This window comes from Companilactobacillus metriopterae (genome assembly GCF_004117915.1).
GTDB lineage: Bacteria > Bacillota > Bacilli > Lactobacillales > Lactobacillaceae > Companilactobacillus > Companilactobacillus metriopterae.
The window spans coordinates 113,739-229,081 of record NZ_RSTD01000001.1; the positions used below are offsets into that span (position 1 = coordinate 113,739).

Genomic DNA, 115,343 nt, shown 5'->3' on the forward strand with positions numbered 1-115,343 from the left:
ACGCTATTGATCCAGGTGTTCTGGCGGTAACTATTGGTACCAGTGGGGCTGTCCGTGTAGTAGTTGATAAGCCGGTAGTTGATCCTAATGGTAACTTGTTCTGTTATGCACTTACAAAAGATAAGTGGGTTGTAGGTGGTCCAGTTAACAATGGTGGAATTGTCTTCCGATGGGTCCGTGATCAATTGTTTGCTCCTGAAAAAATTACTGCAGAACAAATGCAAATATCGAGTTATGATATCTTGACTCAAATAGCTGAAAAGATTCCAGCTGGATCAGATGGTCTATTATTCCATCCATATCTAGGTGGTGAACGTGCACCTATTTGGAATGCTTACGCAAGAGGATCATTCTTTGGCTTAACTAGACAACATACTAGAGCTCACATGGTTCGTTCAGCTTTGGAAGGTATTGTCTACAATTTGTACATGGTTATGCTAATGATAGAAGGAGTTGCGGGCAAACCTAAGAGCATTCAGGCAACAGGTGGATTTGCTAGATCAGAATTGTGGCGCCAAATGTTAGCGGATATCTTTGAACAAGATGTTACAATCCCAGAGAGTTTTGAAAGTTCATGTCTAGGAGCTGCTGTATTAGGAATGTATTCATTGGGATATATTGACGATTTATCAGAAGTTAAGAACATGGTTGGTGTAACAAATGTACATAAACCAAATTCTGAAAATTTTGAAGTTTATCGTGAATTGCTACCTATTTGGATCCGTTTATCAAAAGTTTTGGAACCTGAATATAAGAGTATTGCAGATTTTCAAAATAAATATATGAAAAATTAACTCGTAAATATACGAGTTTTATTTTCAAAAGTTAAGTAAGCGATAACATTATGAAGAGGGGACAAATTTATGGATTTTTTAATTTTAGTTTTAGGTATTGCTCTACTGCTATTTTTAATAATAAAAGTTAAAATGAACACATTTGTATCACTTATTATTACCTCTATACTAGTAGGTATAGGGCTAGGAATGCCTTTGGATAAGATTGCTACTAGTGTACAAGATGGTATTGGAAGTCAGTTAGGGGAACTTTCTATAGTCTTTGGTTTTGGCGCTATGTTAGGTCGTTTGGTTGCAGACGCAGGTGGTGCTTATCGTATAGCACATACCTTAATTGAAAAATTTGGTAAAAAGCGACTTCAATTGGCTATAGTTCTAGCATCATTTATTATTGGTATAGCACTATTCTTCGAAGTTGGTATGGTATTGTTGGTTCCAATCGTATTCGCAATTGCTATGGAAGCAGGTGTTTCAATTTTATACCTAGGAATACCTATGGCAGCTGCACTATCAGTAACCCACGGATTTTTGCCACCACATCCAGCACCAACTGCGATTAGTGCTGTTTTGGGAGCAAATCCAGGACATGTATTAGTACTTGGTATTATTGTGGCTATTCCTGCAGTTATTATTGCAGGACCTGTGTACACAAGATTTGCTAGAAGAATTGTTCCAGAAGCATTTGAGCGTAAGGGAAATCTATCAGCACTTGGTCCACAAAAGGAATTTAAACTGGAAGATACACCAAGTTTTGGTATCAGTGTTTTAACTTCATTATTCCCAGTTATTTTGATGGCTATTACAACAATTTATCAAATGGTCTTTAATGGAGGACACTTTCCAAAACACCCAACAATATTAGATTCTATAATTGCATTTATAGGTACACCGGCAATTGCAATGACTATTTCATTGCTAGTCGCAATGTATACAATGGGTTGGGCACGTAGAATTAAGACACCTGAAATCATGAGTACCGTTGAATCAGCGGTCAAATCAATTGCAATGCTACTACTAGTAATCGGTGGTGGTGGTGCATTTAAACAAGTTCTAATTGATGGTGGAGTTGGTAATTCAGTAATGCATCTATTCAGTAATGCAAACATTTCGCCACTTCTTTTAGGATGGTTGATAGCAGTGGTACTACGTATCGCACTAGGATCAGCAACTGTAGCTTCTTTGACAGCAGCTGGACTGGTGTTACCATTGATGACTTCAGCAGGAGTTAATCCAGCCTTAATGGTTTTGGCAATCGGTGCTGGATCACTTGCAGCATCACATGTTAATGATGCAGGATTCTGGATGTTCAAAGAATACTTTGATCTATCAGTTAAAGAAACATTAGCAACATGGACGGTACTAGAAACACTGATTTCAATTGTTGGTATAGTATGTGTTTTAATTTTAAGTATTTTTGTATAAACAAAAAACAACCACATTAGTGGTTGTTTTTTATTTTGTCGGATCTAGTTGACCTTCTTCATCTATAAGTCTTATTTCTTCACCATTTTCACGGCGACGGTCAATATCGTTTTGTCCCCATAAGCAAAGTTCGTGCAAAATACTGTTCAAAGATTTACCATACTCTGTCAGTGAATATTCGACTCTTGCAGGTACTTCATTGTAAACTTTGCGATTTATAATATCTGAGTTTTCTAACTCTCGTAATTGTTCAGTCAAAACTTTCTGAGTTATATTTGGAATTGCTTTGAGTAAATCGGCGTTGCGCATTGTTTTAGTTCTTAGGTGGCACAAGATGATTGTTTTCCATTTTCCACCAATAACATCAATAGCAGCTTCAACACCAATATTGTAAGTCTTAGACATGCACCGACCTCCATTAATTAAGTAATAAAAGGCTAGCATTGATATAATTTAAAAACAAGAATTAACGTTGTTCTTTAAACTTTAGAATAAATGTAAGTGATATTCCTACTACCAACATAATAATCCCTATTAGTGGGGTTAAATATAATAAATTGGCTGAAGCTGCTTGTCCACCCATTGTGGAACCAAACATGATACCAATATTAAATGCCGAAATATTCAATGAAGATGCAAGAGATACATCTTCTGGAGTGTAATTTTCTGACAGTTGCAACATGTATAGTTGTAATCCTGGAACATTCATGAATGCAAAAATACCGAGTAATAATACTGCAATCAATCCTAGATAATGACTATTCATAGCAAATATCAAGAATAATAATGCTATTGCTAATCCGCCAAACATGTAAATTAGAGCGGAAAGAGGGTTCTTGTTTGCAAATCTTCCACCCAGAGTATTTCCAACAGCAACGGCAAAACCGTATCCGATTAGAATAACGACATAGCAGAGCTAGACCAGCTCATATTATTGTGCAAGATTTCAGAGATATAGGTATAAGCAGGATAAGTTGCACCATATCCTAAAGCAGTAATAATTATTATTAATAACAATTGAGGTAGTTTTAGAATTCTCCAAATACCTTTGTAGTCAGTGTGCAGTGGTAAAGGAAGATTATTTGGCACAAGCAAAATGCTACTAATTAATCCGATTAATCCCAAAACAATTAGGAATATAAAAGATCCACGCCAGAAAAATGTTTGTCCTATAAATGTTCCTAGAGGAACACCTGTAACTGTTGCGACTGTGAGTCCAGTAAACATAATAGAAATAGCAGAAGCACGCTTATTTGGTTCAACAACATCTGCCGCAATTACCGAAGATACAGCCATAAATATTCCGTGTGAAAGTGCGGTAACAATTCTACCGACTAATAGTATTGTAAAATTTGGAGCACTAGCAGCTAGAATGTTCCCAATAACAAAACCTAGCATGATGTAGACGAGTAGCGTTTTTCGATTTAATCTATTGGTCAATAGCGTCAATACTGGCGCACCAATAGTTACCCCTAAAGCATAAAGTGAAACGGTCAAACCAGCGGTAGATAAAGATACTCCGAATGATTCAACAATCAGTGGCATAATACCAACACTTATAAATTCAGTACTTACAATTGCAAAGGCACTGATAGCTAAAGCCATTAATGTCCATGCAGGTGATATTTTTTTTGATTCCATAATTTATTCTCCCTTGTTAAGTCACAAGTAAGAATTATAACTAGAGTTAAATATGGTACAATAACGCACTTTAAAGTGGGATAGGAACTTTAAAGTAACCAAATATATTTGCATAATAATAGATAATTTTAATTTAATTACTTATGAATATGATGTAATATTGAGTTCTAGGTATTTTTATCTCGAGGTAAATCAAATGACAAAGTTGCAAAAATTTATATACATTATGATTGCCGCATTTTTAGGTGGAAATTTAAGATATGCTCTAGGATTTCTACCAGAACCAGCAGGAACATTTCCCATCGGGACACTTGTAGCTAACCTGTCGGGAGCATTTTTGCTACCGATCGTAGTGATTTATGTTCAATATCAGTTTCATGTTGATAGTGATCGTATTAAAATCATAAGTTCAGGTTTATTGGGATCTTATACAACTTTTTCAACATTTACAAAAGATTCAGTAATGTTGTATTTGAATCATCAGTTTCTAAGCTTGACAATTTATCTATTATTGACAATAATAGGTGGATTTTTACTAGCAGAACTAAGTGTTGTTCTCTCAACAAAATTAATAGCTAAGCAGTCAGGAGAATGACTAATATGTATTGGAGTGTTATGTTAGTCGGACTTGGTTCAGGATTGGGAGCATACCTTAGAACAGAGATCAGTAGTTGGTTTGGTAATTGGGAGTTAGATTTTCCTCTGGGTACGATGTTAATTAATATAGTAGGTTCATTTCTTTTAGGAATTTTTACAGTTAAGACAAGTAATAACTGGCTGCTGTTTTTAGGAACAGGATTCTGTGGTGGATTTACGACATTTAGTACATTTAATCTTGAAGCTACTGATTTGTGGTTTCAAAAGAAGTTTTATCGTTGGACAATTTATTTAATTCTTACATATATATTAGGAATATTTGCGTTTATAATGGGTTATAAAGTATAGGAGTAAAATTATGCAAAACACAATTTGGAATGAAAACGAAAATCCAAACATTATCTCATCAACAAGATTATATTTTGCTGATTTATTTGTCGGTGCAAAACGTATGAGCCGCAAAGACTTTTGGTGGGGAATACTAGGATTTTCTGTAGTTATGGGTCTTGCAATGTGGCTTTTATTTCTACTTATTACAAGAATTATTCCAGTGGACGATTATTTAACTAGTTTATTTTTTGGATTAATTTTAGTGGCTATTGATGGTTTTTATTTGATAGGTTTATTGAATGCTGTGATCCGAAGATTACATGATATTAATTTTAATGCTTGGTGGGCGTTACTCCTCCTCATACCTACGATAGGTTTCATAATACTAGTAGTATTACTATGCCTACCTCAAAATGAAAAATCACGTTATCCTAAACTTATCGATTAATGGAGGTATGTTCTGATGTCTAAGGGAAAAGAATATACACGTAATGTACTAATAGCTGTATTTTATGGAATTACTTCAGCTCTTGGTATTCAATTGTTATTGCAACCATCAATGTTATATACGGGTGGTGTTATGGGTTTGGCACAGTTGATAGTCAACCTACTTCAAAGATTTGCCAATATAAATTCAGAAGTTTATGTATGGTATGCCCTAATTAACATTCCGCTAGTTATACTAGCTTGGAAAAGACTGGGTAAGAAATTTACTATTTTTACTATATTAGCTGTTCTTTCTGCATCATTATTTATTTTATTTATTCCTCTAACGCCCATTACTAAGGATCCAGTTTTAGCCTCAATTTTTGGTGGAATACTTACAGGTGTAGGTATTGGAATTTGTTTTAGATATGATTTTTCAACTGGTGGAACGGATATTATTGCCTTGTTTATTCAAAAAACGACAGGTAGTACAGTTGGACAAATCAGTTTTGGTGTAAATGCAGTTATCATTTTAATCGCAGGAATTGTTTTCGGATGGAAACCAGCTCTGTATAGTATTATTTCTATCTATGTTTGTAATTTGGTTGTTGATAAGATGTATATTCAACAACAAAAAATTACAGCTGTTATCTACTCAAAACATATTGACGAAATTTCTGAAGAATTAATTAAAGGAATCAATCGTGGTATTACGATGGATCACAATTTGAAGGGTGCTTATTCAGGCGATCAAATTGGATCAATTACAATAGTATTAACTAAGTATCAATTATTCTTTGTTAAGCAAACTGTTACTAGAATAGATCCCAACGCCTTTATCAACATACAACCAACTATTGGTATCATGGGTAAATTCAATGACAACTAAAAAAAGAGAAGCCTTAAGGCTTCTCTTTTTAAATAATTTCTTCATCTAAGAAATTAAGTACTTTATCATAGTCAGGTTCATTCGATTGACTCTTTAGAATCTCTGAATAAATGATTTGTCCATTAGTATCAATTACCCAAACAGAACGTGCAAGCAAGTTTGCAGGTTCCATAAGTAAGTGACTAGCATTGGCAAAATGATGATTTACATCAGATAGCATTTGCATGTTTTTAACATTTTCAGCAGCACACCAGTTTGACTGTTCTTCTACAGTATTAACTGAAATAGTTACGAAGTTTATCTCATTATGTATATCAAGTTGTTCATTGAACTTCTTAGTTTGGATGCTACATACTCGAGTATTAATGTCAGGAACAACACTAATCAGCAATGGCTTATCTAATAAATCTTTTAGTGATACAGAACCATTCTTACCCTCAACTGTAAAATCGGGAAGAATTTGAGTAACCTTAAGTGGTTCTCCTATAGTTGAAACAGTGTTTCCTCCAAAGTCTAGTTGCATAATAACACGCTTCTTTCTCCAATGATTTAATAGATATATTATAATGTAATAATATACTTATAACTAATAATAAGATTGTGTAGGTCTTTGTCAATGCATTTAATAGGTAAAAAAGTTCAAATTAGAAATTTCGAAGATCGAGATTTTGAAACATTCTTCAGTATTGTTAGTAATAAAGAAAATCATGACAAATCTGGTATTGAGTATCAACCAGATGAAAGTAAGGCAAGACTGCTATTTGAATCCTATAAAAAAGTGGAAACATCAGACGTAATTGCAGATTCAAATAATAATATGGTAGGAATAATTGAATTAAACGAGCGAGGACTATCTGATGAACTGATAGATACTCGAGAAATAGGCTTTATTATTGCTGACAAGTTTAGACAAAAGGGTTATGCTACCGAAGCTATGAGACTTATAGTAGAATATTCAGATGCAAATGGAATTAGAGAACTGTGGGCAGCAGTAAAGCCCGGTAACGAATTACCAAAGATAATTATTAAAAAATTTGGCTTTGAATATGTCTATCAAGTGAGTGAAGATATTTTAAATCCGTTTGATGAAATAAAATTAGTTGATTATTATATACGTAATAAGTTATAATCATCATATGAAATAAGTTATAATCACTATATGTAAGAAAAATTTTGAAAATTTGGAAATATAGCAACTTGATAAATGATAATATTATTCAAGTAAGGAGATTATATTCTTATTTTATGAGAGGTTTCTATATGTTTAAGAGAAAAGGTTCTAACAAGAGTCTCAAAACTAAAAAGCGTATGATCGGAATCCTTGCAGTCGCTGTTATCTTGATTGGAGTAGTTGGTGGCTTCGGAGTTAAACAAGCTTTAGCTTTGGATAACCAAACTGGTAGTGCTGTCACTAGGTCAGCTCCAGTTGTTGCTAGTGCTTCAGGAAGTGATGCTAGAAGTTCTACATCACATCTTGTTGTTACAAGTGATAATACTGGTACTGATGCTGGTGGTGGTTCTAGCAACACTTCTACACCGTCAGTTAACTTAAACAACATGTCATCTTATCCACAAACGGGAAGTGTGCATGAGTATGGTTTAGTTGTTCTTGGATTTGCGATGATCTTTGGTCTTATGACTTTTTACACTAAGAAAGTATGGAGACAGTCTGCTAATTAATATAATGTTTTAGTTTAAATTCTAAAAATATAATTTACAAATTGTGGATTATTAAAGCATTAGAATTTGTTACTATAATAAACGTAATATTTATTACATATTTTGTTTCTATATTCGGGAGGAATATTCACATGAAAAAATCACTATTCGCATCAGCTGCTACAGCAGCTATCGTACTTGGAGCATTAGCTCCAGCAGCTACAGCTAACGCAGCTCTAGCTACAGACGCTTCATCAAACCCACAATCAGCTACATCAGAAGCTAACGTTACAGTTGCTTCAGATATGCTAACACTTGACGCTGTTCCTGACTTCGGTTTTGGTACAGTTGCTGCAGGTACAATAGCTACACTTGACAACAATGACTCAGTTATCAACAACGATGGTAACGCTAAAGGTCTTCTACAAGTAACTGACTCACGTACAGCTACTGCTGGAAAAACTGCTGGTTACGAAGTTTCAGCTAGCATGACTGCATTTACAGACGGTACAACACCTAACAACGATTTTGTATTGCACCTTGCTTCAGTTGATCTAAAAGACTCAGCTAATGCTAACATTACAGGCGTTAAAACAAACGTTTCTAATCTAAATGCTGATGGCACTTCAAAAGCAACTGTTCTTGCAAACAACACATATGGTTCAGCACGTGCAACATTTGTTAACCCAGAAGATGCTTCTCTTGCAGTTCCTGCAACAGCTGCTCAAAAGGGTAAAGCTGCTTCATATACATCAACAATTACATGGACTCTAACAGCTAAGACTGCTGAATAATTATAACTTTTAGTTAAAATTATTTTTATTGTTGAAATAGAATTAGCCACTACTAATTATGTAGTGGCTTTTCTTATGCAAATAAGCTTATAATAATAACCGTATATATCTAACGGAGGAAAGTTAAAATGAACAAAATATTTTCAAAATTACTTATAGCTATTGCAGCATTGTTCACTGTAGGTATAGCTAATCTGGCAATGCCTCAAGTTGCTAATGCTGCCACTGCCGCAGACTACTCTGTAGCACCTGCTGGTGATAGTACAGCAAATGTTGATAATTCATCTGGATCATTTATTGTAAGTGGTGATCCTGGACAAACATTTGACCTCTCAGTAAAAATTTTGAATAAAGAAGACAAATCACGTAAATTTCAAGTAAACTTTAATACTGCCTATACAGCCGACGGTGGTACATTGAGTTTTGATAAGACTAAAGTTACTGACTCTGCATTAAAGATTCAAGCAAGAGATCAATTTAGTCCTAACTCTCAAGTGGTGACACTTGCTGCTGGTGAAGAAAAAACAGTCACTGTTAAAGTAACTGTCCCTACTGAATCATATTCAGGTACTATAATGGGTGGTGTGAATGTTAAGCCATACAAAGAAGCGGGTAAAGGTACTGTTTCGTCAAATGGTACATTAATTAAGAATAAGTTTAGTTTTTCAATTCCTATTCAAATCAGACAAACTGGTTATCAAAAGCAAGAACCAAAATATTCCATTACAAGAGTTGTGCCTCAACTTGTTGCTTCCAACAAGGGACAAACTGTTGGTGTAAACATTGATGTTCATAATGCTGCTAACAGATATACTGGATCACTATCATCAAAAGCCGTTATTACTAAGAAAAACGACAGTAATTTCAAGGTAACATCATCAGCTGATGGTCAAAACATTGCTCCTACAACTAACTATAACTACTCAGTTGGTTGGGGTGATGAATCACTAACAGCTGGAGATTATCACGCAAAAATCACTTATACTTCAGAAGATAAAACACAGTCATGGGTTGTAGAAAAAGATTTCACTATAACTAATGCTGATGCTGCTAAGTACAATAAATTAGCAGGAATCAAACCAAACTATACATGGCTATACATCTTAATAGGTTTACTAGTAGTAATTATTATCTTAGGACTAGGAATTTACCTAGGAAGAAGAAATAAGAACAACAACGGCGATAATAGCAACGGTAGTTCTAGATCAAGAAGAAGACGTTAATAAAAAGCCATCTAATGATGGCTTTTTTGTTCTCAAATCAATAATTCATAATACAGGAGTTTAAAATGAAAAGAGCGGCAGTCATTATATTATCGTTAGCATCGTTTTTTGCGATAATTTTTATAAAACCTACATCTGTTCAAGCTGAAATACAGAACATCACTGTCACTCCTTTGGTTGGAGATTCTGATATTACTGACAGATTTGAGTTGATTGTAAAACCCGGTGAAACCAGAGAAATAAAAGTATCTGTAAGTAATTTTGAAAATAATAATGTCAAAATAAAACTTCAACCTACTAATGCTACGACATCTGAAGATGGGAAAATTGCCTTCACTGATATGATTAAAAAAGGCGATTTTGGTCTAAAATATGCATTTGCAGATATGACTAAAGCCAAAACTATTGAATTAGGTCCACAAGAAACAAAAGATTTAGCTTTTAAAATTAAAATTCCTAATGAAAAATTCTCTGGTGTGATAATAGGTGGTTTCAATGTCTTTAATGTGAATAAACCTAACCAGGCGCATTCAGATGTCCCAGTTTGGCTGACAGAGAGTAATGAGTCTATCGGTGGAATACTAAAAATTCACTCCTTAGGATTACAAGTTATTGATAGTCAGCCGAATATTATTTTGAATCTATCTAACACCCAACCAGGGATGATGAAAAATTTGATTGTCCATGGAACTATTAAAAGGGAATCGTGGCTGGACAAAATTGGGCTAGGGGATAAGGAACAAGAGACTGATCAAAAATATCCACAAGTTGCACCTAATTCGCGAATTCCACTAGTTTTCAATCAATCACAGTCGCCTATAAAGGCAGGTAAATACCATGTTCAAGCTGAGGCAAGGTCAGGCAAGGCAACATGGAAATTTGAGTATGAGTACATGATATCACCAAAACAAGCTCAGGAAATCAATGATAAGAGTAAAGATTTGGTTTACGATAAAACATGGACATATGTCATGTTAGCAGGTGTCCTTTTAGTCATAGTAGTATTTGTTTTTTGGCTATTGTTTGCTAACTAAATAAAAAAAGGTAAGTCAATTATGACTTACCTTTTTTTATTTTCATATTGTACATGTCGTCAATTCTCTTTAATAGCCAAAAGTAATCAAGTCTGGTTGATTGAAGATTCCAAGAGAGTATCTTGACATTTTTAGGATATTTCTTGAGTTCTTCTTCAGTTGGAAAAATATCCAACGTCGTTAAAATTAAATCAACGTCTTCGAATTCATTATTATTTGCTAGTTCTACATAACTAGTCATAGTAATATTTCTGAGCAATTCGGATTCTGTAGTACTTCCGGAGTCAACTATTAGTTTAACCTTGATTTTATCGGATTCAGGAATAGCACTAATGTAACTAGGTAAGACTTGTGTTAAGTCATGACTAATTGTATCAACTGAGTTGGATATTCCCGGAAATTCATCATGATCAATTCCTTTTATAAAATCAGATATAAATTTATAGAGTGAAGTATATGCGCTAACGCTGTCATTACCTTCACTGAAATTTTGCCAGCTAGTCACAGAAATATCAGACATAATGTAAAAGAATCCAAATATTCTAGCGGTGTATTCCTTTAAATAATTTATAGGATCTATATCGGTGGAAACACTCACGCGAACATTAATCTTATATTTGCTTAGCAAACTGTCGATAAATGAATCAACTAATCCTTTTATCTTTTCTGATGAAATATCGTAGATACTGAAAATCTTATAGTCATCATCACTAGTGGATCTTGATCTAAAGTTTAGATTATTGAAGACACTTAGAAATTTATTTTCATTCATAATATCTGAAGGAGAAATCAATGGGTAATCACTCTGTAAGATTATATCGTCTCCAATTGGGTGATTATCAAATATTTCTTTGTATGAAGTCATGCTTCCCAAGTTGTTCTTTTTGATTAATCTCATACGAGAAATAGCAACTAGATATTTCATTTGAATGAATGTAACAGGATTAACAATTTGTTCTGATCTATGTAAAATTTGTTCAACATTATCTTCGTTTACAATATCAAATGGCCAAACTTGTCCGTGAAAAATTCGCCAATAAATCAAATATGCGACCCATCGAATGCGTTTTTCATCGCCACTGATTTCTAATGTGGAATTAGAAATCTTCAGATCGAATCCCTTAAGCATTTTTCGTAGACCAGCCATTTTTCTATTTAAAGTAGACTTACTTGTAAAATGTAAAGTACTAAAATTATCAAAGCTCGGTTTACTTGTGGACATCCCATAATTAAATGCTTGGAAAACAACAGAGTCTTCAATTAAAAACAACCTATATTTATTAATTGAAATATTGTCAAAATCTATATCTTCAATTTTGTTATTTGCGACATCAAGTTTTTCATCCATAATCATCAAATCTTGGATTAATGATTGAAAAATATTGTATGTTTTTTGGTATGTAAAGTCTAGTTCCGTACTGATGTTATTTAAATTAAGTTCATGTTCTGGCAAGGACTTAATGACAGTTAGCATCTTGTATTTTTCGACTTCAGGTCTTCCTAAAAATACTTCTTCTAACATAATTTCCCCTATATAAATTAAATTTGTTACAGATTTATTATACTATACCAATTTATAATTACTTGATTGCTTTAATATTTTTTAATATAATGAACGTAATTAGATAGAGGCGCGAATTTTATTAGTAGCAAATTTGAGTATGTAGGGTACTTTGACAATTTGTAAAAGGGAAATTTGCCGAAATGTTGTAAAGCCTACAGTTACAACGTTGGGCTGCTGCTTAACAGGTAGTGGACTGTCGCAATGTGTTTGCGGTGAGCTATTGAATATTTCGGTTGATTGAATATATCAGTGAATCCTTAATAATCAGTAGTTTCCTTCTGATTTATTAAGGATTTTTTTGAATCCGGATAGGGGAAACGTGATGGATAATAATAATGAAATGGAAAAGAGTCTGAAGACCAGACATCTCTCGATGATTGCTTTAGGGGGGTCTATTGGAACCGGTCTATTTGTTGCTAGTGGTAGTTCAATATCTACTGCTGGACCGGGGGGTGCTTTGGTAGCATACTCTGCAATTGGTATAATGGTCTACTTTTTGATGACCAGTTTAGGAGAAATGGCTACTTATATGCCAGTATCTGGTTCATTTTCAACGTACGCTACTGAGTTTATTGATCCTGCATTAGGATTCTCATTGGGTTGGAATTACTGGTTTAACTGGGCCATTACATTGGCAGTTGATCTCTCGACAATTTCGATTGTTTTAAAATATTGGTTCCCGATGTGGGAAACTTGGAAAATTAGTTTTGTATTTTTGATTTTACTTTTGGTTATAAATTTCATTTCTGTTAAATCCTTTGGAGAAACAGAGTACATACTGTCATCTATCAAAGTTATTGCAGTAATTGTATTCTTGATATTTGGTATTTTAACTATTCTTGGAATTTTGGGTAAAAATCCAGGAATGGGTATGGGTCCACATCATATGGGACCTCACGGACCTAGGGAATTAACACAACCTATACATGGTTTGAGTAATTACTTTATAGGAGATGCTCCCTTTGTTGGTGGTTGGCCTGCTATATTTAGTGTATTTGTTATCGCAGGATTTTCTTTCCAAGGAACAGAATTGGTAGGTATTACTGCCGGAGAATCTGCAACACCGGAAAAGAGTATACCAAAGGCAATTAAACAAGTATTTTGGAGAATTCTATTATTCTATATTCTTTCTATTGCAGTTATTGGGGCTATTATTCCTTATACAAGTCCTAATTTATTAGGATCTGGCGCTGGAGATATTGCTATTAGTCCATTTACTATTGTTTTCCAAAGAGTTGGTATTCCTCTTGCTGCGGGTATTATGAATGCTGTTATTCTAACATCAGTTGTATCTGCAGCTAATTCAGGACTATACGCCGCAAGTAGAATGCTTTGGTCTATGAGTAAGACTGATATGGCACCAAAAATCTTTTCTAGAACTAATAATCATGGTGTACCAGTATTTGCATTGCTACTAACTGCCATTATTGGAGGTGCAGCGCTTCTAACTAGTTTGTTCGGAGACGGTTTCTACGGAATACTAGTCGCTGCCAGTGGTTTAACTGGATTTATAGCTTGGTTAGGAATAGCATTTTCACATTATAGATTTAGAAAAGCTTATTTAAATAAAGGTTATAAAATAGATGATTTGAAGTATCATGCTAAGTGGTTCCCACTTGGTCCAATACTAGCTATTATTTTGGGAATTATTATTATCTTTGCTCAAGATATTCCTTCAATAATTCACTTCGATTTTGTTAAACTAATTGTAAGTTACAGTGGTCTTATCCTGTTATTTGTATTTTGGATTTATTACAAATTAAGATACAAAACTAAATACTTAAAATTAGATGATATCGATGTTGAAAAAATAAGAGAACAACATATACATAATAGTTGAATTTATCAAACGAATCTTATAACATAATTTGTAGATAATATTACGCTTAAAGTGTACCTATAATGAGCCTTTCAGAGAGACGATAACTGGTGAGAATCGTTAAGGCTTAACAACTTCTAGTACACTAGCGACAGGTAATGCTGTCCGGGTTCAATCCGTTATAGTTGACTAGAGTGTGGTAAATATTTTATTTACTGAATTTGGGTGGCACCGCGAATGACTGATTCGTCCCATTATTGGGACAAGTCAGTCTTTTTTTATATTTTAGGAGGAAATTTTAAATGTTAGATATTAAAGTCATTAGAAATAATCCAGATTGGGCAAAACAAAAACTTGAATCACGTGGTGTTAAACCAGAAGAGATTGACGAAGTAATAGGCTTAGACCAAAAAAGACGTGATATTTTAGTTCAAGTTGAAGATCTAAAGGGAAAACGTAATACTGTATCTCAAGCTATTGCTGAAAAGAAACGTAATAAAGAAAACGCTGATAACGAAATTGCAGATATGCAAAAGGTCGGTAGTGACATCAAAGCGTTGGATTCTGATTTACAAGAAACAGAAGATAAAATGAATTATATCTTAGTACGATTGCCTAACTTTCCAGATGATTCTGTTCCTGTTGGTCCAGACGAAAGTTTTAATGTTGAAGCACGTAAAGTAGGTAAAATTCCAGAACTTGGCTTCACTCCTAAAAATCATTGGGAAATTGGTGAAGATTTAGGAATCCTTGATTTCGAACAAGCTGCTAAAGTTTCAGGTGCCAGATTTGTTTATTATGTAGGCATGGGTGCTCGATTAGAGAGAGCTATCTATAACTTTATGTTGGATCAACATCAACAAGAAGGCTATACAGAAATGATTACACCGTACTTGGTTAATGACCAAGCAATGTTTGGAACAAGTCAATTTCCAAAATTTAGAGAAGATGTATACACAGTTGAAGTAGATGAAAATCCATTGACATTGATACCTACTGCTGAAGTTCCATTGACAAATTATTTTGCTGGTAAAATTTTGTCAGAAGATGAACTACCAAAATATGTTACTGCAATTTCACCAAGTTTCCGTTCAGAAGCAGGTTCAGCAGGTCGAGATACTCGTGGATTGATAAGAATGCACCAATTCAATAAAGTAGAAATGGTAAAAGTTTCTAAACCTGAAAATTCATATAATGAATTAGAAAAAATGGTTGGCGATGCTGAAAATATTCTACAAAAATTGGGACTTGCATATCATGTTATAACTTTGGCTAGTGGGGATGCTAGTTTCTCATCAGCTAAAACATACGATTTGGAAGTATGGTTACCTGCACAAGACAGATATCGTGAAATATCAAGTTGTTCTAACTGTTTAGACTTCCAAGCTCGTCGTGCCCAAATACGTTATCGTGATGAAAATGGTAAAACTCAATTAGTTCATACTCTAAATGGTTCTGGATTGGCTGTAGGACGTACAGTTGCAGCTATTTTGGAAAATTACCAAAACGAAGACGGCTCAGTTACAATCCCAGAAGTACTAGTACCATATATGGGTGGAGTAACAAAAATTACAAAAGAAAATGCAATTTAGTTTAAAATATCTTGACGATAATTTCTGTCATTGATAAAATTTAATAGTTCCTTAGTGAACTATTATTATTCCGGTTTAGCTCAGTTGGTAGAGCGTCTGACTGTTAATCAGGATGTCGTCAGTTCGAGTCTGACAACCGGAGTACAATTAAATCTACCTACTTTTGTAGGTAGATTTTTTATTTACATAGATTATAAAAAATAATACAATAACTGATGTGCTGTTCGCCGTCTTAGCTCAGTTGGTAGAGCAACGGTATCGTAAACCGTGGGTCGCAGGTTCGACTCCTGTAGACGGCATTGAAATTTTATTAATCAAATTGAGATATTCTAATTTTTTTGAGACATTAAGTCAAAACAAGATTATAGCTAATAAATAATAAAACACCTACTAATAAATAATATTTAGTAGGTGTTTTATTTTTTAAAAATAAGAAAAATTAATTAAATATGTAACTATCGTTACATATGTTCAAAAAATGATTTTACAAGTGTAATACTATATGTTATTTTGTAAGCGCATACAAAAACGAAAAGGGAGAATTACTATGAATTTAGCAAAATATATCGATCACACAATTTTAAATCCAGATGCAACTGAGAAAGATGTAAAAAGAATTTTATCAGAAGCCAAAGAATATGACTTTGCTTCTGTATGTATCAATCCTTACTGGGTAAAAAAATCGTATGAATCACTATTAGATACTGATGTTAATGTTTGTACAGTTATTGGTTTCCCTCTAGGTGCAACAACTACATCATCAAAAGTTTTTGAAGCAGAAGATGCTATCAAAAATGGTGCTGATGAATTAGATATGGTTATAAATGTTGGTGAGTTAAAAGCTGGTCATTATGATTCAGTTCTTTCAGATATTAAAGGTGTCGTTAAAGTAGGACACGGTTCTAACAAACACGTTAAGGTAATTATTGAAACATGTCTTCTAACTGATCAAGAAAAAGTTAAAGCATGCGAGCTTTCAAAGGAAGCTGGTGCTGATTTTGTTAAGACTTCAACAGGCTTTTCAACTGGAGGAGCTACTGTTGAAGATGTAGCGCTTATGCGTAAAACAGTTGGCCCAGATATGGGTGTTAAGGCATCGGGCGGCATTCATTCCAAAGAAGAAGCACTTGCAATGATTGAAGCAGGAGCAACAAGATTAGGAGCAAGTTCTGGCGTTAAGATTATGAATAGCTAATAGAAATAAGGACAGGTAAACCATAATGAAGTTTAATCGTGTATTTACAGTAGTTTTAGATTCAACAGGTATAGGAACAGCCCCTGATTCAAAAAAATTTGGTGATGAAGGCGCAGATACATTAGGTCATATCGGAGAGTACTTCAAAGGTAATTTTAATGTTCCTAATCTTCAAAAATTAGGATTAGGAAATATTCGAAAGAATAATCCAATCGAAGGTGTTGAACCTATCGAAAAACCAATTGGTAGTTTTGGAAAAATGGAAGAAAAATCAGTTGGAAAAGATAGTATGGATGGCCATTGGGAGATGATGGGGCTTCCTGTCATGGAGGAACTTGATTTCTTTCCTAATGGATTTCCTGAAGATTTATTAGACAAAATATCAAAATTTAGTGGAAGAAATATTATTGTTAATAAACCATACTCTGGTACAGAAGTTATCAAAGATTACGGAGAGCATCAGTTAGAAACTGGTGATTTGATAGTTTACACTTCAGGTGATTCAGTACTTCAAATTGCAGCTAATGAAAGTATTATTCCATTGGAAGAACTTTATAAAATATGTGAATATGCCAGAAGCTTAACTTTGGAAAAGCCAACGTTAATAGGACGTATCATAGCTAGACCATACGTTGGAACAAATAAGGATAATTTTGAAAGAACATCCAATCGTCATGATTATACTTTAGAACCATTTGCAAAAAGTGACATGGATTATTTAAAGGATTCTAATTTCGATGTTTTAGCAGTTGGTAAAATTAATGATATTTTCTCAGGTCATGGGATTACTGAAGGAGTTCATACAACTAGCAATCATGATGGTATGGTTCAAACAATAAAAAATGCTAATAATGATTTCCACGGATTTAGTTTTACTAATTTGGTTGATTTTGATGCTATGTATGGGCATAGAAGAAATCCTGAGGGTTACGGAAATGATTTGATGCAATTTGATAAACAGTTGGGAGAGTTATTAAGTGTATTAAAGGATGATGATTTATTATTAATTACCGCTGATCACGGAAATGATCCGGGTTTTAAAGGAACTGATCATACTAGAGAATATGTTCCACTATTAGCATATTCCCCAGGTCTTTCTGGAAATATTGACTTAGGAATTCGTGATGGGTTTTCAGATTTAGGTGCAACAATTCTTGATAATTTTAGTGTTAAAGGAAATGACGTAGGAAATAGTTTCTTGAATAATCTAAGTTAAGGGAGAATATATTTATGAGTACACATATTGACGCCAAACCAGGAGATATTGCTGAAGTTGTTTTAATGCCAGGTGATCCATTAAGAGCAAAGTTCATTGCAGAGAACTTTTTAGAGGATATTGTACTTTACAATACTGTAAGAAATGCGTTTGGTTATACAGGAACTTATAAGGGTAAACGGGTCTCTGTACAGGCCTCGGGGATGGGTATTCCATCTATCTCAATCTATGCAAATGAATTAGTTAAATTTTATGGTGTAAAAAAACTAATTCGTGTAGGAACTATTGGGGCTATCGGCAAAGATGTTAAAGTTCGCGATGTAATAATAGCTGATTCAGCAAGTACAGATTCATCTTTCATTCATAATATTTTTGGCAGAAGTATCTATTATGCTCCAACAGCAGATTTTGAAATGGTATATGATGCGTACCAAATTGCTAAAAATATGGGAGTTAAAACTCATGTTGGAAATATTTTGTCTGCGGATAGATTTTATAACGATGAAATTGATAATGAGATGTTAAGTGAATACGGAGTCTTAGGTATTGAAATGGAAGCAGCAGCTTTATATACAATTGCTGTTAAGCATGATGCTAAAGCAGTAGCCATTTGTACAGTTAGTGATGAAATACTTAATGGTGTATCTACCTCATCAAAAGAGCGAGAGCAATCATTCAAAGACATGATGATTATTTCTTTAGAAACGGCAATTAAATAATATTTGGGGGCATCATTATGTATCTATTTGTAAATATTATCGGATTAATTGTATTTGTATCAATAGCATTCTTATTTTCAAAAAATAAGAAAGAAATCCATTGGAAATCTGTTGGAATAATGTTAACTATAAATCTATTTTTAGCATGGTTTTTAATAGGATTTTCAATTGGACGAGACATTGTTTTAGGAGCAGCAGATGGATTTAATGCGCTTGTTCAAGTCGCCTACACAGGTATTGCATTTGCCTTACCTAGTATGGTTCACGTAAAACAAATGGATTTTGTGGTAAGTGTATTACTTCCAATTTTGATGATAATTCCTTTGTTTGATATTTTGACTTATATTGGATTATTGCCATTTATCATCAAATGGATTGGAAGAGGACTGGCCAAGGTTACAGGTCAACCAAAATTTGAATCTTTCTTTGCTGTTGAAATGATGTTCTTAGGGAACACAGAAGCATTAGCTATATCAGCGATACAACTAAGACAAATAAAGGCAGAGCGGAATTTAACACTAGCAATGATGTCAATGAGTTGTGTTACAGCTTCAATCATTGGTGCATACACAAGTATGATGCCTGGACAGTTTATCTTAACAGCAATACCAATTAATATCATTAATGCAATTATTGTGACAGATATTTTAAATCCAGTTAATGTGACACCAGAGGAAGATACAATTGCGACTATGCAAGGCAGTGGCTCAGATACTCATAGTGAAAAAAATGAAAAAGAACCATTTTTCTCATTTTTGGGTGATTCAATTCTTAATGCCGGTAGATTAGTTTTAATTATTACTGCTAATGTAATTGCATTTGTTGCTCTAGCTGCCTTAATCGATAAATTACTACAAATTATTAATCCATGGATTACGCTGGAACATATTTTAGGTGTTATTCTATTCCCATTTGCTTGGTTGTTGGGATTGAATACTGGAAATGCATTTGATATGGCTCAATTTATGGGTACCAAACTTGTTACTAATGAATTCGTTGTTATGGGCAAAGTAACAGGAACAATTAATAGTTTTGCGCCACATTATAAAGCAGTTCTAACAGTATTCCTTACTTCATTTGCAAACTTTAGCACTGTAGGTATGATAATAGGTTGTTTTAAGGGACTGGTAGACAAAGAAAAAAATGATTTAATAGCTAAAAATGTTGGATATCTATTGTTGTCAGGTGTATTAGTTTCACTACTTTCTGCAGCAACTGTTGGATTGTTTGTATGGTAATAGGAGATCATAACGAATGGATAATATTTGGAATAACAAATTAAGTGGTAAAGACTTAAAGAATGAAATTATTGCCGGTGTGACAGGATTTTTTGCGATTTCATATATTATGATTGTTAATCCTATCATACTTGGTGATGCTGCTATTCCAGCAAATTTGAGTGTTTTTGCTACGATATTTTCATCTGCTTTGGGATGTATATTGATGTCTTTGTGGGCAAATTCTCCAATTATTATTACCCCAGGTATGGGTGTGAATGCATTTTTTACGTATACATTAGTAATAGGTATGCATTTAAGTTGGCAACAAGCTATTTCGATATCAATTGTAAGTAGCGTGCTTTATATGATTGTGGCATTTTCGAAAATAAGTGATGTTCTATCGAGAGATATTCCAGATACTTTGAAAAATGGGATAACGGTAGGAATTGGTTTGTTTTTAGTTGTTGTAGGCTTAGAAAAAGCAGGCTTGATTCAATCAGGAGGAAAACAGTCATTGTTAATGTTGGGTAATATGTCTCAGCCGACTGTTTTATTATCGATATTTGGCTTAGTTGTTACCTTAATTTTATTTTTAAATAACGTTACAGGAAGCTTTATTATAGGAATCGTCTTAACCAGTATTTTGTCTCTATTTTTAAATATTTCCAGTCCCATTGCTTCTACTAGTGTAGGAGATTTGGGTTCAATGACTAAAATCTTGTTTCAAGGGGATTTTTCAGACTTGTTTTCTTTTAAATTTTTACTAGCTGTATTCTCTATGACTATGATTTTAGTATTTGAATCTATGGGGATTTTGGAGGGATTACTTCCAGATAATACAAAGTTCAAAAAATCCTTTCAAGCCAGTTCCGTATCAACTTTTATATCAGGCTTTTTGGGAACAAGCCCTACAGTTGCTGCGGCAGAAAGTGCATCAGGTATTGAAAGTGGGGGAAGAACAGGAATTATGTCATTAACTTCTGGAATATTGTTCTTGTTGTCAATATTTTTTATACCATTATTAAAATATGTTCCAGAACAGGCAATAGCACCTGTAATAATAATTACTGGTGCTTTAATGATGCAACAACTTCAAAATATTAACTATCAAGATCTAAGTGAATGGATTCCTGCATTTCTTATTTTGGTAATTATTCCTTTATCAGGTTCAATTTCTGCAGGTATGGCGTTCGGATTTGTATCGTATCCATTTTTGAAATTTATTACCGGTAAAAAGGAACAAGTAAATTATGTAATTGTAGTCGTAGGCTGCTTATTTTTATTACAATTGATATGTGATGCACTATTAGTATAGGAGCCGATAATATGAAAACCGATGTTAGAAATAAAAGAATACTTGATAGTTTGAAAGTAGCTAGACTTTATTATGAGTCAGGTATGGGGCAGGTAGAAATAGCAAAGAAATTAAATATATCAAGGCCAACAGTTTCAAGACTTTTACAATATGCTTTAGAAAATGGGCTAGTAAAAATAGATATAATTGATCCATTTTCTAGTATGACTAGCCTAGAACAGGCATTAGTTAAAAAATTTAATTTAAAAGAGGCACATGTTGTTCCGGTGGAATCTAGCAATTATGATGACATTGTTGAAGCTCTAGGTGTTTATACTGCCGATTATTTGTATGATACTATTCAAGACAATGATAAGATCGGGGTAAGTTGGGGAAGGACAATGCATCAGGTTGCTGATAATTTGAAGTTAAGTCCTGCTCAAAATGTTCAAGTTGTTGAGTTAAAAGGTAGTGTGACGTACACTCCAACACCAGTCTATGGTGAAGACGTGTTAAAAAAATTTGGAGATGCTTTTCAGACATCACCTGTTGTTCTACCATTGCCGGTAGTTTTTGAAAATAAAGTAACACATGATATCGTTCTGAAAGATCGACATATTAGCAAACTTATCAAATTAGGTGAGGAGACTAATGTAGTTTTATTCACAGTGGGAACAGTTAGGGATGAAGCTTTGCTGTTTAAAACAGGTTACTTTGATAAGAAGGAAATAGCAGAATTGCAGGAAAGTGCTGTAGGTGATATATGCTCTAGATTTTTTGATGTCGATGGGGAAATAGCTTCATCTGAAATCAACTCCAGAACCATAGGAATTGAATTGGATAAATTAAAAGATAAAGATAAATCAATATTAGTAGCTGGTGGTATGAGAAAATTACAATCCATCAGGGGTGCTCTAAAGGGTAATTATGCTAATTGTCTAATTATTGATGTAGAAACAGCCCAAGCTTTAATCGAACAAGACTAGTTGTGGAGGCTTTTATTATGAGAATGATAGATATCATAGATGATAAAAGAAACAAAAAAGAACTTAGTAAAGAAGAGATTGAATATTTTGTTGATGGTTATACAGATGGAACTATCCCTGATTATCAAACGAGTGCATTATTGATGTCAATTTATTTTAACGGGATGAGTGACTCTGAACAAACTAATTTAGCAATGCAAATGTTAGATTCTGGTGATAAATTAGATTTATCTAACATAAGCGGTATTAAGGTTGATAAACATTCGACTGGAGGTGTTGGAGATAAGACAAGTATCCCACTTGCACCAATGATTGCAGCTCTAGGAATACCCATACCCATGATTTCTGGTAGAGGATTAGGTCATACTGGTGGAACACTTGATAAACTTGAAGCAATCCCTGGATTTAATGTGGAACTTAGTGAAGAAGAATTTAAGAATCAAGTTAAAGATATTAATCTTGCTATAGTAGGAGCAACAGGAAATATTGCACCTGCAGATAAGAAAATATATGCACTCCGTGATGTAACTGATACAGTCGATTCCATTCCTTTAATTGCAAGTTCCATAATGAGTAAGAAAATTGCTTCGGGAACTAACGCTTTAGTTTTAGATGTGAAAACAGGATCGGGTGCCTTTATGAAAGAGGAATCTGAAGCAGAGAAATTAGCAAATGCTTTAGTTTCGATAGGTAAAATTGTTGGGATGGATTGCATGGCAGTAATTTCAGATATGAATCAACCTTTGGGAAATAAGATAGGAAATTCGCTAGAAATTGAAGAATCTATTGATATTTTGAAGGGTAAAGGTCCAGAAGATATTACTGAGTTAGTGTATACACTAGGTAGTCAAATGGTTGTCCTTGCAGGAAAAGCTGAAAACCTAGCTGAAGCTAGAGAAAAACTAGAATCAGTAGTTAAAAACGGAAAAGCGTTAGAAAGTTTTAAGGAAATGATTATCGCTCAAGGTGGTAATCCTGATATTATTGATAACCCATTGTTAATGGGAAAGGCAAAGTATGAGGTTGAACTACCATCTAAAGAATCTGGATTTATCTCTAAAATGAATGCCAATGAAATCGGCATAGCTAGTATGTTACTGGGTGGAGGACGTCAATCTAAAGGCGATAAGTTAGACTACACTGTTGGAATTAATTTGAATAAAAAAATTGGTGATCCAGTAAATAAAGGTGAGAGTATATTAACAATTTATAGCAATAGCAAAGATATAGATGATGTTATGAATTTGTTGTACAACAATATTGAAATTACTAGTGAGCCAGGCAGTGTCAAACTGATACATGAAATAATTAAATAAAAACCTCTACTCTTGTGGTGTAGAGGTTTTTTTGTTTATCAAAAATACAAAAACGATAAGCAGTTCTAATTTACGTTTATCAAAACCCGAAAATTATAAATAAAACCATTGTGTTCTCGATATGTGAGTGTTAAATTTTATATATAAATAAAAAATTCACAAAGAAGGCGAATGTTATGAAGGTTAGCATTATTGGATGTACACATGCGGGAACATTTTCAGCAATGAATATACTAAAGGAACATCCTGATTGGGAAGTTTCTGTATTTGAAAGAAATGACAATTTATCATTTTTATCATGTGGTATTGCTTTATGGGTAAGTGATAGAGTATCAGATCCTAATAAGATGTTTTACTCAAGTCCAGAGGACTTGTCACAACTTGGAGCACACATGTACATGGGACATGATGTAACGGATATCAATTTTGATAATAAAAAACTTAATGTTACAAATTTAACAACTGGTGAAAAAATTTGAACAAAAATATGATAAGTTGGTCATTACAACTGGATCAGCACCTATAGTTCCTAATATCCCAGGTATTGATTCTGATAGAGTATTCTTATGTAAAAATTGGGCAAATGCCAAAGAATTGAAAGATAATGCTCCTAAAATTAAGAGTGCTATTGTAATTGGTGCTGGATATATCGGTGCTGAATTGGCAGAAGGATATTCTACCTTAGGTAAAGAAACTATTCTAATCGATGCTCTACCTAATGTTCTTGCAAAAAACTTTGATGAAAATATGTCTAAAATTGCAGAACAAGATTTTAAAGATCATGGTGTGAAGCTTGGAATGAACGAAAAAGTTGTTTCATTTGAGGACAATGGAGATTCAGTAAAAGTTATCACTGATAAAAATGAATATACTGCTGATATAGCTGTCATGTGTGTTGGTTTTAAACCTAATACTGATATGTTCAAAGATAATTTTGAGATACTTGATAACGGTGCTTTGATTATTGATAAGTACATGCATACAAGTAAGACTGATGTATTTTCTGCTGAAGATGCGGCATCGGTTCACTATAATCCTACAAATAATAACCAGTACATTCCGCTTGCAACTAATTCAGTACGCCAGGGAATTCTAGTTGGGAAAAATATTGCAAAAGATACTGTTCCCTACATAGGTACACAATCAAGTTCTGCTGTTGAACTATTTGGAAGAACATATGCTGCTTCTGGATTAACAGCAGTTCACGCTAATATTTTAAATAAAAAGGTTGATTCTATTACATATGAGGACAACTATCGTCCAGAATTTATGCTTACCACTGAAAAGGTAACTATAAACCTTATATGGGATCCTGAAACTAGAGAAATACTAGGGGGAGCATTGACAAGTAAGTATGATGTTTCTCAATCAGCTAACTTAATTTCATTAGCCATTCAAAAGAAAGTAACTATTGATGAACTAGCTATGGTTGATTTTCTATTCCAACCAAACTTTGATAAACCTATAAATTATGTCAGTGCAGCTGCAATTGCTGCTAGTGAGAAATAAAAAAAGATCAGCCATTAGGCTGATCTTTTTTGTTGAGTAAAATAAAAATCACTTTTGATATTCTCAAAAGTGATTTGGGGTTTTAGTGTCGGATTAAGTAATATACATATTGGGGTATGTTATTATTTAAAATTTGGAATTAAATGCGGGGGGTTAACTAAATCCATGGGGTTGAACTTAGTTAAAACATTCTTAATCCTTAGCACAAAACCTATTATAGAACAGATGAATGTAAAAATCGATCATAATTCAAAAAAAAATCTATTTTCTTTTGAATTATATAAAAAAATAAATATTTTTATCTTCTGTATGTTTTACTATAGTTTGATATTATTATAGTTAACTATTAACGCTTGAGGGTAATTATGAAGAATATAAGAAACTGGCTATACTATCTAGGAGCATTTTTTATAAATGCTCTATTAATATCCATAATTTTTGCTATTTCTGGAATGGCACCTTTTGGACATTCAAGTTTTTTGACTAGTGATTTAGGAACACAATACATAATGTTTCTAACTGAGTTTAGACGTCAGTTAACTCAAGGAAATGTACATTTATACTTATTTAGTCTCTCCCTTGGAGACAATTTTTTTCCAATATTAAGCTATTATTTATTATCACCATTTAATGTTATTTTGACATTTTTTAGTGCAGGTAATGTTCCTGTGGCAGCAAATGTTATTATAATGGCCAAAATCTCCACAATGGGTATTACCATGGCCTATTTTTTGAAGAAGTACTTTAATAATAATTCTTACTTCAATTATCTATTTACAGTAGCCTACAGTTTCTGTGGGTTCGTAGCAACATATTTCTATGATTTGATGTGGCTAGATGCCTTGATTATGCTACCGTTAATCGCCGTTGCGCTATTAAATTTAGTAAAACATGATAAGTTCATAATGTATTATGTAGTCTTGCTAGTTTCTATAATTGTTAACTACTATCTTGGCTATATGTTATGTATCTTCTCACTTTGTTTCTTTATCTATTTATTTATTGAAAACAATGTCTGGAAAAGTGATCGTAGAAAAAAAGTTATACGCAATTTCGCAGTGACTTCAATCTTATCAGGATTAAGTTCAGCTGTAATTCTGGTTCCTACTCTTTTTGGAATGATGAAAACGGCAAAGGGAACTTTCAATATTGGGTACTATCTTCCAACTCCAAGGTTTGGTTTAGAAGCTCTGACTCAATTTGGAATTGGGGCAAATAATTTTAATCAAAGATTAGTTCATGGCCCTGCAATATTTATGACTTCTACAGTTTTGATTTTAGTTATTGCTTATTTCTTTAGCAACAATATAGAAGCAAAAGACAAAAAGAATTCATTTATATTAATATTCTTCCTATTTATAACAATGATAGTGACCATTTTTAATACAATTTGGCATATGTTCCAAAATCCTGCAGGCTTTCCTTTTAGAGATAGTTTTATCTTTTCTTTTATCTGTATTTTCATTGCATATAAGAGTTTTAATGCAGGAGTGTATAAAGAGAAAGAGGCAATACTAAGAGCTTCTGTAATCGCAGTTTTAGCTCTATTAGTTGGTTATGCTGTGGAACTAGCTATTCCTAAGTTGCTAACAAAGATGTATTTCATATCAGAAGGTAATTCTAACCATATTAGATATCTGATTCTATCCTTAATAACATTTATACTTTCTGGATTCCTTATTTATCTAATAGGTAAGAATAAAAAATTTGGATATTTATTGTTTGCAGTGATAGCCTTCGAAGTTATAGCTAACTTTAATTCGGTTTTGGGAACTGCACCATTAGGAAACCAAACTGAATATAGCAATGCTTTCAAAAAAGAAGCAAAATATTTCCAATCAATTGAAAAGCAACGTTCTACTGCACAAAGAACAATGATTACGCAATCTGGACTAAATGAAGTCTTTACTGAAAATTATAATAACTACAATGACCCAATAATGTTTAATGTAAATGGAATTAGTCTATATAGTTCAACATTGAACCAAGATACTATGGAGTTTTTGAATAATTTGGGATTCTTCTCCAAGAATGTCCGACGCATTGGTAATCGTGGAGGCACTAAATTTTCAACATCAATATTAGGAATTCATGACAGAGTTACTGTCAAAAAAGGTAAACAAGTACTAATTAATAATCCTTACTCTCCAGGTCTAGGTTACCTAGTAGATAGCAAGATTAAAGATTATAAGATGAGTAAAGGTAAACCATTTAATAATCAAAATAGTTTGTATCAACATATGACAGGCAATAAAGATACCTTGTTTTCATCAGCTATAATGACAAATTATCAACAGAACAAGTCTCATGGGAAAAATAATTTTACCTATGAAATTACTCCACAAGATGATGGACCGCTATATTTCTATCGAAAACCACTGTCATACGTGGGAACTAGTATTACTGTAAACGGTAAAAGAGTGGGTAAAGGCTCACTAATGAATAAAGCTACAATCATATACTTGGGTAAATTTAAAGCAGATGAGAAGGTTAAAATTAAGATTCGTACAAAGTATAGTTTGTTTGCGGATCCTACTTATTTCCAAACTTTAGATATGAATAAATTTTCTCAATTTGCTGATACTTTGAAAAATAATTCTTTAGATGTTCAGTCTGATCTAAATCATGATAAGATTGCTGGAACAATTACAGCAGACAAGGATTCTACATTGTTAGTATCTGTTCCCTATGACAAGGGGTGGTCAGCTTATGACAATGGTAAAAAAGTACCAGTACAAAAATCAGCTGATAGTTTGTCATCGATAGATATTTCCAAAGGAAAGCATAATATATCGTTTAATTACTCAGTACCAGGTCTGAAATTAGGTTGGTTGGTCTCACTAATTTCATTAATTTTATTTATCGGATATGCGATATTTATTAAATTTTTAAAAAAAGGTCCAAATAATGCCTAAAAATTATGTATAATTAATACTTGTGCTGAAATTTATTTAGTAACAATTGAATTTTATAATTCAAAATTATATTAAGGAGTACATAATGGGCTATAGTTTACCTATTCAACTTCTAGGAGAATTCCTAGGTACATTAGTCATGGTTACACTTGGTAATGGTGTAATCTCAGGACATATCTTGAACAAATCAAAGGCCAAAGGCGACGGTTGGGTTGCTATCTCAATCGGCTGGGGTCTTGCAGTAATGATCGGTGTTTACTGTGTAAGTTACATCAGTCCTGGACTATTAAATCCTGCCGTTACAATTGGTATGGCAGTTGCAGGCTCACTTGAATGGAGTTATGTTATCCCATTCATCGGAGCACAAATTTTAGGAGCATTCTGTGGTGCTATTTTAGTATGGCTAAACTACATGCCACACTGGAAAGAAACAAAAGATGCTGAAGAAATCAGAACTTGTTTCTCAACTGTTCCTGCTATTCGTCACTTCCCATCTAATTTCTTGAGTGAATTTATTGGTACAGTAATTTTGATGTTTACTGTACTTGCATTCTCAAGATCAAGCTTTTCTGCAGGTCTTGCACCAGTAGTTACAGGTATGTTGATCATGGCTGTTGTCTTCTCAATGGGTGGTACAACAGGTTATGCAATCAATCCTGCACGTGATTTGGGACCAAGAATTGCACATCAAATTTTACCAATTGCTAACAAGGGTACATCTGACTGGTCATACAGTTGGGTTCCTGTATTTGCACCAATTTGTGGTGCAGTAGTTGCGGCATTGATATTTACAGCGCTTCCATAGTACAATGAAAAAGACAGAAATGTCTTTTTTTTGTACTTTAAATTAGGAGGATTAATAATGGGGAATGAATATATTTTGTCAATTGATGAAGGTACTACAACTACCAGAGCTATTATCTTCGATCATGACGGCAATAAAATAGTTTCTTCTAGAAGAACTATTGATGCGATTTTGCCCAATCCAGGCTGGGTTGAGCAAGATCCTAATCAAATTTGGAATGCGGTTCAATCAACAATTGCAATGTCATTGATTGAATCTGGGGTTAAACCTGACGAAATCAAATCTATTGGTATCGCCAATCAACGTGAAACTACGGTTATTTGGGACAAAGAAACCGGAAAACCTATTTATAATGCAATTGTCTGGCAAAGTCGCCAAACAGCAGATCTTGCAAATAAAATAAATAGTGAAGATTTGAAAATTATTCGAAATAAAACAGGATTGGTTGTTAGTCCATATTTCTCAGCAACAAAGATTCGTTTTATATTGGATACTGTGCCAGGAGCTCAGGAAAAAGCTGAAGCTGGTCAACTGATGTTTGGGACAATCAATACTTGGTTATTGTGGAAATTAACTGATGGTAAGAGTTTCAAAACAGATGTTTCTAATGCTAGTCGTACAATGTTGTTTAATATTGATACATTGGATTGGGATGATGACTTACTAAAAATGTTTAACATCCCTAAGGCAATGATGCCTGAAGTAACATCAAATTCTGAAATTTTTGGTTACTCAGAAAACAATCAATTTTATGGTGCTACTGTTCCTATTTCAGGAATGATGGGATCACAACAAGCTTCATTATTCGGACAAATGGCGTTTGAACCAGGTATGGTTAAAAACACTTATGGTACAGGTGCTTTTGCTGTTATGAATACTGGTACAACTAAAGCTATTTCTGATAATAGATTATTAACTACTGTTGCTTATAAAATAGGTGATAAAGTTAATTATGCGCTAGAAGGTAGTATCTTTGTTGCCGGTGCAGCTTTGCAATGGTTACAAGATGAAATGGAATTAATTAAATCATCAGAACAATCATCAGAGATGGCTCAAAATTCAGAAAATCAAAACGAAGTTTATGTTGTACCTTCATTTTCAGGATTAGGTGCTCCATATTGGGATGATTTGGCTCGTGGAGCAATTTTTGGACTTACACGTGGTACAACAGACGCTGATTTAGTAAAAGCAACTCTACAATCAATTGCTTACCAATCTAAAGATATCATCGAAACAATGAGTTCTGATTCAAATATTCCTATTCAATCAATTCGTGTTGACGGATCCGCTTCTCAAAATGAATATTTGATGCAATTCCAATCAGATATTCTAGGTATTCCAATTCAAAAATCAAATGAAATGGAAACTACTTCTCTTGGAGCAGCTTTCATGGCAGGGTTGGCTGTTGGATTCTGGAAAGATTTGGACGAAATTAGAACAGTATTTAAACATGGTGAAGAATATGTTCCTACTATGAAAGAAGATCAAAGAGATGATCTTTATTCTGGATGGAAAAATGCAGTTGAAGCAACAATGATGTTTAAACACACAAAATAATATTAAATAAGAATCTTTTCTTTAAAAGATTCTTATTTTTTTTTGCTGTTATATCAACGGTAAGTAAAGAAAAATTAAAAAAACTTTGACATGAAAGAATAATCCTATTAATATAATTACATTGTGTTTTATATTATGAGGAGAATTATTGATGGATAACAAAAAAGAAAGAAAGTTCCTTGGTCAGCCATTGGGACTTCGTACTTTATTCTTAACTGAGTTCTGGGAAAGATTCAGTTACTACGGTATGCGTGCGATCTTAATTTATTATATGTACACTGCTGTAAAAGATGGTGGTTTGGGCATGAGCCAAACTACTGCTGCTTCAATTATGGCCATTTATGGTTCGTTGGTTTACATGACTTCAGTTCTTGGTGGTTTCTTGAGTGACCGAATTTTTGGTACAAGAAGAACTGTCTTCTGGGGTGGGGTATTGATCATGCTTGGTCATATCGTACTTTCATTACCAATCGCTACAGCTGGTCTATTTGGATCAATTATTTTGATCACTATTGGTACAGGTATGTTGAAACCCAACGTTTCTGAAATGGTTGGTGGATTATATACCGCTGATGACCCACGTCGTGATTCAGGATTTAGTATCTATGTAATGGGAATCAACTTAGGATCACTAATTGCACCGATAGCAGTTGGTGGTGTTCAATCAGCTTATAATTATCATGCTGGATTCTCATTGGCAGCTATTGGTATGTTCTTTGGATTAATCGTTTACTTGATTGATGGTAGAAAATACCTAAGTAAAGCAAGCCTTGTTGCCCCAGATCCTCTTAAAGGTGAAGAAAAAACAAGATTTATTAAGCGACTTGTTTACTCATTAATTGCTGTAGCAATTATTGTTGTACTATTGATTCTTACAAAAAACTTTAATATAGAAAATGTTATTACTTTAATTTCAATCTTGGGTGTTGTTTTACCAATTGCCTACTTCGTTCTTATGTTAAGGAGTGACAAAGTTACTAAGATTGAAAAATCACGTGTTCGTGCATATATTCCTATGTTCATTATTGCCGTTATTTTTTGGGCAATTGAAGAACAAGGCTCAGTTGTGTTAGCACTATTTGCTGCTAATCAAACACAGTTACAGTTTGGAACATTCAATATTAACCCTGCGAACTTCCAGTTATTTAATCCTTTATTCATAACAATCTATTCTCCAATTTTTGCCTTCTTATGGACAAAACTTGGTAAAAGACAACCCTCTTCACCAACTAAATTTTGGATGGGTCTTATGATAGCTGGTATATCATACTTATTTATCTCTATCCCACTTATTGGATTGGGCAAGAACGAATTAGTTAATCCTGTATGGTTAGTTGCTACTTGGGCAATAATGATGATAGGTGAGTTGTTGATTTCTCCAGTTGGAATGTCAACAACAACAAAACTTGCACCTAAAGCTTTTTCTTCTCAAATGATGAGTATGTGGTTCTTGGCAGATGCTGCCGGACAAGCAATAAATGCGCAAATTGTTAAATACTTTGATGCTGGTAATCCTAAGAACGAAATAATCTTCTTTACTAGTGTTGGTACTGTTGCAATTGTATTCTCAATCGTGTTGATTTTCTTGGTACCTATGATTAAGAGACAAATGCAAGGTGTAAATTAAATTTGTAATATTACATTAAAATTAAAATGTCTTTTGAAACTTGAATTTGTTACAGATGTTCTGTAATATAATTTAGGTCAAAAGACATATATGGAGGGGTAGCGAAGTTTGGCTAAACGCGGCGGACTGTAAATCCGCTCCTTCGGGTTCGGAGGTTCGAATCCTCTCCCCTCCATTATTGGGCTATAGCCAAGCGGTAAGGCAACGGACTTTGACTCCGTCATGCGCTGGTTCGAATCCAGCTAGCCCAATATACAAAGGACCGATATCATCGGTCCTTTTTCTATATTGGCAATCGTTTATTTAAGGAGATTTGTATATGAAAGTCCCAATTTATATCCAAATTCATAATCAAATTAAAGAGCAAATTGAAAAAGGTAAGTGGGATGTTGGTGAACGTATACCTTCTGAAAGACAACTTGCTGATGATTTTGGTGTAAGCAGAATGACTCTCCGTCAAGCGGTTCAAACATTGGTTGATGAAGGAATACTTCAACGACAAGTCGGTTCAGGTACGTATGTTTCAAGTAGTAAGGTTCAAGAGAAGATGAGCGGAACTACTAGTTTTACTGAATTGACTGAAGAACAGGGTAAAAAACCTTCTAGTACAACAGTTTCATATCATTTTGTAGATCCCACAGTGAGTGAGATGGAACAACTGAATTTGAATGAAGGTGATTTAGTGTTACGAATGGAAAGAATTCGTTATGCTGATGAGCAACCAATTTGTTTTGAAGTAACAACTATTCCTGTTGATTTAATCAAAGATTTAAGCAAAGAAGATATTACTTCATCGTTATATAAAGCTCTTGAAACTAAGGCAAATTATAAGCTAGGAAATGCGAAGCAAACTGTCTCTTCAATGCTGGCCTCGGAAAAAATTGCGACACTACTAAATGTTAAAAGAGGCTCTGCCATTCTTAGACTACGTCAAATTACTGAGCTAGAAGATGGAAGACCCTTCGAATATGTTAGATCTCAGTACGCTGGAGATAGATTTGAGTTTTATCTAGAGAGATAAATACGTAATTTTGCTAAAATAATAGTATAATCAATTACAAACTACTTAATGGGAGTCACTTATGCAGAGTTTTATTAAAAGATATAGTATCTTTTTGATGATATTTATAGCCATACAGCCGGTTCTTGATTCTGTTACTGGTTTAATGGCAAGAATGCACATGGATGTAACTTTTGGTGTTGTTATACGTATGATAGTTATGGCAATATCTGCAGTTTTTATTTTAATTTATTTGTTAATGAATAGGGATAATAAAAAAGGTTTTTTGATTATCGGATATTTTGTAATACTGGCGTTGGTATCAGTAATAAGTCTGATAATAAATTATAAAACTAAAAAAGTATTCATAGTCTCTGAAGAAGTTCAGGCTCTAGCTAAAAGTTTGTATTATCCAATCATGCTAGTAACATATTACTTTGCATTTGAAGAACTTATAAGAGATAGAACTATCAATAGATATTTTCCAAAGGTAATCTTTATTGCAGGTAATATTATCAGTATTATTATGATAATTGCTCACTTTACCCATACAGGATTTAGCTCATATTCATACTATAATCTTGGAGAAAGTGGCTGGTTCTATGCTGCTAATGAATTAAGTGCCTTTGTTTCAATTATGTTCCCAATCATGCTTTGGTATGCATTGAAAAAAGTTAACTCTTGGTCAAGATGGTATTACTGGATTTCAGTAGTAATTGCGCTTTATTCAGCACTCCTAATTGGTACTAAGGGTTCATTTATAGCTATTCTTTTGGGTCTTGGTATTGCAATAATTGCAGCAATTGTCCAAAGATTCCAAAATGGCGGATCCAAGAAATTACAAAGTGGTATGATCCTTCTGTTGATTCTTACATTGGTAGGAGTAGGAGTTTCATATCCACAAATGGCTGTTTCTAGAACAAATGAACTGCACAATGAAATGTTGAAGTATCGTAAGAAAGCTGGAAAAAAGAAGCTTACATCTGAACAAGAAAGATACGTAAAAACTAATAAGTTTGTATCTTATATCTTTAGTGGACGTACGATATATTTTGAAGATGCTGCAAATCATTTTTCTAAAGCTACTCCTGCCCAAAAGACTTTTGGAATGGGATATGCAACTAACTACAAGAATGCTAAGAAGGCAAAATTGGTCGAAATGGACTACGTTGATATTTTCTTCCAGTTTGGTATTTTAGGTTCTATAATCTATATGTTGCCGTTAATCTATAGTTTAATCATGCTTATTATCTTGTTCTTCAGTAGATTTAAGCATATGTGGTCATATAAGTGGTCGATGTTGGTTGCTAGTGTCTGTTTAGGCTTTGGTATGGCAATGTTGACAGGTCACGTTATAGAGGCACCTTCTGTAAGTATTTACTTTGTATCTATTTTGGCATTTGCACTATATAACGCAAAACTTTATAGAGAAAAAAATGAAGATCCAATATCTATAGATGTTGAATCATAAAGAAAAAAAACATGTAGGAATTTTCCTACATGTTTTTTTTCTTTTCTTGATTAATTAATCTCAAATATTTTGGGATAGCTAGCATTCTTATGAATCTTGAGGGTTCAATTGCAAAACGATAGAACCACTCTAATCCAAGCTTCTGAATAATTTTAGGAGCTCTTTTCTTAGTGCCAGAAAATACATCAAATGATCCTCCAATACCAATCCAGATAGCGTCACTTACATCTCGATGATTATTGATGAAAATTTCTTGTTTAGGTGATCCTAAGGCAACAAGAACAATATCTGGCTGTTTTTCTTTAATTTCGTCAACGATTTTTTGTTCATCTTTAAAGTAACCGTCATTGTAACCAACTAATTTGACGTTTGAAAATTCAGATTTAATTCTGTTAGCGCTGGCAGTTATAACTTCATTGGTAGAACCTAGAATGTAAAGTTTTAGACCTTGTTTATTAGCTTCCTCTATCAAGAACATTGTTGTATCAAAACCAGTGATTCTTTCTGGTAGAGGGGTTCCTAATTTGTTGGCACCTTTGATTATTCCGATACCATCAGGAATAACGTAGTCAGCATTTTGGTTAATTATATTTTGAAAATTCTTGTCATCACGAGCATTTAAGACAATTTCAGGGTTAGGAGTTACGATAAAGCGATTATTTTTATTTTTTATATCATCAATTAGTTGTTGGTGGAATGATTCAACTGTAAAATTGTCAAAATAAGTTCCTAAAATATTTACTTTATTATTGTGCATATAATTCTCCTTTACGATATCATTTATTATACACAAGAAAGTTTAATGAGAGGTATAAATTCATGAGAGTATTACATATTAACGCTGGGAATGAAGACGGTGGAGCTCGTACATATATTATTAATTTGATGAAGGGCCAAAAAAATATTGGAGTTGATTCTACTCTGATGACATTTCAAGAAGGGCCAGTTTCTCAAATGGCTAGACATAATGGCTTAGATGTTATTGTATTACCTCAGAAACAACGATTTGATTTGTCGATATTAAGTCGTATGAAAGATTATATTAATAAGAATAATTTTGATGTTGTTACTACTCATGGACCTAGAGCAAATTTTTTAGTATCTAGAATTTCTAAAAAAATATCAGCTAAATGGGCGATTACTGTTCATTCTGATCCTAGGATCGATTTTTCAGGATTAAAGGGCTCCATTATGATCAAGTTAAATATGAGCGCTCTAAAAAAAGCAGATTTTATTTTCTATATTAATCCTGATTTGGTTGAATATTTTGAAGACAATGGTATTAATCCATATAATTTATTTGAAGTATTTAATGCAATTGAATTTAAAAATTTAGGAATTGAGCCCACTAAACAAGAGATATTTAGTATTTTGGAAGTTGCACGATTAGTTGAAATAAAAAATCATAGACTATTATTATTAGCATTGAGTAAAGTTAATTTTGATTTCAAGCTAACTTTAGTTGGTGACGGGCCAATGTTAGCAGAATTAAAAGAATATTCTAAAGAGTTGAATATCGCTGATAAGGTCGATTTTGCTGGATTCCACGAAAATACTGGTGACTACTATCAGTCAAATGACATTACTATTTTGACTTCAAAATCAGAAAGTTTGCCAGCGGTTTACTTTGAATCAGCACAATATGCACGTCCAGTTATTGCCACAAATGTCGGTGCTACATCAAAACTTATCAACAACAATAACGGATGGTTAGTAGAATCGGAAAATGTTGATGGCCTGGTTGCAGCTTTGAATGATGCCTATGCTAGCTATCAAAATGGTACATTAGATAATAAAGGATTTAAATTATTTGATGATGTAAAGAATAATTTCTCCATTGATAAATTAGCTCAAAAATTTGATCAAGGGTACAGTAAATTACTATCTAGATGATAAATGTTATAATAACAAGAAATAATTGTATTTAAAGGAAGATATGATGACCCAATACGAGCATTCTGATTTGACTCTACACACTGATTATTATGAATTAAATATGATGTACACATATTGGAAAAAGGGATTACATAAGAGAAACGCAGTCTTTGAATGTTATTTCAGAAATATACCTTTTGGTAATGGTTTTGCAGTGTTTGCAGGGCTTGAACATGTAGTTTCTTACCTAAAGAATCTTAAGTTTACAGATTCAGATATTGACTACTTACGTGAATATGGTGAGTTTGATGAAGACTTTTTAAAATGTCTGAAAGATTTTAATTTTAGTTGTACCATTCGATCTGCTAAAGAGGGAGATCTGGTTTTCAATGAAGAACCAATCTTCCAAGTTGAGGGACCATTAGCACAGTGCCAACTGATTGAAACTGCTGTTTTGAACATTATCAATTATCAAACTTTGGTTGCTACTAAAGCGTCTCGTATTAAAGCAGTCAGTGGGACTGACCCTGTTTTAGAATTTGGATCACGCCGTGCACAAGAAATAGATGCAGCTATATGGGGTAGTCGCGCCTCATACATCGCGGGATTTGATGCTACTAGTAATGTTTTGGCAGGTAAATTATTTGGGATTCCAATTTCAGGAACACATGCACATGCTCTAGTTCAAACATATCAAGATGAGTATGAAGCCTTTAAAGCGTATGCTGAAACTCATAAAAATTGTGTATTTTTAGTTGATACTTATGACACTCTAAAGAGCGGTGTACCAACCGCTATTCGTGTAGCAAAAGAAATGGGTGACAAAATCAATTTTCAAGGTGTGCGTATTGATTCTGGTGATATGGCATACATCTCAAAACGCGTTAGGGAACAACTAGATGAAGCAGGATTTACAGATGCTAAAATTTATGCTTCTAATGACTTGGACGAAGATACTATCCAAAACTTGAAAATGCAGGGAGCTAAGATAGATGTTTGGGGTATTGGGACCAAAAATATCACAGCTTTTGATCAGCCAGCTCTTGGAGCCGTATACAAGCTTGTAAGTATTGAAGATGAAAAAGGCAATATGATGGATACTTTGAAGCTTTCAAGTAATGCTGCTAAAATTTCTACACCAGGTAAAAAACAGGTTTGGAGAATTACTAATAACCTAGAGGACGACAAGTCCGAAGGTGACTATATTACATTTGGTAATGAAGATCCAAGAGATCACGAATCAATATTTATGTTCCATCCTCAATATACATATATCAATAAAACTGTTGAAGATTTCACTGCAACACCAGTATTACAAGATATTTATATAGACGGTAAATTGATTTATGATTTGCCAACAGTTAAAGAAATTAAAGAATATTGTGCTAAAAACTTGGATTCACTATGGGACGAGTATAAGCGAATTTTAAATCCACAAACATATCCAGTAGATTTGTCATCTAACTTGTATAGTCACAAAATGAAATATATCGAAAAAATTCGTAACTCTGTTAATAATATAAAATCAGGTGAATAATAATGAGACCTATGCAAAAAGAAATTATTGCTTATGAAAAGACACAACCAACTATTGATCCGGAAACTGAAATTCGCCGATCAATAGATTTTATAAAAAACTATCTAAAAAAGAATTCATTTCTAAAAACACTAGTTTTGGGAATTTCAGGTGGTCAAGATTCCACATTAGCTGGTAAACTTGCTGAAATCGCTATAACTGAATTACGTGAAGATACTGGAGATTCTGAATATAAGTTCATTGCAATGCGATTACCATACGGAGAACAAGCTGACGAGTCAGATGCTATGGCAGCTATCGAATGGATGGAAGCGGATGAAACTGTACGTGTAAATATCAAGGAAAGCGTTGATGCAATGGTCAAAGCCATTGAAGTTAGCGGTTTGAAGATGAGTGATTTTAACAAAGGAAATATCAAAGCTCGATCAAGAATGATCGCTCAGTTTGCTATAGCTGGAGATACCAAGGGTGTTGTCATTGGTACTGATCATGCAGCCGAAAATATTACTGGTTTCTATACTAAATATGGTGATGGAGCTGCAGATATTTTGCCATTGTTCCGTTTGGACAAGCGCCAAGGTCGATCAATGCTTGAAAAATTAAATGCTCCTTCATATCTATATGAAAAGACACCAACAGCTGATCTTGAAGAAGATCGTCCTTCATTACCTGATGAGGTTGCCTTAGGAGTTGGTTATAAAGCAATTGATGATTATCTTGAAGGAAAAGATGTTTCTGAACATGACGCTGAAATTATAGAAAATTGGTATCAAAAGACATCTCACAAGAGAGACCAACCTTATACAGTTTTTGATATTTAAAGACATCGTAAGATGTCTTTTTTTATTTGGAAGAGGCAATCATTTAAGAAAGTATTTTAATTTATACAAATCACTGTTTATTAATAAAGATTTTCAATATAATTTTGTTAGTTATTGAAAATTGTAAGGTTAGGTATTAAGGGAATGTTAAAAAAAACTCAGAATATTATCAGCAATATTGTATTAGCTTGTCTTTTTTTATTTACGACAGCTGTTTTAGTGAGATCTGCACAATATCTGTATAAAGTTTATTTGACTACAACACCAAGAAACTATTGGATAGTTTTGATCTTTGCTATATTAGCAGTTCTATTTGTTAGCTACTTTTTGTATAGAATAAGAATTGATTCTGTTTGGCTAAACTGGACGATAATAGGAATTATTCTGCTAATTTTTGTGGGAATTTCTATTTGGTGGTTAGGATTTGTACCCAAACAGCAATTTAGTGATTTTGCTGGTTTTTGGTCAAATGCACCAGGAGCTTTAAAAGGCGAAAAATTATATTCTATGGATAATGATTACTTTGCTAAATGGGCATACCAAACTGGATTTTTAACATATGTAATGTTAGTTGTTAAAATTTTTGGTGCTCATATTTTAGCAATTCAGTTGTTAAATGTTTTTTATCAGGTAGTTATTCTGGTTCTGGTATATTTGTTGGTTATTGAAATCTTTGATAACATTAAAATGGCAAGAATTGCGACATTTATTTTGATGATTGATCTTGATTGGTTTGCTTTATCTAGTCAAACTAACAATCAATATATAGGGACAATGTTTTTCTTATTAACTTTTTACCTAATACTTAAAAATAAATATTGGAGCTATGCAGTTGCTGGTGTGACTCTTGGAATTGGTAGTGTTGTTCGCCCAATTGGCCCCGTTATTATTGCTGGAATTGTAGTATTTGTATTAATTTATCAGATGTTCAAAGATTCTAAGTTCGATTTATCTTCACTCTATAAATTAGCTATTACCTTGCTACTATACTTAGTTATATTTAATGGTGCTTCAGCACTTATAAAATCAAGTGGACTAAATGAATATGGTTTATCAAATCGAGATTCAGAATGGAAATTTGTAGTTGGGTTAGATTATAATTCTGCGGGTGCATACGATTCTGTATTAGCTAGCCAATTTAATATGAAAGATAGCCGTGCAGAAATGGCTAAGCAAGAAAAGATAATAGTAAAGCAAGAATCCAAATGGTTGACCGATAATAATAAATGGTTGCCATTATTCTGGAATAAAAATGCAATTATGTGGGCCAAAAGATCTAACGCCACAGACTTTACTGGGTACTATGATAGTCATAAGTTAGAGACGATTAACTGGACTAATTATGTTGCGTATTTGGGAAGTATTTTGATAATTCTATTTTCATTTATTGGCTCTTTGCGCTTATTTAAATTAAGATATAATCATAAAGGGATGTACTTATTAATTTTGCCATTGATGGCATATGTTGTTATTGAGCTATTGATTGAAGTTCAAGGACGTTATCGTATAGAATTTGTGCCAATATTAGCTATTATAGCTAGTGTAGGTATTGAAGGTATTATACAGATTATAAAAAATAATTTGACCAGAAAAGAGAAACAAATTGATTAAATTAAGTATTGTCGTACCTTGTTATAACGAGGAAGAGGTCCTGGGAGAAACAACCAAGGAACTTAATGGTGTATATGAAAAACTACTAAATAGTCAAAAAATCAGTAGTGATAGTAAAATTGTTTATGTTGATGACGGAAGCAAGGATCAGACATGGCCAATGATAGAACAATTTTCAAGGGATTATCCTAATATTGCTGGCGTGAAGTTGAGCCGCAATTTTGGTCATCAAGGCGCTTTATTAGCTGGTATAGATTCTGTATATCGTGACTCTGATGCTGTTGTAACTATTGATGCTGATTTACAAGATGATGTAAATGCAATTATCGAGATGGTTGACGAGTTCGAAAAGGGCAATGAAGTAGTATATGGTGTCAGAAATAATCGTGATACAGATACAGCATTTAAAAGAAATACAGCAGAATTGTTTTATAAAATAATGGGTTGGCTGGGAGTCAAAATGGTTCCAGATTCTGCTGACTTTAGATTGATGAGCAAACGTGCTGTGGAAGTTCTTCTAAGTTATAAAGAACAAAACTTATTTTTACGGGGCATTGTTCCCATGGTGGGATTTAAATCTTCAAAAGTCTATTATGCTAGAAAAGAGAGATTTGCTGGAGAATCAAAATATCCATTACGTAAAATGGTAAAATTTGCTGTTGATGGAATTACTTCATTTTCTATTGTTCCAATTAAGATGATCATGGGGCTAGGATTTACAATTGTTATAATAAGTATCATATTATTAATCTATACAATCGTTAGCAAAGTAAGAGGACAAGTTGTTTCAGGCTGGTCATCTCTAATGATATCCATCTGGGCACTAGGCGGAGTACAATTGATTTGTATCAGTGTCATTGGTGAATATGTTGGTAAAATATTCAGTGAAGTAAAGAATCGTCCCCGCTATACAATTGAACGTGACATATATTTAGAAAAGAAAAACATGGAGAATTAATAAAATGAATCAAGCACAACTAAAAGCAATGAAATATGGTCAAGCTATCAACGATGCAATTGCTGTTATTGAAAAACAACAAGACATCTTAAATCCAGAATTTGAAGTTATCAAAAAAGAAGTCGAAGCTGGAACTTTTGCAGAAATGGATGAAACAGAATACGAAAAAATTCGTAAGGACTTTTCTGCTGGAACAAAAGAATACAAAACAGTTTTGCAAAACTTAGAAGATGCGAAGGCACCAGCAAGAATGATGGGCACACATATGTCTCTTGTAAACTCTTTCCGTTCATATGTTGAAGGATGTACAGAAATGACTAAGAGTTTAGGAAAAGGCAGAAAAGTAAATAAAAAGAAATTTGGAGAGTCTGAAGCAACTCAAGATAAGTATATGGACAAGTTCTCATATCAAATCCAAAAGTTGACTCAAAACATGTAATTAATGACAGATAAAGAATTAACAGAATTAATAAAAAAGGTTTCCCAAAACTACTTTGGGAAACCTTTTATTCATAAGGCAAATTTTAACAATCGACTACAAACTACTGGTGGAAGATTTCATTTAAAAGATAAACATATTGATATAAATCCTAAAATTTTAGACAAGTATGGTAAAGATGAATTGATAGGTGTCATTAAGCATGAATTAGTACATTATCATTTGTACATCAGTGGCTTACCATCACAACATAAAGATAAGGAATTTAAATATCTTTTGAAAAAAGTAGGTGGATCAAGATATGCACCACCTATGAAATATACGGGTAAATCGAGGACAAGACACCAGTATATTTGCTCAAACTGTGGTCTAGAGTATTTACGTGTAAAAAAGATAGATACTAAGCGATATGTTTGTGGTAAATGTGGTGGCAAACTAATCTTTGTTAAAGATATAAATCATTAAATGTTCAGATATACTAAAGAAAAATACTTGGAAGAAGCCCTTAAATTAATGAATAGAGCTTCTTTTTTTATTATTTAAATTTAGTTAATTGAAAATGTAAATTGTCGATTGTACACTTTAGGCGGAATCTCGGAAAGAGTAAGAAAATGAAAAAAGGATATAGATATTTAATTTTAATATCTTGTCTTTTAGCGGGATTTTTATTTAGTTTAACCTCCGTGAAAGCTCAAAGTATTACTTCCGATGATTATTATGTAGATACTGTAAGTTCTCCATCTCAAATATATGATCATTCTGAAGAATTAACAAATTTGACTATCCCTGCAAATACTCAGTGGAAATTAGGGGACCAACTGGTAGATGGTGGGTTATTCTTCTATCAAGTAGGGCAAGATGAATATACAAGCTCTGAGCAATCATATTTGTATCAAGAGAGAATTGAAGTTTTAGGAACATCACTAAAAGATACTACAAAATTGTATAACTTTAAGGGAGAAGAGATTCCAAATAGAATGTTATCTGCAAATACATATTGGTATTCTGATCAATTAATGAACACAAGAGGTCATCATTATTTCCGTGTAGCAACAGATGAATTTATACAAGCTCCAGATGTTAGATCAGAATCAGTAACAATGTCATTTTAAAATCACACAATTGTGTGATTTTTTTATTTTACTCATAAATTTATCTACAATGCGATAAAACTATTTTCGAATTGGACCGTACTAATTTTGAAATTGGTGTTTACTAATTAATTCACGAATGCTATATTATCACTGTAAACGATTTCAATGGAGGATTTTACTATGAAGAATTCAAGAGTAATTAATTCAGATATATCAAGAGTTATCTCTCAAATGGGTCATTTCGATACTTTGGGTATCGGTGATGCGGGTATGCCTATTCCAGATGATACAGAACGTATTGATTTAGCAGTTGAAGCTGGTATTCCTAGCTTTATGCAAGTTTTAGAAAATGTAATCAGTGAATTAGAAGTACAAAGAATTTTCTTAGCCGAAGAAATGAAAACACAAAACCCAGAACAATTAGCAGCTGTTAAGAAATTGATGGGCGATAAAGTAGAAATTGAATTCATACCACATGAACAAATGAAGAAAGATTTGAGCAAATCAAAAGCTTTCATTAGAACAGGTGAAGAAACACCATATTCAAATATTTTGCTAGAAAGTGGCGTAGTATTTTAAGGAGAAAATAATGAAAAAAATTGTTGTTTTAGGATCAACTAATGTTGATACTATTTTAAATATTGAAAGATTACCTTTACCAGGAGAAACTATGGCAATGACAGATCGTTCAGTTGCCGGTGGTGGAAAGGGTGCTAATCAAGCAATTGCTGCCGTTCGAGCAGGTGCAGAAGCATCATTTATTTCTAAAGTTGGTGGTGATCACGCCGCTGATTTCATGTTTGAAACATTCAAAAAGGATGGTTTGAATATGGAACACGTTATTGTTGATGAGAATGTTGGTACAGGTAAAGCCTATATTCTTTTAGACGAAAATGGTCAAAATAGTATTTTGGTATATGGTGGAGCTAATCAAGCAATTACACCCGCAGAAATTGATGATACAAAGGATTTTATTGCTGAAGCTGACTGTATCATTGCTCAATTTGAAGTTCCGTTAGAAACTATTACAGAAGCATTTAAAATTGCTAAAGATAATGGAGTTGTTACAATTTTAAATCCTGCTCCTGCTAAAAAAGAAATACCTGCAGAACTTATTGCATTGTCTGATGTAATTGCACCTAATGAAACAGAAGCAGAAATCATTACTGGTGTAAAAGTTGAAGATGAAGCTTCAATGCAAAAAGCAGCCGATGCATTGCACGAAATGGGTGTAGGAACGGTTGTTATTACTGTTGGTGACAAAGGATCATTCTATTCATTCAAAGATGGTAAGAGTGGATTTGTTGACGCCTTTAAAGTTAAGGCAGTTGATACAACTGCAGCTGGAGATACATTCATCGGTTATCTATCAGCTAACCTTGAAAAAGATATGAGTAATATTGAAGAAGCTATGAAAATAGCAAGTAAAGCATCATCAATCACTGTACAAGAACAAGGTGCACAAAACTCAATACCTCATAAAAGTAAAATTAATTTTTAATAAAAAAAATTGATTTAAAAAATTAGGCATTTATGTTTGTAAAGACCCGTTACACATGATATTATATATCTTGTATTGTAGTTGGTTAGTTGATGGGGTTGTATGGTTTTGATGGCTATCTTCCATAAAGTACCACGTATGATGCACAAATTTATTTTTTTCCCAGGAGGAATAGTCTGATGGAACATGGAACAGTAAAATGGTTTAACGCAGAAAAGGGTTATGGTTTCTTAACTCGTGAAGATGGAAGTGACGTATTCGTTCACTTCTCAGCTATCCAAGGTGATGGTTACAAGACTCTTGAAGAAGGTCAAGCTGTATCATTCGATATCGAAGATTCAGATCGTGGACCACAAGCTTCAAACGTAAACAAAGACTAATTTTTAGTTTTTTAAGATCAACTCGCAGAGTTGGTCTTTTTTTTTATATAAAAAATCCCATCAAACTGATTAATCATTTATAATAGATAGAAATCAATAAAGAAAAAAGGAAATACCAAGTGGCTAAAAGAAGAAAATCAACTAGAAAAAGCAAACATCAAAAAGACGTAGCAATAATATCTATTGTTCTTTTTTTTGTTGCCATTTTATTAATCTTTTTTGGCTTTAATAAATACCAAGAAAAAAACAAAGAAAATCAGGCAGAATTAGTTAGAGAAGAACGCAATGCTTTCATTAAGAAAACAGCACCATATTCGATTGAATTGGGTAAAGAGTACGGTATATTACCGAGTATCACAATTGCACAATCTATTTTGGAAAGTGACTGGGGTAACAGTACTTTAGCAAGTAAGTACAATAATTACTTCGGTATAAAAGGTACATCGGATTCGGATAGTGTTGTTTTGAAGACAAAAGAATTTGAAAATGGTCAATGGATAGAAGTGAATGGTCGATTTAGAGTTTATTCAGACTATCGGGAGTCTATGAAAGCTCATGCTATTTTACTCGCAAATGGAACTACATGGAATGCCAACCAGTATCAACATGTGACCGGAGCACAGGACTATATTTCTGCAGCAGTAGGGTTACAGACAGACGGATATGCAACAGATCCAACTTATACAACTAAGATAATTAGGTTAATACAAAAATATAATTTAAAAAAATATGATGTCGGTATAAAGTGAAAATCAAAGTATGATAGACTTTAACTAATATAATCTGGGAGATGTGATTTTGAGAGAACTTGAAGAGAGAATTCAAAAAGATGGTCAAGTATTAGGTGAAGATGTTTTAAAAGTTGATAGTTTTTTAAATCATCAAGTAGATCCAATGCTTATGGAAAGAATGGGTGAAGAATTTTATCAACATTTTGGTGATAAAAAAGTAGATAAAATTTTGACAGTGGAATCATCAGGAATTGCACCAGCTGTCATGGCTGGACTAAAATTTGGCGTTCCTGTAGTTTTTGCCCGTAAACACAAATCGGTTACTTTGAACGATGATTTGTATACAGCTGAAGTGTATTCATACACTAAGAAAACATCTAATCATATTAGTATTGCTAAAAAATATTTGTCTGCAGATGATAATGTATTGATCATTGATGACTTTTTGGCAAATGGTCAAGCTGTCAATGGACTAAATGACATCATTAAAGATGCGGGTTCTAACTTAGTTGGAATCGGAATTGTAATCGAAAAGACATTCCAAATCGGACGTAAATTAATTGATGATCAAGGAATACCAGTGTATTCTCTAGCTAGAATTAAAGAATTTAAAGATGGTCAAGTAATTTTTGAAGAAGAGTAAGGATGGTTGCGTATGGCATTTGTTACACCTGGTAAGACCCTTGGAATAATTGGTGGCGGTAGCGAAACATATCTATTGGAAATTGAAGCTAAAAGAATGGGCTTTAGAACTGTTCTTTTGACTAAAGATGAAAATGATATAGCAACAACTGGAGCTGATTTTTTCCTAATTGGAGAATTAGAAAATGTAAATAACCTAGACGAAATAGGTCAAAGATCAGATATTTTGTTGTATATGGATGAAGACTTTGACAGTGTTATATTGTCTCAATTGGAGAAAAAATATAATGTTTCTCAGGGTTCTTATTTATTGTCTATTGTTCAAGATCGATATATTGAAAGAACTTTTTTGAACAAATTGAACGTCAATGTACCACCTTTTTTTGCTGTTGCATCAAAAGATGACGTCCAAAAAGCAGTATCGATGATCGGTTTTCCATGTATATTAAAGCCAATTCGCAAGTACCAATCTAAACTAAAAAACGTAATCTTATATAGAGAGCAAGATTTGTCTCAAGTAGATGATTTATTGAAGTCTGGAACTTATATTCTAGAAGCATGGATTTCTACCAAAGAAGAATTTTCTATCATGATTAGTAAGAGTATCGATGGAAAAGTCCATACTTTCCCTATGATTAAGGATATCTATGATGGCAAGACTCTAATGAGTTCTCTTCTCTATCAGAAGAATGATCCAAGTCTAGAAGCCGAGATACAATCAGTGGCTATTCAGATTGCAGAGAACATCGACTATGTAGGTATATTTGGGATAGGCTTTATTATTTCTGATAATGACGTTCTTTACGTCAAGAGAATCTATCCTGGGATTAATTATTCAGCCAATGTTTACAATGAGGCTACAGGAGTTTCTCAATTTGAGATACACTTGCGAGCTATTTGTGATTGGCCTATCCCTGAAATATATCCACGAGTAGACGCTGCTACTCTGAAAATCATCGAAGGAACTCTTGCTCAAAGTTTGGAATTGTTAGAAACAAAGCAACAATGGAAATTTAATTATTACACCGGTTTTAAAGAAATGAATTTAGATAATCGAGATGTTGGATTTATCTCAGTAGTTGCAGATAATTCCGAAGACTTGGATTCAGATATTTCATCAACTAAAATTTGGAGAGTGGATTAAATGATCGATCGCTACGTTACTAAGAAGATGGCACCAATTTGGACAGATGAGAACAAGTACCAAGCTTGGCTAGATATTGAGATAGCCGCCGTTGAAGCGTGGAGTGAGGTAGGAGAAATTCCTGCTGAAGATGCAAGATTGGTAGCTCAGAACGCTAAATTTGATGTTGCAGAAATTTTGGAAATTGAAAAAGAAACTAAGCATGATGTAGTTGCTTTTACTAGAGATGTTTCCAAATATCTAGGAGCTGAACGAAAGTGGGTTCACTTCGGATTGACATCGACTGATGTTGTAGATACTTCTTATGGATACTTAATCAAGCAAGCAAATGATATTATCCGTGAGGACCTACAAAACTTTTTAGAAGTAGTAAAAAATAAAGCTTTAGAATATAAAGATACTGTCATGATTGGTAGAACTCATGGGGTTCATGCCGAGCCAACTACATTTGGCTTGGTTTTAGCCAATTGGTATTCAGAAATAAAACGTGATATCGAAAGATTTGATCATGCATCTAAGGGTGTTGAGACAGGTAAAATATCAGGTGCAGTGGGTAGTTTTGCTAATATTTCTCCAGAAGTTGAAGCAATCATTTGTAAAAAATTAGGAATTAATGCTCAAGAGATTTCGACACAGGTGTTACCTCGTGATTTACACGCTGAATATGTTCAAACTATGGCATTGATAGCTACATCGATAGAACGATTTGCCTTAGAAGTTAGACATCTTCAAAGAACCGAAGTACGTGAAGCTGAAGAATTTTTTGCAGCTGGTCAGAAAGGTTCATCGGCTATGCCGCACAAAAGAAATCCTATTGGATCAGAGAATGTGACTGGTTTGGCTAGAGTTATCCGTGGGAACTCAATAACTGCTTTGGAAGATGTTCCATTGTGGCATGAAAGAGATATTTCACACAGTTCAGCTGAAAGAATTATCATTCCTGATTCAACTTCATTGTTGGATTATATTTTGACTAGATTTACCAAAATAGTTAAGGATTTGACTGTTTTCCCAGATCAGATGCTAGAAAATATGAATAAAACACATGGACTTATCTTCTCTCAACGTGTTCTTTTGAAGTTAGTTGAAGCTGGATATAGTCGTGAAGAAGCTTATGATTTAGTTCAACCAAAGACAGCACAGGTTTGGGATGAACAAAAAGATTTCCGAACATTATTGGAAAATGATGAGCGTGTTACTTCAAAACTATCCGAGAAAGATTTGGACGATGCCTTTGATTACAATTGGCATTTAAAACATGTAGATGACATTTTTAATAGAGTAGGTATCAAATAAGGTTGAAGCAATTGCTTCAACCTTTTTCTATTGGTGTTAATATTATTGAAAATTTGTTAATATATTAAGTAGATGATTTTTTTACAAATGTTGATTTAATAAGGATTAGAGGTTGTATAAAAATGGATAATGATCTATTGACTGGTATGAATGATCAGCAGCAAAAAGCAGTACAAACAACTCAAGGTCCACTACTAATTATGGCAGGTGCTGGAAGTGGAAAAACACGAGTACTAACTCATAGAGTTGCTTATTTAATCGAACATGAAAATGTTATGCCATGGCGTATTTTGGCAATTACCTTTACAAACAAAGCAGCAAAAGAAATGCGAGAGAGAATTGGTAATCTTTTGGATGGTGCAAATGATGTCTGGGTTTCAACATTTCACTCATTGTGTGTCCGTATTTTAAGAAGAGACATTGACAAATTAGGTATAAATACATCATTTACCATTGCAGACCCTGCAGAACAAAGAACTCTTATGAAAAGAATCTTGAAGGAAAAGAATCTTGATCCGAAAAAGTATGATCCTCGAGCAATTTTGGGTGCTATTAGCAATGCTAAAAATGAATTATTGACACCTGAAGACTATGCTAAGAAGAATGGTTCACCCTTTGAACAAATAGTTGCTACTTGTTATGATGCATATTCCAAAGAAATGGAAAAAAATCAGTCTCTGGATTTTGATGATTTGATTATGCAGACAAGTATTCTTTTTGATACAAATAAAGATGTTTTAGAGTTTTACCAAAATAAATTTCAATATATTCACGTTGACGAGTATCAGGACACTAACGCCGCACAATATAAGCTAGTAAATCAATTAGCTGCAAAGAATCGCAACATCTGTGTTGTTGGCGATGCGGATCAAAGTATCTATGGTTGGCGTGGAGCTAATATGCAAAATATTCTTGATTTTGAAGATGATTATCCAGAAGCTAAAACTATCAAACTTGAACAAAATTATCGTTCTACACAAACAATTCTTGATGCAGCAAACGAAGTTATCAACAATAATACAAATCGAAAAGACAAAGCATTATGGACAGATAATAAAGTTGGAGAAAAAATCACTTATTATCGGGGTCAATCAGAGTCTGATGAGGCGCTATACGTTGTCAGTCAGATTAAAGAATTAGAAGCCAAGAATTATAATTATGGTGATTTTGCTATCTTGTATAGAACCAATGCTCAATCTCGTTCTTTTGAAGAAAAACTGTTACAAGCCAATATCCCATATAAAATTATTGGTGGGCATAAATTTTATGATCGTAAAGAGATCAAAGATATTATGGCTTATTTGAGATTGATAGCTAATCCTGCTGATTCAATGAGTTTTCAACGTATTATTAACTCACCAAAACGTGGTATTGGCCCAGGTACCATTGATAAATTACAAGCTTACGCAGATGAGCACGGTTGGTCACTATTAGAAGCAGCAAATAATATTGAATTATCATCATTAGCAGCAAAACCTAGAAAAACTTTAGGTGATTTTTCTAGATTAATAGAAACATTGCAGAAAAAAGCAGCTAGTTTTTCTATGACAGAATTACTTCAAGATTTGATAGACGATTCTGGCTACGTTTCTGAATTGAAGAATCAAGCTACCCTTGAATCAGAATCACGATTAGAGAATATTGAAGAATTATTGACAGTTACAAGACAATTTGATCAAACTTATGAACCAGATGAAGAAGCTGATCAAACTAGACTGGACATGTTCCTTACTGAATTATCTCTAGTTAGTGATCAAGATGAGTTGGAAGAAGGTCAGACAGAAGTTACGATGATGACCCTTCATGCAGCCAAAGGTCTAGAATTTCCAATTGTATTTTTAGTAGGTATGGAAGAAAGTATTTTCCCATTATCTAGGGCAATGATGGATGAAAATGAGCTTGAAGAAGAACGTCGTTTGGCTTATGTAGGAATAACACGTGCGGAACAAAAATTGTATTTAACAAATGCTTACAGTCGTATGTTGTACGGTCGTGTTCAAAATAACCCAGTATCTCGTTTTATCGAAGAAATTCATGATGACAAATTGGAACAAGCTAATCCTAATGCTGGAAATCTAGGAACAACTCGTACTAATAATTCTGAATTACCATTTATGAAACGCCGTCGTGAAAGTGCTCATATATCTAGTCCAAGAGCTACAATGGCTAAAAAAGCTAGTGGTGCACAAGGAGCAGAAAAAGTTTCTTGGGCCATTGGCGACAAAGTAGAACATAAAAAATGGGGCGTTGGAACAGTTGTTAAAGTTCAAGGAGATGCTTCTAGTGCTGAATTAGATGTAGCATTTGATTCTCAAGGGATTAAACGTCTCTTAGCAGAATTTGCACCAATTACAAAAGTACAGTAACAAACGAAAGTGAGGAAAATTGTGGCTGAATTGACTAAAAAACAAGTTGAAAAAGAATTATCAGAATTAAAAGATCAACTGAATGAATATCGCAATGCTTATTACACCAAAGATGCACCATTGGTGGAAGATAATGTTTATGATAATTTGTATAATCGCTTGTTGGAAATTGAAAACGAATATCCAGATTTAGTAACGCCTGATTCTCCTTCACAATTAGTTGGGGATGTTACTGATGATAAACTTGGAAAAGTTACCCATGATATTCCCATGTTGTCTATGGGCGATGTCTTTTCATATGAAGAATTACAAGAGTATGATAATCGGATTGTAAAAAACGTAGGCAGTCCTGTAGATTACAATGTCGAACTAAAAATCGATGGCTTGGCAATCTCATTAATTTATGAAAATGGTAAATTAGTCGAAGGTTCAACTCGTGGAGATGGTACAACTGGTGAGAATGTAACAGCTAATATCATGACAATTGATAGCATACCTAAGCAACTACCACAGCCTCTGAATATTGAAGTTCGTGGTGAATGTTTCATGTCTAAAAAAGAATTCTTGCGAATTAATGAAGAACGTGAAAAAGAAGGACAGCAAGTATTTGCTAATCCAAGAAATGCTGCAGCCGGATCATTACGCCAGTTAGATCCCCAAATTACAGCAGATCGTAAATTGGATGCCTTCATGTATACAATTGTTACCTTTGATACTTTGAATGTTTCTACTCAATCACAGGCACTTCAAACACTTGAAGAATTAGGCTTTATGGTCAATGAGACTGCCAAAGTTTCTAAAGGGTTGGAAGTTGTAAATGAGTATATTGAAAAGTATGAAATCAATCGCGATAATCTGGATTATGGTATTGATGGAGTTGTCTTAAAAGTCAACGATCTGGAGACACAACAACAGTTAGGTAATACTGTCAAAGTTCCTAGGTGGGAAATAGCCTATAAATTTCCACCAGAACAATCAGAGACAGTCGTACGTGAAGTAACTTGGACAGTTGGTCGTACTGGTGTATTAACACCAACAGCAGTTATGGATCCGGTTAGTTTAGCAGGTACTACAGTTTCTCGTGCCACTTTACACAATATAGATATGATTCGCCAAAAAGATGTAAGACTACTAGATACAGTATTACTTCATAAAGCAGGAGATATCATCCCCGAAGTATCACAAGTGGTATTGAGCAAACGACCAAAAGATTCGGTGGAACTGGAAATTCCTACACATTGTCCATCTTGTGGATCAGAGTTGGTTCATTTAGAAGATGAAGTAGCCATACGTTGTATCAATCCTAAATGTCCCGCCCAAGTTAAGGAACAATTGACACATTTTGCATCTAGAAATGCAATGAATATTGACGGACTAGGACCTAAAATAATCGAGCAACTATTTAGCAAGAAATTAATTAAAGATGTTGCGGATTTATACAAATTGGATGAAGAAATATTATTTCAACTGGATGGTTTTAAAGAAAAATCAATAAACAATCTACTAAATGCTATTGAAAATTCAAAAACAAATTCAGTCGAAAGACTAATTTTTGGTTTAGGAATTCAACACGTTGGGTTAAAGGCAGCTACATTGTTAAGTGAAGAATTTGGTTCACTAGATAATATCATTGCTGCACCTAGTGAAGACATTCTTGCAGTCAACACAATAGGGGAGACTATAGTAAATAGTTTGAAAACTTATTTTGCTAATAAAGATGTCTTAATTTTGATTGATGAAATAAAAAATGCAGGAGTTAACACAGAATTTATAGATACTTCAAATTCTAATGAAACAAATGAGCATTTTACTGATAAAATAGTTGTTATAACTGGAACGTTAAATTCGTATAAACGTTCTGAATTGGCCGACAAGTTAAAACATATGGGAGCCAAGGTAACAGGGTCTGTTACTAAAAAAACTGATATTCTTATTGCTGGTGAAAAAGCTGGTAGTAAATTAACCAAAGCACAAGATCTAGGTATTCAAATTATTGATGAAGCAACATTATCAACATATTTAGAAGACGTTGATAAATAGGAGAAATAGCAGTGAAGAAAATTTTAAAAGCAGCATCCTTATTACTAATGGTATCTCTAATTTTAACAGGATGTGGTAACTTACAAGATTCTAGTCTTTCAGGTGGAAGTGGTAGTAATAATTCAGTACAGACTAGTTCAACTAGTGATACCGGTATTTATGATGTCCTTATGAGTAAGGGAAAATATAAAACTAGTCCTATCTCAGGTCTTTCAGCAACTACTAATACTAATCAATTCAATGGTCGAAGTTTTGAAAGTGGTCTAACTAATCTTTCTCAAGATCAATTTTCAACTAGTTCATATGTATTTCAAGAAGGACAATTGTTATCTGCAAATACTGTAAATAATTGGTTAGGTAGAAAATCTTCCAAAAATCCAGATGGGTTAAATCCTAAAGCCAATAATTCCAATGATCCAGATAAGAGAACACCTATTTATCTTCAACAAGTGATGGAACAAGATTATTTGCAAAAAGAAAATGGTAAGTACAAAGTTCAAGGAATTTCTATTGGTATTGCTATGAATTCAACTGATTATTATCAAAAAGAACAATACGGTGCCACTTATAGTACAAAAATTTCTGCTGACAAACAAAAAGAACAAGGTGAACGCATTGCCAAAGAAGTTGTTAAACGTCTTCGTAAAATGAAGAGTGTCGGAAATGATACTCCTATCCTTGTTGGCTTGTATTCAGTAGCTCCTCAAGACACTTTGGTTGGGGGAACATATTTCCAATATGGTGTAAGTAAGAGTGGTAGCTTGGATAAGTTCTCAAATTTGAATTATAAAAATCAAATGCTACCAGTTGTGAATGATGAAAAACCTATAAACAGCAATGATGCTGATAATTTCTCTAACTTCAAATCAAATATTCAAAGCTATTTCCCTAATTTATCAGGTGTAACAGCTCAAGCACATTATGAAAACAACAGTTTGAAATCAATGGATATTACAATCAATACACAATTTGATGGACTATCACAAATAAGTAGTTTTACTCAATTTGTACAAGACAGCTCTTCTAAGTATTTGCCATCAGGTGTAGATTTGGACATCAGTATTCAAACAGTTGATGCACAACAATCATTCATTTCACGAGTTAATAATAAATATACATCCCATGTTTACAATGGACATTAATAAAGGAGAAAAATATGCTTTCAAAAGAAGAGATTTTACATGTTGCTGAATTGGCAAATCTAGAGTTAGATGATGCTGAAGTAGACGGTTTTGTTACTCAAATTGGTCAAATTGTCGAAATGGAAGACAAACTGGCATCTGTAGATACAACAGGAGTTGAATCTACATACAGCATGGGAGATAGATTAACTGTTTTCCGTGAAGATGAAGGTAAGCACGATCAAACAGTCGAACAATTGTTGTCAAATGTTCCAGAAACAAAGGGCAATCTAATTAAGGTTCCGTCAATTCTTGGAAATGGGGAGGAAGAATAGTGAATTATTTAAATGAAACCATTGATTCTCTACACCAAAAACTTTCTTCTAAAGAAATTACGGCTGAAGAATTAACAGAGCAAACATTAGAAAATATCAACAAAACAGAAGAAAAAGTACATGCTTTCATCACAGTGAATGAAAAGTCAGTTGATGATGCAAAAAAAGTTGATGCTAGTGGCATCCATGATCGTCTATCAGGAATTCCAATTGCTATCAAAGATAATATTGTTTCTGATGGTATTTTAACAACTGCCGCAAGTAAGATTTTGTCTAACTTCGTACCAGTCTATAGTGCTACAGTTTTGGAAAAATTAGAAAAAGCTGGAGCTATCAATATTGGTAAAGCAAACATGGATGAGTTTGCCATGGGATCTTCTACTGAAACATCTCACTTTGGAAAAACATTTAACCCATGGGATCTAACAAAAGTTCCTGGTGGATCTTCAGGTGGTTCCGCAGCAGCAGTTGCCTCTGGTGAAGTTATTGCCGCTCTAGGTACTGACACAGGTGGTTCAATCAGACAACCAGCTGCTTTTAATGGTATTTTTGGTATTAAGCCTACTTATGGACGTGTTTCAAGATGGGGTGTTATAGCTTTTGCCTCAAGTTTGGATCAAGTTGGAGTTCTTTCAAAACGTGTTGAAGACTCTGCTGAAGTGCTTTCTGTCATTGCTGGAGTGGATGAACATGACCTAACAAGTTCTGAAAAGGAAGTACCAGATTACCGTGCTAACTTGAATAAAGATATGTCTGGTATGAAGATTGCTGTTCCTAAAGAATTTAAAGATCAAGGAACAAATCCAGCAGTTCAAGAACAAATTGATATAGCTCTTGCTGCTTATGAAAAAATGGGTGTTACTGTTGAAGAAGTAAGTATTCCAGCTATTAAGCATGCGGTTGAAGTTTATTATATTTTGGCATCTAGTGAAGCATCTTCTAACCTTCAAAGATATGATGGTATTCGTTATGGCTTCCGTGCTGAAAATATTAAGAATATCAGTGAAATGTATGTAAAAACACGTTCAGAAGGTTTCGGAGATGAAATCAAACGTCGTGTAATGTTAGGAACATTTGCTCTTTCTGCAGGTTCTTACGATGCTTACTTCAAAAAAGCTGCTCAAGTTAGAACAATGTTTATTCAAGAAATGGATGCTGTTTTGAAGGACTATGATTTCATCATGGGACCTTCTACTACTTCTGCTGCCTTTGGTATTGGTGCAAAAATTGATGATCCATTGGCAATGTATATGAATGATGTACTAACAATTCCTGCTAATATGGCAGGTTTGCCTGCAGCATCTGTTCCTGCAGGTTTAGTAGATGGTATGCCAGTAGGTTTACAAATAATTGCTAAACCATTTGAAGAACAAAAAGTTCTTAACGCGTCATACGCATTACAAGAAGAAAACAAATTTTATGAACAAATTCCAACTGCAATGAAAGGGGCAAATTAATGAACTTTGAAACAACTATTGGACTAGAAGTCCACGTTGAGCTAAAAACACTTTCAAAAATGTTCAGTCCTTCACCAGTTGAATACGGTGCAGAACCCAACACAAATACTAATGTAATTGATTTTGGATTTCCGGGAACACTTCCTACAGTCAATAAAAATGGTTATCGCTTAGGAATTATGGTTGCTCTAGCATTAAATGCAGACATTGAAAATCATACTCACTTTGACCGTAAAAATTATTTTTATCCAGATAATCCCAAAGCATACCAACTAACACAACATGATCGACCATTAGCTCATGATGGATATATTGAAATCGAAGTAGATGGCGAAACAAAAAAAATTGGTATCGAAGAACTTCACGTTGAAGAAGATGCTGGTAAGAATACCCACGGAAACGATGGATTCTCATATGTCGATCTTAACCGTCAAGGTACTGGATTGATTGAAATTGTTTCTAAAGCTGACATGCATTCTCCAGAAGAAGCCTATCAATACCTAGAACAACTACGTCAAATCGTTCAATTTACTGGTGCATCAGATGTTAAGATGGAAGAGGGATCAATGCGTGTCGATTGTAATATTTCAATTAGACCAGTTGGTTCAAGTGAATATGGAACAAAAGTTGAGTTGAAGAATATTAACTCATTTAACTTTGCTCGTTTGGGTCTAGCTTTTGAAGAAAAACGTCAAGCTGCCATTTTAAAAACTGGTGGAAAGATCCAACAAGAAACAAGACGTTTTGATGAAAAATCTGGGGAAACAATTTTAATGCGTGTTAAATCTGGAAATGAAGATTATAGATATTTTCCAGAGCCAGATTTACCAAATTATGAAATTTCTGATGAGTGGATTGAACAAATTAAGTCAGAACTTCCAGAAACTGCGGACAAGCGTCGCAAACGTTATATTAATGATTTAAAAATTCCTGAATATGATGCTGGTCTTCTTACTGATACTAAGGAAATGTCAGATTTCTTTGATGAAACTGTTAAATTCAATGCCAATCCAAAACTAGTATCAAACTGGTTGATGGGTGAAGTTAACGCCTATCTAAATGAAAATCACTTGGAATTGCTTGAAACAAAATTAACACCAGAGCATCTAGCTAAGATGATCAACTTAATTTCTGATGGTACTATTTCATCAAAAATTGCCAAAAAGGTATTCCAAGAAACTATAAGCAATGGTACAGAGCCAGAGTCTTGGGTCAAAGAAAAGGGTATGGTTCAAGAATCAGATCCCGCTGTTCTTACACCAATTATCACAGCTATTTTGGATAACAATGAACAATCAATTGAAGATTTCAAAAATGGTAAAGACCGTGCTGTTGGCTTCTTAATTGGACAAATTATGAAAGAGACAAAGGGTCAAGCAAATCCTAAGATCGTAAATAGTATTTTGATGCAAGAATTAAACAATCGTTAAAAGTTAAAAGAGGGAACGCTATAAATGAGAGCCAGACTTATCTATAATCCAACCTCAGGCCATGAAACATTAAGAGAAAATGTTGGAGACATATTAAATATATTAGAAAAAGCCGGCTATGAAGCTAGCGCTTTTCGTACTACTCCAGAAGAAGACTCTGCTATGCATGAAGCACGACGTGTAGCAGAGGAAGGCTTTGATTTAATAATCGCAGCCGGAGGAGATGGTACAATAAATGAAGTAGTTAATGGTATTTCTCCATTGGAAAAACGCCCAGAAATTGCTATCATTCCCGCAGGTACAACTAACGATTTTGCCAGAGCTCTGAAAATTCCAAGAGATGACGTTGTAGAAGCTGCTAAGGTTATTTTGAAAAAGCAAAAGCTCCCAATTGATATCGGTCAAGCTGGTGATAAGTACTTTATGAATATCGCCGGTGGTGGCTCTATGACTGAATTGACTTATGAAGTTCCATCAGCCTATAAGTCTATCTTAGGATACTTGGCATACTTGCTGAAGGGTGCTGAACTATTGCCCAAAAATAGTCCTATCGATATGCACATTGAGTACGACGATGGTGTTTTCGATGGCAAAGCTACTCTTTTCTTGATAGGATTGACTAACTCAATTGGTGGTATGGAACAGATTGCTCCGGACTCTGTTATTGGAGATGGAACATTCTCGCTAATTATTGTTAAGGAAACAAATATTCGAGATCTAGTACATTTGATTGCATTGGTTATTAATGGTGGTCGACATGTTGATAATCCTAAAGTCATCTATACTAAGACAAAGAAATTATCTGTTAGGGCAAACAACGATAGCAAAATAATGATTAATCTTGATGGCGAATATGGTGGCGATGCCCCTATGGATCTAGTCAATTTACATAATCATTTAACTATCTATGCTAATATAGACTCAATGCCTGACAAGTCTATTCCAGAAAATGTAAATATAAAAAAAGAATCTGATTAAACAGTCCGAAGGGCTGTTTTTTCTTTCAAAAGGTGAAAAATGGATAAACCAAATTTTAAAAAAAATGACGAATTAGAATTAACAATTTCTGACCTTTCCTATGAAGGAAAAGGTGTTTCAAAGGTTGATAATTTCACATTATTCGTAGACAATGCACTACCTGGTGAAGTAGTCAAAGCCATAATCTTAAAAATGGGTAAGAGTTATGGATTTGCTAAAGCCACTGAAATTATAAAAAAATCTCCTGATCGTGTTGAAGATATTGATCGTATCTATACACAAACAGGAATTGCTCCACTAAGTCATTTGAAATATAGTGAGCAATTAAAATTCAAACAAAAACAAGTTAAGATTGATTTTGAAAAAATGGGTCTTGATGGTATCGAGGTCAATGACACTATAGGGATGGATAATCCACTTCACTATAGAAATAAAGCTCAAGTTCCTGTTCGTCAAATTGATGGAAAATTAACAACAGGATTCTACAGAAGAAACTCTCATGACCTTGTACCAATGGAAGATTTCTTAATTCAAGATCCTATAATTGATGAAGAAATAGTTCGTGTCCGCGACATTTTACGTAAATATAATGTTCGTGGATATGATGAAGCTACTCATAAAGGTCAGATAAGAACAATTATGATTCGTCGTGCATACTTTACAGGTCAAATTATGATTGTCCTTGTTAGTCGTGTCCAAGATATTTCTCACTATAAAGAAATTGCTGCCGACATTATGTCTAATAGTAATGTGAAGTCACTTTATATCAACGTCAATGAGAAGAAAACTAATGTTATTCTTGGTAAAAAAATGATGCTTCTTGCGGGATTACCATATATTGATGATGAAATTTTGGGTAAACATTTCCATATTTCACCTAACTCTTTCTATCAAGTAAATCCTACTCAAACACAAAAATTATATGATTTAGCTATTCAGAAAGCTCAACTAACAGGAACAGAAAATGTTGTTGATGCTTATTCTGGAATCGGTACTATTGGGCTATCATTAGCCGATAACGCCAAAGTTGTTACAGGCATTGAAGTTGTCAATGAAGCTGTCAAAGATGCTCGTGATAACGCTAAAATCAATAACATTAAGAATGCAGAGTTTGTCGTTGGTAAAACGGAAGATGTCCTAAATGAATGGGCAAAAGATAACAAAAAAATTGATGTGCTTCTAGTTGATCCACCACGTAAAGGATTGGCAAATTCTTTGATTAGTTCAATTACAAATATCAAACCTAAACGTATTGTTTATATCAGTTGTAATCCAGCAACATTAGCACGTGATTTACAACTACTTAGTGAAGATTATGATATTTCAGATGCAACACCAGTTGATATGTTCCCAATGACAAATCACATTGAGACAGTCATATCATTGAATTTAAAATAAAAAAAGCTAGCAACGGATAAATAAATCCGAAGCTAGCTTTTTTAATTATTAGAATTTAACTGTGGCTTTTTATTTTGTTCTGGATCAGTATTAGAACCATTATTCAAAATGTAGTGGTGGAACAATGATATGAATTGTTTGTTATCCAACATATCAGAATGTTCAGCGTCGCCACCAGTTAAAGTTATTAAAGTGTAACTCTTGATATTTCCTTCGTATATGTACTTACCACAATCCACACTTGCTAGTGGAACAATACCATCATCAGAGAATTTTTTGGTACCAGCAATTGATGTGTAAGTAATATTTTTAGGAATATTGTTTTTATATTTTATAAAGTCATTGAGCATTTGAGTTCGTTTTGTACTAGATGATTCCTCAAAATTGAATGGTGCACCAACAGTTTGGAACTGATTCAATGTTGATTCAGAGCTATCAAAATAGTGTTCTAGATAATATGTCCATATCAAACTACCATTTGAATGTCCAAACGCATTAAAGTTATTGAATTGATATCTTTTTTGAAGTGTATCAAAAGCAATTGAAAGCCACTTGGCTTGTTTTTTAATGTTGTTATATCCATCCTTGTTGTTCTCAAATCCGATAACAATAATAGGCCGGTTGTCACCATTTTTGATAGATCCTGAATAGGTTAACTTGTTATCAGTATGGACGGTAACTTCAAGTAAACTATGCTTTTGATTGTAAGTTTTGTTGACATTTTTTACTAGATCTTCAAATCTATTTGCTCTGGCACTACTACCAGGGATCATGATAATAGGAGAAAGAGGAGAGTTGAATTTGGAGGCAAGATGACTATTGTTTTGTCTAGTCCAAGAGAAAATAGGGATTCCCAACAATAGAATGATAATGAATGCCAAAGAGATATATTTTAGATTTTTTTTATTCAAGAGTATTCACCTCTGAATCTGTATAATCATTAATTTTATCGGCTAATTTAACAAATGGTATATAAATTAAAACAGAAATAATGAAAGTCAATATAGTAAATACCAAGGCTTGCCAACTACCGTTAGTTCCAATAAATGCATTTAAGAAACCTGGTGTTCCAACAGGTATCGGATAAACTGATGGTGGCATTAAGTGAATAACTAATCCCAATGCTGCAACTAACATACTGCAAATGGGAGCCAAGATCATAGGAACTATGAAGAGGGGGTTAAATAGCAATGGAAGTCCTACCATCATAGGAGCATCTATATTAAAAATACTTGGGACAATTGATACTTTAGAAATCTTGTTATAATTTTTATTTTTTGAAAATAGCATGATGGCTACAATTAAAGCTAAAACTGATCCTACGCCACCAAAAGAACCAAATGCATAATACAAAGTGTCGCCATTAAAAATATTAGGTGCACCCCATGCGCTGTGGTGAGAGAATGCATAATTTAAATTCTTTAGTACTGTAGAATCACCCATTCCAATTGGTTGAGTATAAAATCCACGCCAGCCAAGGAATGCAGCAATGATTGAAAAGAAACTAAGAAGGAGTGTCTTAAATAATTCTGCTAATTGGGATTTATTATTGATACTGTTGGTTATGAGATTACTAAACAAATTGGTGGAATTTAGAGATATCTCTATGAAAAAACTTACTAAACTAACTAATACAATGACTAATGTGACTGACCAAAATGAGTTAAGATAACGATTCAAAAGATCTTTGGAGCTATCTGAGGTTAATTTCTTGGAAGTTTTAGAGAAAATCCATCCAACAGCCATACCAACTATCAATGCAAATAATAATCCTCTAAGACCCAAAATATCAGGATTAAAGGATATAAGTCTATTATTTGGAAATGTGTACGAAAGTAACAGCAAACATACAAAACTAGTAGTACCCGCCATCTGACCATCACGATCAAAATGGCTAGCTGTGAAATTGGCAGATGAGAATGTAGCCATAAGCGAGATTATTCCGAGGGTTAACCCATAAATGAGATTTACTATACTATCGAAAGTTATAAGCCAATTGAAGTTATCTATTTGTGGGAAAAAAGTCATCAAAAGAGAACCTTTTTCTAAAAAAAGAATTTGCAAAAGCTTCAGGAAGCTTCCCAAAATAACAAAGGGTAATGTAGATAAAATTGACTTTCTAAATACTTTATAAATTAAAGTTTTTTGCAATTTGATCGTAATTGTAGCAATTGATTTCTCTAACTTGTTTGAAAATATAGCATCCATAAGGTTATCCTCCCAGTAATCAGTCTAACCTGATTATAATCCTAAAATCTAAAAAGGCACTAAGAATCACACTTTTTTGCCTTATTATATTTATGAATGTTGTAAATCGATTAACCCAGTGTTTAATTATATTTATGAGCTTGTATTAATCTTAAAATTCAGAGGGGATATCATCATGAAAATAATGACCGCAATTGATTCAATGAAAGGCTCGATGACTAGTATTGAATCAAATCAAATTATTAAAGATGTATTTGAAAATAATCAAACATCTGTTGCCAATTTTGCTATTGCTGATGGTGGTGAAGGGACAGTTGAAGCATTTGCTCAAAATCTTCATGGTGAAATCGTTTCTGTTGATTGTCATGATTTAAAGGGTGATAAAATTTCTGCAAGTTACTCGTGGATACCCGATCAAAAATTAGCTGTGATTGAATCTTCTGCTACATCAGGTATACAGTTTTTAGATAATACTGAGCAAACTCATCCTAGAATGACCAACAGTTATGGATTAGGAGAGCAGATATTAACCGCTGTTAATCATGGTGCTGATAAGATTATTATTGGTTTGGGTGGTACAGGGACTGTTGATGCTGGTCTAGGTATGATGTCTGCGTTAGGTGTTAAATTTTATGATGATAATTATTCTGAACTAGATCCTATTCCCAAAAACTTATGTTCTATTTCAAATGTAGATTCATCTGGTATTGATAATAATTTGAAAAACGTTGAATTTATTTTAGCTGCAGATGTTAAGAGTCCTATTACAGGGCCTACTGGTGCTGTCTATATGTTTGGTAAACAAAAAGGAATAACAGATTTAGAACTTTCAGAATATGAAAAAGATATGGAAAAATTTAGCAAATTATTATTAAACACTGAGGAATCACAACCAGGTGATGGCGCTGCTGGTGGGTTAGGTATGGCACTGAGAGTTATGCTAAATGCTGATATTGAACCAGGTTTAAATTTACTCGCAAAATACACACATCTAGAAGAAAAGATTGCACAAAGTGATTTGATAATAACTGGCGAAGGTAAAATGGATAATCAAAGTCTTCAGGGTAAAGTTCCGGTATCTATCGCTGCTTACGCCAAAAAACATGGGGTTCCTGTAATTGCTTTTGTGGGTTCATTTCAAGGGGACCGCGAACAATTTAGACAGACTGGAATTAATGCAATAGTCCCAATCGTTAAAGATATATCGACATTAGAGGAAGCAATTAAAAATGCAAAAAGTAACCTTAGAAATGCTGCTCAGATGACATTTGATTTGCTGAATATTTAAAATAAAAAAAGCTGACAATATATTGTCAGCTTTTTTTATTATATTTATGAATGTAGTAAACAGGTAACCCTAACAATGTAATTCCTATTCCTGTAAGACAAAGTACAGGTTGTCTGAATAAGGTAGAAATAAGAATAAATGCTCCACCTAAAATGGCAATAATAGGGGGAATGGGGTAGAAGTTTATCTTGTAAGGTCTTTCTAAATCAGGCTCTCTTTTTCTCAAGATAAATACCCCAAAGAATAACATCATTGAGAATATCCACATAACAAATACCAACATATCAGTTAGAAAATCAAATGATCCCATCAATATCATCAATACTGCAATGATTGTTTGAACAATACCTGCATTAACAGGAATCATAGTTTTCTTTGTAAGTTTTGAAAAGAACTTAGAAAAAATTAATTGGTCATCACTTCCTAATACGAAAGGTACACGAATACCAGTCATAGAGTAGCCATTAATAGAACCAAAAACAGATATTAAAATTCCAATAGTAACAATTTTTCCCCCGATGTTACCAAAAATTCTCACAGCAGCATCAGAAGCTGCGTTTTCATTTCCAGGAATCAAATTGAATGGCAAAAATTTTACGAATACAAAGTTAATAAAAACGTACACTAAGGTAATTAGGAATATACCGACAATAATAGATTTAGATAAATCTTTTTCAGGTTTTTTCATTTCACCAGCCATGTTACCAACGTTCATCCAACCATCAAAGGCAAACATTGTAGCTAATAATCCACCACCAAGGGATGACCAGAAATTAGAGTGTGATCCTGATGTAATAGGGAATAAAGAAAATTCATTTGTAGATTTAGTGAATAGTCCTACTACAATAATTAAAATAATAGGAATCAGTTTTGCAATGAGAGCAATTGATTGAATCGATCCGCTGACTCTAGCACCTAGTAAGGTAGTTGCAAATAAAAATACAGCAATAGCGATAGCTATTGGAACAGTCCATCGGCCATCAGTTATACCCAGTAAGTTAAGGGTTTGAGTAGCGAAGATGATTGAGAGTGCACTAATCCCTGCAGGGTAATAAATTACCGATTGTGCCCAACCTAGTAAAAATGCTGGAACTTTTCCATAAATATGTTCGATGTATTTAAAAATACCACCAGCAATTGGCAATGCTGTAGCAAGTTCAGCAACGGTTAATCCTGCGTTAATAGTGATGAAACCTGCCAATATCCAGACAAAAACAGTTAAACTAGCTGAAGCAGTTGCTTCTGTGACACTAGATATTTTGAAAAAGACACCTCCACCGATAACCAACCCCATTACGGTAGATAATGCATGAAAGAAACCAAGTTCTTTCTTTAGAAATTTTTGATTATTCTCCATATAATTGCTCCCAAAATTTTAATATATTTAATTATATGATATAAAGTGCTAATGCTGTATTGTTTTTTGTGGTAATTAATCATTTAAATAAGTAAAATATTAATGAGGTGATATTATGTTAAACTTAGGAATCATTGGAACCAACTGGATTACAAAGCAATTCATTGAAGCTTCAGATGAAACAAATAGCTTCAAGTTAACTCATATATATTCTAGAACTGAAGAAAAAGCAAAAGATTTTGCAGCTTCAGTTAACACATCTGACGCCAAAATTAGTACTGATTTGGAAGAATTCTTTAGTAGTGATGATTTTGATGTTGTCTATATAGCATCACCAAATTCATTGCACTATTCACAATCAAAACTAGCAATGGAACATGGTAAACATGTAATTGTAGAAAAACCTTCGACTGCCAATATTCGTGAATTTACTATTCTTGAAGAAACAGCTAAATCAAATAATGTTTATTTCTTAGAGGCAGCTAGACATATACATGAACCAATTTTTAAGAGTGCTGAAAAATATGTGAATGAGAACCGCTCTGAATTAACTGGTGGAACATTCTCATATATGAAGTACTCTAGTAAGTATGATGATTTCTTGGCAAAGAAAATTCCTAACGTATTTACTACTAAGTTCTCAGGTGGAGCACTGTATGATTTAGGCGTTTATGCAGTTTATGATGCCGTTGTATTGCTTGGCCGACCAGATAAAATCAATTACGATGCGGAAATCTTAGAAGGTGGAATCGACGGTAGCGGAGTGCTTACACTTAGCTATCCTGATTTTGATGCTAACTTAATCGTTGGTAAGACAAAGAATTCTCATATACCATCAGAAGTTTATTTTGGTAAAAAGACATTATTGTTAATGGATAATGGTGGAGATATCACCAATGTTACATTGGTAAATGGCAACAGTGAAGATCTAATTAGTAATGAAAAGAGTTCTAACCCTATGGATGCAGAAGCAGTTGAATTTGCCAGAATTATTGAAGAAAAAGATCAAGCTGCATTTGAAAAATTACTAGGTTATGCTCGTACAGTTAATAAATTACTAGAACAAGCCAGAATTACTGCAGGAATTATATTTGAATCAGATAAGGAATATTAAAATTGGAAATACCTACAAAATTCCAAAATTATTTCAAACAGAATAATTTTGAAAAAATGACAACTATTCAAGAGACGGTTTTCGAACCCTTTATTAATGGTGAAGATTTTGTTGCTATGGCACCCACGGGTTCAGGGAAAACTCTGGCTTTTGCTATGCCAATACTTCAAAATATTACACCGAATGATGGACTTCAAGTTGTTATTTTGGAACCATCACAGGAACTCGCAGTACAAGTCCGAAATGTTATTGCTCCTTTAGCTAAAGAGTTTGGCTGCAAGGTACAATCAATTACAGGTGGAGCCAATCCTAAACGTCAACTGGACAAACTAAAAGAAAAGCCAGAGATTATTGTAGCTACTTTAGGTCGTTTAGATGCTCTAGTTAAAGCAAAAAAAATTAAGTTGGCTACAGTTCAGACTGTTGTTGTTGATGAAGCAGATGAAATGTTGAACAGTACTAAACTTCAGTCAGTACGTGAGTTACTTTCTGATATGCCTGAGGATATACAATTGACATTTTTCTCAGCCACTGCCAATGACATATTTAATGATATGAAGAAATGGTTTGGCGTTGATTTTAATGTAATCGATCAAAGAAGTGACGAAAGTTATACCACTGGGATTAAGCATTATTTTATTAACACAACTGATGATGGCATGAAGGATATGCTTATTCGTCAAATGGCACATAATAGAAAGTTCCTAGGTATGGTTTTCTTCAATAATTCTCGATCTTTACACAAAGTGATAAGTAGTTTGGATCACAATAAAACCAATTTTGTAGCTTTAGATAGTAAGATGTCCTCACAGTCTAGAAAAGAAGCACTACAATTATTTACAAGTAAAAAAGTAAATTTGATGTTAACTACAGATGTTGCCGCACGAGGTATGGACATCAGTAACGTAACTAATGTCGTTAACTATATGGTTCCTAGAGATAAAAATGAGTATACTCATCGTGCAGGTAGAACTGGTCGTATGGGTAAAGAAGGTAGCGTTGTTACATTTGGTAACACTCATGATTATCGTAATTTAAAGAGTTATACAGATTCTGAGATAGAAAAAGTATTCTTGAACGCTGATGGCTCGTTTAGTGATAAAGAAACATATAACAAAAAACGTAAGAAACGTTCTGAAAATTCTAAAGGTGATAAACCTAAGACAAAGAAGCGCTTGCGTGATCAGAAGAATAAAGGTAAACGTCGAAAACCATCGACAGAATCAAAGTGATAAAGTATTCACTTTGTTACTTGGTCCCTTGGCTCAGTAGGATAGAGCAACTGCCTCCTAAGCAGTAGGTCCCCGGTTCGATTCCGGGAGGGATCATCTATACGTGTTTTATAGAGATTGTGTAAATAATTGATTTCACCAATAAATGCTGACATTACAGCGTTTATGTCTGATGTGTAATTTGTAAACGGTTGGTAAAAAAGTAGAAATTTTGCACATCTTTTGCACACTTCTGACCACAAAAAAACAACCTTTCTATCCGAATAGTGAGGTCGTTTTTTTGCTTCAATATCTTTTCTATCTTGAAGTAAATGAACATATACTTTACTGGTTATAGAAGTGTCGGCATGGCCTAATCGTTTGGCAATATATTCAATACTGATACCGTTAGCGATCAGTATAGAGGCATGAGTATGTCTTAATCCATGAAACGTTATTAGGTTAGTTATTTTTAGATTGTTTTTTAATATGGACTTTAAAGCCTTATTAACGGAACGGCATTATCAGTAGGAATTTTGTGTCGATTGTTTGGAAATACTAAATTATGTTTGTTTATGTATCCCTGATTTAAGAAAAGTTTGAATTGCATTAACTTGAGTCTTTTGAGCATATCTAATGTTTTTATGTCGACGTCAATAATACGGTTCGATGACTCTGTTTTCTTTTTTTTGAAACCGGAACGTGTTTGATAATCGTATTGTTTATTAATTTTCAATGTGTGATTCTTAAAATCAATGTCATTCCACGTAAGGCCAACTACTTCACCATATCTCATACCGGTCGTAATTGCTAAAGCTATCTCAAATTTATTGACATAAAATAGATTTGCTGTTTCCATGCAGTAAGATCTAAGCTTTTCTGCTTCTTTTTGTTCCAAGTATTTAATCTTAATTTCTCTTGATTTGCCGGTTATTTCAACATTGCGAGTGAAGTCCTTATAAATTATTTATTCTTCAAGTGCATCTCTTATTGACGATCTTATATAACTATTTTAAAAGAGAGAATTGAAGTGAACCCCAAAAGTGGGAGTGAATTTTATTAAATATGTCTGATCACAATTGTGTGATTAGGCATATTTTTTCGCATTTCAATTGGAGTTAGCCAGTTGTTAGACTGTCTAATTTGCTTGTAATTGTAATAATTTACCCAGCTGGATATTGCTCGTTCCAGTTTCCTTTGTGTTTCGTATTTATGATTTAAAACTGTACCGATCTTCAACTGCTTGTTGCAGTAAGTCTTTTTATTTATCCAAATGAAGCTAAAGCAGATAACTTCAATATTAATTATGATTATCAGTTGGGCACCTATGAAGGTGACAGCAGAACTGCCTATTCGTGGTATATAGTTCTTCACGAATCTGGAAACCAAAACGATATTTATGATCCAAATGCTGTATTGCATGAAGTTCAATATATGAAGAACAACTATAATAACGCATATTCAACATTTTTTGTTGGAGGTGAGGGCCAGGTCTATCAAATAGGTGAGCCAGGGTACGTTGCTTGGGCAGCGTTGAGTGGTAATCCATATTCCCCCGTTCAAATTGAACTAGCCAGAACTGCAGATAAAGCGACATTTAATAATGATTATAGAACCTATATAAACTTGGCATAGGTTCTATGCAAACCAATATGTTATTCCACTTAAGTTAGATGAAGGTTATGCTGGAACTAAAGGTATAAAAGATTACTAATAACTATTGTGGTTATCATCAAGACCCTTATGGTTATCTTTCAAGTTGGGGGATCACTCGTCAACAATTATCGCATGATTTGATGTATGGCTTAGACGAATCTCAACCAACAGTCCGCAGAGACGTTGTTACGTTCAAAAACGGACCAGCAACTGGAATTGCTGCATGGAATTCTAAAGGTAAAATCGTTCCTAGTTCCAACTCAACGTTTAGAAATGAGACTTCATGGAAAACCACAAACATCAAACTGATTAACGGTTTACCAATGTACCAGGTCTCGACAGATGAATATATTCCTAAGAAGTACACTGACCAAGCAGGAATTATCACGATCAACGCTATTGCTGGTATTAAAGCTATCAACAGTAAGGGCGAAGAGTACAAAGGCAGTGAAAAGACGTTCACTGACCAATCAAAATGGCTCTCTGATGATAAAGAGCGTGCGCGTAATTAATGGTAGATTATGTTTCCAAGTATCTACTGACCAGTACATCGACGCCTTCTACACGATTGGCGGTGAAAATATTCAATATTATCTATTTAATAAAGTGATATTATTTTAATGGTAAAACTTGATTAATCATGTTATCTTTTTAAATGGTAATAAAACTCATAATTCCAACAAAAAAGGACCTATACATTAATTTGTATGGGTCTTTTTTTGTAAATTGAAATATATTAATTCCGTTTATCTGTTCTTGTAAAAATTAATTAATATTATTTGACTAAAAAATCTGGAACATGTTATTTCTCAAAATATAAAGTTGAAGGTAGATGTTTTATTATGAAAAATAAATTTATTAATTTCTAGTCTATCGATATTTTTGCTTTTGGGAGATACTGCAAGTGTAACAAGTGTTGCGAAGGCGTCAAATGAAAATATTAATAATGAAACAGTGTCATTCAATAACTCAATTGAACCATTGACTAATACAGATATAAGTACTGTGATTTTGGTTAACAATCCATTAGGAGCCAGACTTTATGATTCTGAAGGTAAATTAGTAACTAATCGTCGATTAGGTTCTTGGACAAGCTGGTATACAGATAAAAAACGTGTGGCAAACAAAAATAGTAACGTAAGTAATTCAATTTGGAAGGGTGTATACTATAGAGTTTCCACAAACGAGTATGTTCGAGCTTACGATGTTGTTAATCCTTTATATAATCAACCTAGATAAAACAATTGTGGTATTGACGCAAAATTCATTAATTCAAGTTTGATTATTTTTATAATTTTTTTGTGGTAGTGCATTCAAATATTAATAAAAGGAGGGATTTTATGCATTGGTTATGGGCTTTGATTGTAGGATCGATTATTGGTGCAATTGCCGGATCGGTTACCAATAAAGGAGAATCTATGGGATGGATTGCTAATATAATGGCTGGTGTTGTGGGGTCATTCATTGGAGAAGGAATATTGGGATCATGGGGTCCACAACTTGCTGGAATGGCAATTGTTCCATCTTTAGTAGGTGCAGTTATTCTCGTATTGTTTGTATCTTTTGTATTAAGAAAAAGAGCTTGAGGAGGATCACATCATGGGTATTAAAGAATGTTTTTACTTTTATGGCTGTTAGTACATTGATTGTCGGAGGAGTACTTATAGGAGGAACTGTTGTTGCTGCTAAAGGTATAGATAAAGCTGGAGATAAATTACAAAAAAAGGTTCATTAGAAATATATTTAAAAGGAGATATTAATATGAGTGTTGATAGCAAAAAAGATATGATTAAAGGAAAAACCAATGAGACAGTTGGAAAAGCAACTGACGATAATAAGAAAGAACTAAAAGGTAAGATTCAAGAAAAAGTTGAACAAGCCAAAGAAAAAGCTGATAAGGTTGCTGAAAAAATTAACAAAAAGTCTGAAAAGTAATATCGAATTAACCACATCTTTTAAATTAGATGTTTTTTTTTATTATCTAAATTTAAATATTTATAAAAAAAGTTGACAAAAAATAATGATTATTTTATAGTGAAAAGGTTCACAAAAACATATGGAGGATTCAAACTTATGAAAAAAAATTTTTTAGTTTCTATATTCGCCACATTGCTTTTGATAGGTGGAATAGGTACTACAACTGTTAAGGCTACAAGTGCCTTAAATGAAGGGGATATTCCTTTAGTAGAACCATCAAAATTAAATAAAGTAAAAAATAATAATGTTACTAAAGATTTACCAGATGGAATAACTGAAAATGATGTAGTTGGAGTTATTGGAACGGGTAAAGATATGTATGGTAATGACGTTCAGTTGAATCTGTCTAAAGATTTATTTGGAAATTATTACTTTGACGATCAGACTAATAATACTAGAATTCAAGTTTCAAATTACAAGAATATGGGATCATTATATACAAAAGATAACCAGGTATCTCTAATTTTTCAACTATTTGGTGTATCAGATGCATACCCTGATTTAAATGATAGTAACAAAAAAAGAGGTTTAGTTATCTCAAAATCAACTACCGTAAATGATCCTAGTGCCGTTGAATTATATAAAAAGGCGAAGGAAAGTCTTAAATATTACAAAGACACATTTAATTATAAAGGCACGCATAATAATGGAAAGAAGAACAGACTTGCATTAGTTGTGGATGCTTCAAATGAAAACAATTGGTTCAATGCTCAGATGGTACCTTCAGTGGTCGATGAAGGTACAGCTATTATAACTGGTATTGGTGGAGAGACATCTGAACAAACATCTTCATCTGGAGAAAAGTGGATTGGTTATGGTGAAAATTTTGCGAAATCAGAAACAACAGTTGCTCATGAATATGCACACATAATTGCAAAAAACTTAATGAATGACAATGCGTCAAATAATGAAGTTTCAGCAGGTAAAGAAGCCATTGCAGATATGTTTGCTGCGAGTCAAACAAGAAAATGGAATGTAATGGATGGAACACATACTAATAAAGAAAATTGGGAAATTGGTAGGGATTTAGCTGATCCTTCGAGTCATATTGATGCCTTTAGTGGTTTACCATTTCCTGATAAGTATTCTGACTTAGCAAATGCTAACTATGATCCTCATAATATGGGTACCGTAGTTGGGAAAGCTTATTACCTATTAACAGAAGGTGAAAAGTTTAATGGCTATGATGTAAAAGGTATCGGATTTAAAAATTCTGAACAATTACTATATAAGGCTGTTAGTTATTTAGGTCATGAGGTACCTTATACTGGTTTTTCGTCAATAAGACAAGCTTTTGAAAAAGCAGCAGCGGATAATTATCCTGAATATATACAAAATATTCAGGATGCATTTAACGCTACAGAGATTCCATCAAGCAGCAATAACTAAAAAATAATAGTTTATCGTTACTCAATAATAAACCCTTACTGAACTGAACCCCTTGAGTTGGAGAAATCCAATTCAAGGGATTTTTCTATGGCTAAATATAATATTGAAACAAAAATTGAAGCAATCAAACTTTATAAGAATGGCATGGATTCTACTACAATTTCTCGTAAATTCGGTATATCTAAAAATGGTACGATTCTAAATTGGATTCGTTTATGGGAGAAACATGGATTAGACGGAATCACCAGAACAAAGAGATTGCCAAGATACTAACCTTCCTTCAAAATGAAAGTAATTACTTGGTTAGTAAAGAACAATGCCTCATATCCACAAGCAGCTGATTATTTTAATATTTCCAATCAAGGAACTGTTTGGCAATGGAAACGTCAATACGACCTTTATGGATATAGCATCTTCTCTGACCACAGGAAGAGAGTTAAGATAATGGCCGACAAAAAGAACTTAACGCCTTCAGAAGAAAATAAACAACTTAAGAAACGCCTTGAATATTTAGAAGCAGAAAAATGCCTATCTAAAAAATTTAAAGGCCGTAATGGATCGAACAGAGAAAAAGCCGAAGCGATAGATTCACTGCGGCCTGACTATAGGTTGTCGATGTTGCTTGAAATTGCAGGAATGAGTTCAAGTAGCTACTTTGATGCACGTAAAAGAAACTATGGTTCTCAATATGATACTGATGATTTTATAGTTGAAGACATCAAGTCATTGAGAGCAGAAAATAAGGAAGCTGAAAGCCTAGGATATCGTCCATTGACAATCAAGGTAAACACGTTGCGAAATAGTCGTAATGAATCACCGGTCAACCACAAAAGAATCCTAAGGATAATGCGACAAATGGACTGCTCAGCCATGCTTACAAGAAGAAAGTTGCTAATTATAACAGCTATGAAGGAAGTAAAGGCAGAGAACGAAAGAATCATATCATACGTAGGTTAATAACTGACAGACCTTTACAAAAATTGGAACGGACGTCACATAAGCAAGATGGGGAACGCAAACAACCGACGAAAGAATATACATTTCTGTTTTCACAGACTTTTATTCTGGAGAGATACTGTCATACAGCACCTCACTTCATCCAAATACGGAGTTCATCTTAGAATCGCTTGGGCCAGTTATAGAAATGACCAAAGATACACCATATGTAACCAATATCAGTCTGGAAAATATCAAAACTAATTGAAGAAAAATAATATAAGACAGAGTATGTCGAGAAAATCTTCTCCTTGTGATAACGTCCCCAACTGAGAGCCTAATACATCAGTTGAAGATCGGTACAGTTTTAAATCATAAATACGAAACACAAAGGAAACTGGAACGAGCAATATCCAGCTGGGTAAATTATTACAATTACAAGCAAATTAGACAGTCTAACAACTGGCTAACTCCAATTGAAATGCGAAAAAATATGCCTAATCACACAATTGTGATCAGACATATTTAATAAAATTCACTCCCACTTTTTGGGGTTCACTTCATACTCAAATCGAATAGGGACTTTTTTATACATTTTCACTTATAAAAATTAAGAAAAATTCAAAGCTCTGCACACTTTTCGCACACTTATGTGTTACAAATGCTTATGCAGAAGTATTGTTGATTCAGGGAGGGATAATAAAAAAACTCTATACATTTGTATACATGTTTTTAATTTATAGAGTCTTGTAAATTAAATTCATTTCCTAATTTATTCATATATTCAATATGACCTTCGCCCCACTTGCAAAGAACTAACATAATGTCTTTCAAGTTCTCACCATATTCAGTGAATTTGTACTCTACTTGTGGAATTTTTTCGTCAAATCTCTCTTTGTAAAGAATTCCATCTTCAATTAGTTGACGCAATTGTTCAGTTAAAACTTTTTGTGAAATTTCAGGAATTTCATTAAGTAGTTGTCCATTTCTATTGATTCCTACTCCAATGTAGCAAAGAATTAGAGGCTTCCATTTTTCAGCAATAACGTCTAAAGATGCTTCTATTCCAATATGATATTTCTTTTTCATTTATTAGGCCTGCTTACTTGAAAGTGCGTACTGTTTTTTTTGATATTGAAAATATACACTAATTTTATTCACAATAAAAGGAGAATGAAACTAATGAAAAGATATCCAGTTAATTTTTCACATGTTGGACTTTCAGTACCTGACATAAATAAAGCTGTAAAATTCTATACAGAGGTTATGGGTTGGTACGTAATCATGGAACCTACTGATGTAACAGAAGATAACTCTGCAATTGGTGTAATGTCGACAGAAGTATTTGGCGAAAATTGGGGAAGTTATAAGATTGCTCACCTATCAACTGGTGACGGAATCGGCATTGAAATCTTTGAATTTAATAATAATGAAGATCCAGATAATAACTTCAAATATTGGGAAACAGGAATATTCCATTATGCAGTCCAAGATCCTAATATTGAAGAGTTAGTTGAAAAAATCAAAGAGCATGGTGGCAAGCAAAGAATGCCAATCAAGGAATACTATCCAGGAGAAAAGCCATACAAAATGGTTTATATGGAAGATCCATTTGGTAATCTCGTAGAGATTTACACTCACTCATATGAGCTAACTTATTCATATGGTGATTATTAAAATAGTCTATATATATTTTTAAAAACACTTTTAGTTAATAAAAGTGTTTTTTATTTTGTTGACAATCGACTAATGTGAGTTATAATTTACAAAAAGACATATATATCTTACATACGGGGAGGGCAAATGAAAAACAAGAAAATGAAAATAGCACGATTAGAAAAAGATTTAAATCAAAATGATTTGGCAAGTATAGTTGGAGTTACACGTCAAACCATAGGATTGATTGAGTCGGGAGACTATAATCCTAGCTTGAATTTGTGCATTGCAATTTGTAAGGCACTTGATAGAACACTAGATGAACTATTTTGGGGGAATGATAATGATTAAGAAAATAGATGAACGAGTAAAATTATTTCAGGGTAAGGTTTCAGGAGAAGTGCTGTCTATATTGTTAGCTTTTCTCGTAATTGATATTTTTTATAAGTCTTTTTTTACAAACTTTGAATTTCAAAGCTATATATCTGAACTATATATGTTACTAGGCGTTACGTTATATATTATTATTCGTTATTTGATTGCTGGGAATGATCTAATTCAGGTTAAAGGTAGTTATATATTTGGGGGAATTTTTATAACCAGTATTTTAGTGACAGCTATTGGTGGCATTAGCAGTTATTCAAAGTATCACTCTTTTTATATTCAAAATAACTTCTCAACATTTTGGTTCGTTTTAGGCATCATGTTCTTAAGTTCATTTATATTAACGGGTATAATCTTCACGTTAGTTTACGTTATAAATAATAGACGACAAAAACAAATTGATAAGAAACTAGATATTGAAGAAAACGATTAGTAGGTTATCATTAACATTGCGGGGGTAATGTTATGAAATTAAAAACTATTAGATGTATTGCATCGGGACTCATATTGATAACCTTTTTTAGTGGAATGTATCTTAATGATAAGAATATTTTAAGTTCAGGTGCTTTATCTTTAATTATAGCTTCATTAAATTTAATTATAATTTTGGGGTTTTATGCTATAAGTAAAACTCCAAAATACAAGGATCAACCAACTCAAGCAGTCAGCAAAGCTATCGTAATACCTCTTATAGTTATTCTGGCAATCATGATGTTGTTACCACTTATAATTCAATTTTTAATTGTTATATAGTAAACGAAAAGGATGATCTCAATTTGAGACCATCCTTTTTTTATACGAGTATCTTATTAATAATAGGTATTTTACTTAGAATAAATGCTACTGCTGTTGAAATGACGAGGGTAACTACAAATATCCATAGGAAATCATTTGGATGAACGAATAATAAAACAATTTCAATAACTATTCCATGTATTAAGTAAATTCCGTAACTCAGAGGAGCTACCAATTTACCTGTACTTCTCATCCAATTAGGATAGGAGTCTTCCAATGATTGGAAATATAAAAAGATCTCCATAGATGCAAGCAAGACAAGTGGATCTTGTTCAACACTAACCGTTGCAAAGTTTAACTCTGGATAAAGAAATTTAAAGAAGTTTTCGTATACGATCAGTACCATTAGCATCAAACTAATAACTAAATGCGAGTTACCTTGAAAATAAGTGTTTTTAAGCTTTGATAGCCGATATCCCAGTAGGAAGTAACCAAGCAGTGGACTTCCGAAAGTATATATATGGAAGTATTTGCTAATATCTTTTGGTAATGAACTGGAGAAGAACGGAATTAGGATAAAAATTATTAGCCATAACCATAATATATAGTCTAAAGTTTTCATACTTATATTATCTATGGCAGCTTTTAAAAATGGAGAAATTAGATAAAAGGCTATCAAGGGATAGACAAACCAATACGCTGGAGTAACCGGTTTTGTTAAAATCAGCCAAAAACTATGCCAAAAATCTGTAACACCAAAATGATGATCGATTTGCATAGTGGTCCATAATGTTGCAATTGACCAAATTAAAAATGGGATTACTAGTCTAGGTATTCTTTTTAAGAATAGGTAAGTAAGACTTTTTGTTCGTGGACTATTAAGAATTAAAGCACCACTGACCATCAAGAAAATAGGGACGGATGGTAGCGATATACTAATGAATGTATTTGCCAACATCCAGTTAGTAATAAAGGAAGGATGGGACCACTGATTTGATCCAGCGTGAGCCATGATAACACCAGACATAGCTAGAATTTTTAAAATATCAAAGTAAGTGACTCGATGATTTCGTTCTCTCACGCCTATTACCCCCATGCTATAAGTTAATATTCAAATTATGGGACAAAAAAGTTAAGAACTAGTTAAATGTTAAGAATTCCTTAAGATGGCATTTCTAGCAAGCTGACGCCGTGTAACCGCCTTAAAATCGGGTTTTTCCAGTACTCCATTTGATAGTGTCCCGTTTATTTGTTAGCATTTTAGTTATAGATTTTTACAAATGAAATCAAAATTTTCATGTAAAAAATTTAGTGGGAGGATTTAATGACTGCAAAAGTTGAAGTTAGAAATCTAACAAAAATTTTTGGAAACCGCTCAAATGCAGCTGGAGAATTATTGCTGAAGGGGACAAGTAAGCAAGAAATTTTAAAGAAAACAGGTGCTACGGTAGGTGTAGACAGAGCTAACTTTCAAGTAGAAGATGGCGAAATATTTGTAATAATGGGTTTATCAGGTAGTGGTAAATCAACATTAATTAGAATGATTAACCGTTTAATCGAACCAACACACGGAGATATTTTTATTGATGGTGAAAATTTAACAAAACTTGATAAAAAAGCTTTACGCGAAACTCGTCGTACTAAGATGGGTATGGTATTCCAAGATTTTGGTTTGTTACCAAATAGAACTGTTATTCAAAATGTTGAGTACGGTTTGGAAATAAGAGGAGTTTCTAAAGAAGAAAGATACGATAAAGCTAGAAAATCATTATCCAAAGTAGGAATTGATGGCTATGATGATCAATACCCAGATCAGCTTTCAGGTGGTATGCAACAGCGTGTTGCTTTAGCACGTGCATTGGCTAATGGACCAGAAATTTTATTGATGGATGAGGCTTTCTCTGCTCTTGATCCTTTGAATAGAACAGAAATGCAAGATCAATTGATTGATCTACAAGAAGATTTAAATAAGACAATTATTTTCATTAGTCATGATTTGAATGAAGCCTTGAAATTAGGTGATCATATCATGATCATGCGTGATGGAGAAGTTGTTCAAACTGGTACACCAGAAGAAATTTTGACACAACCAGCTAATGATTATGTGGAAGCATTTATTGAAAATGTTGACCGTAGTAAGGTTCTGACTGCTTCAAATGTTATGATTCGACCAGTTATGATCAATATTGATAAACAAGGACCAAGAACTGCATTAAAACAAATGCGTGATAATGAAGTTTCTAATGGTTATGTTGTAAATAATAAGCGTGAACTAATTGGTGTTGTAGATGCGACAGATATGATTGAATTGATTAGATCCAAAAGTACAGATATGAAATCAATTGTAAAAACTGATATTCCAAAAACCGATGTTGATACACCAGTATCAGATATTATGGATGATATATCTACTTCTACAATACCTTTTGCAGTAACTAATGATAAAAACCAACTTCAGGGAATTATTGTTAGAGGTGCTGTTCTAGGTGTACTCTCAGGAATGGAGGTAAGTGACTTTGAATAATTTACCAAAATTACCATTAGCAGATTGGATCGATAAATTTGTAGCATGGTTAACACAATTTACAGGATTTTTTAATGGACTAACGAATTTTATAGGTGCTATTAATAGTACCTTCCAATTCATATTTGATTTATTACCTATATGGCTATTTATGATAATAGTTATCGGGGTAACTTATTTTGTTAATCGTAAACACCAAAGATGGAGTTTATTGATTTTTGAATTATTAGGAATGTTATTTATTTGGAATTTGGATTTTTGGCGTGATATGACACAGACTTTGTCATTGGTTTTGACATCTAGTCTTATCGCCTTGGTAATAGGTATTCCATTAGGAATTCTGATGGCAAAAAGTAATATTGCTAAGGTTATCTTAGAACCAATTCTTGATTTTATGCAGACTATGCCTGCGTTTGTTTATCTAATTCCAGCTGTTGCATTATTCGGTATTGGAATGGTGCCAGGTATTGTTGCTTCAGTTATCTTTGCAATGCCACCAACAGTTCGTATGACTAATATGGGAATTCGTGATGTCCCTAGTGACCTTATTGAAGTCGCTGACTCTTACGGATCTACTGAATGGCAAAAACTAATCAAAGTACAATTGCCATTGGCTAGAAATAGCTTGATGGCAGGTATCAACCAAAGTATGATGCTTTCACTTTCAATGGTTGTTATTGCTTCAATGATTGGAGCAATGGGACTAGGAACCAAAGTATACTTTGCCGTTGGTAGAAATGATGCTGGTAATGGATTTACTGCTGGTTTGGCAATTGTTATCTTGGCAATCATTATGGATAGATTGACACAATCGTTGATCAAGCAACGAGAAAATTAATATGGGTGGGGTGATTCTTTGAAATTTAAAAAAGCAATTATTCTATCAGGTTTATTATTATTGATACTACCTACATTGGCAGGATGTACTACTACATTGAAAAAATATGATGCCAATGAAAAGCTAGGTCCACAAGTCAATTACACAATCACAGGTATAGACGCGGGGGCTGGTATCATGGCTACTACACAAACTGCTATTCAAAAGTACGGTTTGAATAAATCAAATTGGCAATTACAAACCAGTTCAACAGCAGCCATGACTAGTACACTTGATAAGGCAATTGAAAATAAACAGCCAATTGTTATAACAGGGTGGCAACCTCACTGGATGTTTACAAAATATCCAATCAAGTTTTTGAAAGATCCTAAGAATGCTTATGGATCATCAGAACATATAAACACCATTGTGCGTAAGGGTTTAAAGAGTGATATGCCAGAAGCATACACAATTTTAGATCGATTCCACTGGAAGTCAACTGATATGTCATCAGTAATGTTAGACGTTAATGCAGGTATGGATCCTTCCAAAGCTGCAAAAAAATGGATTAAGAATAACCAAACTCAGGTTAATCAATGGACAGACGGCGTTAAAAAAGTTAATGGCAAAAAAATAAAATTAACTTATGTCGCATGGGATTCTGAAATTGCATCGACAAACGTTGTAGCTGAAGTCTTGAAAGAGCACGGCTACTCTGTGACTATCCAATCCATGGAAATGCAACCAATGTGGGCTTCCATCGCGACAAATGCCGCTGATGCGCAAGTTTGTGCTTGGTTACCAAATACATCAAAACAGTTCTACGATGACTACAAGGGCAAATATGACGACCTAGGACCTAATCTAGAAGGTGCCAAGGTTGGATTGGCAGTTCCTAAGTATATGACTAATATAAATTCAATCGAAGATTTGAAAAAATAAAGAAAAGCATTCTCACTAATATTTAGTGGGAATGCTTTTTTATTAATTATTATTTACTTTTCTCTGTTGGTTCATGAACGCAATAAATGATATTCCGGTTAGAATAACCGCCACTATACCGTAAACAACAAAGGAATCTATAACACCAAATCTAGAGAACAGACTGGTAATGATTATAGTTTCCAAGAACATCAATCCTGCTGTCAGTGTATTCACACTTGATATAAGGGATGTTCTAATCTGATCATTTGAAGCATCTTGCACTACTGCATTTAATGAAGTATCGACGAATTCAAACGAGAATTCGATTGCAAAGTAGGCGATTAATAGAGTTATAAAGTATTCTCCCTTGATCATTGCAAATGAGATAAGCGTTATACCGAGAAATATACTGATAGCACGTTTAGTTCCGATTCTTTGCGAAATCTTTTCGATTGATACTGATGCTACAGCTGAAAGTGCTAGAGCAATTGTCAAAATAGTTGCTGAAGTAAATGGTGTTAGATGTTTTGCAGAGAACAGCATTTGAGCAAAATTCAATAATGCAGAAATAGAACTTTGAAATAATGAAATTGTAATAATCAGGTATCTAATTTCTTTGAGTTTTAGAATACTAAACAATTCGATGAACATATCCTTGATACTCATTAGTTCTTCATCATCGTCTGGATCGGTTTCATCAGATTCTTTGTTGATGAATAATAATATAAAGATAGAAAGTACCTGAGTTAAAATTTCGATAATGAAAATACTTTGCCATGAAATAGTTGTTAAGTAACCACCAATCATTGAACTTACAGTTAAACCAATAATTGTTATAGCTTCAAAAATTCCAATTTTGTGTTGGTAGCTTTGTTCAGGATTAGTTTGATAAATCAATGTTTGATCACTACCAGAAATCATTGACAGTCCTGCACCATAGGCTACAAAACCAATAATCAAGCTAACGTAACCTAGGTTTAATAACAGTGCTAGCAAGTAGATTATTATCAGAATATGTCCGATGTTCATAACTTTTTTAGCACCTAATCGGTCACTTAAAACTCCAGAAGGAAATTCAAAGATAAACATTGCCAATGTTAGCAATGTTTGCAAAAAACCAATCTGAACTGTGCTATATCCTTGATGCTGTAAATAATTGATCCAAATAGATCTTTCAAAAAATAATGCTCCCCAGAATGCATAAACATAGAGTCTGTTTTGCTTAAAATGTGCCATAAATATTTCCCCGTAATCCAAAAAAACGTATGTAATAATTTTCATTATTGTTTGTTTATAAATAATACTTTGAGTTAAGTATATAAGAAATAAATTAAAATACAAACGGTTTATCTAATATTTATTAGAAGAGTTATAATTAACAGAAATACTTTTATATTGTAGGGGGAGTACTATGAAAAAGTATATTATCTCACCTAATTTTTTAATTTTCGGAATATATTTGTTGTTAACTTTGTTTCACAGTGCAATCAATGTTAGTTATGCTGGCTTTATCAAATTTCTAACAGAACTAGCAACTGGCCAGAAACATATTACGATAAGTTCTTTAATATTAATTGTTGTCATCTATGCTTTCATAGTTTCCTTCTCTAATTTTATTGCTGGTTATTTGAAGAATAACTTAATTTTTAGAGGAATATACAACTTGAGAAGGGAAGTATTTTCAAAATTACTAGGTAAAGATATTGAAAGTTATGGCAACAGTAATATAGGAAAAAGTTTTTCATTACTTGGACAAAAAACAGACATTATAGAGCAGTACTATTTCGGATCTGTCTTCACAATTATTTCTTACACGATGCAAGTAGTTTTGGCAGTAGTTTATTCGTGGTACTTAAATCAGACAATGACAATTTTTATTTTGATATTAGTTGTTCCGTCAGTATTATTGCCGTTTTTTAGTGAGAACATTTTAAGGAAAATAAAAGAACCACTTTTGAAAGATATTGAAACTTATACAAGTCTTGTTTCCGATTGGTTAAGTGGATTCACAACAATAAAAAATTTTAGCAGTGAATTTTTCTTGAAAAGAAAGCACGATTCTAATGCAGAAAATTTACTAAATGATCAAAGTAAAGATATTTTGGTTAGAAAGATAGTAGGTAGTTTGTCTCAATTATTAGGGGATTTCATGTACTTAGGAACATGGGTAGTGGGAATTATTCTTATTTGGAATAATAGTCTAGGACTAGCTACATTTATGGCATTTACGCAGTTGTCTGGTATTATTTCATTTCCAATTGAATCAATAACTAACACCTTGTCTGATATATTTGGTGGCAAGAGCGCTTATAGGGAATATCTTTCATTCTTGGAAGAGGATGAAGATCAGTCCAATAAAAATGATGATCATCAAATAATTATTCATAGTCCGTTTATTGAAATTAAAAATGTAGATATAGTGAATACTAATCAGATCCTTCTAAGTAATGTAAATATGCAGACTAACCTCGGAGAAAAAGTTCTACTTTGTGGGGAAAGTGGCTCTGGTAAGACCACTATTTTGAATAGTATTCTGGGTTATAAACAAATTTCCAAGGGAAACATATCGATAGGTGGAGAAAATATAAGCGATCTATCATCTGAACAAATTGTTAAAGTTATTGGTTATCAAGAGCAGAGAACTTATATTTTTTCTGGAACGATCTTAGAAAATATTACAGTATTTTCTTCTAAATTCTCTGATGAAGAAATTCAAAGAGCAATGAAAATCACTGGTTTTGATAAGGTTGTAGAAAAAATGCCCAACCAATTAGAAACAATGGTTGGGCAAAATAGTACTATTCTTTCAGGTGGAGAGAGACAGAGAATGGGAATTACAAGAAATATTCTTTTTGATAAGCAATTTCTTCTAATTGATGAATTGGCAAGTGGGTTAGATGTTCCATCTGCCAAAACTCTGGAAGATGATCTATTTAAATTAAAAATTGGATTCATCTATGTTTCTCATGATGTAAGTGATTTGACAGATAAACGTTTTGATAAAATCTATAAAATATCAAACAAAACTGTGAAGCTGATTTAATAATCTAGTTTCATATCATGATGCAAAATTCCGGCATCTAAATATTGATCTCCAATAACTTTGAATCCTAATTTTTTGTAGAATCCCTGTGCTTGATCTTGAGCGCCTAAGATGGCATATTTGTAGTTTTCTTTTTTGGTGTGTTCAATGATGTCTTCGATTAATAGAGAAGCAATACCCTTTTTGCGTGATGATTTAATTACAGCTACACGTTGGATATGAACGCCGTCATCATCGGTAGGAAAGTATCTGGCAGTGGCAATTGCTTTGTCATCTTCATAGATAGTGACATAGGTACACCTATCTTCGTATTCATCTACTTCCATATTTTCTGGCACGCTTTGTTCATCAACGAACACTTCTTTACGAATTGCTAATCCGTCAGTATAGATGTTTGAATTTAGGTCATCAGAGTATTTTATTTGCATAGGTTATTCTCCTTTTGCATTTAATTCTAACAAAAAAGAAGCTCATTGAGCTTCTTTTTAATTTTGTATCTTTTCTTCTTCGATATTTTCCATATCAACATTTCGTACTGGACTGACCCAAGTACCATGGCCATATCCCATAATTGTTTTGATAGCAGGGATAAATGTCATAACAAGTGCCAAGGCATTAACTTGCCAATAAACAATCATGTATATCGGCATGAAGAACAGGTATTTGAGTTTCCTGCCTCGATCGTCGACGATAAGAGCAGATAATAGCTGCAACAATCCGGCAAACATTTCAAAGGCAACAAAGATAAACGCCATGGCAAACATGTGGAAGAGTCGCTCATCATTTCCTAGGAAAATAAATCTTACTGCGGTAATTAAAAATAGAATAGTTGTAATAAAGTAGAAGAATGACCATAGGATACTTAATGACTGATCAAGTAAGAAAACTAATTGTCGATTGTACTTCACAGGGTGGGTGATGATTTTCATGAAGTTAGTTAACCAAACTTCAGTACCGCCTTTTGCCCATCTCTTACGTTGATTATAAAGACTTTGAAGATCATCAGGCACATTCATGTAGAACATAATATTTGGTGCGAAGATAGTAGACCAGCCACCAATTTGATGATCCCAAGCAATACTGATATCCTCTGTGGCACGGTCTTGTCTGAATAAACCAACATCAATCAGCGCATCACGACGGTACATAGTGTTAGCACCACTATATGCGTACATATTTCCAAGAGCGGCGATTTGCCCACGTTTGATAACACCAACGATACTTGAAAATTCTACAGTTTGCGATTTTGTGATAATTTTACTTCTGTTTTGAACATCCATGTTGGCTGTAACAGCAGCTACGTTTTGACCTTCTTCACCATTGAAGTAATTCATGTACTTCCAAAGTGCATCAGGTTCTGGAATAGAATCAGCGTCGTTACTTAGGATAAATTCCCCATGTGCAAAAGCCACCCCGACGTTAAAAGCATGTGCTTTACCTTGATTCTTTTCAAAGTGAACAACACGTAGGTTTTTGTATTTTTTCATCAATCGATCTAAGATTTCAGGTGTTTTATCTGTAGATCCATCATCAGTAACTAGTATTTCATAGTTTTTATTATCATAAGTAAGATCATTCATTAGATAGTTGATAGTATGTTCAATCATAACTTCTTCATTGTGAGCAGGAATCATGATTGTTATGAATGGCTCATTTTCAGGATCAAATTTTTCATAGTTGTGAATTTTGTGACCATAGATAGTTTGATAGCAGATAACACCGATGAACCAGCAAAATGCTCCCAAGATAGGGTAGGAAACAAGTATCAAAAGAATAAAGTTCATCGTAGCGTCAAATGTAGATAGACCAGTATTCAAATGTATCATTTGTTTGCCTCCGCTTCTTTATATATTTCTCTAATGGTATCTGAATCTAGATTTTGTTCTGGTTTCACAGAATAATATTTGATTGAACGGCGGACTTCAGGTTGACCGAATTCTTCAGTATAGAAATCCTTCATTGCATTACGTCTTGTAAGCAAGCGTTCTTGATCGTACTTAGTTTCCTTCTTAGTGTGATGCTTTGTATAGTAATTGTTTTGGATAGTGAAGATGATAGTAATTAGCGCAATTACTACAAAAGCAATGATGAAGAATCGACCAAATCCATAGAAGAGATCACGTCCTTCTTGATAATTCCAAATAGTTCTCAAAGTTTTTTTGTTAAAAAATAATGTTGCAGAAAGTGTCCAGTATATTGGAATGATAAAGCACATCCAACCCAGAATAACTATTACAGTCTGACGAAATTTAAGCCAGAAGTTTCCTTTTTCAAAATATTTGTCATTAATGTATTTTTCAGCAGTCTTACGTTCTTCATGCTCTTTAGTATTTTGTTCTTTCATACGTTTCCCCTATATTTCTATACTAAAATATGTTGTAATTTATAACAAAATAAATTATAACTGTATGTGAGTGAATTAACAATTACTATAAGGGGGTTATTATGAAAATTTGGTGGGGTGCTAATATATTTTGGATTATTGCTTATGCTGTAATCACGATAATTATTTATGTTAGAAAAGTTGATGGGTCAGGTGTGGTACAAACACCAGGTTTAAAAATAGCAACTTTCATCGTATGGACAAGCTTTATTATTTTGGTATTCTTTGTTCAAATGATTATTTATTTTGTAATGAAGCGAAATGTAAAACAATAAAAAAAAGAACATCTCATGTGAGATGTTCTTTTTAATTGCTTAAATTTAAAATTAAGCTTTAGGTGTACCAAACCATTCGATACGTTCTTCAACTGTATCTTGGATAGCTTGTGTACCAGGTGCAAGAAGTTTACGAGGATCAAATCCTTTACCTTCTAGATCTTTACCTGCTTCGATGTATTCGCGAGTTGCTTTAGCGAATGCAAGTTGACATTCTGTATTAACGTTAACTTTTGAAATACCCATTGAGATAGCTTTAACGATTTGTTCCTTAGGAATTCCTGAACCACCGTGAAGTACTAGAGGTGTCTTGATAGCGTCTCCTAGTTCTTGTAGACGATCAAAGTTTAGTCCTTGCCAGTTAGCTGGGTAAACACCATGAATGTTACCAATACCAACAGCTAGGTAATCAACACCTGTGTCAGCTAATTGTTTTGCTTCATCAACGTCAGCAATTTCACCGGCACCAACGATACCGTCTTCTTCACCACCAATTGAACCAACTTCGGCTTCAACTGAGATTCCTTTAGCATGTGCTAAAGCAACGATTTCTTTAGTTTTTTCTAGGTTTTCTGCAAATGGTAGGTCATGTCCATCAAACATAACTGAGTTGTATCCAACTTCGATACATTCTTTAGCAGCTTCGTAGTTACCGTGATCCAAGTGCATGATAACTGGAACGGTGATATTCATTGCTTTTACTGTAGATTCTACAAGGTTTTTACATAATTCGTAACCACCCATATATTTAGCAGCACCCATTGATGTTTGGATTAGGATAGGAGTTTGTGTTTTTTCAGCAGCAGCCAAAATTGCACGAGTCCATTCTAGGTTGTTAGTGTTAAAAGCACCAACAGCATATTTACCTTCACGAGCTTTTTTGAAAATTTCGTTTCCGTTAGTTAAAACCATGATAGTCCTCCAAAAGTTTTTTAATTATACAAGGTCTATTTTAACTCAAAATATTGATAAATAGAAATGTTTTGTTGAAGTATTTTCTGTAAATTAATATCAAATTATGTGAAAATAAATAAAAGATAAAGCACCTACTATGCAAGAAAGTATTACTAGCGTGATCCATGCCGCTTTTGCAGAAAAGTCCTTTGTGAAACTTAGGTAGATAGAAATAATAAAAAAGAATCCCCAAAGGAGTATAAAAATACCTGCAATCATTAAAATTATAATTGAATTTGTCATATTACAAATTATAGCAGTTTAGATTGTATAAAATTGGTTTAGTATAGTTTTCTTTTTTGATATACTTTTATATAAGTAATTACGAGGTGATAAAGTGGATAAAATTAAAGTAATGACCGTTTTCGGTACTCGACCAGAAGCTATCAAGATGGCACCGCTAGTACTAAAATTAAAAGAAAACAGTGATCGTTTTGAAACTGTTACAGTTGTTACAGCTCAACATCGTCAGATGTTAGACTCTGTTTTGGAAATTTTTAATATCCAACCTGACTACGATTTAAATATTATGCGTGATCGTCAAACTCTAAGTGGTATTACAGGATTAGTATTAAAAGAGCTTGATTCTATCATCGAGAGTGAGCAACCTGACATAGTTTTGGTTCACGGTGATACTACTACTACTTTCAGTGCTTCACTATCTGCTTTCTATCATCAAACAAGTATTGGTCACGTTGAAGCAGGTCTTCGTACCTGGGACAAATATTCGCCATGGCCGGAAGAAATGAACCGTCAAATGACTGATGATTTGGCAGATTTATACTTTGCACCAACGACAGAAAGTAGAGCAAATCTGTTAAAGGAAAATCATTCAGAAGAAAAGATATTTGTTACTGGTAATACTGCAATTGATGCGTTAGAAGGAACAGTTAATCAAAACTATCATCATGAAATTTTGGATAGTCTAGATCCTGACAAGAAGATGATCTTAATTACTATGCATCGCCGTGAAAACCAAGGCGAACCTATGCGACAAGTTTTCAAAGCAATGCGCAAAGTAGTAGATAACAATGATGATATTGAATTAATCTATCCAGTCCACTTGAATCCAGTGGTTCAAGAAACTGCACAAGAAATTCTAGGTGATGATAGTCGTATTCACCTGATAGATCCTCTTGATGTTGTGGATTTCCATAACTTAGCATCTAAAAGTTATTTCATCATGACTGACTCTGGTGGTGTTCAAGAAGAAGCACCATCATTAGGTAAGCCAGTATTGGTACTTCGTGATACTACGGAGCGTCCAGAGGGTGTAGAAGCTGGAACACTCAAATTAGTGGGTACAGATGCAGATGTTGTAGAACGAGAAATGAATCGTTTGATCAATGATGAAGCAGAGTATCAACGAATGGCAAATGCTAAAAATCCATATGGTGACGGAAAAGCTTCAGAAAGAATTGCTGATGCAATCAGTTATCATTTTAATCAAATTAATAAAAAACCAAATGAATTTGGAAATTAAAAAAGAGGCCGTTAGGCCTCTTTTTTGTCTTTTGATATTTGTTTCATTTTTTCTAATAAGTGACGGTTGTTGTAATTGAAAATAATTTTTGATGAAAAATAATTGAACAATCCAATAAGTATTTGGTCGATTATTTTGATCACAAAACTACTCCATGGCAATACCATGACTGCTACTACCATGAAGATATCATCTATCAATAAGGCTAGTAATCTTGAAACTAGAAAATAAGATGATTCCTCGGCTAGTTTTTTAAATCCTTCAAAAGGAACTTTAAAAACAAATCGTCGAGTCACCACAAATGAGAATATATTTGCTAATAGCCAAGCTACAGTATTGGCAAACAACACCTTAAGATGAAATTGACTATGGATAGCAGTAAAGACAAATATATTGATAACTGATGCTAAAAATCCAAAAAAGCAATATACGAAAAATTCACGGTACTTATTATAAAATTTCATAGTCTTATACCTTTTTCATTAACTCCTCAGCAAATTCGTCAAGATCTGCAATATCTTTTTCTTCAGGTTCCAGCTCAATTTTAACAGGTTCTGCACCTTTTATGGCACCAACTTGATCAAATATTTTTGCAAATTCATCTACAGCACGACAAAAGTCCCCATAGTAATGATCTCCAGAACCGCAAGTTCCATAAATTTTACCAGTTAAGTCTAGTTCTTGCATGTCTTCATAAAAATCCAAAGCTTCATCAGGAACAATTCCTTCATCGTATGTAAATGTAGCTATAACGCAAATGTCCACATCTTCAAAGTCAGCGGCATCAGTTTGTTGAATCTCACTAATCTCAACATCTGCACCTAATTCTTCAAACTTTTCTTCTAAGACATATGCAATATCTTCGTCATTACCAGTGACACTAGCATAAACAATTTTAACGTTTGTCATATGATTTAAGTCCTTCTTTAAAAGTCTCAAAACATTATAGCAAAATAAACAGTATCAAACCAAACAAAATATAAGCATAGTAATGATATAATGATTGTATTATTGATTTGGAAGGATATGAAGAATTTGATCACATTAAAATCTGAACGTGAAATTGAAGGTATGAGAAAGTCTGGAGCAATTATCGCCCAGGTTAATTTACATCTGAGAGACATTATTAAACCAGGTATTTCTACATATGAGATCGAAGAATTTGCTGACAAGTACATTACAGATCATGGTGCTACACCATCTGAAAAGGGATTCGAAGGATACAAATACGCAACTTGTGTTTGTGTGAACGATGAGGTAGCTCATGGAATTCCTCGTAAGAAGCTTTTTCTTAAAGAAGGAGACATTGTCAAAGTTGATATGACAGTCAATCTAGATGGTTATGAGAGTGATTCTTGTTGGACATATGCGGTTGGAGAAATCTCTGATGAAGACAAACGTCTGATGGAAGTAACACACAAGGCTTTATACTTAGGAATTGATCAGGCTGTTATTGGTAACAGAATTGGTGATATTGGATATGCTATCCAAACATATGTTGAGGACAAAAATGGCTTTGGGGATGTTCGAGATTTGATTGGTCATGGTATTCAACCAACAATGCACGAAGCTCCCAACGTTCCACATTATGGTGAACCTGGTAAGGGACTTCGCCTAAAAGAAGGTATGACAATTACTATTGAGCCCATGGTAAACGCAGGTACATGGGAAATCGCTGAAAAGTTTGTCAAAGAAGACGGTTGGGAATATTTTGTTTCAGCTGACGGATCTAATTCAGCACAATATGAACATACAATTGCAATTACAAAAGATGGTCCAAAGATTCTAACTTCTCAAGATCCTGAGTTCGATGCTAAGTATCTATAAGTAGAAGTTAACATGGTGAGTATTTGATGGGTGAGAATAATCAAGAAACCCCAGTCTTTAAACAAGATATTTCTTTTAAGGATAAGATAATAGGGTTTGTCAAAATTATTGCAAGAGCACTGACTGATACAAATATTGGTCTCTCTTCCAAAGCAATAACATATTATATCCTGTTGGCAATGTTTCCACTGGTTATTATTATTGCTAATATAATTCCGTTATTTCATATTGATGTACCTTCGGTAATATCATATATTGAGTTCATAATTCCGGAGGATTTACATAAATATTTGATACCAACAATTCAAAAAGTTTTGACTAATTCCAACACTGGTGTTTTGTCTGTTGGTATTGTTATTGCTATTTGGGCTATTTCCAGAGGTATCAATATTTCTCAAATGATGATGAATCAAGCATACGGACTGGACATCAGTAATTTATATGTTGAACAAACATTTTTTAATTACGTCATTCGAAGATTTTTAGCATTTGTAACCACATTTGTTATGTTGCTATTTGGTGCTTTGGGAGTTGGGTTGTTTACCTTTGGTCAGTTGGTAATAAGTTGGATAACCCCTACATTAGGTCTGAATTTGAATTTTCAGAGTTATTTTAATCAATGGAAGTGGCCGTTTGGTATTCTTTTGATTTTTATTGTAATAATGATTTTGTACTTTTTCCTTCCTAACGTACGTTTAAGGTTACGTTATGTTTTGGTTGGTACCATTATTTCAACAGCAGGAATACTAGGGCTGTCACAAGCATTTTCAATCTATTTGAAATACTTTGGTGCTTCATGGGACAGTTATGGAGCTATTGGAGCTATCATTGTGTTCTTGTTATGGATGAATATGTCGGTTACAATATTTTTGTTTGGTAATGCTGTTAATGTTGGCTTTGCTGAATCATTTAGTAATCTGACAATAGAAAAAAATACCGGCAGAATATCTAATTATATGAAGTCGCGCGAAAAAGGAGACAATTAAATGAAAGTAAGAAAAGCTATTATTCCAGCCGCTGGACTAGGAACAAGATTTTTACCAGCAACTAAAGCATTGGCAAAGGAAATGCTGCCAATTGTTGATAAACCTACTATTCAATTTATCGTCGAAGAAGCAAAAGCTTCGGGTATTGAAGATATTCTGATCATTACTGGTAAAAACAAAAGATCTATTGAAGATCATTTTGATTCAGTTCCTGAATTGGAACAAAATCTTAGCGAAAAACACAAAACTGAACTTTTGAAAGTTGTTCAATCAACTACAGATCTTGGCGTAAACTTGTACTACAGCCGTCAAGCTCATCCAAATGGTTTGGGAGATGCAGTTTTGCAAGCTAAATCATTTATTGCAGACGAACCATTTATAGTTATGTTAGGCGATGACCTTATGTCAGATAAGGTTCCGCTAACAAAACAATTAATCGATGATTATGAAAAAACACACTCATCAACCATTGCGGTTATGCGTGTGCCAGACAAAGATGTTTCAAAATATGGAATTATTGATCCAGAACAAGAACAAGTTCCTGGACTTTACAACGTTAAGAATTTTGTTGAGAAACCTGATGTAGCCGATGCACCTAGTAATCTAGCTATCATCGGTAGATATTTACTAACACCAGAAATTTTTGACTTACTTGAAAGTCAAGAACCAGGTGCAGGTAACGAAATACAACTAACTGACGCCATCGATCGCATGAACAAAACTCAAAGAGTATTTGCTCATGAGTTCAATGGTGATCGTTTCGATGTTGGTAACAAGTTTGGTTATGTTAAAACAAATATTGATTATGGATTGGTTCATCCAGAAGTTAAAGATGAATTGGAAACTTATATTCTAGATTTGGCAGATAAAATTCAAAAAAAGAATAAAAAATAATTAACCTAATAAAATGCGATTATCACTTACTCGAAACCCGAATAATTGATAGTCGTTTTTTTGATAAGAGTAGAAAATTGGTAATTCTAGCAATTCTTTTTTGTTAATCAAAAGCGAAAATTCCCAGTTTTTCAATGCCGTTATCTTAGTTGAGTGCACTAAAAAAACACCTTCATCGGTGACTTTGATATCTACCACGTTGAGAAACGTGTCATCGTTTTCTATACAGATGAAGTTATTTTTATTAAAATCGTTTAATAAGATTAATAAATCTATTGCTCTCATTTTATGCCTCAAATGTTGTTATAATTCCATTAATAAATTATTATATAGTCTTAAGACAATTTTACCAAACTCGGAGGTTTTATATACCATGGATTCAGTAGTTATTATTGATGCAAAACGCACTGCTATTGGAAAGTTCAGAGGACAATTTGCAGACTTGTCTGCAGTAGAGTTAGGTACTAAGTTAGTCCAACAATTGTTGGATATAAATAAATTAGATCCTAAAGAAGTAGATCAATTTATATTTGGAAATGTCTATCAAGCAGGACAAGGACAAAATCCAGCACGTCAAATAGCAATTAATTCTGGAGCAAGGGTTGAGTCAACATCCATGACAATTAACCAAGTTTGCGGTTCAGGATTGAAAGCTGTAAAAGAAGGTTACAACGCCTTAGTATTGGGCGACGCAGATATCGTAGTCGCCGGTGGAATAGAAAGTATGTCCAATGCGCCATTCTTTGCACCACGCGTGGATAAAATGAAAGCCAGTGAAGAGTTACAAGATACACTCTTCAAAGATGGTCTAACAGATGCATTTAGCAACCAACATATGGGAATCACAGCAGAAAATGTTGCTGAAAAGTATTCTGTGACTAGAGAACAACAAGATCAGTTCTCTCTTGATTCTCAAATGAAAGCAAGCGCCGCAATTGAAAAACTTCAAAAAGAAATTATTCCTATCGAAGTGAATGGAAATAAAGTAACTACAGATGAATCTATTCGTGCTAATTCAACTCTAGAAAGTCTGGCAGGTTTGAAAACAGTATTTAAGGAAAATGGAACAGTAACTGCTGGTAATTCTTCGCCATTAAACGATGGTGCAGCTGCCTTAATTTTGATGACAAAGTCAAAAGCTGATGAATTAGGATTGAAATATGTGGCAACTATCAAAGGTTACACTGAAGTAGGAATAGATCCGGACTATATGGGATATGCCCCATATTACGCAATCAAAAAATATTACGACAAATACAATCAATCATCTGAAGATATAGATTTATTTGATATCAATGAAGCCTTTGCATCTCAAGCTTACGCAGTAACCAGAGACCTAGAATTACCATCAGAAAAAGTAAATATATATGGTGGAGCAATTGCACTTGGTCATCCATTGGGAGCCACAGGAGCCAGATTAATAACTACTCTAATTAATCAATTGAAAACTGAAAACAAAAAAACTGGTATGGTTTCACTATGTATCGGTGGCGGTATGGGTATGGCTCTAGGAATTGAGTTATCATGAAATTGTACGAAATGAGTAATCAGGAGCGACTTGATTATTTAATAGAGAATAAATATCTTACAGCACATCAAGCTCAAATATTGGCAGATAGGGATGTTATATCTGAGGATTTAGCTAGTAGTCTAAGTGAGAATCAAATAGGGGCTTTTAGTTTGCCATATGGTTTTGCAACAGATGTTGTAGTGAATGGCAAAGAATATATAGTTCCTATGGTGACAGAAGAACCATCAGTTGTAGCCGCTGCCTCAAATGGTGCTAAGCGTGTGAAGAATTCCGGTGGATTCAAAGTGCAACCAACCACTAGAAATATTTTTGGTCAAATAATACTAAAACCAAACAACCCCCAAACTTTGGAAATATTGAATCATTCTCTAGCTGAATTGACTGATTTAGGCAATGAATCTCGTCCAAGTCTTGTGAAGCGTGGCGGTGGTATTGTAGGTATGTATGTTGACGAGGTTGGTGAGTTCTTAGAGATAGTTATTCAGTTTGATACTGTGGATGCCATGGGCGCTAATATAGTCAACTCAATGTTGGAAGTTATTGCTCACAGGGTGACAGAACTGACCAATGAAAACATACTCAGCAGCATTCTGTCCAATAGTGGTATCGGTCAGATTGTTAAAGCAGAGGCTAAACTAAACTTTGAAGATCTGGCAACTAAAGATTTAGACGGACAAATGGTCGCAGAAAAAATTGTGCAACTAAATGATTTTGCTCATCAATCCTATCGCAGAGCTGTTACCAATAATAAAGGTATTATGAACGGAATTGATGCCGTCTATTTAGCCACTGGCAATGATTTTCGAGCAGAAGAAGCTGCCGCACACAGTACACAAGATAGACCTTATGCCCCATTCAGTGATTGGAAAATTATAAACAATCAATTAATTGGAACTCTGGAAATGCCAATAGAAATCGGAAGTGTTGGTGGAGCAATCAGTTCCTTGCCAATGGCACAGATTAGTTTAGCTATGATGAAAATAGAAGATAGCAAAGAATTACAGTCAGTTGTAGCAGCAGTTGGTTTGGCAAATAATCTATCAGCTATGAGAGCTCTGGTTTCAACAGGTATTCAAAATGGACATATGAGTTTGCAAAGTAAGTCTCTAGCAGTGAGTGCTGGAGCAAAAGGCTCAGAAATAGAAGAAGTATCTAAAAAAATGAATGAACTTAAAGAGTACAATTTAGATTTAGCAAAAAAAATCTTAGGTGAATTAAGAGGTAATAACTAATGAGTATAGGTATTGATAAATTAGGTTTTTATACTCCTAAAAATTATATAGATATCGTTGAACTTGCAGAAGCTAGAGACGTTGAACCTGGTAAATTTACCATTGGGATTGGTCAAGATAAGCAAGCTGTTCCTAATCCTTATGAAGATGTGGTAACAATGGCTGCAGAAGCAGCTAACCAGATTTTGACAGAAGACAATAAAAAGGATATTGAACTAGTAATTGTTGGTACTGAAAGTAGTATTGATGAATCTAAGTCTTCATCTGCATTTTTGATGGATCTACTAGACTTACCAAATGAAGTTCGTGCTTTCGAAATTAAACAAGCATGTTACGGTGCTACTGCTGGTTTACAAATGGCAAAAGATTTTATTGCGACACATCCAGGTAAGAAAGCACTAGTTATTGCTAGTGATATTGCTAAATATGGTATCAAAACTGCCGGTGAAGTTACACAAGGTGCAGGTGCTATTGCTATGTTAGTTAGTGATAATCCTCAGATTGTTGAACTAGAAGATAGATCAGTTTATCTAACTAAAAATGTTGGTGATTTTTGGAGACCTACATTCTCTAAAACAGCATTTGCTCGAGGTAAATATTCAAACGAAATTTATATGGATTTCTTCAAAACATTGTTTGATAATTACAATCAAAAATTTGACCAAGATGTTGAAAATATCGATACCTTGTTGTTCCATATTCCATATACAAAAATGGGACGTAAAGCGCTTAACACTATTGAAAGTGATGTTTCAGAAGAGAAGTTCAATGATTTGGTAGAACGTTACCAAAAGAGTATAGAAATAAGCCGTTCAGTGGGTAATCTATATACAGGATCATTGTATTTAGGATTACTTTCATACCTAATCAATGGTGATGTAAAAGATAACGAATCATTGATGATGTTTAGTTATGGTTCTGGTGCAGTAGGTGAAATTTATTCAGCCAAAGTAGTTCCAGGATTTGAAAAAGCAATTGATATCGAAGGAATCAAGAACATGCTTGATTCTAGAAAGAAAATATCAATCAGTGAATATGAAACAATCTTCAATACTGAATACAAGAACGATGATGTAGTCAATATTGACACTGTAGAAGGTGAATTCTATCTATCAGAAATTACTGAAAATGAAAGATTATATTCTCGAATTAGTAAATAAAAAGATGATACCGAAAGGTATCATCTTTTTATTTTTGTACTAATGATTTTGATTCAAAAATTATAAATGAGTTCCCTTTATACTCAATTATTTAAAAATAAAATAAAATTAAATGAATTTTTCAAAAAGATATAACGTTTATATCAATATTTAGTACGTTTATATTTTATTTTTATTAATTATAAATTAACATGATATATTATTTTTATAAATATAATAAATATTTATAAAATAAAATGCGGGGGTATCAAAAATGAAAAAAAGTGAAATTGTTCCAGAATTCGAAAGTTTATCAGTAGATGAAATGAATTCGATACAAGGAGCAGGAGAAATGCAATCAGAAACAACACCAGTTTGTGCTATTGCTGCAACGGTTGCTGAAAGTTCAGGTGTATGTTCATCTGTTGCAACAGGAGTCACAACTGGAGCTACTGTTGTTTTAACGATAAAACGTTGTAAATAAGGGGGGTATTAAAATGAAAAAAAGTGAAATTGTTCCAGAATTCGAAAGTCTATCAATAGATGAAATGAATTCAATACAAGGAGCAGGAGAAATGCAGTCAGAAACAACACCAGTATGTATTGCTGGATTCACTGTTGGTGTTGGTGTTGGAGTAACTCTGTCAGTTACTACCTGCTAAATATTATGTGATTTTTAAGTGAAAAAGTACTTCTAAGAATTTTAGGAAGTACTTTTTTTATACAATAGGGGGGATTTAAACTTGGAAAAAATTTATAATTCATTATCTATAAGCGAACGGTCAAAACTATCCTATAAAATTGATGAAAAAATTATGGAAAAAAACTATGATAATTGGACTTCCAGAAAGTCTACATTAAATTCTGAGGATTTCACAAGAATGGCCAAAATGGTTTATGGGTCAAAATATAATATGCAAAAAGGTATTACACCATTTTCTCAAATTAAAAAGGAATTTGTGGAAGATGAATTAAATAATCTTGACTGGGTGGAGAAAGCCAAAAATATCTTTGAAAATAATGATTCTAAATTAAGAAATGATGATTTAGATTTAAATTATGCATTAAGATATTTTATTAGAGATTTGTATAAGTTTTTAGATGAAAAACAAAAGAGGTTTTCATTTATTAGTGATAGTTTTATAGAGGATTTGATAAATTCTTTCAGCACACAGTTGTATGGAATTATTATTAAAACAATTACCGTAGATGTTTATAACTATAAAAAAAATAATAAATTAAATGGGGATTCATCTACAGAGAGATTCAAATTATATTTAAAAGAACGATTTAATAGTTTAGAAAAAACAGAACAATTTTATGATGAATATCCTACGCTACTTCGTCTAATTATAAAAAGATTAGATTATTTTAAAAACAATTGTATGGATTTGTTCATAAACATAAATGAGAAACTAAATAATATATCAAGCATATATGATACAAAAATAACGGAAATAGTTCATTGTAAGGGATTGAAGGGTGATTCTCACGATGGTGGGAAAAGTGTAACTGAAATTGAATTTAATGATAATATCACCATGTTTTATAAGCCTAAAGTTAATTCAAAATCCAGTAAAACTATTGATGATTTTTTATCATTTTTAAATGAAAATTACGAAGCTGAGTTGTTTGTTCCTAAAAAAGTTTATGGTAATAGTTTCACACTAGAAGAGAAAATTGAAAGTCTTCCTATGGATAAAAAGGGCGATGAAAAAAAATATTATTTTAGGTTTGGGAAAATATTAGGGATAGCTTACTTATTTAATTTTCTAGATTTACATTTTGAAAATATTATTGCATATAAAAATTACCCTGTTCTTATTGACAATGAAACCATTTTCCATCAAAGTACGAGTTTGAAATTTAATAATAATGCTATAACCGATTCCAAATATAAATTCTTAGACTCAGTTTCTGGAACGGGACTTTTACCTCATGAAAGTTTTAAAGAAAGAAGTAAGGAGAATAAGTCTGTTGATTTAAGTGCCTTAAAATCCAAAAGTCAAGTTTTGCCTTTTAAAGTACTTCAGCTTCAAAATATATATACTGATGAGATGAAGTATGACTATGATGAAGTTGTTCTTGACATGGGTCAAAATTTACCATTTTTAGGTGCAAAATACTACAGTGTAAAAGGACAAGAGGAAGAAGTACATAGAGGGATAGGGTCAATATTAAAAAAAATTATGAGTAATAAAAGTAAGTTAGTTAAATACATTGAATCAAACTTAACTGACGTATCTGTTAGAAATGTTGTAAGACCTACACAAAAATATAGTGATATGCTTGACTACTCATACCACCCTAATTGTATGAAAAACAAAATTGAACAGGAACGTGTGCTACAGAATATGTGGGCATATCCACTAAAGGATAAAAGTGTCATAAAGTACGAAATTTTAGATTTGTTAAACGGTGATATACCACAATTTTTTAATTTAATTAATACTAGAGATTTGATTACAACATCTGGTGATATAATATCGAATTTTTATGATAAAACTATGATTGAAATTATTAAGCAAAAAATCGAAAATTTGGATGATGAAATAGTTTCATGGCAAATTGCACATTTTGATGTTTCCACGGGATTTTATAATGAATATTCAGATGCACAGCTTTATCCAGAAAAAAGTATGAAAATTAGTGATAGAAAATATTCAAAAGTTGAATTAGAAGAACTTTCACTAAAAATTGAAAGTATAATAAGTAACCGATCTTCAATAAATAAATCATCTCAAACAATAAGTTGGCTTGATATAAAGCAGTCTAATGATTGGGAAATAGGCGTTTTGGATGACAATTTATATAATGGACTATCTGGTATATATATTTATTATTTGTCATTACAATATTACTTCAATACACAAGAATTACAATTAAAGAAAAATTATATTAGAAATACTTTGAAGTTGATTTTGAAAAAATCATTATATTCATATTCTGCATATTTTGGTGCAGGAAGCATCATATATCCAATGATTTTAGATTATAAACTTAACGATGACAAAGATTCTCTAAAAATTGCAGTTGATATTTCAAATAATTTTTTAAATAATGGAATACCATCCTCTCAGGATTTAAAAAACGATTGGATTTTAGGAGTTAATTCACTAATAAAAGTTATGATAGTTATGAGTGAAGTAACAAAAAACATTGATTATAGTGACTATGCATATAAATTATATCAAGAACTTTCTTCAGAAGAAATGAATACATCAGAAGGTTTTGGACATGGAATAAATAGCTATTTGTATATCAAAGGTATTTTTGAAAAAGATATGGATCATAATTTGAAGCAAAAAAAATCGAAAGAAGTTTCTTGGTGTAACGGATTAATTGGTAGTGATATGTATGAACAGTATTCTAATAAGAATTTCTCTCCAAATATAAAAGAATTATATAATCAGAAATATACTAATTGGTCTCTTTGCCATGGTCTATCAGGTTTAATAGAACTACTGTCACCATATCGTCAACAATATGATATTAGTAGTCTTATTTATACATTTGCAGAAGGTTTTGAGAAAAATAATTTATATTTAAAAGGACCCAAAGATATAAAACCTTTAGGCTTATATACAGGATTATCAGGAGTTGGATTTGAGATATTAAAATATTTAGATAAGGATAAAAAAATCCCTAATATTTTGATGTTTGATTAAGGTGAATATATGAAAAAATTAAAGATAACACTACAAGGTGAGCATAGTGAGTGTGGAATGGCGTGTATTTCTTCCATACTAAATTATCACGGACTTGATTATTCTTTATTAAAATTAACTAATGAATTTGGTATTCCAAGAGGTGGACTGACATTTCAAAATATATATGAAATATTGAAAGTTAAGGGTCTAGATTCAATTTCTATGAATACTAAAAATAGAACGTCAATTCCAGTGCCATCTATTGCACTTTGGAATGAAAATCATTTTGTAATTATCGAAAAAATATTAAAAAATAGAGTTTTAATTATGAATCCATCTTCTGGGAAACAATGGATACCAATAAATGAATATTTGAATAAATTTAGTGGAAAATTTATATATTCAAAATTTGATTCTCAAAAAAAGTCCAAACTAGTAGAGAATAAAATTAAAAAAAATTCATATTTAGAAACAATATTTAAGAGTTTTACCTTAGACTGGGTAAAATTGACATTAGTTACTATTTTTTTCCAATTTTCTCTTTTAACTATTCCTATATTGTCACAAAGAATTATTGATGTAATAAGTTCAGGTCAGAAGTTAAATTATTATTTTTTAATTATATTTATCGTATCAATATTTATAATTGTTTATATTTTACAAAAATCTAAAAATACTATACTAGCAAAATTAAGAAAAAAAATTGATGAGAAACTTATGTCTGAATTCTATTCAAAACTTTTAAAGATGCCTTTAATTTTTTTTAGTAATAGATCTACGGGTGAACTTATTTTTAGATCAAATTTGAATATCTATATTAGACAAGTAATGTCACAAAATTTAATTTCTTTATTAGTTGATTCATTATTTTTATTTATTTACCTGATTTTAATGTTACGTTACTCTATTTTATTAACTGTTGTTACTGCTGTTATAACAATATTTATTTCAATTATTATGATTATTAATGCTAATCAGATTAAAAAAATAGTTGATGTAGAGATAACTTTTCAAGGTAGAGTTCAGAAGATATTAACTGAGTCTATATCTGGAATAGAAACACTAAAAAGTCAACATGCAGAAAATTCTTTTTTTGAATCATGGTTTAAAAATTTTAAAGAGCAATTGGATGTTTCCTTAAAAAAAGATTTATATATAGCTAAATACGGAATTCTAACAGATTTAATGCAAAATTTTGCACCATTTATTTTAATTATTTTTGCTAGTACTCAAATTGAAAATAATAATATGAGCATGGGGACGTTGGTTGCATTTTTATCATTGTTAGGTATGTTTATGTCTCCCGTTATAGGGTTAGCATCAGCGTATAATGATCTTTCAGTGTTAAAGATATATATTGGCAAGTTAGATGAAGTTTTGGATTATAAATTTGATAATGACAATTGTATTGTGAGTCAAAATGAGAAGAATGAAAATTATAAAATAATTTTAGATAATATTACTTATAGGAATTCATTATTTGAAACACCTATTATAGATAATTTATATTTGGAGATATCAAAGGGTGAAAAAATTGCTCTTGTTGGAAAAAGTGGATCAGGAAAAACAACTCTTTTAAAGTTGTTATCTCAAAGCATTCAACCAACATATGGTAAATCCTATATTATTAACGACTCTGGATATAAAGAATTTGATTATAGCAATGATGTATTTATGGTGAATCAGCATTCACAATTATTTAGTGGAACTTTAAAGGAAAATATTCATCTTACGTATGATGATGAGTTAATAAATTTTAATATTGAGAGAATCAATCATGCATCTAGACTGTCTCAAGTTGATGAGATTATAAAAAGCATTCCGATAGGTTTAGATACAATAGTATCTGAAAATGGAAATAATTTTTCGGGTGGCCAACAGCAAAAAATATCTATAGCCAGAGCTTTTTTTTCTAATTACCCTATTATATTATTTGATGAGGCTACATCTGCTATAGATAAAGTATCTGAAAATCAAATACTAAAAAATATTCTAGAATATAAAGAAGCAACAATAATATCAATAACTCATAAAATTAATATGATTAAAAAATTTGATAAGATCATAGTTATGGACAGTGGGAAAATTAACGCAATAGGCCGTCATGAAGAATTGATCAATTCCAACAAAATATACAAGGATCTTTACAGAGAAAGTGTGGAATTAAACAATGAAGAGTTTGATAGATAAATTTATAATATGCTTTATTTTTTTTCTCTTACTCAGTAATCCGGTTCAAGCAAAGTCAAATGATAAATTAGATATACTATCTGATGATTTTAGTACATTTAATTGGTCATATAGACGGGTATTGAATGGTGGTGATTATTTGAACTCAAAAAAAAATCTATTGATTTCGGGTCAAGGAAAAGGTGTTAAGATTGCTTTAATTGACAGTGGTGTTGATTTGAATCATTCAATGCTAAAAGATAATGTTATAACTCAATATAATTATACTAGTGATAAAAATAACTCAACAGATGAATTGACTCATGGAACTCAAGTAATGGGAATTATAGATACGTTATCTCCAAAATCGACTGTTATATCCTACAAAGTGATGAATGCAAAGGAAAGAGATCCATCAAAAACAATTTCTGCAGTTTACGATGCAGCAGAAAAAAATGTTGATGTTATTAATATTAGTAGTGGAGTTTATGAAGATATTACATCGGAGACAGATAAATCAGAATTAGTTGATTTCCAAAATGCAATTAATTTTGCAAGACAAAAAAATATATTTATAGTAGCATCGGCAGGAAATGAATCTGAGGATATCACAAGTAATTCTGTTAAAGTACATGCGCCAGGTGGTCTAGAAAATGTAGTGACAGTTGCTGCTACAACTAAGAGTGGACTACTTGCAAGTTATTCAAATTATGGTAGTAATATATCTGTTTCTGCGCCTGGAGGAGATTATGGAAATTTTTATAAAACTAGTGGTCAATTAGATGCTAGGGAAATGATAATGACATATTATCCTACTGATAAGGAGTCTATTATAGGTAAATCCGCGGATTTACCTACAGGGTACACGTTGTCTCTAGGAACCAGTTTGGCTGCACCAGTGGTTAGTTCCATCTTGGCTGATATGATTTCCAATCAAAAAGAAGTTAATAGAACTTCTATGAGATACACTAAAATATTAAAGAAGTTACATCAAACTGCTGCTCCATTTAGTTATTATTCTAACAATGGAGTAGGGGAAGTGAGATTAAGGAAATGAAATTATGGTTCAAAATAATATTGATTTTATGGGCATTGACAATATTATATATATTAATAGTGAACAATTTAGTTCAAAATATATTCATATATCTTTTTGCCTTTGTAATCGCCATTTGTATACATGAGTTTGGTCATTTAATCATAGGTCTGTTTTATAAATTTAAACTAGAATACATTCGTTTGCCTTTAGCAAAGATAGGTTTGTCAGATAAAGGAAATTACAGTCTATCCTTAGAAATTAACGTATTTAATTGGTTTGGATCCACAAAGATGATACCGAATAGTTATAATGTTATAAAATATGCCATATTTATAGTTTCCGGACCAGTTTTTAGTTTGCTGTTTGGCTTTTTATTTTTATTTATTTCGATCCCCATTATTTTTAGTTTATTTAGTCTTTCAATAGGTTTATTTACATTAATTCCTTTGAAATATAGAAATTTAGGCTATGGAAATGATGGATATAAATTTTTAAAATTAATTTCAGGTGATGAATTGTTTTATATGTATATCCAAGTGGGGGATCTATTTTTTAAGAAAATAGATGAAAACACATTTAATTTTATTCCAATTATTTTTAAAAATGCTATATATCTAAATTACAATAAAAAATATATCCCTACATTTCTTAGCTATTTGAACTATTACTGTATTTTAAATTTAGAGAGCCCTTGTGATAATAGTATCAAAGATATATTCGACAATTTAGATTATCAAGCAGATGATATCTATTTAACAAATGAATATATAAACCACAGATTCATTTACAATGAAGAGATAGATGAACCAGATTTCATATCAGATATGATGAGGAAACTTGATCCATATGCAAAGAAGAAACTATCAGCAATCTTTTCGAAATCAAGTGAATCCATCCAAGAGTACAGAGATTTTTTGAGTAAATCTAAGTTAGTACCTCAGGATTCACTTTTCATTACAGCAGAAAATGCCTACATGGATCTTTTAGAAAAAAGAATATAACAAAAAAGCAGACAACTAATTGTCTGCTTTTTTATTTACTATTTATTATTTAACAACTTGAACTGTAATTGTTTGTCTACCAAATGATAGTGCTTGTGAGTTAGGCATAGCAATATCTAGTTGGTTTGAGTTTGATAGGGCAAAGTAACCTGTATCGTTAACTGTTCTGTACATTACTGTACCGTCACCAAGAGTGATTTTTAGTTGAGTTCCCTTAGGGAAACGTGAAAGGTTAGCAGCAACGCCACTGTAACCCATGCTTGAACCTAATACTGCTGGATCATAAGCTGTAGCTGACATTGTATATTTAACTGATGGTTCTTCTTCAGTCATGTATTGACCATTGATCCATTCGTTAGAACCTAGGTTATACCAAACTTGACCATTTTGATCAGTTGTTTGAGCATAAACGTGATATGCGTTACCGTCAGAAACTGAGTTATCTACATAGTATCCATCGTTAGCAGATGAATATAGGTTTACGTTTCCACCATTTGATGAAACATAAAGCACTTTGTCAATTGCTACGACAGGTGCATTGAAAGAAACATCTGATGATGATACCCATGTATCATTTCCAATTTCGTAATATGTTTTACCATTAACCATAGCTGTTTTGTCGATTGACCAAGCTGTGTTTGTTTGAACAGAGTTTGCTGAAGTTGCAACTTTACCTGATGTTACATTGTGGTATACTTTTGCGCCATTGTCATTGTTAATGTATATAACGTCTGATGATGGTGCAACTTGAACCTTACTTGATGCTGTTGTAGCAGCTGAAACTGATGTTGCGCTTGTTACTGCTGTAGAACCAATAGCAGTTAGTGCGATGATTGAAAGTGTAATGTGTTTTAAATTCATATATATAATTTCTCCTGAAACTCTTACAAAAATATCTATAAGAGTTAAGTTATGTTTTTATCAACGATAACCATCATAACTCAAAGGAAATAAAAAAAGTTGGATATAATCCAACTGTAAATTCTATGTAATATTAATGAAATCTTTATAATTTTTTAGCAATTTCTTGTAATAATGTATCAATATTGTTAACAACTTTACCGTTTAACTTAATCAATCCAATAGTATAAGTGTTTACATATTGGAATGGATTTTCTCCGATTTCAGCTACGGCAGCAATTTTTTCTGGATTTTCTGCACCGTGTTGACGAAGATCTGTAAATAATCCTAGTATAGGAATTTCTTTACCAAATGCTAATCCGATTTCAGAAGCAACTCCAACATCGATGATTTCTCCGTCTAGTACTGCAACCACTAAATCTGAAGTAAGGAGTTCTTTGTTATCTTCTTCAGCAATTTTGATTGAATCAGCGAACTTTGTTTTATCATTGATATCGCCATTTTCTTGAGGTAGGTACACTTCAATATCATCAGAAATCTTGCGGATCTTATCAACTACAACTTCATTGAACATACGATCTGCCTGTGAGAATAAACCATTAGCAAAATAAATTTTCATAACAAATTCCTCCTAAATTATATTCACTAGTAATCTTATCATAGCTAAAAAAAGAAACTGAATATTTCAGTTTCTTTTTTCTATCTTTTTTCTAATTTTACAATTGTTTCAACGTGAGGTGTTTGTGGGAACATATCCACAGGTTGAAGGTATTGGACGCGATATTTGCTGGCTAGACGTGTAAGGTCTTTTGCAAGTGTCGATGGATTACAAGATATATAAACTAGCTTTTCTGTAGGATTATCTAGGATTGTATCAATCAAGCAATCTTCCAGACCAGTTCTTGGAGGATCAACAATCATTGCATTGACTTCTATACCATCTGCTAGTAGTTCTGGATATATTTTATCAACAGCACCGGCGTAATATTCTGTATTGTTAATATTATTCAGTTCAGCGTTTTTCTTCGCATCCTCGATAGCTTCAGGAATGATTTCGATACCGTAAACTTTTTCAACTTTGTCTGCCATGGTGATACCGATCGTACCAACACCACAGTATGCATCTAGTAGAACGTCATTTTGGTTAGGTTCTAGAGCATCTTCTGCTAAATCGTACAAATGATCTGTTTGTAATGAGTTTAGTTGTAGGAAAGCACGAGGGGATAGATTGAAGGTATAACCGTTGATATCTTCTTGAAGATATTCATCTCCCCAGACTAGTCTAGTTTCATCTCCCCAAACACCTTTTTGATCTTCTAGGTTAATATTTTGAGAAATTGAAGAAACTTCAGGTATCTGATCTGTGATTAGTTCTACAAGTTTTCGTTCTTTTAAAAATTTCTTAGTTCTAGTAATGAATGTTACTTGTAATTTGTTAAATTCAACCGATTCACGAATAACAATCATGCTGATAATACCGGATTTGTTTTCGGGGTTGAATACAGGTAGTTCTAACTCTTTGATGATATCGACAATCTTACGCATGGCTTTCATCGTTAGTTCCATTTGAGTAGGCATATCTTCTAAATCGACTAATTCTTGAGTACCTGTTTTGTACAAACCACAGCGGATTTCACCATTAATTTCTTGGATTGGAAACTGTGCTTTATTACGATATCTTTCTTGTTGAGGTGATGCAATAGTAGGTCTTATCTCATAGCGATCATAAGCATGTGGTTTATATCTTTCTAGAGAATTACGTAAGATATCTTCTTTAAATTCTAATTGGTCTTCGTAATTTATATGTGCAAACTCTAATCCACCAACCTCATTACTTAGTGGATTCACATCCTTGTTTCTGTATGGACTAGCAGTTCTGATTTTATGGATTTTACCATTTAAAAATTTTGGATGAATATCTGTAATTTCACAGACAATGACATCTTCAGGCACAGCTTTAGGTACGAAGACAATGGCATGCTTGAAATAACCGATTCCTTCGCCGTTAATTCCTATTTGTTTGATAGTAAGGGGAAAGCGATCCCCAACATTTAGTTCTTCAATAATATTTGTATTCATTGTTTGTCCTTTGTTTAAAATGTGAGTTAAACTTATATCTGAGTATACCACGGGAGAATATAATATTGGCTAAAGTAACTTTAATTCAGGCACAAAAACAAAAGGGTAGATACAATGTTTTTATTGATAACAAATTTGCCTTTGGTGTTAGTGAGAATACGTTGATTGATTTCAGACTTGCGAAGAATTTAGAGCTTGATGACAATCAAATAGAAGAAATTAAAAATCGGGAAAATATCAACAAAGCTTACGGTGATGCCGTAAATTATTTGAGTTACCAATTGAGAACTGAATTTGAGTTGAAAAAGTATCTTAAGGAAAAAGAGTACGATTTAGATACTATCGATGAAGTTCTTGAACGTTTGAGATCTTTGCACTATGTGGACGATGATAACTATGCAAAGACTTATATTCACAGTCAGTTGAATACATCCAACAATGGTCCCAAGATTATGGAACAAAAGTTGATTCAAAAAGGTGTATCCAAATTTGTAATAGAAGACCAGTTGGCAGAAATTGACCAAGATATTTTAATTGAAAATGCAGTAGATTTTGCAAAAAAGCAAATCAAAAAATCACGAAAAAATTCTTTTAGTAACATGCAACAAAAAATCAAACAAACTCTATACCAAAAGGGCTTTTCAAATGAAATCATTGATGAAGCCATTTCAAAAATTGATCTACAAAAGGATGATGAGACTGAATTAGAAAATTTAAAGGCAATGATAAATAAAGTTCAAAAACGTTATCCAGACAAGAATAAACTCATTACTTACCTGATGACCAAGGGGTTTAAGTATCAAGACATAAAGAATGAACTAGAGTGAATTTTTTGATGTATGTTGTTTCACAATCTGGTATAATCTCACATGGATATAAATTTTTGAAAGCTGGTTATGTTATGGATCTTCCAAGAGAGAGAGATTACGTAGCAATCCAGAGTTACAAGCATGATGGACATTTACACCGAACATGGCGTGAAACAATGGTGCTTAAGACAAGTGAAAATGAGATAATCGGTTGCAATGAAAACACCTTAGTGACTGAAGCAGATGGTCGCAGATGGGTTACTAGAGAGCCAGCTATCATATATTTCCATAGGAAGTATTGGTTCAATATCGTTGCAATGGTGAGAGATAACGGAGTTTCATATTACTGTAATTTGGCTACTCCGTTTGCTTTAGATAAAGAAGCTATTAAATATATAGACTATGATTTAGATGTAAAAGTTTTTGCTGATGGCGAAAAACGACTTTTAGATGTGGACGAGTATGCTCTTCACAGTCAACAGTGGAATTACCCACCTGAAATAGATACTATCCTTCACGAGAATGTCGACGTGCTTCTTGATTGGATTGACAATGGTAAGGGTCCGTTTTCTCAAGCATATATTGATCTTTGGATGAAAAGATACAACGAGTTATCTCACAACTAATTTGGATTGCAAAAAAAGACTGCCAGTGGCAGTCTTTTTTTATGTTTATTTAAGTGTAATTCCAGAAAGGAAGTTTTCAATTCTTTGATTTGGTTTATTGAAGAAATCTTCGGTACTACCGTCAAACTCTATTTTTCCATCTTCAACGAATAAAATTTTATCAGCAACCATTCTAGCAAACTCCATGTTATGAGTTACAAGAATCATAGATTGACCTTCATCTGACAAATTCTTTAGAATTCGCAGAACTTGTGTTTCAAGCTCTGGATCAAGGGCACTTGTAGGTTCGTCCAATAATATGTATTCAGGATTTACTGCAAGTGATCTACAGATTGAGATACGTTGTTGTTGTCCACCAGATAGCTGACTAGGGTATCTATCAGCATATTCTTCTAATCCGACATCTTTTAACAATTGTTTAGCGTGATCTTCCGCAGATTTTCTATCTTGCTTAAGAACCTTGATTGGGGCTTCAGTAATATTATTCAGCACGGTAAGGTTAGGGAATAGATTCCAATTTTGGAAAACCATACTAGTTTTTGACCGTAGTTCAAAACTGTCATTACTTGAGATTGATTTTGAATAATCGATGTGCAAATTAGAGAAATCAATTTCACCTTTTTCAGGACGAACTAATAAATTTAAAGATCTCAACAAAGTAGATTTACCTGAACCTGAAGGACCTAAGATAACAGTTGTTTTTCCACTTGGAAATTCAGTGGATATATTGTTTAATACCAACTTATCATCAAATGTTTTACTAATGTTTTTTATCGAAATCATTAGGCATTTCCTCCCTCTAAGTATCTATTAGTACGTTTTTCCAAGTAACGTTGAAGCCAACTTAGTAGTGTACATATTATGGCGTATAGTGCAGCGACCACAACATACATTAGCAATGGTTGATAGTTTTTGGCTACAATTTGTTGACTGACTTGGAACATTTCTAGGATAGTAATAGAACTTGCTAGAGAAGTATCTTTTACTAATCCAATGAATGAATTAGATAGAGGTGGTAAGGCAATTCTAATTGCTTGAGGAAATACTATATATTGTAATGTTTGTCTTGTAGAGAAATTCAAAGTATACGCTGCATTCCATTGATCTTGAGGAACAGACATCAATGCAGATCTAATTGTTTCTGAGGCATAAGCACCTGTATTTAAAGAAAAGCCAATAATTGCAGCAGGGAAGGCATCTATTTGAATACCTATACTTGGTAGCCCAAAGAAAATAATAAATAATTGAACCAGTAGTGGTGTGGATCTAAAAAGCCAGACATAAAATGAAGCAATAGCTTTTAGAACATACCAAATTCCTTTTACAGCTTTATTTTCAGACGGAGTAATAAATTTAATCAGAGCTGTAACTATAGCTAGGATTAGTCCAAAAATAAATGAAAGTATTGCTATTGGAATGGTAAATTTTAACATTGCGGTGATAAGTTCTGGAAGTGATGAGATGACGGTTTGCCACATGGCGTTAATTCCCCCTGGAATTTCTAATAATTATTTTTGAGTAATATCTTCGCCAAAGTACTTAATTGAAAGTTTCTTTAGTGTTCCATCTTTTTGAAGTTTATTCATTGCTTTGTTCATTTCTTTTTGAAGTTCAGTAGAGTTTTTGTTCATAATTGGTGCAATCTCTGAAGCCTTGATATCTTTTGAAGAAACAACTCTATATTGAAGACCCGTAGTTTTACTATCTTTTATATATGTAAGATATGCTTCTTTTGAGTTAATTGTTGCATCAACACGACCATCTTTAATCATTGACATTGTTGTTGCAAAATCTGTAGAAGGGCTAATATTACCACCAAATTTTTCGGCGTTCAACCAGTTGTCAGTACCAGTTCCTTCTGCCATTTTCTTACCTTTTAAATCTTTTACAGAAGTTATATCTTTGTTACCTTCTTTTGTAATAAGTACAGATTTAGAATAAACGTAAGGTGTGGCAAAGATGTATTGTTTTTTACGACTGCTGTTTATTGCAACATTGTTCAAAACAACATCAAATGTTTTTGAGTTTAGACCAGCAATTAATGAATCCCATTTTGTAGGAACAAATTTTGCTTTCATTCCCATTTCCTTGGCAAGATCTTTTCCTAATTCAACTTCGAATCCAGTAAGTTTACCATTTTCACGGTATGAGTATGGAGCGTATGTTCCTTCAAGTCCAATTGTTAATGTTCCTTGTTCTTGGGTAACAGATTTAGAACTTGAAGAACATCCTGAAAGAATCAGCACAAACATAGCTAGAATAGAAATAATCGCTGTAATTTTCTTTTTCATTATTAGTTAATTCCCCTTAATTTGTTTTTTAACATTTTATATTTTCTCACATTAGTAGTAGATTTAAAAATTAAATAAATCTGTAGATAGATATCTTTCACCATTGTCCGCAGCTGTAGTGACAACTATTTTACCAGCACCTAGTTTTTTGGCAATTTCTTTTGCTCCAAAAATATTAGCTCCTGATGATATTCCTACTAGTAAACCTTCTTCTCTTGCCACTTCTTGTGCAGTTTTTATAGCTTGTGTACTACTTACTTCGATAATATCTTCATAGACATTTTGGTCTAATGTATCAGGAATAATCCCTGCACTAATACCTTGAATTTTGTGAGGTCCAGTAGTTCCTTCTTTTAGTAGAGGGGATTCACTAGCTTCTAGAGCATAAATTTGTACATCTGGATAAACTTTTTTAAGACCATGACCTACTCCGGAAAGAGTACCTCCTGTACCAACTCCAGCTACAAAAGCATCGATATTTTCATTTTTGAAATCTTTGATAATTTCTTGAGCAGTTGTTAATTCGTGAACTTCAGGATTGGCAGGATTTTCAAATTGCATAGGCATAAATGCGTCATTTTCTTCAGCATATTCGCTAGTTCTTTTGATTGCTCCAGACATTCCTTCTGAACCTGGTGTTAGAACTAGTTCAGCACCGTATCCTTGCATGATCTTACGTCTTTCCACACTCATAGTTTCAGGCATGAATATTACAATCTTGTAGCCTTTGGCACTTGCAACAAGAGATAGACCTATACCAGTATTACCAGATGTAGGCTCAACAATAGTATCACCTTTTTTTAGTTTGCCGTCTTTTTCAGCCTTTTCAATCATTGACAAGGCTATACGATCCTTAACAGATCCACCGGGATTGAAAAATTCTAGTTTTACAAAGATATCCGCCATATTTTGTGGGTCATTATTTTGAAGTTTTACCATAGGTGTGTTTCCAATTAATTCTGTGATTGAGTTTACTTTTGTCATATTAATTTCCTCTTTTAAATGTGTTCAACCAATTGTTAAAGAATTTTTCCTGACTTTCTTGCCATTCGAAAGTTGGTTGATTATTTTTATAGTAGTTATGAGCTTTAAATGCGTTAGGTACTTTACCACTAGCTATTTCTAATTGATACTCTTTGTCTAAATCATCTTTATGATATTCGAGATGGTTGAATAAAAAGGTCTGATTAGCAATGTTTGATTTTGCTAAAGATAATAAATTATTTTCAGTAACTGATAATACTTCTAAACGTTCATCTTCGTTCACTTGGGATAGATCCATCTCAGTGTAACGGGCATTTGGAGCAAGATAACCGGTAGGTATATCTTTTAGAAGTGGATCTGATTGTACAATTTTATTCTGATAGACTCCAAAATCTTTTTTTGATAATGGTTTCTTTCTTATACCATACAAATGAGCTAGTGCTTCCATCGCTCCCCAACAGACATAGAGCTGAATAATATCGGATTTGTGAAGGTAATTCAGCAAATCATGTACTTCTGGTAGATAAGTTATTTTATCATCAGAGATTCTTTCGACTGGACTCCCAGAAATGATGAAACCATCTAGATATTTTAACTCTTCTAGTTTTAGTGGTTTCATATTTGGTTCAGGAGGTTCGCTATATCGACTGGCAGAATAATAGTATGTTAAATCGACATTGCTATTTTGATTTAGAACTTGTTCAAAGTTGGAATTGGTTTGTTTTTTATCGGTCATTAAGTTTAGGAGACCTATTTTCAAATGAGTCATATTTTCACCTTGATAAACAAAAAAAGAGCTGACCAATGTCAGCTCTTTAATCGCATTATTTATAGTAACTAATTGATTAATTTAGAGTGATATTAGGCATGATGAATAACTATAATTTCTATTTGTGCAAGAAATTACAGTACAACATGCAGTATTGATTGTAGAATTGCTTGTTTTCATCATGTGAAAAATCCTCCGTATTTGTTTTGTAAATCTTGGTAGTTATGATAGCCGTATATTATTAGTCTGTCAATGAAATTTTATTTGTCTTCTTTATAAATTGATAAAGCATCGAATTCTAGATATGATGCAAATGTCACTGATAACATCAATATTAGTACCAACCAACCTAATGTGTTACCCATGATATGAGAGATAGGTAGTACATTCTTTACTAGATAAATACTAATGATAGAGAAAATAAAGTCTGATATTAAATTGAAAGAAATAATCCAAAAATTTCTCTCTAGAATGAATAAATTGATAAATTTCTTTAACGCTGGTCTCGTAGAATTACGATACATAATCAATATTGGTCTTTGTGCAATGACTTTTACAGCAAAAAGACCGAATGCACCAATGATACCGCCAAGAATTATTCTCCAACTGATGGCGTGTAGCACCAAAGCATTGTATGAAATACCTACTATTAACAGACAGGCAATATAAGGTATTAGAAAGAAAAATAGATAAATAACAGTTATTCTCTTATTTGACATTGTTATAGCTCCGATAATTTAATAGCTTTATTTTATCATGAAATTTAGATATATTGTTGAATACTTTAAGGACTGATATAATTAGCCTAGTTATAAAATATATAGTTTATATTGAAAGAGAGTGACATGTCGATGAACGGTGACCCTAGCGGTGTGACCTTGCTAGTACAACTATTAATAATCGTTGTATTAACAATTTTAAATGCTTTTTTTGCAGCTGCAGAAATTGCTATAGTTTCAGTAAGTAAAGCAACAGTAGAAGAAAAGGCGGAAGACGGTAGTAAGAAGGATAAACGTATTCTTAAAGCTATCGAAGAACCTAATCAGTTCTTATCTACAATCCAAGTAGCAATTACATTTGCAGGATTCTTATCATCTGCTATTGCTGCTACCAGTTTGAGTGGAAGCCTTGATAGATTGATGGGGGACTTTCCCGGAAGCCAAGAAGTATCTATCGTAATTATTACAGTTATCTTGTCTTATATTTCGCTGGTATTTGGTGAATTGTTACCAAAGCGTATAGCCATGAATAAACCTTATGGTGTAGCTAGATTTACTGAACCATACGTAAGATTTTTCAGATTTATTTTTAGTCCTTTTGTTAAGTTACTAACAGGATCTTTAAATCTAGTATTTAAATTAATTCCTATGAATTTTTCAAAAAAAGAAGATACTGCTTCTCGTAGTGAAGTTTTAGCAACTATTCGTGAATCCAAAGATAGTGGAACTATCAATTCTGATGAATACCAAATGATGCAAGGAATTATCGAATTTAGTGATAAGAATGTTCGAGAAATCATGGTTCCTAGAACTGATGCTTTCATGGTTGATATCAATGATCCTAAGGATCAAACTATTGATGCTATCTTGGAACAACCATTTTCTCGAGTACCTGTTTATGGTGGGGAAAAGGATAAGGTTATCGGAATTATCCATATTAAGGATATATTGAAACAAGCTCGTAAGTCAGGCTTTGAAAGTATCAGTTTGGATCATGTCATGGTAGAGCCTATGTTTGTTCCTGAAACTACTAGTATTGATGCTTTGCTTTTGAAAATGAAGAGCACACAAACTCAGATGGCAGTTGTTATGGATGAGTATGGTGGAGTCGTTGGATTGGCTACAATTGAAGATATCATTGAAGAAATTGTTGGTGATATAGATGATGAATACGATCAAGCTATCACAGCATATCGTCGTATAAATAGTAACGAGTACTCAATTATCGGTAAAATGACGACAGAAGATTTTAATGAATTATTTGAAGAGGATCTTCATTTGGATGATTATGATTCTGTTGCAGGTGTTTTAATTGCTCAAGCAGGTGATATTCCTACAGAGAACATTCCGATATCTATTACTTTAGATGATGGAACTAAACTTACATCAGGCAAAGTTAATGGTTCAAGAATTGAAGATGTCATAGTCACAATACCTGACGATAAACTTAAACAAGTAATGAAAAATATGTATGAGAAGAAATACTAGAGGTATTTCTTTTTTCTTTTATAAGTAACAAACAGGAGAAAATAATGGATCAAAAACAATTAAGAGAACAAGTTGAAAAGAGAAGAACTTTTGCCATCATTTCCCATCCCGATGCTGGTAAAACAACTATTACTGAACAATTACTATATTTTGGTGGAGCTATTCGTTCTGCTGGTACAGTTAAGGGTAAGAAAACTGGTCAATTTGCTGCCAGTGATTGGATGGAAATTGAAAAGAAACGTGGAATTTCTGTTACCAGTTCTGTTATGCAGTTTAACTATAAAGATAGAGATATCAATATTTTGGATACTCCAGGACATGAGGATTTCTCAGAAGATACTTACCGTACACTGATGGCTGTGGATGCTGCTGTCATGGTTATTGATTCTGCTAAGGGTATTGAGCCACAAACTAAGAAATTATTCCAAGTTGTAAAAAAACGTGGTATTCCTATCTTTACATTTATGAACAAACTGGATCGTGATGGACGTGATCCATTGGATCTTATCGCTGAACTGGAAGAACTGCTTAACATAGAAGGTTGTGCCATGAACTGGCCAATCGGTATGGGTAAAGAACTTAAGGGATTATATGATATACATAATCAAAGAGTGGAACTTTATCGAAAAGAGGGCGATGAGCGCTACATTCCAATCAATAGTGAAGGTTCGATAGATGATAAGGAATTGGCAGAAGATTCATTATTTGAACAAGCTATCGGTGAAGTTGAATTACTAGAAGAAGCTGGAAATAGTTTTGATCCTGAAAAAATACAAAAAGGTGATCAAACACCAGTATTCTTCGGTTCAGCTCTAACCAACTTCGGTGTACAAGTATTCTTAGATACATTCTTGGAAATGGCACCAGCTCCTGCACCACATAAGTTGCAAGATAGTGATGAAGTTATCGAACCAGATTCAGAACAATTTTCAGGATTTGTATTTAAGATACAGGCCAATATGAACCCTAATCATCGTGATAGAATTGCCTTTGTACGAATTTGTTCAGGTGAATTTGAAAAAGGTATGGATGTAACATTACAAAGAACTGGCAAAACTCTGAGACTTAATAATGCTACTGAATTTATGTCTGACCAACGTGAACAGGTTAAGAATGCTGTAGCTGGTGATATTGTAGGATTGTATGATACTGGTAATTTCCAAATTG

114 protein-coding genes, 5 tRNA genes, 3 pseudogenes and 1 riboswitch (2 of these 123 cut by a window edge) are annotated in these 115,343 nt (G+C 33.2%); of the genes and pseudogenes, 93 read left to right on the forward strand and 29 right to left on the reverse strand.

Features of this window, described 5'->3' with window-relative positions; genetic code table 11:
* Together gntK and EKN01_RS00580 are read left to right on the forward strand one after the other, a co-directional pair.
* Window positions 1-794, forward strand: the 3' portion of a protein-coding gene (gene gntK / locus EKN01_RS00575; protein ID WP_129044540.1) for a gluconokinase. 745 nt of this gene lie to the left of the window's left edge; only the last 794 of its 1,539 coding nucleotides appear in the window; its start codon lies off the left edge, out of view; it ends in the stop codon at window positions 792-794.
* Window positions 795-863: 69 nt separating this feature from the next.
* Complete coding sequence (locus EKN01_RS00580; RefSeq protein WP_129044541.1) at window positions 864-2,216, forward strand: gluconate:H+ symporter; 1,353 nt, start codon at window positions 864-866, stop codon at window positions 2,214-2,216.
* A 30-nt stretch (window positions 2,217-2,246) separates the two neighbouring features.
* On the opposite strand, the gene EKN01_RS00585 is transcribed toward EKN01_RS00580, so the two are convergent.
* Together EKN01_RS00585 and EKN01_RS00590 are read right to left on the reverse strand one after the other, a co-directional pair.
* A complete protein-coding gene (locus tag EKN01_RS00585) occupies window positions 2,247-2,621 on the reverse strand; it encodes a winged helix-turn-helix transcriptional regulator (protein WP_099974302.1) in 375 nt (124 codons plus the stop codon).
* A 61-nt stretch (window positions 2,622-2,682) separates the two neighbouring features.
* Window positions 2,683-3,857, reverse strand: a pseudogene (locus EKN01_RS00590) (MFS transporter).
* A 196-nt stretch (window positions 3,858-4,053) separates the two neighbouring features.
* Between EKN01_RS00590 and EKN01_RS00595 the strand changes: the two are divergent.
* From EKN01_RS00595 to EKN01_RS00610, 4 genes are read left to right on the forward strand one after another with little or no spacing between them, the layout of a single operon-like run.
* Complete coding sequence (locus EKN01_RS00595; RefSeq protein ID WP_129044542.1) at window positions 4,054-4,452, forward strand: fluoride efflux transporter FluC; 399 nt, start codon at window positions 4,054-4,056, stop codon at window positions 4,450-4,452.
* Entirely contained in the window at window positions 4,449-4,802 is a 354-nt protein-coding gene (crcB, locus tag EKN01_RS00600) for a fluoride efflux transporter CrcB (protein WP_241685219.1), read from the forward strand. The genes EKN01_RS00595 and crcB overlap by 4 nt, the downstream gene beginning before the upstream one ends.
* A 10-nt stretch (window positions 4,803-4,812) precedes the next feature.
* Entirely contained in the window at window positions 4,813-5,232 is a 420-nt protein-coding gene (locus tag EKN01_RS00605; protein ID WP_099974305.1) for a DUF805 domain-containing protein, read from the forward strand.
* A 15-nt stretch (window positions 5,233-5,247) separates the two neighbouring features.
* Window positions 5,248-6,099 (forward strand): YitT family protein, encoded by an 852-nt coding sequence (locus EKN01_RS00610; RefSeq protein ID WP_099974306.1) that lies wholly within the window; start codon window positions 5,248-5,250, stop codon window positions 6,097-6,099.
* 28 nt (window positions 6,100-6,127) lie between these two features.
* Here the strand turns inward: EKN01_RS00610 and EKN01_RS00615 are convergent, their stop codons facing one another.
* Window positions 6,128-6,622 (reverse strand): thiol peroxidase, encoded by a 495-nt coding sequence (locus EKN01_RS00615; protein ID WP_129044543.1) that lies wholly within the window; start codon window positions 6,620-6,622, stop codon window positions 6,128-6,130.
* 93 nt (window positions 6,623-6,715) lie between these two features.
* Here EKN01_RS00615 and EKN01_RS00620 point away from each other — a divergent pair, with 93 nt between their 5' ends.
* The 5 genes from EKN01_RS00620 to EKN01_RS00640 all read left to right on the forward strand — a co-directional run bounded on the left by EKN01_RS00620 (window position 6,716) and on the right by EKN01_RS00640 (window position 10,809).
* Window positions 6,716-7,228 (forward strand): GNAT family N-acetyltransferase, encoded by a 513-nt coding sequence (locus tag EKN01_RS00620; protein WP_129044544.1) that lies wholly within the window; start codon window positions 6,716-6,718, stop codon window positions 7,226-7,228.
* 131 nt (window positions 7,229-7,359) lie between these two features.
* A complete protein-coding gene (locus EKN01_RS00625) occupies window positions 7,360-7,779 on the forward strand; it encodes a hypothetical protein (protein WP_129044545.1) in 420 nt (139 codons plus the stop codon).
* Window positions 7,780-7,910: 131 nt separating this feature from the next.
* Window positions 7,911-8,552, forward strand: coding sequence for a WxL domain-containing protein (locus EKN01_RS00630; RefSeq protein WP_129044546.1), 642 nt, complete (start codon window positions 7,911-7,913; stop codon window positions 8,550-8,552).
* Window positions 8,553-8,680: 128 nt separating this feature from the next.
* Window positions 8,681-9,775, forward strand: coding sequence for a DUF3324 domain-containing protein (locus tag EKN01_RS00635; protein WP_129044547.1), 1,095 nt, complete (start codon window positions 8,681-8,683; stop codon window positions 9,773-9,775).
* Between the two features lie 65 nt (window positions 9,776-9,840).
* Entirely contained in the window at window positions 9,841-10,809 is a 969-nt protein-coding gene (locus tag EKN01_RS00640) for a DUF916 domain-containing protein (RefSeq protein ID WP_129044548.1), read from the forward strand.
* Between the two features lie 19 nt (window positions 10,810-10,828).
* Here the strand turns inward: EKN01_RS00640 and EKN01_RS00645 are convergent, their stop codons facing one another.
* Window positions 10,829-12,331, reverse strand: a complete 1,503-nt coding sequence (locus EKN01_RS00645; RefSeq protein ID WP_129044549.1) for a helix-turn-helix domain-containing protein — start codon at window positions 12,329-12,331, stop codon at window positions 10,829-10,831.
* A 96-nt stretch (window positions 12,332-12,427) separates the two neighbouring features.
* Window positions 12,428-12,601: riboswitch (Lysine riboswitch) on the forward strand.
* Between the two features lie 94 nt (window positions 12,602-12,695).
* Between EKN01_RS00645 and EKN01_RS00650 the strand changes: the two genes are divergently transcribed.
* The 20 genes and pseudogenes from EKN01_RS00650 (at window position 12,696) to EKN01_RS00745 (ending at window position 34,614) form a co-directional block, all read left to right on the forward strand.
* Complete coding sequence (locus EKN01_RS00650) at window positions 12,696-14,213, forward strand: amino acid permease (RefSeq protein ID WP_129044550.1); 1,518 nt, start codon at window positions 12,696-12,698, stop codon at window positions 14,211-14,213.
* A gap of 281 nt (window positions 14,214-14,494) precedes the next feature.
* A complete protein-coding gene (gene serS / locus EKN01_RS00655; protein WP_129044551.1) occupies window positions 14,495-15,784 on the forward strand; it encodes a serine--tRNA ligase in 1,290 nt (429 codons plus the stop codon).
* Between the two features lie 69 nt (window positions 15,785-15,853).
* Window positions 15,854-15,926 (forward strand) — tRNA-Asn (locus EKN01_RS00660).
* An 84-nt stretch (window positions 15,927-16,010) separates the two neighbouring features.
* Window positions 16,011-16,083: transfer RNA gene (locus EKN01_RS00665), tRNA-Thr, on the forward strand.
* 248 nt (window positions 16,084-16,331) lie between these two features.
* Window positions 16,332-16,979, forward strand: coding sequence for a deoxyribose-phosphate aldolase (gene deoC / locus EKN01_RS00670; protein WP_129044552.1), 648 nt, complete (start codon window positions 16,332-16,334; stop codon window positions 16,977-16,979).
* Window positions 16,980-17,004: 25 nt separating this feature from the next.
* Entirely contained in the window at window positions 17,005-18,195 is a 1,191-nt protein-coding gene (locus EKN01_RS00675) for a phosphopentomutase (protein ID WP_129044553.1), read from the forward strand.
* Between the two features lie 14 nt (window positions 18,196-18,209).
* A complete protein-coding gene (deoD, locus tag EKN01_RS00680) occupies window positions 18,210-18,914 on the forward strand; it encodes a purine-nucleoside phosphorylase (RefSeq protein ID WP_129044554.1) in 705 nt (234 codons plus the stop codon).
* A 17-nt stretch (window positions 18,915-18,931) separates the two neighbouring features.
* Window positions 18,932-20,152, forward strand: coding sequence for a NupC/NupG family nucleoside CNT transporter (locus EKN01_RS00685; RefSeq protein WP_129044555.1), 1,221 nt, complete (start codon window positions 18,932-18,934; stop codon window positions 20,150-20,152).
* 16 nt (window positions 20,153-20,168) lie between these two features.
* Entirely contained in the window at window positions 20,169-21,449 is a 1,281-nt protein-coding gene (locus EKN01_RS00690; protein WP_129044556.1) for an NCS2 family permease, read from the forward strand.
* 11 nt (window positions 21,450-21,460) lie between these two features.
* Entirely contained in the window at window positions 21,461-22,414 is a 954-nt protein-coding gene (locus EKN01_RS00695) for a sugar-binding transcriptional regulator (protein WP_129044557.1), read from the forward strand.
* Window positions 22,415-22,431: 17 nt separating this feature from the next.
* Window positions 22,432-23,730 (forward strand): pyrimidine-nucleoside phosphorylase, encoded by a 1,299-nt coding sequence (locus EKN01_RS00700; RefSeq protein ID WP_129044558.1) that lies wholly within the window; start codon window positions 22,432-22,434, stop codon window positions 23,728-23,730.
* A 176-nt stretch (window positions 23,731-23,906) separates the two neighbouring features.
* Window positions 23,907-25,239, forward strand: a pseudogene (locus EKN01_RS00705) (FAD-dependent oxidoreductase).
* 365 nt (window positions 25,240-25,604) lie between these two features.
* Window positions 25,605-28,154 carry a YfhO family protein gene (locus EKN01_RS00710; RefSeq protein WP_129044559.1) on the forward strand — a complete coding sequence of 850 codons (2,550 nt, stop codon included), beginning with the start codon at window positions 25,605-25,607 and terminating at the stop codon, window positions 28,152-28,154.
* Window positions 28,155-28,239: 85 nt separating this feature from the next.
* Window positions 28,240-28,959 carry an MIP/aquaporin family protein gene (locus EKN01_RS00715; protein WP_129044560.1) on the forward strand — a complete coding sequence of 240 codons (720 nt, stop codon included), beginning with the start codon at window positions 28,240-28,242 and terminating at the stop codon, window positions 28,957-28,959.
* Between the two features lie 57 nt (window positions 28,960-29,016).
* The gene (glpK, locus tag EKN01_RS00720) at window positions 29,017-30,516 is read left to right on the forward strand and encodes a glycerol kinase GlpK (protein WP_129044561.1); all 1,500 of its coding nucleotides are present in this window, start codon (window positions 29,017-29,019) and stop codon (window positions 30,514-30,516) included.
* 151 nt (window positions 30,517-30,667) lie between these two features.
* Window positions 30,668-32,143: a peptide MFS transporter gene (locus EKN01_RS00725; RefSeq protein WP_129044562.1), complete on the forward strand. Its 1,476-nt coding sequence runs from the start codon at window positions 30,668-30,670 to the stop codon at window positions 32,141-32,143.
* A 92-nt stretch (window positions 32,144-32,235) separates the two neighbouring features.
* A tRNA-Tyr gene (locus EKN01_RS00730) sits at window positions 32,236-32,318 on the forward strand.
* A 4-nt stretch (window positions 32,319-32,322) separates the two neighbouring features.
* Window positions 32,323-32,394 (forward strand) — tRNA-Gln (locus EKN01_RS00735).
* 68 nt (window positions 32,395-32,462) lie between these two features.
* The gene (locus tag EKN01_RS00740; RefSeq protein WP_099974325.1) at window positions 32,463-33,164 is read left to right on the forward strand and encodes a GntR family transcriptional regulator; all 702 of its coding nucleotides are present in this window, start codon (window positions 32,463-32,465) and stop codon (window positions 33,162-33,164) included.
* Window positions 33,165-33,225: 61 nt separating this feature from the next.
* Window positions 33,226-34,614, forward strand: coding sequence for an O-antigen ligase family protein (locus tag EKN01_RS00745; RefSeq protein ID WP_129044563.1), 1,389 nt, complete (start codon window positions 33,226-33,228; stop codon window positions 34,612-34,614).
* Between the two features lie 25 nt (window positions 34,615-34,639).
* On the opposite strand, the gene EKN01_RS00750 is transcribed toward EKN01_RS00745, so the two are convergent.
* A complete protein-coding gene (locus tag EKN01_RS00750; RefSeq protein ID WP_129044564.1) occupies window positions 34,640-35,371 on the reverse strand; it encodes a WecB/TagA/CpsF family glycosyltransferase in 732 nt (243 codons plus the stop codon).
* Between the two features lie 62 nt (window positions 35,372-35,433).
* Between EKN01_RS00750 and EKN01_RS00755 the strand changes: the two genes are divergently transcribed.
* The 23 genes from EKN01_RS00755 to rlmD (EKN01_RS00865) all read left to right on the forward strand — a co-directional run bounded on the left by EKN01_RS00755 (window position 35,434) and on the right by rlmD (EKN01_RS00865) (window position 59,768).
* On the forward strand, window positions 35,434-36,507 hold the full coding sequence (locus tag EKN01_RS00755) for a glycosyltransferase (RefSeq protein ID WP_129044565.1): 1,074 nt from the start codon (window positions 35,434-35,436) through the stop codon (window positions 36,505-36,507).
* A 43-nt stretch (window positions 36,508-36,550) separates the two neighbouring features.
* Window positions 36,551-38,026, forward strand: a complete 1,476-nt coding sequence (locus EKN01_RS00760) for a nicotinate phosphoribosyltransferase (RefSeq protein ID WP_432264330.1) — start codon at window positions 36,551-36,553, stop codon at window positions 38,024-38,026.
* A 2-nt stretch (window positions 38,027-38,028) separates the two neighbouring features.
* A complete protein-coding gene (nadE, locus tag EKN01_RS00765) occupies window positions 38,029-38,847 on the forward strand; it encodes an NAD(+) synthase (RefSeq protein WP_129044566.1) in 819 nt (272 codons plus the stop codon).
* Window positions 38,848-38,991: 144 nt separating this feature from the next.
* Window positions 38,992-40,458, forward strand: coding sequence for a glycosyltransferase family 39 protein (locus EKN01_RS00770; RefSeq protein ID WP_129044567.1), 1,467 nt, complete (start codon window positions 38,992-38,994; stop codon window positions 40,456-40,458).
* The gene (locus tag EKN01_RS00775) at window positions 40,454-41,416 is read left to right on the forward strand and encodes a glycosyltransferase family 2 protein (protein ID WP_099975327.1); all 963 of its coding nucleotides are present in this window, start codon (window positions 40,454-40,456) and stop codon (window positions 41,414-41,416) included. Before EKN01_RS00770 ends, EKN01_RS00775 begins: the two co-directional genes overlap by 5 nt.
* A gap of 4 nt (window positions 41,417-41,420) precedes the next feature.
* A complete protein-coding gene (locus EKN01_RS00780; RefSeq protein WP_129044568.1) occupies window positions 41,421-41,855 on the forward strand; it encodes a hypothetical protein in 435 nt (144 codons plus the stop codon).
* Window positions 41,856-41,858: 3 nt separating this feature from the next.
* Window positions 41,859-42,320, forward strand: coding sequence for a SprT family protein (locus tag EKN01_RS00785; RefSeq protein WP_129044569.1), 462 nt, complete (start codon window positions 41,859-41,861; stop codon window positions 42,318-42,320).
* Between the two features lie 146 nt (window positions 42,321-42,466).
* Window positions 42,467-42,967: a hypothetical protein gene (locus EKN01_RS00790; RefSeq protein WP_129044570.1), complete on the forward strand. Its 501-nt coding sequence runs from the start codon at window positions 42,467-42,469 to the stop codon at window positions 42,965-42,967.
* Between the two features lie 162 nt (window positions 42,968-43,129).
* Window positions 43,130-43,528, forward strand: coding sequence for a D-ribose pyranase (rbsD, locus tag EKN01_RS00795; RefSeq protein WP_099974335.1), 399 nt, complete (start codon window positions 43,130-43,132; stop codon window positions 43,526-43,528).
* 10 nt (window positions 43,529-43,538) lie between these two features.
* On the forward strand, window positions 43,539-44,450 hold the full coding sequence (gene rbsK / locus EKN01_RS00800; protein ID WP_129044571.1) for a ribokinase: 912 nt from the start codon (window positions 43,539-43,541) through the stop codon (window positions 44,448-44,450).
* A gap of 179 nt (window positions 44,451-44,629) precedes the next feature.
* Window positions 44,630-44,830 carry a cold-shock protein gene (locus EKN01_RS00805; RefSeq protein WP_099974337.1) on the forward strand — a complete coding sequence of 67 codons (201 nt, stop codon included), beginning with the start codon at window positions 44,630-44,632 and terminating at the stop codon, window positions 44,828-44,830.
* A gap of 119 nt (window positions 44,831-44,949) precedes the next feature.
* Window positions 44,950-45,579: a glycoside hydrolase family 73 protein gene (locus tag EKN01_RS00810; RefSeq protein WP_129044572.1), complete on the forward strand. Its 630-nt coding sequence runs from the start codon at window positions 44,950-44,952 to the stop codon at window positions 45,577-45,579.
* Between the two features lie 49 nt (window positions 45,580-45,628).
* The gene (locus EKN01_RS00815) at window positions 45,629-46,204 is read left to right on the forward strand and encodes a xanthine phosphoribosyltransferase (protein WP_099974339.1); all 576 of its coding nucleotides are present in this window, start codon (window positions 45,629-45,631) and stop codon (window positions 46,202-46,204) included.
* Between the two features lie 12 nt (window positions 46,205-46,216).
* Window positions 46,217-47,347 (forward strand): ATP-grasp domain-containing protein, encoded by a 1,131-nt coding sequence (locus EKN01_RS00820; protein WP_129044573.1) that lies wholly within the window; start codon window positions 46,217-46,219, stop codon window positions 47,345-47,347.
* Window positions 47,348-48,643 (forward strand): adenylosuccinate lyase, encoded by a 1,296-nt coding sequence (gene purB, locus EKN01_RS00825; RefSeq protein ID WP_129044574.1) that lies wholly within the window; start codon window positions 47,348-47,350, stop codon window positions 48,641-48,643.
* A gap of 122 nt (window positions 48,644-48,765) precedes the next feature.
* Complete coding sequence (gene pcrA, locus EKN01_RS00830; RefSeq protein ID WP_129044575.1) at window positions 48,766-51,009, forward strand: DNA helicase PcrA; 2,244 nt, start codon at window positions 48,766-48,768, stop codon at window positions 51,007-51,009.
* A 9-nt stretch (window positions 51,010-51,018) separates the two neighbouring features.
* Window positions 51,019-53,049, forward strand: coding sequence for an NAD-dependent DNA ligase LigA (gene ligA / locus EKN01_RS00835; protein ID WP_432264331.1), 2,031 nt, complete (start codon window positions 51,019-51,021; stop codon window positions 53,047-53,049).
* Window positions 53,050-53,060: 11 nt separating this feature from the next.
* Complete coding sequence (locus tag EKN01_RS00840; protein WP_129044577.1) at window positions 53,061-54,191, forward strand: CamS family sex pheromone protein; 1,131 nt, start codon at window positions 53,061-53,063, stop codon at window positions 54,189-54,191.
* A 14-nt stretch (window positions 54,192-54,205) separates the two neighbouring features.
* Entirely contained in the window at window positions 54,206-54,505 is a 300-nt protein-coding gene (gene gatC / locus EKN01_RS00845; protein ID WP_129044578.1) for an Asp-tRNA(Asn)/Glu-tRNA(Gln) amidotransferase subunit GatC, read from the forward strand.
* On the forward strand, window positions 54,505-55,962 hold the full coding sequence (gene gatA, locus EKN01_RS00850) for an Asp-tRNA(Asn)/Glu-tRNA(Gln) amidotransferase subunit GatA (RefSeq protein WP_129044579.1): 1,458 nt from the start codon (window positions 54,505-54,507) through the stop codon (window positions 55,960-55,962). The genes gatC and gatA overlap by 1 nt, the downstream gene beginning before the upstream one ends.
* On the forward strand, window positions 55,962-57,392 hold the full coding sequence (gatB, locus tag EKN01_RS00855; RefSeq protein ID WP_129044580.1) for an Asp-tRNA(Asn)/Glu-tRNA(Gln) amidotransferase subunit GatB: 1,431 nt from the start codon (window positions 55,962-55,964) through the stop codon (window positions 57,390-57,392). Before gatA ends, gatB begins: the two co-directional genes overlap by 1 nt.
* 24 nt (window positions 57,393-57,416) lie before the next feature.
* On the forward strand, window positions 57,417-58,370 hold the full coding sequence (locus EKN01_RS00860; protein WP_129044581.1) for a diacylglycerol kinase: 954 nt from the start codon (window positions 57,417-57,419) through the stop codon (window positions 58,368-58,370).
* 39 nt (window positions 58,371-58,409) lie between these two features.
* Window positions 58,410-59,768, forward strand: a complete 1,359-nt coding sequence (gene rlmD / locus EKN01_RS00865) for a 23S rRNA (uracil(1939)-C(5))-methyltransferase RlmD (RefSeq protein ID WP_129044582.1) — start codon at window positions 58,410-58,412, stop codon at window positions 59,766-59,768.
* Window positions 59,769-59,809: 41 nt separating this feature from the next.
* Here the strand turns inward: rlmD (EKN01_RS00865) and EKN01_RS00870 are convergent, their stop codons facing one another.
* A complete protein-coding gene (locus tag EKN01_RS00870) occupies window positions 59,810-60,679 on the reverse strand; it encodes an alpha/beta hydrolase (protein WP_241685220.1) in 870 nt (289 codons plus the stop codon).
* Window positions 60,672-61,976, reverse strand: coding sequence for a PTS transporter subunit EIIC (locus tag EKN01_RS00875; protein WP_129044583.1), 1,305 nt, complete (start codon window positions 61,974-61,976; stop codon window positions 60,672-60,674). The genes EKN01_RS00870 and EKN01_RS00875 overlap by 8 nt, the downstream gene beginning before the upstream one ends.
* A 175-nt stretch (window positions 61,977-62,151) precedes the next feature.
* On the opposite strand from EKN01_RS00875, the gene EKN01_RS00880 reads away from it, so the two are divergent.
* Window positions 62,152-63,264 (forward strand): glycerate kinase, encoded by a 1,113-nt coding sequence (locus tag EKN01_RS00880; protein WP_129044584.1) that lies wholly within the window; start codon window positions 62,152-62,154, stop codon window positions 63,262-63,264.
* A 25-nt stretch (window positions 63,265-63,289) separates the two neighbouring features.
* Here EKN01_RS00880 and EKN01_RS00885 read toward each other — a convergent pair whose 3' ends face one another.
* Window positions 63,290-64,621 carry an APC family permease gene (locus EKN01_RS00885; RefSeq protein WP_129044585.1) on the reverse strand — a complete coding sequence of 444 codons (1,332 nt, stop codon included), beginning with the start codon at window positions 64,619-64,621 and terminating at the stop codon, window positions 63,290-63,292.
* 115 nt (window positions 64,622-64,736) lie between these two features.
* Between EKN01_RS00885 and EKN01_RS00890 the strand changes: the two genes are divergently transcribed.
* The 3 genes from EKN01_RS00890 (at window position 64,737) to EKN01_RS00900 (ending at window position 67,063) form a co-directional block, all read left to right on the forward strand.
* Window positions 64,737-65,735, forward strand: a complete 999-nt coding sequence (locus EKN01_RS00890) for a Gfo/Idh/MocA family protein (RefSeq protein WP_129044586.1) — start codon at window positions 64,737-64,739, stop codon at window positions 65,733-65,735.
* Between the two features lie 2 nt (window positions 65,736-65,737).
* Window positions 65,738-66,967: a DEAD/DEAH box helicase gene (locus EKN01_RS00895; protein WP_241685221.1), complete on the forward strand. Its 1,230-nt coding sequence runs from the start codon at window positions 65,738-65,740 to the stop codon at window positions 66,965-66,967.
* Window positions 66,968-66,989: 22 nt separating this feature from the next.
* Window positions 66,990-67,063 (forward strand) — tRNA-Arg (locus EKN01_RS00900).
* 269 nt (window positions 67,064-67,332) lie between these two features.
* On the opposite strand, the pseudogene EKN01_RS07955 reads toward EKN01_RS00900, so the two are convergent.
* Window positions 67,333-67,437: pseudogene (locus EKN01_RS07955) on the reverse strand (hypothetical protein); the annotation flags it as partial.
* A gap of 5 nt (window positions 67,438-67,442) precedes the next feature.
* Window positions 67,443-67,844 carry a tyrosine-type recombinase/integrase gene (locus EKN01_RS00910; protein WP_129044588.1) on the reverse strand — a complete coding sequence of 134 codons (402 nt, stop codon included), beginning with the start codon at window positions 67,842-67,844 and terminating at the stop codon, window positions 67,443-67,445.
* A gap of 419 nt (window positions 67,845-68,263) precedes the next feature.
* On the opposite strand from EKN01_RS00910, the gene EKN01_RS00915 reads away from it, so the two are divergent.
* The 9 genes from EKN01_RS00915 to EKN01_RS07995 all read left to right on the forward strand — a co-directional run bounded on the left by EKN01_RS00915 (window position 68,264) and on the right by EKN01_RS07995 (window position 73,433).
* Window positions 68,264-68,581, forward strand: a complete 318-nt coding sequence (locus EKN01_RS00915; RefSeq protein ID WP_164966337.1) for a peptidoglycan recognition protein family protein — start codon at window positions 68,264-68,266, stop codon at window positions 68,579-68,581.
* A 161-nt stretch (window positions 68,582-68,742) separates the two neighbouring features.
* The gene (locus EKN01_RS00920) at window positions 68,743-69,114 is read left to right on the forward strand and encodes a hypothetical protein (RefSeq protein ID WP_129044590.1); all 372 of its coding nucleotides are present in this window, start codon (window positions 68,743-68,745) and stop codon (window positions 69,112-69,114) included.
* Window positions 69,115-69,490: 376 nt separating this feature from the next.
* Window positions 69,491-69,841 (forward strand): hypothetical protein, encoded by a 351-nt coding sequence (locus tag EKN01_RS00925; protein ID WP_129044591.1) that lies wholly within the window; start codon window positions 69,491-69,493, stop codon window positions 69,839-69,841.
* Between the two features lie 101 nt (window positions 69,842-69,942).
* Window positions 69,943-70,188, forward strand: coding sequence for a GlsB/YeaQ/YmgE family stress response membrane protein (locus tag EKN01_RS00930; RefSeq protein WP_129044592.1), 246 nt, complete (start codon window positions 69,943-69,945; stop codon window positions 70,186-70,188).
* Between the two features lie 175 nt (window positions 70,189-70,363).
* On the forward strand, window positions 70,364-70,537 hold the full coding sequence (locus tag EKN01_RS00940) for a CsbD family protein (RefSeq protein ID WP_129044594.1): 174 nt from the start codon (window positions 70,364-70,366) through the stop codon (window positions 70,535-70,537).
* Window positions 70,538-70,675: 138 nt separating this feature from the next.
* Window positions 70,676-71,968 (forward strand): M4 family metallopeptidase, encoded by a 1,293-nt coding sequence (locus EKN01_RS00945; protein ID WP_129044595.1) that lies wholly within the window; start codon window positions 70,676-70,678, stop codon window positions 71,966-71,968.
* Between the two features lie 87 nt (window positions 71,969-72,055).
* Window positions 72,056-72,241, forward strand: a complete 186-nt coding sequence (locus EKN01_RS00950; RefSeq protein ID WP_129044596.1) for a helix-turn-helix domain-containing protein — start codon at window positions 72,056-72,058, stop codon at window positions 72,239-72,241.
* A gap of 12 nt (window positions 72,242-72,253) precedes the next feature.
* Window positions 72,254-72,925, forward strand: a complete 672-nt coding sequence (locus tag EKN01_RS00955; protein WP_129044597.1) for an IS3 family transposase — start codon at window positions 72,254-72,256, stop codon at window positions 72,923-72,925.
* A 292-nt stretch (window positions 72,926-73,217) separates the two neighbouring features.
* On the forward strand, window positions 73,218-73,433 hold the full coding sequence (locus tag EKN01_RS07995; protein WP_129044598.1) for an IS3 family transposase: 216 nt from the start codon (window positions 73,218-73,220) through the stop codon (window positions 73,431-73,433).
* A gap of 203 nt (window positions 73,434-73,636) precedes the next feature.
* Here EKN01_RS07995 and EKN01_RS00965 read toward each other — a convergent pair whose 3' ends face one another.
* Window positions 73,637-73,993, reverse strand: a complete 357-nt coding sequence (locus EKN01_RS00965; protein ID WP_129044599.1) for a winged helix-turn-helix transcriptional regulator — start codon at window positions 73,991-73,993, stop codon at window positions 73,637-73,639.
* Window positions 73,994-74,086: 93 nt separating this feature from the next.
* Between EKN01_RS00965 and EKN01_RS00970 the strand changes: the two genes are divergently transcribed.
* The 4 genes from EKN01_RS00970 to EKN01_RS00985 all read left to right on the forward strand — a co-directional run bounded on the left by EKN01_RS00970 (window position 74,087) and on the right by EKN01_RS00985 (window position 75,697).
* The gene (locus EKN01_RS00970) at window positions 74,087-74,581 is read left to right on the forward strand and encodes a lactoylglutathione lyase family protein (RefSeq protein WP_129044600.1); all 495 of its coding nucleotides are present in this window, start codon (window positions 74,087-74,089) and stop codon (window positions 74,579-74,581) included.
* A gap of 126 nt (window positions 74,582-74,707) precedes the next feature.
* Window positions 74,708-74,911 carry a helix-turn-helix transcriptional regulator gene (locus EKN01_RS00975; RefSeq protein WP_099974356.1) on the forward strand — a complete coding sequence of 68 codons (204 nt, stop codon included), beginning with the start codon at window positions 74,708-74,710 and terminating at the stop codon, window positions 74,909-74,911.
* On the forward strand, window positions 74,904-75,377 hold the full coding sequence (locus tag EKN01_RS00980) for a DUF6773 family protein (RefSeq protein ID WP_099974357.1): 474 nt from the start codon (window positions 74,904-74,906) through the stop codon (window positions 75,375-75,377). The genes EKN01_RS00975 and EKN01_RS00980 overlap by 8 nt, the downstream gene beginning before the upstream one ends.
* A gap of 32 nt (window positions 75,378-75,409) precedes the next feature.
* A complete protein-coding gene (locus EKN01_RS00985; RefSeq protein WP_129044601.1) occupies window positions 75,410-75,697 on the forward strand; it encodes a hypothetical protein in 288 nt (95 codons plus the stop codon).
* 40 nt (window positions 75,698-75,737) lie between these two features.
* Here the strand turns inward: EKN01_RS00985 and EKN01_RS00990 are convergent, their stop codons facing one another.
* The gene (locus tag EKN01_RS00990) at window positions 75,738-76,760 is read right to left on the reverse strand and encodes an acyltransferase (protein WP_164966339.1); all 1,023 of its coding nucleotides are present in this window, start codon (window positions 76,758-76,760) and stop codon (window positions 75,738-75,740) included.
* Window positions 76,761-77,003: 243 nt separating this feature from the next.
* Between EKN01_RS00990 and EKN01_RS00995 the strand changes: the two genes are divergently transcribed.
* Genes EKN01_RS00995 through EKN01_RS01005 form a run of 3 tightly spaced genes read left to right on the forward strand, consistent with a single transcriptional unit; the run spans window position 77,004 to window position 79,962 of the window.
* A complete protein-coding gene (locus EKN01_RS00995; RefSeq protein ID WP_129044603.1) occupies window positions 77,004-78,203 on the forward strand; it encodes a quaternary amine ABC transporter ATP-binding protein in 1,200 nt (399 codons plus the stop codon).
* Window positions 78,196-79,041: an ABC transporter permease gene (locus EKN01_RS01000; RefSeq protein WP_099974362.1), complete on the forward strand. Its 846-nt coding sequence runs from the start codon at window positions 78,196-78,198 to the stop codon at window positions 79,039-79,041. The genes EKN01_RS00995 and EKN01_RS01000 overlap by 8 nt, the downstream gene beginning before the upstream one ends.
* 18 nt (window positions 79,042-79,059) lie before the next feature.
* The gene (locus tag EKN01_RS01005) at window positions 79,060-79,962 is read left to right on the forward strand and encodes a glycine betaine ABC transporter substrate-binding protein (protein ID WP_206731612.1); all 903 of its coding nucleotides are present in this window, start codon (window positions 79,060-79,062) and stop codon (window positions 79,960-79,962) included.
* A gap of 42 nt (window positions 79,963-80,004) precedes the next feature.
* Here the strand turns inward: EKN01_RS01005 and EKN01_RS01010 are convergent, their stop codons facing one another.
* Window positions 80,005-81,180, reverse strand: coding sequence for an MFS transporter (locus EKN01_RS01010; protein WP_129044604.1), 1,176 nt, complete (start codon window positions 81,178-81,180; stop codon window positions 80,005-80,007).
* Between the two features lie 175 nt (window positions 81,181-81,355).
* Here EKN01_RS01010 and EKN01_RS01015 point away from each other — a divergent pair, with 175 nt between their 5' ends.
* Window positions 81,356-82,987: an ABC transporter transmembrane domain-containing protein gene (locus EKN01_RS01015; protein WP_129044605.1), complete on the forward strand. Its 1,632-nt coding sequence runs from the start codon at window positions 81,356-81,358 to the stop codon at window positions 82,985-82,987.
* On the opposite strand, the gene EKN01_RS01020 is transcribed toward EKN01_RS01015, so the two are convergent.
* Genes EKN01_RS01020 through EKN01_RS01030 form a run of 3 tightly spaced genes read right to left on the reverse strand, consistent with a single transcriptional unit; the run spans window position 82,984 to window position 85,331 of the window.
* The gene (locus tag EKN01_RS01020; RefSeq protein WP_129044606.1) at window positions 82,984-83,415 is read right to left on the reverse strand and encodes a GNAT family N-acetyltransferase; all 432 of its coding nucleotides are present in this window, start codon (window positions 83,413-83,415) and stop codon (window positions 82,984-82,986) included. The genes EKN01_RS01015 and EKN01_RS01020 overlap by 4 nt on opposite strands.
* 57 nt (window positions 83,416-83,472) lie before the next feature.
* The gene (locus EKN01_RS01025) at window positions 83,473-84,813 is read right to left on the reverse strand and encodes a glycosyltransferase family 2 protein (RefSeq protein WP_129044607.1); all 1,341 of its coding nucleotides are present in this window, start codon (window positions 84,811-84,813) and stop codon (window positions 83,473-83,475) included.
* Entirely contained in the window at window positions 84,810-85,331 is a 522-nt protein-coding gene (locus EKN01_RS01030) for a DUF4064 domain-containing protein (RefSeq protein ID WP_129044608.1), read from the reverse strand. The genes EKN01_RS01025 and EKN01_RS01030 overlap by 4 nt, the downstream gene beginning before the upstream one ends.
* A 101-nt stretch (window positions 85,332-85,432) precedes the next feature.
* Here EKN01_RS01030 and EKN01_RS01035 point away from each other — a divergent pair, with 101 nt between their 5' ends.
* Window positions 85,433-85,645: a DUF3923 family protein gene (locus EKN01_RS01035; RefSeq protein ID WP_129044609.1), complete on the forward strand. Its 213-nt coding sequence runs from the start codon at window positions 85,433-85,435 to the stop codon at window positions 85,643-85,645.
* 51 nt (window positions 85,646-85,696) lie between these two features.
* On the opposite strand, the gene EKN01_RS01040 is transcribed toward EKN01_RS01035, so the two are convergent.
* The gene (locus EKN01_RS01040) at window positions 85,697-86,557 is read right to left on the reverse strand and encodes a class II fructose-bisphosphate aldolase (protein WP_099974372.1); all 861 of its coding nucleotides are present in this window, start codon (window positions 86,555-86,557) and stop codon (window positions 85,697-85,699) included.
* 379 nt (window positions 86,558-86,936) lie between these two features.
* On the opposite strand from EKN01_RS01040, the gene wecB reads away from it, so the two are divergent.
* Complete coding sequence (gene wecB / locus EKN01_RS01045; protein WP_129044610.1) at window positions 86,937-88,082, forward strand: non-hydrolyzing UDP-N-acetylglucosamine 2-epimerase; 1,146 nt, start codon at window positions 86,937-86,939, stop codon at window positions 88,080-88,082.
* Window positions 88,083-88,093: 11 nt separating this feature from the next.
* Here the strand turns inward: wecB and EKN01_RS01050 are convergent, their stop codons facing one another.
* Both EKN01_RS01050 and EKN01_RS01055 read right to left on the reverse strand, forming a co-directional pair.
* Entirely contained in the window at window positions 88,094-88,546 is a 453-nt protein-coding gene (locus EKN01_RS01050) for a GtrA family protein (RefSeq protein WP_099974373.1), read from the reverse strand.
* Between the two features lie 4 nt (window positions 88,547-88,550).
* On the reverse strand, window positions 88,551-88,991 hold the full coding sequence (locus tag EKN01_RS01055; protein WP_099974374.1) for a flavodoxin: 441 nt from the start codon (window positions 88,989-88,991) through the stop codon (window positions 88,551-88,553).
* Window positions 88,992-89,117: 126 nt separating this feature from the next.
* Between EKN01_RS01055 and map the strand changes: the two genes are divergently transcribed.
* From map to galU, 3 genes are read left to right on the forward strand one after another with little or no spacing between them, the layout of a single operon-like run.
* Window positions 89,118-89,909: a type I methionyl aminopeptidase gene (map, locus tag EKN01_RS01060; RefSeq protein WP_099975330.1), complete on the forward strand. Its 792-nt coding sequence runs from the start codon at window positions 89,118-89,120 to the stop codon at window positions 89,907-89,909.
* 26 nt (window positions 89,910-89,935) lie between these two features.
* Complete coding sequence (locus EKN01_RS01065) at window positions 89,936-90,895, forward strand: YihY/virulence factor BrkB family protein (protein WP_129044611.1); 960 nt, start codon at window positions 89,936-89,938, stop codon at window positions 90,893-90,895.
* A complete protein-coding gene (galU, locus tag EKN01_RS01070) occupies window positions 90,896-91,789 on the forward strand; it encodes a UTP--glucose-1-phosphate uridylyltransferase GalU (protein ID WP_129044612.1) in 894 nt (297 codons plus the stop codon).
* Here galU and EKN01_RS01075 read toward each other — a convergent pair whose 3' ends face one another.
* Window positions 91,790-92,074, reverse strand: coding sequence for a hypothetical protein (locus tag EKN01_RS01075; protein WP_129044613.1), 285 nt, complete (start codon window positions 92,072-92,074; stop codon window positions 91,790-91,792).
* Between the two features lie 88 nt (window positions 92,075-92,162).
* On the opposite strand from EKN01_RS01075, the gene EKN01_RS01080 reads away from it, so the two are divergent.
* The 9 genes from EKN01_RS01080 to EKN01_RS01120 all read left to right on the forward strand — a co-directional run bounded on the left by EKN01_RS01080 (window position 92,163) and on the right by EKN01_RS01120 (window position 103,550).
* The gene (locus tag EKN01_RS01080) at window positions 92,163-93,317 is read left to right on the forward strand and encodes a thiolase family protein (RefSeq protein ID WP_129044614.1); all 1,155 of its coding nucleotides are present in this window, start codon (window positions 92,163-92,165) and stop codon (window positions 93,315-93,317) included.
* Window positions 93,314-94,552: a hydroxymethylglutaryl-CoA reductase, degradative gene (locus EKN01_RS01085; protein WP_129044615.1), complete on the forward strand. Its 1,239-nt coding sequence runs from the start codon at window positions 93,314-93,316 to the stop codon at window positions 94,550-94,552. The genes EKN01_RS01080 and EKN01_RS01085 overlap by 4 nt, the downstream gene beginning before the upstream one ends.
* Window positions 94,552-95,712 (forward strand): hydroxymethylglutaryl-CoA synthase, encoded by a 1,161-nt coding sequence (locus EKN01_RS01090; RefSeq protein WP_129044616.1) that lies wholly within the window; start codon window positions 94,552-94,554, stop codon window positions 95,710-95,712. The genes EKN01_RS01085 and EKN01_RS01090 overlap by 1 nt, the downstream gene beginning before the upstream one ends.
* 253 nt (window positions 95,713-95,965) lie before the next feature.
* Window positions 95,966-96,175, forward strand: coding sequence for a lichenicidin A2 family type 2 lantibiotic (locus EKN01_RS01095; protein ID WP_129044617.1), 210 nt, complete (start codon window positions 95,966-95,968; stop codon window positions 96,173-96,175).
* Window positions 96,176-96,188: 13 nt separating this feature from the next.
* Window positions 96,189-96,353, forward strand: coding sequence for a lichenicidin A2 family type 2 lantibiotic (locus tag EKN01_RS01100; protein ID WP_129044618.1), 165 nt, complete (start codon window positions 96,189-96,191; stop codon window positions 96,351-96,353).
* An 81-nt stretch (window positions 96,354-96,434) separates the two neighbouring features.
* Window positions 96,435-99,359: a type 2 lanthipeptide synthetase LanM gene (gene lanM, locus EKN01_RS01105; RefSeq protein WP_129044619.1), complete on the forward strand. Its 2,925-nt coding sequence runs from the start codon at window positions 96,435-96,437 to the stop codon at window positions 99,357-99,359.
* A gap of 9 nt (window positions 99,360-99,368) precedes the next feature.
* Window positions 99,369-101,531 carry a peptidase domain-containing ABC transporter gene (locus EKN01_RS01110; RefSeq protein WP_129044620.1) on the forward strand — a complete coding sequence of 721 codons (2,163 nt, stop codon included), beginning with the start codon at window positions 99,369-99,371 and terminating at the stop codon, window positions 101,529-101,531.
* Window positions 101,512-102,567 carry a S8 family peptidase gene (locus EKN01_RS01115; RefSeq protein ID WP_129044621.1) on the forward strand — a complete coding sequence of 352 codons (1,056 nt, stop codon included), beginning with the start codon at window positions 101,512-101,514 and terminating at the stop codon, window positions 102,565-102,567. The genes EKN01_RS01110 and EKN01_RS01115 overlap by 20 nt, the downstream gene beginning before the upstream one ends.
* Entirely contained in the window at window positions 102,564-103,550 is a 987-nt protein-coding gene (locus tag EKN01_RS01120; RefSeq protein ID WP_129044622.1) for a site-2 protease family protein, read from the forward strand. The genes EKN01_RS01115 and EKN01_RS01120 overlap by 4 nt, the downstream gene beginning before the upstream one ends.
* 45 nt (window positions 103,551-103,595) lie before the next feature.
* Here the strand turns inward: EKN01_RS01120 and EKN01_RS01125 are convergent, their stop codons facing one another.
* The 3 genes from EKN01_RS01125 to rlmD (EKN01_RS01135) form a co-directional block, all read right to left on the reverse strand.
* The gene (locus tag EKN01_RS01125; protein WP_129044623.1) at window positions 103,596-104,411 is read right to left on the reverse strand and encodes a hypothetical protein; all 816 of its coding nucleotides are present in this window, start codon (window positions 104,409-104,411) and stop codon (window positions 103,596-103,598) included.
* Between the two features lie 145 nt (window positions 104,412-104,556).
* Window positions 104,557-105,030 carry a nucleoside 2-deoxyribosyltransferase gene (locus EKN01_RS01130; protein ID WP_099974384.1) on the reverse strand — a complete coding sequence of 158 codons (474 nt, stop codon included), beginning with the start codon at window positions 105,028-105,030 and terminating at the stop codon, window positions 104,557-104,559.
* An 80-nt stretch (window positions 105,031-105,110) separates the two neighbouring features.
* Window positions 105,111-106,490, reverse strand: coding sequence for a 23S rRNA (uracil(1939)-C(5))-methyltransferase RlmD (gene rlmD, locus EKN01_RS01135; protein ID WP_129044624.1), 1,380 nt, complete (start codon window positions 106,488-106,490; stop codon window positions 105,111-105,113).
* 65 nt (window positions 106,491-106,555) lie between these two features.
* Here rlmD (EKN01_RS01135) and recX point away from each other — a divergent pair, with 65 nt between their 5' ends.
* Window positions 106,556-107,317 carry a recombination regulator RecX gene (recX, locus tag EKN01_RS01140; RefSeq protein ID WP_129044625.1) on the forward strand — a complete coding sequence of 254 codons (762 nt, stop codon included), beginning with the start codon at window positions 106,556-106,558 and terminating at the stop codon, window positions 107,315-107,317.
* A gap of 74 nt (window positions 107,318-107,391) precedes the next feature.
* Window positions 107,392-107,925, forward strand: a complete 534-nt coding sequence (locus tag EKN01_RS01145) for a DUF402 domain-containing protein (protein ID WP_099975331.1) — start codon at window positions 107,392-107,394, stop codon at window positions 107,923-107,925.
* Between the two features lie 45 nt (window positions 107,926-107,970).
* On the opposite strand, the gene EKN01_RS01150 is transcribed toward EKN01_RS01145, so the two are convergent.
* The 6 genes from EKN01_RS01150 to EKN01_RS01175 form a co-directional block, all read right to left on the reverse strand.
* Complete coding sequence (locus tag EKN01_RS01150) at window positions 107,971-108,708, reverse strand: amino acid ABC transporter ATP-binding protein (protein ID WP_129044626.1); 738 nt, start codon at window positions 108,706-108,708, stop codon at window positions 107,971-107,973.
* A complete protein-coding gene (locus tag EKN01_RS01155; RefSeq protein WP_099974388.1) occupies window positions 108,708-109,403 on the reverse strand; it encodes an amino acid ABC transporter permease in 696 nt (231 codons plus the stop codon). Before EKN01_RS01155 ends, EKN01_RS01150 begins: the two co-directional genes overlap by 1 nt.
* A 30-nt stretch (window positions 109,404-109,433) precedes the next feature.
* Entirely contained in the window at window positions 109,434-110,216 is a 783-nt protein-coding gene (locus EKN01_RS01160) for a transporter substrate-binding domain-containing protein (RefSeq protein ID WP_129044627.1), read from the reverse strand.
* Between the two features lie 63 nt (window positions 110,217-110,279).
* Window positions 110,280-111,200, reverse strand: coding sequence for a cysteine synthase A (gene cysK / locus EKN01_RS01165; protein ID WP_129044628.1), 921 nt, complete (start codon window positions 111,198-111,200; stop codon window positions 110,280-110,282).
* Window position 111,201: 1 nt separating this feature from the next.
* Window positions 111,202-111,969 (reverse strand): homoserine O-acetyltransferase/O-succinyltransferase family protein, encoded by a 768-nt coding sequence (locus EKN01_RS01170; RefSeq protein WP_129044629.1) that lies wholly within the window; start codon window positions 111,967-111,969, stop codon window positions 111,202-111,204.
* A 260-nt stretch (window positions 111,970-112,229) separates the two neighbouring features.
* The gene (locus EKN01_RS01175) at window positions 112,230-112,688 is read right to left on the reverse strand and encodes a hypothetical protein (RefSeq protein ID WP_099974392.1); all 459 of its coding nucleotides are present in this window, start codon (window positions 112,686-112,688) and stop codon (window positions 112,230-112,232) included.
* Between the two features lie 126 nt (window positions 112,689-112,814).
* Between EKN01_RS01175 and EKN01_RS01180 the strand changes: the two genes are divergently transcribed.
* Both EKN01_RS01180 and EKN01_RS01185 read left to right on the forward strand, forming a co-directional pair.
* Window positions 112,815-114,176, forward strand: coding sequence for a hemolysin family protein (locus tag EKN01_RS01180; protein ID WP_241685222.1), 1,362 nt, complete (start codon window positions 112,815-112,817; stop codon window positions 114,174-114,176).
* Between the two features lie 44 nt (window positions 114,177-114,220).
* A protein-coding gene (locus EKN01_RS01185) for a peptide chain release factor 3 (RefSeq protein WP_129044630.1) crosses the window boundary here: on the forward strand, window positions 114,221-115,343 show its 5' portion. It continues 452 nt past the right edge of the window; 1,123 of the gene's 1,575 nt are visible here — the first part of the coding sequence; the start codon lies at window positions 114,221-114,223; its stop codon lies beyond the right edge, outside the window.

Excerpts from the sequence above, each read along its gene's own strand:
- EKN01_RS01170 (WP_129044629.1), bottom strand. The coding sequence starts at position 111,969 with ATGACTCATTTGAAAATAGGTCTCCTAAACTTAATGACCGATAAAAAA.
- serS (WP_129044551.1), top strand. The coding sequence starts at position 14,495 with ATGTTAGATATTAAAGTCATTAGAAATAATCCAGATTGGGCAAAACAA.
- EKN01_RS01115 (WP_129044621.1), top strand. The coding sequence starts at position 101,512 with ATGAAGAGTTTGATAGATAAATTTATAATATGCTTTATTTTTTTTCTC.
- EKN01_RS00750 (WP_129044564.1), bottom strand. The coding sequence starts at position 35,371 with ATGCACAATAATAAAGTAAATATTTTAGGAACTTATTTTGACAATTTT.
- EKN01_RS01130 (WP_099974384.1), bottom strand. The coding sequence starts at position 105,030 with ATGAAAATTTATTTTGCTAATGGTTTATTCTCACAGGCAGATCGTATG.
- EKN01_RS01015 (WP_129044605.1), top strand. The coding sequence starts at position 81,356 with ATGAAAAAGTATATTATCTCACCTAATTTTTTAATTTTCGGAATATAT.
- EKN01_RS00650 (WP_129044550.1), top strand. The coding sequence starts at position 12,696 with ATGGATAATAATAATGAAATGGAAAAGAGTCTGAAGACCAGACATCTC.
- gatB (WP_129044580.1), top strand. The coding sequence starts at position 55,962 with ATGAACTTTGAAACAACTATTGGACTAGAAGTCCACGTTGAGCTAAAA.
- EKN01_RS00940 (WP_129044594.1), top strand. The coding sequence starts at position 70,364 with ATGAGTGTTGATAGCAAAAAAGATATGATTAAAGGAAAAACCAATGAG.
- EKN01_RS00760 (WP_432264330.1), top strand. The coding sequence starts at position 36,551 with ATGATGACCCAATACGAGCATTCTGATTTGACTCTACACACTGATTAT.
- EKN01_RS00580 (WP_129044541.1), top strand. The coding sequence starts at position 864 with ATGGATTTTTTAATTTTAGTTTTAGGTATTGCTCTACTGCTATTTTTA.
- EKN01_RS00695 (WP_129044557.1), top strand. The coding sequence starts at position 21,461 with ATGAAAACCGATGTTAGAAATAAAAGAATACTTGATAGTTTGAAAGTA.
- pcrA (WP_129044575.1), top strand. The coding sequence starts at position 48,766 with ATGGATAATGATCTATTGACTGGTATGAATGATCAGCAGCAAAAAGCA.
- EKN01_RS00585 (WP_099974302.1), bottom strand. The coding sequence starts at position 2,621 with ATGTCTAAGACTTACAATATTGGTGTTGAAGCTGCTATTGATGTTATT.
- EKN01_RS00790 (WP_129044570.1), top strand. The coding sequence starts at position 42,467 with ATGAAAAAAGGATATAGATATTTAATTTTAATATCTTGTCTTTTAGCG.
- EKN01_RS01085 (WP_129044615.1), top strand. The coding sequence starts at position 93,314 with ATGAAATTGTACGAAATGAGTAATCAGGAGCGACTTGATTATTTAATA.
- EKN01_RS00645 (WP_129044549.1), bottom strand. The coding sequence starts at position 12,331 with ATGTTAGAAGAAGTATTTTTAGGAAGACCTGAAGTCGAAAAATACAAG.
- EKN01_RS01125 (WP_129044623.1), bottom strand. The coding sequence starts at position 104,411 with ATGAATTTAAAACACATTACACTTTCAATCATCGCACTAACTGCTATT.
- EKN01_RS01155 (WP_099974388.1), bottom strand. The coding sequence starts at position 109,403 with ATGTGGCAAACCGTCATCTCATCACTTCCAGAACTTATCACCGCAATG.
- EKN01_RS00860 (WP_129044581.1), top strand. The coding sequence starts at position 57,417 with ATGAGAGCCAGACTTATCTATAATCCAACCTCAGGCCATGAAACATTA.
- EKN01_RS01150 (WP_129044626.1), bottom strand. The coding sequence starts at position 108,708 with ATGATTTCGATAAAAAACATTAGTAAAACATTTGATGATAAGTTGGTA.
- EKN01_RS00755 (WP_129044565.1), top strand. The coding sequence starts at position 35,434 with ATGAGAGTATTACATATTAACGCTGGGAATGAAGACGGTGGAGCTCGT.
- crcB (WP_241685219.1), top strand. The coding sequence starts at position 4,449 with ATGACTAATATGTATTGGAGTGTTATGTTAGTCGGACTTGGTTCAGGA.
- EKN01_RS00785 (WP_129044569.1), top strand. The coding sequence starts at position 41,859 with ATGACAGATAAAGAATTAACAGAATTAATAAAAAAGGTTTCCCAAAAC.
- nadE (WP_129044566.1), top strand. The coding sequence starts at position 38,029 with ATGAGACCTATGCAAAAAGAAATTATTGCTTATGAAAAGACACAACCA.
- EKN01_RS01030 (WP_129044608.1), bottom strand. The coding sequence starts at position 85,331 with ATGAAAGAACAAAATACTAAAGAGCATGAAGAACGTAAGACTGCTGAA.
- rbsK (WP_129044571.1), top strand. The coding sequence starts at position 43,539 with ATGAAAAAAATTGTTGTTTTAGGATCAACTAATGTTGATACTATTTTA.
- EKN01_RS01180 (WP_241685222.1), top strand. The coding sequence starts at position 112,815 with ATGTCGATGAACGGTGACCCTAGCGGTGTGACCTTGCTAGTACAACTA.
- EKN01_RS00805 (WP_099974337.1), top strand. The coding sequence starts at position 44,630 with ATGGAACATGGAACAGTAAAATGGTTTAACGCAGAAAAGGGTTATGGT.
- EKN01_RS00955 (WP_129044597.1), top strand. The coding sequence starts at position 72,254 with ATGAAAGTAATTACTTGGTTAGTAAAGAACAATGCCTCATATCCACAA.
- EKN01_RS01110 (WP_129044620.1), top strand. The coding sequence starts at position 99,369 with ATGAAAAAATTAAAGATAACACTACAAGGTGAGCATAGTGAGTGTGGA.
- EKN01_RS00625 (WP_129044545.1), top strand. The coding sequence starts at position 7,360 with ATGTTTAAGAGAAAAGGTTCTAACAAGAGTCTCAAAACTAAAAAGCGT.
- EKN01_RS01175 (WP_099974392.1), bottom strand. The coding sequence starts at position 112,688 with ATGTCAAATAAGAGAATAACTGTTATTTATCTATTTTTCTTTCTAATA.
- EKN01_RS00965 (WP_129044599.1), bottom strand. The coding sequence starts at position 73,993 with ATGAAAAAGAAATATCATATTGGAATAGAAGCATCTTTAGACGTTATT.
- rlmD (WP_129044624.1), bottom strand. The coding sequence starts at position 106,490 with ATGAATACAAATATTATTGAAGAACTAAATGTTGGGGATCGCTTTCCC.
- cysK (WP_129044628.1), bottom strand. The coding sequence starts at position 111,200 with ATGACAAAAGTAAACTCAATCACAGAATTAATTGGAAACACACCTATG.
- EKN01_RS01100 (WP_129044618.1), top strand. The coding sequence starts at position 96,189 with ATGAAAAAAAGTGAAATTGTTCCAGAATTCGAAAGTCTATCAATAGAT.
- EKN01_RS00975 (WP_099974356.1), top strand. The coding sequence starts at position 74,708 with ATGAAAAACAAGAAAATGAAAATAGCACGATTAGAAAAAGATTTAAAT.
- EKN01_RS00945 (WP_129044595.1), top strand. The coding sequence starts at position 70,676 with ATGAAAAAAAATTTTTTAGTTTCTATATTCGCCACATTGCTTTTGATA.
- glpK (WP_129044561.1), top strand. The coding sequence starts at position 29,017 with ATGGGGAATGAATATATTTTGTCAATTGATGAAGGTACTACAACTACC.
- EKN01_RS00950 (WP_129044596.1), top strand. The coding sequence starts at position 72,056 with ATGGCTAAATATAATATTGAAACAAAAATTGAAGCAATCAAACTTTAT.
- EKN01_RS00875 (WP_129044583.1), bottom strand. The coding sequence starts at position 61,976 with ATGGATGCTATATTTTCAAACAAGTTAGAGAAATCAATTGCTACAATT.
- EKN01_RS00780 (WP_129044568.1), top strand. The coding sequence starts at position 41,421 with ATGAATCAAGCACAACTAAAAGCAATGAAATATGGTCAAGCTATCAAC.
- gatC (WP_129044578.1), top strand. The coding sequence starts at position 54,206 with ATGCTTTCAAAAGAAGAGATTTTACATGTTGCTGAATTGGCAAATCTA.
- EKN01_RS01075 (WP_129044613.1), bottom strand. The coding sequence starts at position 92,074 with ATGAGAGCAATAGATTTATTAATCTTATTAAACGATTTTAATAAAAAT.
- EKN01_RS00820 (WP_129044573.1), top strand. The coding sequence starts at position 46,217 with ATGGCATTTGTTACACCTGGTAAGACCCTTGGAATAATTGGTGGCGGT.
- EKN01_RS00700 (WP_129044558.1), top strand. The coding sequence starts at position 22,432 with ATGAGAATGATAGATATCATAGATGATAAAAGAAACAAAAAAGAACTT.
- EKN01_RS01040 (WP_099974372.1), bottom strand. The coding sequence starts at position 86,557 with ATGGTTTTAACTAACGGAAACGAAATTTTCAAAAAAGCTCGTGAAGGT.
- EKN01_RS01120 (WP_129044622.1), top strand. The coding sequence starts at position 102,564 with ATGAAATTATGGTTCAAAATAATATTGATTTTATGGGCATTGACAATA.
- EKN01_RS00740 (WP_099974325.1), top strand. The coding sequence starts at position 32,463 with ATGAAAGTCCCAATTTATATCCAAATTCATAATCAAATTAAAGAGCAA.
- EKN01_RS00690 (WP_129044556.1), top strand. The coding sequence starts at position 20,169 with ATGGATAATATTTGGAATAACAAATTAAGTGGTAAAGACTTAAAGAAT.
- EKN01_RS00880 (WP_129044584.1), top strand. The coding sequence starts at position 62,152 with ATGAAAATAATGACCGCAATTGATTCAATGAAAGGCTCGATGACTAGT.
- EKN01_RS01090 (WP_129044616.1), top strand. The coding sequence starts at position 94,552 with ATGAGTATAGGTATTGATAAATTAGGTTTTTATACTCCTAAAAATTAT.
- EKN01_RS00640 (WP_129044548.1), top strand. The coding sequence starts at position 9,841 with ATGAAAAGAGCGGCAGTCATTATATTATCGTTAGCATCGTTTTTTGCG.
- EKN01_RS01020 (WP_129044606.1), bottom strand. The coding sequence starts at position 83,415 with ATGCAAATAAAATACTCTGATGACCTAAATTCAAACATCTATACTGAC.
- EKN01_RS00630 (WP_129044546.1), top strand. The coding sequence starts at position 7,911 with ATGAAAAAATCACTATTCGCATCAGCTGCTACAGCAGCTATCGTACTT.
- EKN01_RS00980 (WP_099974357.1), top strand. The coding sequence starts at position 74,904 with ATGATTAAGAAAATAGATGAACGAGTAAAATTATTTCAGGGTAAGGTT.
- EKN01_RS00675 (WP_129044553.1), top strand. The coding sequence starts at position 17,005 with ATGAAGTTTAATCGTGTATTTACAGTAGTTTTAGATTCAACAGGTATA.
- EKN01_RS00685 (WP_129044555.1), top strand. The coding sequence starts at position 18,932 with ATGTATCTATTTGTAAATATTATCGGATTAATTGTATTTGTATCAATA.
- EKN01_RS00970 (WP_129044600.1), top strand. The coding sequence starts at position 74,087 with ATGAAAAGATATCCAGTTAATTTTTCACATGTTGGACTTTCAGTACCT.
- EKN01_RS00715 (WP_129044560.1), top strand. The coding sequence starts at position 28,240 with ATGGGCTATAGTTTACCTATTCAACTTCTAGGAGAATTCCTAGGTACA.
- EKN01_RS00770 (WP_129044567.1), top strand. The coding sequence starts at position 38,992 with ATGTTAAAAAAAACTCAGAATATTATCAGCAATATTGTATTAGCTTGT.
- EKN01_RS00610 (WP_099974306.1), top strand. The coding sequence starts at position 5,248 with ATGTCTAAGGGAAAAGAATATACACGTAATGTACTAATAGCTGTATTT.
- EKN01_RS00920 (WP_129044590.1), top strand. The coding sequence starts at position 68,743 with ATGTATGGCTTAGACGAATCTCAACCAACAGTCCGCAGAGACGTTGTT.
- EKN01_RS00995 (WP_129044603.1), top strand. The coding sequence starts at position 77,004 with ATGACTGCAAAAGTTGAAGTTAGAAATCTAACAAAAATTTTTGGAAAC.
- rbsD (WP_099974335.1), top strand. The coding sequence starts at position 43,130 with ATGAAGAATTCAAGAGTAATTAATTCAGATATATCAAGAGTTATCTCT.
- EKN01_RS01025 (WP_129044607.1), bottom strand. The coding sequence starts at position 84,813 with ATGATACATTTGAATACTGGTCTATCTACATTTGACGCTACGATGAAC.
- EKN01_RS00985 (WP_129044601.1), top strand. The coding sequence starts at position 75,410 with ATGAAATTAAAAACTATTAGATGTATTGCATCGGGACTCATATTGATA.
- EKN01_RS01065 (WP_129044611.1), top strand. The coding sequence starts at position 89,936 with ATGGGTGAGAATAATCAAGAAACCCCAGTCTTTAAACAAGATATTTCT.
- deoD (WP_129044554.1), top strand. The coding sequence starts at position 18,210 with ATGAGTACACATATTGACGCCAAACCAGGAGATATTGCTGAAGTTGTT.
- EKN01_RS01145 (WP_099975331.1), top strand. The coding sequence starts at position 107,392 with ATGGATCTTCCAAGAGAGAGAGATTACGTAGCAATCCAGAGTTACAAG.
- EKN01_RS01080 (WP_129044614.1), top strand. The coding sequence starts at position 92,163 with ATGGATTCAGTAGTTATTATTGATGCAAAACGCACTGCTATTGGAAAG.
- EKN01_RS01035 (WP_129044609.1), top strand. The coding sequence starts at position 85,433 with ATGAAAATTTGGTGGGGTGCTAATATATTTTGGATTATTGCTTATGCT.
- purB (WP_129044574.1), top strand. The coding sequence starts at position 47,348 with ATGATCGATCGCTACGTTACTAAGAAGATGGCACCAATTTGGACAGAT.
- EKN01_RS00745 (WP_129044563.1), top strand. The coding sequence starts at position 33,226 with ATGCAGAGTTTTATTAAAAGATATAGTATCTTTTTGATGATATTTATA.
- EKN01_RS01095 (WP_129044617.1), top strand. The coding sequence starts at position 95,966 with ATGAAAAAAAGTGAAATTGTTCCAGAATTCGAAAGTTTATCAGTAGAT.
- EKN01_RS01010 (WP_129044604.1), bottom strand. The coding sequence starts at position 81,180 with ATGGCACATTTTAAGCAAAACAGACTCTATGTTTATGCATTCTGGGGA.
- EKN01_RS00615 (WP_129044543.1), bottom strand. The coding sequence starts at position 6,622 with ATGCAACTAGACTTTGGAGGAAACACTGTTTCAACTATAGGAGAACCA.
- EKN01_RS00725 (WP_129044562.1), top strand. The coding sequence starts at position 30,668 with ATGGATAACAAAAAAGAAAGAAAGTTCCTTGGTCAGCCATTGGGACTT.
- EKN01_RS00710 (WP_129044559.1), top strand. The coding sequence starts at position 25,605 with ATGAAGAATATAAGAAACTGGCTATACTATCTAGGAGCATTTTTTATA.
- EKN01_RS00605 (WP_099974305.1), top strand. The coding sequence starts at position 4,813 with ATGCAAAACACAATTTGGAATGAAAACGAAAATCCAAACATTATCTCA.
- EKN01_RS00930 (WP_129044592.1), top strand. The coding sequence starts at position 69,943 with ATGCATTGGTTATGGGCTTTGATTGTAGGATCGATTATTGGTGCAATT.
- deoC (WP_129044552.1), top strand. The coding sequence starts at position 16,332 with ATGAATTTAGCAAAATATATCGATCACACAATTTTAAATCCAGATGCA.
- EKN01_RS00595 (WP_129044542.1), top strand. The coding sequence starts at position 4,054 with ATGACAAAGTTGCAAAAATTTATATACATTATGATTGCCGCATTTTTA.
- EKN01_RS01050 (WP_099974373.1), bottom strand. The coding sequence starts at position 88,546 with ATGAAATTTTATAATAAGTACCGTGAATTTTTCGTATATTGCTTTTTT.
- EKN01_RS00890 (WP_129044586.1), top strand. The coding sequence starts at position 64,737 with ATGTTAAACTTAGGAATCATTGGAACCAACTGGATTACAAAGCAATTC.
- rlmD (WP_129044582.1), top strand. The coding sequence starts at position 58,410 with ATGGATAAACCAAATTTTAAAAAAAATGACGAATTAGAATTAACAATT.
- galU (WP_129044612.1), top strand. The coding sequence starts at position 90,896 with ATGAAAGTAAGAAAAGCTATTATTCCAGCCGCTGGACTAGGAACAAGA.
- EKN01_RS00635 (WP_129044547.1), top strand. The coding sequence starts at position 8,681 with ATGAACAAAATATTTTCAAAATTACTTATAGCTATTGCAGCATTGTTC.
- EKN01_RS00885 (WP_129044585.1), bottom strand. The coding sequence starts at position 64,621 with ATGGAGAATAATCAAAAATTTCTAAAGAAAGAACTTGGTTTCTTTCAT.
- EKN01_RS00620 (WP_129044544.1), top strand. The coding sequence starts at position 6,716 with ATGCATTTAATAGGTAAAAAAGTTCAAATTAGAAATTTCGAAGATCGA.
- EKN01_RS01160 (WP_129044627.1), bottom strand. The coding sequence starts at position 110,216 with ATGAAAAAGAAAATTACAGCGATTATTTCTATTCTAGCTATGTTTGTG.
- EKN01_RS01055 (WP_099974374.1), bottom strand. The coding sequence starts at position 88,991 with ATGACAAACGTTAAAATTGTTTATGCTAGTGTCACTGGTAATGACGAA.